Here is a 115092-nt window from a genome sequence, read left to right on the forward strand (position 1 = left end):
GGGCCTGCGCCGCGAGCGACGACATGCCGACCATGCTCGTGAGGGCGCACACCGCGACACCGACGCCGATGAGCGAGAGGATGACCCGGCCACGATGGATCCGCAGCTCCTGGGCGGCCTCGACGACCGCTCCGACGATCGAGGTCAGGATCCTAGACATCCGCGGCCTCCAGTTCGTGGTCGGGGGTGAGTACGCCGTGGTCGAGACGGTGGTGGGTCGTCGCGAGGCGGGCGATCGCCCGGTCGTGGGTGATCGTCACCAGGGCGGCCCCCGTGGACGTCGCCACCTCGTCGAGCAGAGACATGACGGAGGTGCCGGTCTCGACGTCGAGTGCACCGGTCGGCTCGTCCGCGAGGATGAGCCGTGGCCCGCGGACAAGCGACCGTGCGATGGCGACGCGCTGCTGCTCGCCGCCGGACAGTTTCGTCGGCATCGCGTCGAGGCGGTCGCCGAGTCCGACGCGTTCGAGCATCGCGGCGGCGATCTCCCGGCGGCGCCAGAACGAGCGTCCGCTGGCGTAGAGGAGCGGCGTCGTCACGTTCTCGAGCGCGGTCCGTCCCGGCAGGAGGTTGAACTGTTGGAAGACGAAGCCGATCTGGGCGCCACGCAGTCGGTCGCGCGCACCGGAGCCGAGGCGTTCCGCCGGTCGTCCGTCGAAGACGAGCGACCCGGAGGTCGGCTTGTCGAGCAGGCCGAGGAGGTTCAGGAGCGTCGACTTGCCCGAACCCGATCGGCCGACGATGGAGACGCGATCGCCCTCGTGCACCTCGAGGTCGACACCGTCGAGGATCGTCAGCGGCGGCGCATCGGGGATCTGGACGACCCTGGTGACCCCGCGGAGTTCGAGGAGCGTCACCCGACCGACCCGTCGCAAGCCATGCTGCCGTCCGGGAGCGTTGTGCACCCCTCGGGCGCCGGTGCGACGGCGCCAGGGACGAACTGGAGCACCGAGTCGCCCTCGGCGACACCGTCGACGATCTGCACCTGCTGTCCGTCGTTCAGTCCGAGCGTGACCGGCCGTTCCTCCTGCGCACCGTCGGCGCCCACCACCCAGACGGTCCCGGTTCCGGCCGAGCCCTTGACCGCGGTCGTCGGGAGCACGAGGACGTTCTCGGCGACGCCGCCAGCGAGTTCGATCGTCGCGGCGAGCCCGGCGAAGACCCGGACGTCACCGGGCACCGCGCAGGTGACGGAGGTTCCGCCGGCACCGGGTGTCTGCCCGGTTCCACCGCCCGTCGTCGGCTCCTCCTCGTCGCCACCGCTCGACGGCGTCGTGACGCGGACCGCCGGACAGACGAACGGGGCCGGGCCGCCGTTGATGGTGACCGTCGCCTCGCCGGGGATGGTGAGCAGGCGGTACTGCTTGTCGGCGCTCAACGCCCCGGTGATGGAGAACGTGGCCGGCGACACCTGCGCCACCGCGTCGCCGATCTGGACGGACTGCCCGTGGATGAGCTTGACGTTGCCGAGGGTGCCTGCGACCGGCGCGGTCACCTGCACGTACCGCTCCTTGCCCTCCTCGTCGATCGTCTTGACGTCGAGGATGGGATCACCCTCCGCGAGGACGGCCCCCTTGGCGGCGAACACCTCGTCGACGGTGCCGGCGACGGTCGACTTCGCCGTGCTGGCCGGGTCGGCGACGACCTGGCCCTCCACCGAGACGGTGTTGATCACGGTGCCGAGCGCCGCCTGGACCTGTGGTTCCACGAGGCTCCCGGTCGGCTGCGTGGGCCCCTCCTCCTGCGGTGCGTCCGGGAAGAACGCGACCTTCACGAGCGCCACCGCGATCGCGGCGAAGACGAGCAGTTTCAGAATGGGGAACACCCAGGTGCGGACAATGCCCACGCCGACCTCCGGAATCCACCGCAGTCGGAGTGACGAGCGGCCATAGGGGATTCCACGGTAGCAACGCGGAAGGCGGCCGGACATCACCCTCGCGAATGATGTTCGACCGCCTCCTGGCGGGTGGGACCGAGCGGACCCGACCGGTGATCAGGCCTCGATGACGAGCGGGACGATCATCGGGCGGCGGCGGAAGGACGTGTTGACCCAGCGGCCGACGGTCCGACGGATCACCTGCGACAGCGCGTGCGTGTCGCGGACGCCGTTCTCCGCCGCCTCGGCGAGTGCCTTGGCGACCTTCGGCTTGATGTCGGCGAAGACCTTGTCGTCCTCGGCGAAGCCCTTCGCGTGCACCTCGGGGCCGGAGATGATGTGCCCGGTCTTCGAGTCGACGACGACGATGACCGAGATGAAGCCCTCCTCCGCCAGGATGCGACGGTCCTTGAGGTCGGCGTCGGTGATCTCGCCGACGGTCGAGCCGTCGACGTAGACGAGCCCGACGTCGAGCTGGCCGACGACCTTGGCGACGCCGTCCTTCAGGTCGATGACGATGCCGTCCTCGCCGATGAAGGTGTTCTGCGCCGGGACACCGCTGTCGATCGCGAGCTTCTGGTTCGCGACGAGGTGACGGTACTCGCCGTGGACCGGGAGCACGTTCTTCGGCTGGAGGATGTTGTAGCAGTAGAGCAGCTCACCGGCGGCTGCGTGACCAGAGACGTGGACCTTCGCGTTGCCCTTGTGGACGACGGTGGCGCCGAGCTTCGTCAAGCCGTCGATGACCCGGTAGACCGCGTTCTCGTTGCCCGGGATGAGGCTCGAGGCGAGGATGACGGTGTCGCCCGGGCCCGGCTCGATCGCGTGGTCGAGGTTTGCCATCCGGCTGAGGACGGCCATCGGCTCGCCCTGTGACCCGGTCGACATGTAGACGATCTTGTCCTCGGGGAGGTCCTTCGCCTTCTTGTAGTCGATGAGCAGGCCCTCGGGGACGTTCAGGTAGCCGAGGTCGGCTGCGATACCCATGTTTCGCACCATCGAACGACCGAGGAACGCGACCCGGCGGCCGTGAGCGTGTGCCGCGTCGAGGACCTGCTGGACGCGGTGCACGTGACTCGAGAAGCTCGCGACGATGACGCGGCGCTCGGACTTCGCGATGACCTGGTCGAGGACCGGCCCGATGGACCGTTCGAGCGGCGTGAATCCCGGCACGTCGGCGTTCGTCGAGTCGACGAGGAAGAGGTCGACGCCTTCTTCACCGAGCCGGGCGAAGGCGCGGAGATCCGTCAGGCGGCCGTCGAGCGGCAGCTGGTCCATCTTGAAGTCACCGGTCACGAGGACGGTGCCGGCGTCGGTGTCGATGAACACCGCGAGCGCGTCCGGGATCGAGTGGTTGACCGCGACGAACTCGAGGTCGAACGGCCCCAGCGCCTCGATCTGGCCCTCCTTCACCGGCAGGGTGTAGGGGACGATGCGGTGCTCCTTGAGCTTCGCCTCGATGAGCGCGAGCGTCAGGCCGGAACCGATCAGCGGGATGTCCTTGCGGAGCTTCAGGAGGTACGGCACGGCGCCGATGTGGTCCTCGTGACCGTGCGTGAGCACGACGCCGACGATGTCGTCGAGCCGGTCCTTGATGGAGGTGAAGTCGGGCAGGATCAGGTCGACGCCCGGCTGGTGCTCTTCGGGGAAGAGCACGCCGCAGTCGACGATCAGGATCTTGCCGTCGATCTCGAAGCAGGTCATGTTCCTGCCGATCTCGCCGAGTCCTCCGATGGGGATGACGCGGAGCGTCCCCGGCTCGAGGACTGGCGGATCGATGATGGTATTGGGCATGTAGCCCCCTCTGGTTTGTCTAGCGAGTCGTACCGGCGACCTTGGGCAGCGCGCCACCGGCGGCGGCGTTGCGGTCTGGCCGGAAGTTGCGGAAGTCGACGCCTGGGATGTCCTTCACCAGGTCGATCTCATCCTCGATCTGCGCGGCCTCCCACTCCTCCGGACCGACCAGCGGAAGACGTACCCGCGGGCTCTGGATCCGGCCGAGGCCGTGCAAGATGTATTTGGCGGCGACGGTGCCGGGGACGTGGGTCATGACCGCGCGCACGAGCGGCTCGAGCTGCCGGTGCGCGGCGGTCGCCGCGGCGAGGTCGCCGGAGTTCACCGCGTCGACCATGTGTCGGTAGGGCGTCGGCGCGATGTTGGCCGTGACGCCGATGAGGCCGGTGCCGCCGATGGCGAGCGTCGGCAGTGCGTTGGCGTCGTCGCCCGCGAAGTACATGAGATCCGTCTGGTTCATGACCCGGCTCACCTCGCTGAGGTCGCCCTTGGCGTCCTTCACCGCGAGGATGTTCGGGTGCTTGGCCGCACGCAGGATCGTCTCGTAGGTGATGGGGATGCCGGTTCGCCCCGGGATGTCGTACAGGATGACCGGTAGATCCGTGGAGTCGGCGATCATGCGGAAGTGGGTGAGCACGCCGGCCTGGGTGGGCTTGTTGTAGTACGGGGTGACGATCATGTTGCCGTCGGCGCCCGCCTGCTCGCTCTTCTTCGCGAGCTCGATGGCGTGGGCCGTCTCGTTGGAGCCACCACCGGTGATGATCTTCGCGCGCCCGCCCGCGACGGCCTTGCCGACCTCGACGAGCTTGACCTTCTCCGGGTCCGTCAGCGTCGAGGTCTCACCCGTGGTGCCGGTGACGACGATGCCGTCGGCCCCCGCGGTCACGACGTCGTCGATGTGTCGCTCGACGGCCTTCCAGTCGACCTCGCCGTCGGCGGTGAACGGCGTCACCAGGGCGACGAGGACTTGACCGAAGGGGTTCTCTGCACGCGACACCCTCTCAGGCTATCGGGTTTCCCTCTTGCGGGTCACCATCCGCACGGCCGTCACCTCGCGTCACACTGGCCGAGGGACCGGCACCCGGAACCTATGCTGACGGACATCATGTCCCCGCTGCCCGCCCTCTCGCTGATCCTCGTCCTCGTCCTGTCCACGACGGCGGTGGGTCTGGTCGTGCGTGCACGGAGCGGGCGTGCGTCGCACCGCACCGACGGGGACCGCCTCTCGTCGGCGGCACTCGGGACGACCACTCCGCTCGGCCGATCGGCCACCCTGGTGCAGTTCAGCACCGAGTTCTGTGCCCAGTGCCCCGGGACCAGACGACTGCTGCACGAGCTGGCCGACGGGGAGGCGGGCGTGGGCGTCCTCGACGTCGACCTGACCCACCGTCCCGACCTCGCGGACCGCTTCTCCGTCCTGCAGACGCCCACCGTCCTCCTCCTCGACCGCGCCGGGATCGTGCGCGGTCGGTTCTCCGGGGCCGCACGCCGTGCGCTGCTCGCCGGCGAGCTCCGATCCCTCCTCGGGAGACCAGCATGACCTCGAACCCTCCAGCACCACAGCCGACCGGCATCGACCCGCGCAGCCCGCGGTTCGGCGCGACCGTGACCGCCGTGCTCCTCCTCGTCGCCGTCTTCCTCGCGCTGACGGCGCCGCTCGCCGACACGCTGCCAGCGCGGGCCGGCCAACCGGCCTTCGTCCTCCTCGTCGTCATCGCAGCCCTGTTCGCGTGGGGCGCGTTCGCCGGGATCCGACGCCACCCGTACGGCGTCGTGTTCCGACGCCTCATCCGCCCGAGGCTCGGCCCGCCCGTCGAACTCGAGGCACCTGAACCACCGACCTTCGCGCAGGGCGTCGGGCTCGTGGTGGTCGCGATCGGACTCGTGCTGCACCTCGTCGGGTTGCCGGGATCCCTCGCCGTCTCCGCCGGTGCCGCGTTCGTCGCCGCCTTCCTCAACGCGGCGTTCGGGTTCTGCCTCGGTTGCCGCCTGTATGTGCTCCTCCTCCGCGCCCGCGTCGTCGGACGACAAGCGTGACGGTGGCCTGAAGCACCTGTCGACACCGTTTGTCGACGGGGTGACCGTCCAGGTCGATCCGGTTAGGCTGACCCCACGAACACCAGCGCCGATGCGCTCCTGCACGGCCCGACGATGGAGGTTGCACCATGGCGGTAACAAGCGAAGCCACGACGGTCTGGAACGGCACGCTCTTCGAGGGATCCGGGCACACGAGCCTCGACACCTCCGAGGCGGCCGAGTTCGCCGTCGACTGGAAGGCACGCTCGGAGGGCTCCAACACGACGACGACCCCGAGGAACTGCTCGGGGCTGCTCACGCCTCCTGCTACTCGATGGCGTTCGCCAACGAACTCACGAGCGCCGGATTCCCGCCGGAGCGCATCCAGGCGACCGCGGCGGTCTCCTTCACGCCCGGCACCGGCATCACCGGCAGCCACCTGCTCGTCAGCGCGGTCGTGCCCGGCATCTCCGAGGCCGACTTCGAGCGCATCGCCACGGCGGCGAAGGACGGCTGCCCGGTCTCGCAGGCGCTCGCCGGCATCCCGATCACCCTCGAAGCCAGCCTCGCGTAACCACCACCGTCCAGCAGCACGAGCAGGAAGGCGACGCGCATGCGCATCGTGATCGGCGGAGCCTCCGGGCTCATCGGAACGGCGCTCGGGCGCTCCCTCGAGACCGACGGCCATGACGTCGTCCGGCTCGTACGACGTCCGGGTCGTGGTGCCGGAGAAGCGGAGTGGGATCCGCTGGCAGGCGTGCTGGATCCGGCGGTCGTGAGCGGCGCCGACGCGGTCGTCAACCTCTCCGGCGCCTCCCTCGGCAAGTTGCCGTGGACGGCGGCCTACCGATCCACGATCCTCTGGTCACGACTCAGCGCCACCCGGACACTCGTCGACGCCATGAACCGGGCGGAGCAGCCACCGGCCGCCTTCCTCAGTGGTTCGGCGGTCGGGTACTACGGCGACCGTCCCGGAGAGACCCTCACGGAGGACTCCTCCAGAGGGGCCGGATTCCTCGCCGACGTCGTCGTCGCCTGGGAGGACTCGGCGCTCGCGGCGCCCGACGCCGTCCGCACCGTGCTACTCCGCAACGGCATCGTCGTCGACCTGGCAGGCGTGCTCAAGCCGCTGGCACCGCTCACCCGGTTCGGGGTCGCCGGTCCGCTCGGTTCGGGCCGCCAGTTCTGGCCCTGGATCGGGCTGCAGGACGAGGTCCGGGCGATCACCCACCTCCTGACCTCGACGCTCTCCGGACCGGTGAACCTGTGCGGTCCGCAGGCCGCCCGCGCCGACGACCTCATGTTCGAGCTCGCCAGACGGATGAACCGGCCCTATCTGCTCCGCGTCCCGAAGTTCGCCCTCAAGGCGCTCCTCGGCGACGCCGCCGACGGACTGCTGCTGAGCGATCAGCGCGTCGAACCTCGTCGGCTCCTGGACGACGGCTTCACGTTCAGCACGCCGACCGTCGAGCAGGCGTTGGCCGAAGCACTCGCCCGCGACTGAACGACGGGACGCCGCCGCTCCGGTCAGCTCCGCGAGAGCCGGATCGCCTGCCGGATGGCCTGCCGTGCGCGGCGGCGGTCTCCGGCACCGTCGTAGACGAGTCCGAGGCGGTACCAGGATCGCCAGTCGTCGGGAGCGGCCTCGGCCGCGTCGCGGTACTTCGGGAACAGCTCGTCTGCGGCATCGCGCATCGGCCGGCCGCTCTCGCGGGTCTCGACCTGCTCGGGCGGAAGGCCGCCCTCAGCCTCGAGGCGGACTCCGAGTCGCTCGGCGCCGACCCCGAAGGCGATCTCGCGCCAGAGCGCCCAGACGCCGAGGATCGGCAGGACGATGAGCGCCGCACCCATGGCGATGCCGACAGGCTCACCCGTGCCGAGGAGGACGACGGCACGGTACCCGACGAGGACGATGTAGAGGACGAGCAGGGCCGCGATGATCGCGACCATGACGCGGGTCTTCACAGGGCGCTGGCCGCCGCGGCTTGGCCGGAGACGTGCTCGGGCGCCCCCTGGGCGGGCCGCCGACCCGCCGGCCCTGGGCGATCGAGTCCGAGGTCGAGCAGACTGTCGAGACCGACGGTGACCCCCGGGCGTCGCGGGCGGCGACGAGGGCGAGCCGGATGCCCCGCTCGTAGGACGCCGGCGAGATCGTGTCGTGCGTGATCGTGACGAGTTCGTCGACACCACCGAACACGACCTCCTGGCGGGCGACGACACCCTGGAGCCGCAGGCTGTGGATCGGGATGCTCGAGACCTGCTGTCCCCTCGCCCGCTGGTCGGTGTGCGGGGCGGCGACCGGCCCACGGTCGCCACGCGCGGCCATCATCAGCTCGGCGGTGCGCACGGCGGTCCCGGAGGGCGAGTCCACCTTCGTGTCGCGGTGGGACTCGATGATCTCGATCGAGTCGAAGAAGCGCGCAGCGACGGTCGCAAGACTCGTCGACAGGACGGACCCCAGCGAGAAGTTGGGGATGATGACGACGCCCTGCTCGGGCAGCTCGGCGAGCCGGCGATCGAGTCGCTGGATGCGCTCCGCCGACCAACCGCTCGTCCCGACGAGCACGTTGATGCCCTGAGCGACGGCGTGGTCGACGATCCGCTGGCTGACACCCGGGACCGTGACGTCGACGACGAGGTCCGCCCCGTCCATCTCGCTCAGCTCGCTCGACGAACCGAGCGACGCGACCAGCTCGAAGTCGTCGAGTGAACCGATGATGCTGGTGAACAGTCGGCCCATCTTGCCGCTCGCGCCGGCCAGCGCCACTCGTGTCGTCATGCCCTCAGCTTACGTGCTGCCCGTCCGGGAGGAGGCGGGCCGCCCGACTAGACGATGTGCGGCTCGGGAAGACCCGTGCGGAGCTCCATGGGGAGGTGCGCGAGGTCGTTGTGGGTGATGAGGCTCCACGGACGCCCGGCACGCTGGTGCAGCACCGTCAGTCCGCCGTTGGCCTGGTTGATGCTCACCCAGCGCCATGCGGGCGCCTGGAGCGCTTCGCGGACGAGCCACCCGATGACGAAGTTGTGCGTGATGAGCAGCTCGTGATGGTCACCGCGCTTCGGCGAGAGGAACTCGGCGGCGGCGTCGGCCATCTGCGCTTCGCCCGCCTCGATCTCCGCCTCGGTGATCGAGCCGAAGAAGGGGTCGAACGCCGACGGCGTCTCCGGTGTGCGACCGCTCGGGACGCAGTCGAAGAGCAGTGACGACGGCTCAGGCGTGACGGCCGGCATCCGCTCGGCGATGATCTGGGCGGTCTCCGCGGCACGCTGCAACGGCGAGTGCCACGCGGCGGTCATCGGGACACCGCCGAGGCGCTCCGCGAGCAGCTGTGCCTGACGCCGACCGCGGGCCGACAGTGGTCCGTCGGGCAAGCCGTGCTCAGCGTGTTGCTGCTCGCCGTGTCTGACGAGATACAGGTAATGGGACATTCAACGCACCCCCGCGATGATCGGAGCGAAGGTGTCCTCGTCGACGGCTCCGACCGCCGACACCGTGATGGGCTGCGCGGCGAGGTGCTGCGCGAGCTGCTGGACGTCGTCCTGACCGACGGACTGCAGGCGACGGATGCTCTCGTCGAGGTCGATGAACTCGCCGAGGGTCAGCTCCGCTCGACCGAGGCGGCTCATGCGCGAGTCCGAATCCTCCAGCGCCAGCGCCGAGGCGCCGCTCAGCTGGCCGAGCGCGCGCGACAACTCCTCGTCCGTCACGCCGTGCTCGGCGAGCCGGTGGAGTTCGGCGAGCATGAGCTCGGCGACGGTCGCCGCCTTCGCCGTGGAGCAGGCGGCAGCGAGGCCGAAGACGCCGGCGTCCGAGTAGCTGCCGGCGAACGAGTACACCGAGTAGGCGAGCCCGCGCCGTTCGCGGATCTCCTGGAACAGGCGGCTGGACATGCCGCCACCGAGGATGGAGTTGAGCATGCTCATGGCGAATCGTCGCTCATCGCCCGCGATGAGGCCCGCTCCGCCGATCTGCAGGTGGACCTGCTCGGTGGGCCGGTGCACGACCGAGAGGGGCGAGCCGCCGACGATGGCAGCAGGAGCCAGGGTCCGACGCGCGACCGGCGCGGCCACCGCGTCCGCCGGCCAGCCCGCTTGCACGAGCGCCTCGGACACCTGGGCGACGAGCGCGTCGTGGTCGACGGCGCCGGCCGCCGTCACGATGACGTCGTTCGCGCGGTAGTTGGCTCGGTAGTGCGCCACGACGGCGTCCCGGCCGACGTCGATGATCGACTGCGGGTGACCGCCGATGGGACGCCCGAGAGGGTGCTCGCCGAGCACGCGCTCGAAGAACCGCTCGTTGGCGACGTCCCCTGGATCGTCGTCCATCATCGCGAGCTCTTCGAGGATGACCCCGCGTTCGTTCTCGAACTCCTCCGGGTCGAGCAGCGAGGAGGTGAGCATGTCGGTGATGACGTCGACCGCCATCGGCAGGTCGCGATCGCGCACCTTGGCGTAGTAGCAGGTGTGCTCCTTGGCCGTGAGCGCGTTGTGCTCGCCGCCGACGGCGTCGAAGGCGACCGCGATGTCGAGGGCGGAACGCGACGGCGTGCCCTTGAACAGGAGGTGCTCCAGGAAGTGCGTCGAGCCGAAGGTCGCCGGTCGATCGGCGGTCGCCGGTTGTTCGTCGCGGGAACCGACGGCCACCCAGTAGCCGATCGTCGCGCTACGGCTGCCCGGCATGTGTTCGCTCAGGATGCGCAGCCCGTTGGGCAGGACCGTCCGGCGGACGAGCGCGTCCCCGGATACGGTGAACGCGAGTTCGGGACGAGTGAGCGGAAAGTCGACGGCGGCGTTCATCACCCCAACCATACGTCAGGTTCCCGGGCGCCGCGCGCGAGCGACCGTGCGCAGGCGACCGCCGGTCGACTCAGCGCAAGCGACCGGAGACGCGGTCGAGCTCGAGGATCTGCCCGCGGCTCAGCCGCACGTCAGCGGCCGCGATGAGCGAGTCGACGTGAGCCGGCTGGGACGCGCTCGCGATGGGCGCGACGACGCCGGGACGTGACATGGCCCAGGCGAGCGCGGCCGAGGCCACCGTGCAGCGGTTCTCCTCCGCGATCTCGTCGAGGACGTGCAGGACCCGCAGCCCACGGCGGTGGAGATGGGTCGCGGCGCGACTGCCGCGGGTGCTCGGGTCGAGGTCGGAACGGGTGCGGTAGCGGCCCGTCAGGAAGCCGTTCGCGAGGGCGAAGTACGGCAGGACGCCGAGGTGCTGGGCCGTCGCGACGAGCGCGAGGGTGCTCTCGTACGGCTCCCGGTGCATGAGGCTGTAGTGCGTCTCGAGCGCGACGAACTGGGTGAAGCCGCTCGCCGAGAGGATCCGTGCCTCCATCAGCCGCTCGGGGGTCGTGTTCGAGGTGCCGAGGTAGCGGACCTTGCCGGTCTCGATCAGCCAGTCGACCGTCCCGAGGCTGTCGGCCAACGGGACGCTCGGGTCGTCGTCGTGGAAGGACAGCAGGTCGATGTGGTCGGTCTGCAACCGTTCGAGCGCCGCCTCGACCGCGCGGATGATGCTCACCGAGCCGAGACCCGGGTAGTCGGGGTGCCGGCCGATCTTCGTCGCGACGACCATGTCGTCCCGGTTGCGGCGCTTCCGCATCCAGTTGCCGATGAGGATCTCGCTGCGTCCGCCCGCGTAGCTGTCGGCGGTGTCCACCATGTTGCCGCCGGAGTCGTGGAACCGGTCGAGGATGTCCGACGTCGTGTCGGGGTCGACCGTCCACCCGAACACGCTGCCGCCGAGCACGACCGGGAAGACCGACAACTCGGAGTCGCCGATCGTGCGCCTCGGTGCCTCAGAGGGCTCGGGGTCCTGGACGGGCGTCGGGAAGGACGGGTGCGGGACGAGCTGCTCGGGACGCCGACTCGCGTCGTCGTCGACGCCGTCCGCTGCTCCGCCGACCAGAGAACTGCCACGGGTGCTCGACGAGCGCCAGAGGTGTGGCATCCTCTGCCCCTCTCTCGGTCCGCCGACCGGTGACGCGCTGCACCGCCGGGATCCGTGCGTGTCGCGACGGGCCGGTGCTTGCTCACCAGGCTAGAGGAGACCGGCGACTTCGGCTGGACGACATCACGACCGGGTGGCAACTGATTCGTAACGATTGCGGGAGTCGGTCGATCACCTCGGATCGACGGACACCTCGGCACGGGCGAGCACGAGTCGCGCGTGCCGCAGGAGCGGCTCGTCGACCATGCGTCCCTCGTGCCGGAACACGCCGGCGGCTCCCGCTGCGGCGTCGAGCAGCGCACGCGCCGCTGTCACCGATCGGGGGTCCGGGCGGTAGGCGGCGCGAACGGTCGGGACCTGTCCGGGGTGGATGCACGCGGAGGCGATACAGCCGACGGCGGCCGCGTCCGCCGCCTCGTCCGCGAGCCCGTCGAGATCGTCGATATCGAGGTGGACCGCGTCGATCGCGGCCACCCCGGCGGCTCCCGCGGCGAGCAGCACCGACGACCGCGCCTGTCTGACGACGTCCCGGTATCGCCCGTCGGCCCGCCGACTGCTCGTGCCGCCCAGGGAGGCGATGAGGTCTTCAGAGCCCCACATGAGCGCGACGACCGCAGGATGGACGGCCAACGCGGGTGCCTGCACGACACCGGCGGCGGTCTCGCACAGCGCGATGATCCGGACGTCCGGGATCGCGTCCACGAGCCGGTCGAGCGCCGCGGTCGTCTCCGTCTTCGCCAGCATCACCGTGCGATAGGCGGTGTCCGCGAGCGCCGCGACATCGTCGTCGAAATCGACGGTCCCAGCCGGGTCGACCCGGACGACCGTGCGCGAGGGATCGAGCGGATGGTCGACGATCGCCCGGCGGGCGGCCGGCTTGTCGGCCGGGGCCACGGCGTCCTCGAGATCGAGGATGACGGCATCCGCGCGCTCGGCCGCTTTCGCGAAGCGGTCCGGACGGTCCGCTGGGACGAAGAGGATCGCCGGCCCCAGGTCGAACGCCGCAGCGCCGGTCACGATGCACCCGAGCACTGGACGAGCGTGCTCCTGGTCGCGGTCGCGACGACGACGCCGTCCTGGTTCCGACCCGTGTGGAGCAGGGTGACGACACCCTCGCCCGGCCTTGACGACGACAACCGTTTGGCCGTCACGAGCGTCTCGGCGTACAGCGTGTCGCCGTGGCGCATCGGGTTCGGGAAGGCGATGTCGGTGAAGCCCAGGTTCGCGACGATCGTCTGCTCGGTGAGCTGCGCGACCGACAGCCCCACGAGCGTCGAGAGGGTCAGCATCGAGTTCACGAGCCGTTCCCCGAAGGGCCCGGTCGCAGACCACGCGGCATCCACGTGCAGTGATTGCCCGTTCATCGTGAGGGTCGAGAACAGGACGTTGTCGGCTTCCGTGAGGGTGCGCCCGGGGCGATGGCGGTAGGTCGCACCCACCACGAACTCCTCGAAGTACAGACCTCGCTGCTCGATCACGGGGCCGGACGACGTCTCGGACGAATCGGTCATCATGACCTCACGACGCGAAGCCGAGTTCTCGGGCGATGATCATGAGCTGCACCTCGGTGGTGCCCTCACCGATCTCGAGGATCTTCGAGTCCCGGTAGTGCCGCGCCACCGGGTTCTCATTGAGGAACCCGTAGCCGCCGAAGATCTGGGTCGCGTCGCGGGCGTTGTCCATCGCGGCCTCCCCGGCGACCATCTTCGCGATGGAGGCCTCCATCTTGTAGGGCGCTCCCCGGAGCATGCGCGACGCGGCGTCGTAGTAGGCCTGCCTGGCGGTGTGGACCCGCGCCTGCATCTTCGCGATCCGGAAGGCGATCCACTGGTTGTCGCCGATCGCCCGACCGAACACGACCCGCTCCTTGGCGTAGCGGATCGCCTCCTCGAGGCAGCCCTGGGCCGCTCCGACGGCGAGCGCGGCCACGGCGATCCGTCCACCGTCGAGCGCCGTGAGGAAGTTGGCGTATCCGCGCCCGCGTTCGCCGAGCAGGTTGCCCTCCGGTACCCGGACGTCCTCGAACCGCAGCGGGTGGGTGTCGGAGGTGTGCCACCCGACCTTGTCGTAGGGCGGTAGCGCGGTGAAGCCCGGCGTCGGGACCGGCACGAGGATCGATGACAGCTCCTTCGTCACCCGACCGTCGGATCGGACCCGCTCCCCCGTGACGGCCGTGACCGTCACGAGACGGGTGATCTCGCTCCCGGAGTTGGTGATGAACTGCTTCGTGCCGTTGATCACCCACTCACCGTCGACGAGCTCGGCGGTGGTCTCCGTCGCGCCTGCATCACTGCCGGCACGCGCCTCGGTGAGGCCGAACGCGGCGAGCGCCTGCCCGCTCGCGAGCTGCGGGATCCATTCCTCGCGCTGGGCGTCGGTGCCGTACAGGTAGATCGGCATGGCTCCGAGGCCGACGCCGGCCTCGAGGGTGACGCCGATGCTCTGGTCGACGCGTCCGAGCTGCTCGACGGCGAGGCAGAGCGCGAAGTAGTCCATCCCCCCGCCGCCGAGTTCCTTCGGGAACGGCAGCCCGAAGAGTCCCAGCTCCCCCATCTGCGCGATGATGTCGTACGGCAGACGGCGTTCGGTGTCGTACTGATAGGCGGCGGGCGCGACGACCTCGTCGGCGAACGCCTTGACCGTGTCGACGATCCGCTGGTGCTCGGGGCTGAGCTCGGTGTTCATGCTGATGCTCCGTTCGTGGGTGCTGCATCGGTTGGGGCTGCGTTCAGGTGGGCTGCGACGGGGTCTGCGGCGATCGTCGCGACCGACTGACGGGCGGCGACGGTGCCACCCGTGGCGACGTGGAGGGTGACCATGCCGTCGGTCGTGGCGGTGAGGAGGTGCTCCATCTTCATCGCTTCGACGGTGACCAGCGGCTGACCGGCGGTGACGGCGTCGCCGCTCGTGACGTGCACGGCTGTGACGGTGCCGGGCATCGGCGTCCGCACCTCCGGATCGACCGCCCCGGCCGCGGTCGGATCCCCGCCGGCTGGGAGCGCCTCACGCGTGACCACCTCCACCACACTGATGGCACCGTCGAGCGCGATCCATCGTTCGTCCCCCACGCGGACGGTCTCCAACGGGGTGCTGACACCGTCGTGCTCGAACCGCAGGGTGCCGTCCGACCGGCTGAGGACCGCGGCCCGGGTCGGTGCCGCGTCATCGACGGAGACGCTCGCGTCGTTGCTCGACCCACGCACCTCGATGCGTACGATGCGTCCGTCCTCGAGACGCAGGTGCTGTCGCGTCGGTGCTGCCGCGCCGAGGCGCCACCCACCCGGATCCGACCACGGCGTCCCGAGTCCGGCGGTCCGCGCTGCGGCCTCGAATCGTCGGTCGTCCGTTTCGGCGAGCGCCCCTGCGGTCAGGACCCGCTCGGACGTCGCGGCGGACGGGCTGTCGTCGAGCAGGTCGGCGATGAGACCGGTGTGCAGTCGTCCCGCGACGACGTCCTCGTCGGCGAGGAGCCGCCGGAGGAAGCCGAGGTTCGTGCGGACACCGAAGACCACCGTCGCCGCGAGCGCGGCGTCGAGTCGCCGGAGCGCGGTCCCGCGATCCTCGGCCCAGCACACGATCTTCGCGAGCATGGGGTCGTACCAGGGGCCGACGAACTGCCCGGCGAGGATGCCGCCGTCGACGCGGACGCCCGGCCCGTGCGGCAGACGCACCCGCTCGAGCACCCCGGTCTGGGGCAGGAAGCCGCTCGACGGATCCTCCGCGTACAGCCGCGCCTCCACCGCGTGACCACGCAGGACGACGTCCTCCTGCGTCATCGTCAGCGGTTCACCAGCGGCGACGCGCACCTGCCACTCCACGAGGTCGAGCCCCGTGACGAGCTCGGTGACCGGATGCTCCACCTGCAACCGCGTGTTCATCTCGAGGAAGGCGAACTCGTCGGGTCGGTCGTCGGCGACGAGGAACTCGACGGTCCCCACCCCTCGGTAGCCGACGCTCCGGGCGACCGTGCAGGCCGCCTCGCCGAGTCGCGCCCGCTGGCGGTCGTCGATGAGCGGCGACGGGGACTCCTCCACCACCTTCTGGTGCCGACGCTGGAGCGAGCACTCACGCTCCCCGAGGTGCACGACCGCACCGTGGGCGTCCGCGAGCACCTGCACCTCGATGTGCCGGGGTCTCGTGACGAACCGCTCGAGGAGGAGCGTGGCGTCGCCGAAGGCCGCCTCGGCCACCCGGTGCGCGGAGGCGATGGCCGATGGGAGCTCCTCGGCGCGCTCCACCACCTGCATCCCCTTGCCGCCGCCACCGCCCGCCGGCTTGACGATGAGCGGGAAGCCGATTGCGACGCCGGCACGGACGAGCGCGTCGTCGTCGAGCGAGGCGTCGGCGATGCCCTCGATGATCGGGACGCCTCGAGCCGCGACGTGGTCCTTCGCCCGGATCTTGTCGCCCATGAGGACTAAGGCGCGCTCGTCCGGTCCGATGAAGACGATCCCGGCAGCGGCGAGTGCCCTCGCGAGCGCGGGTTGTTCGGACAGGAAACCGTAGCCCGGGTGCACCGCCTCGGCCCCGGTCGTGACGGCGGCCCGGACGACGGCGTCGACGTCGAGATAGCTGTCCGAGGCCGGCGCGGGTCCCAGGCGGACGGCGCGGTCCGCGAGCCGGACATGAGGGGCGTCGCGGTCGGCGTCGCTGAAGACCGCGATGCTCTCGATGTCCATCGCTTCGAGCGTGCGGATCACGCGACAGGCGATCTCGCCGCGGTTCGCGACGAGGACGGAGCGGAAGGGACGCGCGGATGCGTGGCCCGGCCGGTTCGGTGTCTGGATCGTCATGCCGTCACATCCTGAAGAGGCCGAAGCCGGGTTCTGGCAGGGGCGCGCGGGAGCACACCTCGAGCGCGAGTCCGAGGACCGTGCGGGTCTGGGCGGGATCGATGATGCCGTCGTCCCAGAGCCGTGCGGTCGAGTAGTACGGGTTGCCCTGCTCCTCGAAGTCGGCGAGGATCGGCGCCCGGAAGTCCTCCTCCGCCTGGGCGGTCCACGCCTCACCGCGAGCCTCGAGCTGGTCGCGCTTGACGGTCGCGAGGACGCTCGCCGCCTGCTGTCCCCCCATGACGGAGATGCGCGCGCCCGGCCACATCCAGAGGAAGCGGGGATCGTAGGCCCGGCCGCACATGGAGTAGTTGCCGGCGCCGAACGAACCGCCGATCACGACCGTCAGCTTCGGCACCCGGGTGGTCGCGACCGCGGTGACCATCTTCGCGCCGTGCTTGGCGATGCCTCCGGCCTCGGCGTCACTGCCGACCATGAAGCCCGAGATGTTCTGGAGGAACAGCAACGGGATGCCGCGCTGGTCGGCGAGCTCGATGAAGTGGGCGCCCTTCAGGGCCGACTCGCTGAAGAGCACGCCGTTGTTCGCGATGATGCCGACGGGGTGCCCGTGCAGCCTCGCGAACCCGGTCACGAGGGTGTCGCCGTACTCGCGCTTGAACTCCGAGAAGTCACTGCCGTCGACGAGCCGCGCGATCACTTCACGGACGTCGTAGGCCGTCTGCAGCTCCGCCGGGACGACGCCGTACAGTTCCGTCTCCGGGACCACCGGCGGCACGCTCGGACGCACCTCCCACGCGCGCGGGTGGGGCGCCGGCAGCGTCGCGACCGCATCCCGGAGGATGTCGAGCGCGTGCGCGTCGTCGTCGGCGAGGTGGTCCGTGACCCCCGACACCCGGGCGTGGAGGTCGCCGCCGCCGAGCTGCTCCGGCGTCACGACCTCGCCGATCGCGGCCTTCACGAGAGGTGGACCACCCAGGAAGATCGTGCCCTGGCCACGCACGATCACGTTCTCGTCGCTCATGGCGGGGACGTACGCACCTCCGGCGGTGCAGGACCCGAGTACGGCCGCGAGTTGCGGGATGCCGGCCGCCGACATCCTGGCCTGGTTGAAGAAGATCCGGCCGAAGTGGTCGCGATCGGGGAAGACCTCGTCCTGCGTCGGGAGGTTCGCTCCCCCGGAGTCGACGAGGTACAGGCAGGGCAAGCGGTTCGCGGCCGCGATCTCCTGGGCCCGGAGGTGCTTCTTCACCGTCATCGGGAAGTACGAGCCCCCCTTCGCGGTCGCGTCGTTCGACACGACGAGCACGTGTCGTCCGTGGACGAGGCCGATCCCGGCGATGACCCCGGCGCCGGGGGTCGCGTCGTCGTACATGCCGTGCGCGGCCAGGGGCGCGATCTCCAGGAAGGGGGTCCCCTCGTCGAGCAGGCGGTCGACCCGATCGCGCGGCAGCAGCTTCCCCCGGGCGACATGCCGGGCCCGCGACGCTTCCGGTCCGCCCAGGGCCGCGGTCGCCATCGTCTGTTCGAGCACGGTCACGAGCTCCCGCTGCGCCGCCTCCTGCTCGCGGAATCGGGCTGAGGTGGGATCGGCACCGCTCGTGAGGGTGGGCACTCGGGCTCCTGTCGTCGTCGACCGTGAGTGCATTCAGTTACTCATCACTCACTGAAAGTGAGGTTACAGTTCATTAACTGAAAAAGTCCACCCCGAGGAGATCCGATGACCGGTCGTGACACGCCGTCCCCGAACCCGCCGCACCTCGGGCGCTCGGAGGCGAAAGCGGCACGTCGCTCCGCCCTCCTGCGGTCAGCGGCCGGACTGTTCGCCGAGCGCGGCTTCGCCGGCGTGTCGATAGAGGACCTCGGAACGGCCGTCGGCATGAGCGGACCCGCCGTCTACCGCCACTTCCCGAGCAAGCAGGCCGTCCTCGCAGCACTCCTCGTCGGCGTCAGTCAGGATTTGCTGGACGGCGGGACCCGCGAGGTCGAGCAGGCTCCGGACAGCGATCAGGCACTGCGTTCGTTGATCACCTTCCACGTGGCCTTCGCCCTCGACGACCCCGACGTGATCCGCATCCAGGACCACGACCTCGACAGCCTGGCACCGGACGACCGCCGCGCGGTCCGCACCCTCCAGCGGCGGTACGTCGAGCGGTGGGTGGACGTCCTCACGACGCTCCATCCCACGATCCCCGCGGCGGACCTGCGGGTCCGCGCGCTCGCGGGCTTCGGACTGATCAACTCCACGTCCCACAGCACCTCCCTCGGCAGGAACGAGGCCGGGACACCCGACCGCGAGGCGGTGCGCTCGACGCTCGAGCGGATGGCATTGGCCGCCCTGCTCGCCGCGTGAGGACGCGGGACAGGTTCAGTCGACGAGCACGGACAGGACGTTCCCCGCTGGATCGGTGAACCAGGCGATGTCCGGGCCGTTCCCGCGCATGATCCCCTTCGCGTCCGTCGGCAGGACGTCGTCCGGGTAGAGCTTCGTCACCACGCCCTGCGCCTGCAGCTCGTCGACCGCCGCGTCGATGTCGTCGACCACGAGGTTCAGCACCGTGAACGAGGCTGGTGTGTGGTCCGGCTTGCCGTAGACGAGCACCGACCCGCCGGCGGGGAGCGCCACGTCCAGGAATCCCATGGCGTTGTCGGTGACCGTGAGACCGAGGACGTCCCGGTAGAACGCCCTCGCCGCGTCGATGTCGTCGACCGAGAACCCGCTGAAGACATCCGTGTACGAGACCATGAGCCGCTCCTTTGCTGATTCCCGATGCGTACACGATGCACGATGCCACGTCGCGGTCGTCGCGTCCAGGCCCGAACGGCCGCCGGGGCGGGCGAGCGCGAGCGCCTGGACACGACGCTCACACCATCGTCAGGACCATCGCCGGATCGGACAGCATCGTCCCGAGGTCGACGAGGAACCGGGACCCCTGCTCCCCGTCGATGAGCCGATGGTCGAACGACAGCGACAGCGTCACGACGTGTCGCAGCGCGACCTGCCCCTCGAACTCCCACGGCTGGCGACGGACGGCACCGAGCGCGATGATCGCCGCCTCACCGGGGTTCAGGATCGGCGTCCCCGCATCGACGCCGAAGACGCCGACGTTGGAGATCGTGATCGTCCCCCCTCGCAGTTCCGCCGGAGCGGTGCGTCCCTCGCGGGCCGTGCGCACGAGGTCCGCCACGGCGTCCGCGAGTTCGAACAGGCTGAGCTCCTCGGCCCGTGCGATGTTCGGGACAAGGAGTCCCCGCGGCGTCGCTGCGGCGATCCCGAGTCCGACGTGCCCGTACTCGACGATCTCCCCGGCAGCCTCGTCCCAACTCGCGTTGACTGCCGGGGTGCGTCTCACGGCGATGCACACCGCCTTGGCGAGGACGGTCAGGATGTTGACCCGGTGGTCCCCGGTCCGAGGCGAGCGGGCGAGCGCGTCCAGCAGCGACATCGTCGGCGTCACGTCGACCGTCAGGAACTCCGTCACGTGGGGAGCCGTGAACGCACTGCTCACCATCGCCTCGGCGGTCCGGCGCCTGACCCCCGTGATCGGCCGACGCACCGAGCCGTCGGCCGCCGTGGCCGATCCTTCAGGAGTCCCGGCTGGCGCGACCCCGCTCGGGGCGGCGCTCTCGTCGTGACGCCCACTCAGGCCGGTCGCAGCGCGCTCGACCTCCTCACGCGCGATCCGACCACCGACGCCGGTGCCGACGAGCGTTCCGAGGTCGACGCCCAGATCACGGGCGAGTCGCCGGACCGGCGGTGTCGCGCGGGGCCGTGCACGCTCCGCGATCGGAGCGGTCTGCGCGGGGGCGGGTGCGTCATCGCCGACGGACCGGGCACGACGCCGTGGCCGTTCACCGCTCGCCGTGCGCGGGCCGTAGCCGACGAGGACCGGCTCGCGGTCCGCCGCCCCACTCGGGCGGTCGATCTCCGCCCTGTCGGCCTCGGGGGCCGACGGGGACGGAGCGGTCTCACCATCGGGCGCGAAGTCGACGAGCGCCTCGCCGACGAGGACCGTCGTCCCCGGTTCGACGTGGAGCCTCGTGACCACGCCGGCGGTCGGCGCGGGCAGTTCGACGAGCGCCTTCGCGGTCTCGACCTCGGCGATCACCTGGTTGAGCTCGACGTGGTCGCCGACGGCGACGCGCCAGGACACGAGTTCGCTCTCGGTCAGACCTTCACCGAGATCAGGTAGGGAGAACCGCTTCATCGCCGTCCCTCCCCACCAGTCGTCGAACGGGCATCGGCCCTGCCGACGGCCGAGGCGGAGGACCGACGCCCCAGTGCGCGATCCACCCCGTCCAGGATCCGGTCGAGGTCCGGGAGGAAGTGGTCCTCGAGCGCCGACGCGGGGTAGGGGGTGTCGAACCCCGTCACCCGCACCGGGGCCTCTTCGAGGAGGTCGAAGCAGCGTTCGGTGATCGAGGCCGCCAGCTCGGCTCCGACCCCTCCGGAGCGTTGCGCCTCGTGCGTGATGACGAGTCGCCCCGTCTTCTCGACCGAGGCCGCGACGGCGTCGACGTCGAGGGGCGCGAGGGATCGGAGGTCGATCACCTCCAGGTCGACACCCTCGTCGGCCGCAGCCTCCGCAGCCTCGAGCGCCATCTGGACGAGCGGACCGTAGGCGACCAACGTCGCGTCCGTGCCGGCGCGAACGGTCCGCGCACGGGTGAACGCGAGCGGATCGGCGGGGAGGTCGTCGAGGACCTCGCCTTTCGTCCAGTACCGCCGCTTCGGTTCGAAGAACAGCACCGGGTCGTCGCACGCGATCGCCTGACGGATCATGGTGTGCGCGTCCTGGGGGTCCGAACACGTCACCACGCGCAGTCCCGCCGTGTGCGCGAAGTACGCCTCCGGGGACTCGGAATGGTGCTCGACGGCGCCGATGCCTCCGCCGTACGGCACCCGGATGGTGACCGGCATCCGCACGGCCCCCTTCGTCCGGTAGTGCAGCTTCGCCAACTGCGCGACGATCTGGTCGAAGCCGGGATAGATGAACCCGTCGAACTGGATCTCGCAGACCGGGCGGAAGCCTCGGAACGCCAGACCGATCGCCGCTCCGATGATCGCGGACTCCGCCAGCGGCATGTCGACGACGCGATCGGCACCGAACTCCGCCTGGAGGCCGTCGGTCACCCGGAACACCCCACCGAGTCGGCCGATGTCCTCGCCGAGCAACAGGACCCGGTCGTCATCGGCGAGGGCGTGGTGCAGTCCGGTGTTGATCGCCTTGCTGAGGGTGAGCGTGGTCATCGGGCACCACCGTCGAACATCGCGAGGTACGAGCGGTACTCCTCGCGTTGCCGTTCGAGCCCGGGGTGGGCGGTGGCGTAGACCTCGTCGAAGAGCGAGAGCGGGTCAGGGGCAGGCAAGGCGAGGCACCCCGCACGGACCCGGGCGGCCGCGGCGTCGGCGACGGACGCGACGTGGGCTCGGGCCGTCTCGTCGAGGGCCCCCTCGGACTCCAGCAGACGCTCGAGCCGCGCGATCGGATCCTTCGCACGCCACGACGCGACCTCGCTCTCTTCCCGGTATCGCGTCGGATCGTCCGAGGTGGTGTGCGGCCCCATGCGGTAGGTGACGGCCTCGATGAAGGTCGGCCCGCCACCGGAACGTGCGCGGTCGACGGCGATCCGCATCGCCGCCGTCACGGCGAGCACGTCGTTGCCGTCGACCCGCATGCTCGGCACCCCGAAGCCCGGTGCCCGGTCCGCGATGGGGCGCTGGGCCTGCAGCCCGACGGGCTCGGAGATCGCGTACTGGTTGTTCTGGCAGAAGAACACCACGGGTGCCTGGAAGCTCGCGGCCAGCACCAGCGCCTCGTTCACGTCGCCCTGACTCGTCGCCCCGTCGCCGAAGTAGGCCACGGCCACCGCGTCGGACCCATCGCGCTGACAGCCCATCGCGTAGCCCGTCGCATGGAGCGTCTGGGCCCCGATGATGACCGCCGGCGTCGCCATGCCGACCGCGAACGGGTCCCAGCCCGACAGCGCGGTCCCCCGCCACATCGCCATCAGCTGGTCGAGTTCGACGCCACGGCAGTACGCGACGGCCTGTTCGCGGTAGCTCGTGAAGACGAAGTCCCCGCGCCGCAGGACCCGCGCCGACCCCACCTGGGCGGCCTCCTGCCCGAGCGACGGTGGCCACAGACCGATCTCGCCCTGCCGCTGCAGAGCCGTCGCCTCCGTGTCGATGCGGCGCGTGACGACCATGTCCTCGTAGAGCGCGAGCAGCTCGGCGTGACCGAGGTCGGCGATGAAGAGGTCGTAGAGGGCGTCCTCCTGACGGACGCCGTCCGGATCGAGGAGCTGGACGCACCCGTGGTCGACCGGGACCGGTTCGCGTGCATCACCGCCCCGCTCGTCGGAATCCTGCGGGAATTGGGTGTGAGTCTCCATCGACACGATGCACGCCGCCTTGAGTTCGGTGACCTCACGGCGGTGCCTCGTGAGCGATGCCGTGCCCTCGCGTCATCGCGAGGTGGTCCGAGGCTACGCCGGATCACCCTGGCGCTCAACCGTCGACACTCCGCGCAACGGCGAACGCCCGCCCCGCGGAAGCGGGACGGGCGTTCGGGTGCAGCTGGTGGGACCTAGCCTTCGGCCGGGGCCTCAGGACCCTCGCTGGCAGCGTCGCTGCCGTGCGTGTCGGCCTCATCGGCGACGACCGGAGCGAGCGAGAGCTTGCCGCGGTCGTCGATCTTCGTGATCTCGACGAGGATCTTCTGGCCGACGCCGAGCACGTCTTCGACGTTCTCCACACGCTTGCCACCGGCGAGCTTGCGGACCTCGGAAATGTGCAGCAGGCCATCCTTGCCCGGGAGCAGCGAGACGAACGCGCCGAACGCGGCGATCTTGACGACGGTTCCGAGGAACTGCTCGCCGACCTCCGGGTTGGTGGGGTTCGCGATCGCGTTGACCTGGGCACGAGCGGCCTCGGCCGACGGACCGTCGACGGCGCCGATGTAGACGGTGCCGTCCTCCTCGATGGAGATGTCGGCGCCGGTCTCGTCCTGGATCGAGTTGATCGTCTTGCCCTTCGGGCCGATCAGCTCGCCGATCTTGTCGACGGGGATCTGGACGCTGATGACGCGAGGCGCGGTCGGCGCCATCTCGTCGGGAGCGTCGATCGCCGCGTTCAGCACGGAGAGGATCGTCGTGCGGGCGTCCTTGGCCTGCTGGAGCGCACCGGTCAGGACCGAGGTCGGGATGCCGTCGAGCTTCGTGTCGAGCTGGATGGCCGTGACGAACTCGGAGGTACCGGCGACCTTGAAGTCCATGTCGCCCAGGGCGTCTTCGGCGCCGAGGATGTCGGTGAGCGCCGCGTAGCGGGTCTCACCGTCGACGACGTCGGAGATGAGGCCCATGGCGATACCGGCGACGGGTGCGCGGAGCGGCACACCGGCGTTCAGCAGCGACAGGGTCGAGGCGCAGACGGAACCCATCGAGGTCGAACCGTTGGACCCGAGGGCCTCGGAGACCTGACGGATCGCGTAGGGGAACTCCTCACGGCTCGGCAGCACCGGCACGAGTGCGCGCTCGGCGAGGAAGCCGTGCCCGATCTCGCGACGCTTCGGCGAACCGACCCGGCCGGTCTCACCGGTCGAGTAGGGCGGGAAGTTGTAGTGGTGCAGGTAGCGCTTCTTCGTGACGGGCGACAGCGAGTCGATCTGCTGCTCCATCTTGAGCATGTTCAGCGTGGTGACACCCAGGATCTGGGTCTCGCCGCGCTGGAAGATCGCGGAACCGTGGACGCGCGGGATGACCTGCACCTCGGCGTCGAGCGGACGGATGTCGGTCAGGCCACGGCCGTCGATGCGGATGCCCTCGCGGAGGACACGGCCGCGCATGACGACCTTCGAGACGGACTTGTAGGCCGCCGAGAACTGGGTGAGCACTTCGGCGTCGAGCGAACCGGCCTCGACACGCTCGGTGATCTCCGCCTTGACGCGGTCCTTGAGGGCGTCGTCGGCGTTCTGGCGCTCGATCTTGTCGGCGATCTGGTAGACGTTCACCAGTTCGTCGTGTGCGAGACCGGCGACCGCGTCGTAGCTCTCCTGCGTGTACGGGAGGAACACGGGGTAGGCCGCGATCTCCTTGGCCGCCTGAGCGGCGAGTTCGCTCTGCGCCTTGACGAGCTGCTTGAGGAACGGCTTGGAGGCTTCGAGACCGGCCGCGACGACCGCCTCGTCGGGCTTCGTGGCGCCGCCCTTGATGAGGTTCCAGCTGTTCTCGGTGGCCTCGGCCTCGACCATCATGATCGCGACGTCTTCGTTGCCGTTGGCGTCGGTCACGATGCGACCGGCGACGATGATGTCGAAGACGGCCTCCTCGAGCTGGTCGACCTTCGGGAAGGCGACCCACTGGTCGGCCTCGCCGGCCTGGCCGGGGATCAGCGCGAGACGGACGGCGCCGATCGGACCGGAGAACGGCAGACCCGAGATCTGGGTGGACATCGACGCCGCGTTGATGGCGAGGGCGTCGTAGAACTCACCCGGAGCGATCGAGAGGACGGTGATGACGATCTGGACCTCGTTGCGGAGGCCGGTGACGAACGACGGGCGGAGCGGGCGGTCGATGAGGCGGCAGACGAGGATCGCCTCGGTCGAGGGGCGGCCCTCACGACGGAAGAACGAACCGGGGATCTTGCCGGCGGCGTAGGAGCGCTCCTCGACGTCCACCGTGAGGGGGAAGAAGTCGAAGTTGTCCTTGGGGTGCTTTCCGGCCGAGGTGGCCGAGAGGAGCATGGTCTCCTCGTCGAGGTACGCGGCGATCGCGCCCTGTGCCTGCTGCGCGAGGCGGCCGGCTTCGAACCGGACCGTGCGCTTGCCGAACTTGCCGTTGTCGAGAACGGCCTCGGCGAACTTGATTTCTGGACCTTCCACAGGTCTCTCCTTCGTACGTGTGCGCTCCCGTCGAGTGACGGGCCGCGCGTCCCGAATGGACGCGCCGTCGAGCGCGGTCGTGCATGATGCAGCGCGCAACACAGCCGCAGTACTTGCTCAAGCCGCCCGGTCTTCCGGGACTTGGCTGGCCACCAGTAGAACACCACCCGCGGATTGCGAGGGATACACCACCGAGGACCAGCTTCCTGTCGGCTGGCTGTGCGCGGAGCGGACCATCACGGTCCGCCGTCGGTCAGCCTAGCAGAGGGGGGTTCGGCGATCCCCGGAACGACACGGATCCTCAGGTGATGGGCGGGGTGCCAGGGGCGTCCGGAGACGCCGCGCGCCGGCGGTCGCGTCCCCAGGACACGAGCAGGAGGAGCATCGCGACGGCCGCTCCGAGGAGGGTGTCGAGCACGCGCTCCCCCACGATCGCGAGCACCGGCTGCGTCGACGAGGACGTGCTGATGATGAGCACGAGCGGCGTGATGAAGACGAGCGCCAACGCGTAGTGCCGGATGACGACGAGCTCGATCGTGAACTGCAGGGCGGCCAGCACGAGGGCGAGCACGTAGCCGTGCGGCTGCAGCGAGGCCACGGCGAGGAAGATCCCCGCTCCGACCACCGTCCCGAGCACGCGGTGCACGCCGCGTGTCGCGCTCAGGGTGCGCGAGTGCCCGACGCTGAGGATCGCGACGGCGGACCCGGCGATCCAGTACCCGTGACCGAGGCCGAGGACCGCTCCGAGGACTGCACTGATCGCGAGCGCGACCGTGAGGCGTGTCGCGATCCGGCGGTCGGTCGCGGTCAGCCGGTACTCGGGGAACAGCACACGCATCGGCGTCGGCTTCCCCGCGCTGCGGCGGACGGACGGCACGAGCAACGGCACGACGACCACCAGGGAGGCGAAGGCGGAACCGGCCGCCACGAGCAGGATGACCAGTCCGCCGTCGAGCCCGGCGCCGCCGATCGGGACGGGCGCGGTCAGGTGGCCGGCGATGCCGAACACGAGGATGAAGAACAGCGCGCCCGGAGGGCCGAGGACGATGCCCTGCACCAGCCAGATCACCACCGACCCGACGACGATGAGGCCGATCGCGGTCAGCGGCCGAGAACCCGACATCGCGACACCCAGCGCCGCGGCCGTGACGAGTCCTGCTCCGATGAGCGGCAGCACCCGCAGACGGTCCCGGCGGCTGAGGGGCGCGCAGTAGAGCGCGGTGAACGCCCCGAGGCCGGTGAGCAGGCCGAGCGGCGTGAGTCCGAAGAACGTCGCGACCGCGACCGGCACGGCCATCGCGATGGCCGCGGTCAGCGCGGCGGGCCAACGCTTCGGCGAAGGCGCGAAGCTGATCAGCGAGGTCTTCAGACCGCGTTCAGCCATCCGGTCCTCCGCTCTCGTGCAACCATCCAACGCTACGCCATCCTGAGCCCGGGGCCCGGGCCCCGTCGTCGCGCGGGCCGCCCCGGGCTACGCTGGTGCGGACCCCAGGAGGTGACGTTGACGCATCCCGCGCCGGCAGCCGCTCGCCCGAAGCAGCGCGTCCCGTTCTGGGACAACGCCCGTTTCGCGTGCATCACGCTCGTGGTCATGGGCCACGCGATCCAGCGCCTGACCTCCGAGTCCGACCCCGCGCTCGTCGTGTACCTGTTCCTCTACGCCTTCCACATGCCGGCGTTCGCCATCATCAGCGGGTACTTCTCGAAGTCGGCCCCTCCCGGACGACGACAGATGCGTCGGGTGATCACGGACATCCTCCTGCCCTACCTGATCATGGAGGGGATCTGGTCCCTCGTGCAGTTCCTCGTCGAGGGCAAACGCGCGTTCAACCCGACCCAACCGTCGTGGACCCTCTGGTTCCTCCTCGCGCTCGGCATCTTCCGCCTCGTCCTGCCCTATCTCGCGCTCCTGCGTTGGCCACTGCTCTGGAGCGTGGTGATCTCGATCGGCGTCGGCTACCTCGACAACGTCGACAGCACGTTCTCGCTCTCGCGCGCACTCGGGATCCTCCCGTTCTTCGTGCTCGGGTGGCAGATCAACCGGTGGAGGCTCGTGGACCGCTGGCGGCTCGTCCGCACGAGGGCCTGGTGGATCCGGATCGCCGCCGCCGCCGTCCTCATCGCGTGGGCGGTCGTCCTCGTCGTCGGGATCGACCTGTGGCGGCGGATCGACCTGCGCTACTGGTTCTTCTACGACCGGGGGTACACCGCGCTCGGCAACGAGGACGGGACGGGCGGCCTGGTGCGACTCGCGGCGATCCTGCTGGCCGTCGTCCTCACCGCGGCGTTCTTCGTGCTCGTCCCCCGCGGCCAGTCGTGGATCACCCGGTACGGCCAGTCGACGATGTACGTCTACCTGCTGCACTCCTTCGTGCTCTACCCGCTGCGCGAATCGGGCGTCCTCACTGACACGGGCAACCCGGACCTCGTGCTCGTCGGCCTGCTGGTGCTGTCGGTCCTGATCGTCGTCGTGCTGTCCAGCGGACCCGTGCGCCGCATCACGAGACCGCTCATCGAACCCCGCGCGGCGTTCATCTTCAGTCGCAAGCGGGCCTTCGACCCGGAGCCCCCTCGGAGCGACCCGACCGGGTCGCGCCGCGACGTCACGAGGTGACGAGGACGACCTTCCCGCGGACGTGACCGTCGATGAGGTGGCGGTAGGCGTCGACGACCCGCTCGATGGGCCACACGCTGTCGATGGGGAGGACGATCTCACCCCGCGCGATCGACTCGCCGAGCGCGGCCAGCTCGTCGAGCGTCGCGTCCTGTCCGCCGACGCCGCGGAACCCGTGCTGGGCGGCGAACGGTCGGTCCGCGATCGTGTTGACCCGCTCCGGCGCGACGCCGAGGTCGCGCGCCAGCTCGAGGGTCGGCCGGCCGTGCGTGTCGATGACGGCGGTGATCCCGCCAGGGGCCGCCTCGAGGACACGCTCGCGCAGGCCGTCGCCGTACTGGACGGGGATGATGCCGAGACCGCGGAGGAACTCCTGGTTGGCCGCGCCGGCGGTGCCGAGCACGACCGCGCCGGTCCGTCTGGCGAGCTGCGCCGCGAGCACGCCGACCCCGCCGGCCGCAGCACTCACGAGCACCGTGTCCGGCTGCTGGACGCCGACGGCGGCGACCGACGCGATCGCCGCGCGTCCCGCGATGTCGAGGGCGCCGGCCTGCTCGATGGTGAGCCCGTCCGGCACGTGATGGAGGATGCCGGCCGGAGCGATGAGGAAGTCCGCCTGCGCGTGGAACCGGTGTCCGCCGTAGACGTGGTCGCCCGTCGCGAATCCCTGGACACCGCTCCCCACGCCGTCCACCACCCCGGCGAAGTCGTTGCCGTTCCCGCTCGGGACGTCCCGTCCGAAGGAGGCGAGTGCTTCGGGTGATGCCGCGAGCTTGTGGTCGACGGGGTTGAGGCCTGCGACGAGAACACGGACTCGGACCTCGTCGTGGCCGGGCACCGGGATGTCGCCCTCGACGAGGTGGAACACCTCGGGGCCACCGAACCGGTCGAACCGCACGAACCTCGCCATGATGCCTCCTCAGCCGGCTTCCGCCGACCTCCATGCTCACACGCTTCCCGGGCGAGGACCACCCTGGCCGCAGAGGACGTCACGCGCCGTTCACCCGGCCGAGCGAGAATCACGGGCATGGCATGGGTCGATGAGCTGCAGACGGCGATCACGGCGTGGTTGCTCGAGATCGCCGCGTCGGGCTGGGTGTTCCCGGCGCTGTACCTGCTGACGGTCGCCGACGCCTTCCTGGTCGTCCTGCCGAGCGAAACCGCGGTGACGGCGCTCGGAGCGATCTCGGTGTCGAGCGGCTCGCCGGACCTCGCCCTCCTCATCGGCGTGGCCTGGGCGGGCGCCGTGACCGGCGACGTGTCCTGCTACCTCCTCGGACGACGGATCGGGACCACACGGTTCGCCTGGATGCGGCGCCCGCGGGTCGCGGGCGCGATCGGACGTGCGGGCGTCGCGCTCGAGCGCCGCGCCGCTGCCGCCATCCTCACCGCGCGCTACATCCCGTTCGCGCGCATCGCGGTCAATCTCGTCGCCGGGGCGAGCGGCCTCCGCCCCCGTCGGTACCTTCCGATCACCGTCCTCGCAGGGCTCGCCTGGGCACTGTGGAACGTGGGCGTCGGAGCCGTCGTCGGCCGGTTCCTCCCGGATCAGCCGGTACTCGCGACCGCCGTCTCGATCGTCGTCGCCGTCGGCCTGGGCGTGACCGTCGACCGGATCAGCGCAGCCCTGGCCGCACGACGGCGACGGACACGGGCCTCACTCGACGAGCTCGCCCCGCGCCTTCTTGCCGACGATGGAGTGCCGGCGGCTGTAGGCGAAGTAGATGATGAAGCCGAGCGCCAGCCAGACGAGGAACCGCACCCAGGTGAGCGTCGTCAGGTTGAGCATGAGCCAGACGCAGAGCACCGCTGAGAGGATCGGGAGGAACGGCGACCACGGGACGCGGAACGCGCGCGGCAGCTTCGGGTACTTCTTCCGCAGCACGATCACGGCGATGCTGACGAGCACGAACGCGGAGAGCGTCCCGATGTTGATCATCTCCTCGAGGATGCCCACGTCGGTCAGGCCGGCGATCAGCGCGACGAGCGCGCCGACGATGAGCTGCACCCGCACGGGTGTCTTGCGCTTCTCGGAGGTGACACTGAGCGAGCGCGGGAGCAGGCCGTCGCGGCTCATGGCGAAGACCACGCGAGCGAGGCCGAGCAGGAGCACCATGATGACGGTCGTCAGGCCGGCGAGGATGCCGATCGAGATCACCTGCGCCGCCCAGTCAGCGCCCACTGCGATGAACGCCGTCGCGAGCGAGGGGTCCTCGGCCTCGGCGAGCGTCGTGTACGGCACCATGCCGGTGAGGACGAGGCTCACGCCGACGTAGAGGACGGTCACGATGGCGAGGCCGCCGAAGATACCGCGCGGCAGGTTGCGCTGCGGGTTCTTGACCTCCTCCGCGCTCGTGGCGACGACGTCGAACCCGATGAAGGCGAAGAAGACGAGTGAGGCACCGGCGAGCAGACCGAAGACGCCGTACTGCGCGGGCGCGGCCCCCGTCATGAAGGAGAACAGCGACTGCGACCAGGCGTCGGACGCCCCGCCCTTCGTGGGGACCTCGTCGGGGATGAACGGCGTGTAGTTCGCCGCCTTGACGAAGAAGGCGCCGACGACGATGACGAAGATGACGATCGCGACCTTGATGATCGTGAAGACGCTCGCGACACGCGAGGACAGCTTCGTCCCGAGGACGAGCAGGGTGGTGAAGATCGCGACGATGACGAACGCGCCCCAGCTGACCTTGAGCCCGAAGACGTCGAGCTCGCTCGGAACGTCCCAGCCCCAGAGCAGGAAGACGTTGCTGAGGTAGATGCCCCAGTACTTGGCGATGACGGCCGCCGCCGTGAGCATCTCCAGGATGAGGTCCCACCCGATGATCCACGCGAGGAGCTCACCGAGGGTGGCGTAGGTGAACGTGTAGGCGGAGCCGGCGACGGGCACCGTCGAGGCGAACTCCGCGTAGCACATGATGGCGAGGGCACAGGTGACGGCCGCGAGGATGAACGCGAGCGACACGGACGGGCCCGCGTAGTTGCCCGCGGCCTTGGCGCCCACGGAGAAGATGCCGGCGCCGACCGCGACCGCGACACCCATGATCATGAGGTCCCAGGTGCCGAGGGTGCGCTTCAGACTGCGCCCTTCGACGCTGGAATCCGCGAGGGAGTCCTCGATGCTCTTCGTCCGCCAGATGCTCATGGTGCTCCTTGCCGTGGTGCGGTACCTCGCGGCCTCGCTCGAAGCCGACTCTCGACCTTGCCAGATGAGCAGGCTGAGGTCGAGTCGCAGATGGGATGTTCTCCAGCTGCCGGGTTCCTGGTACAACACGAACGGGCCGCCATCCCGGAGGATGACGGCCCGTCACGAAGAAGCTCGCGGTGTCAGCGCCCTTCGACAGGCTCAGGGACCGTGGGTCTCGTGAGCTGGCGGAGGGTTCAGAGTGCTGCCTAGCGGCGGAGTCCGAGGCGCTCGATCAGCGAGCGGTAGCGCTCGATGTCGACGGCCTGGAGGTAGCCGAGGAGACGGCGACGCTGTCCGACCAGGAGCAGCAGGCCACGACGCGAGTGGTGGTCGTGCTTGTGCTCCTTGAGGTGCTCGGTGAGGTCCTTGATGCGGCGGGTCATGACCGCCACCTGGACCTCGGGGGATCCGGTGTCACCTGGGTGGGTTGCGTACTCTTCGATGATCGCCTTCTTACGGTCTCCTTCAAGCGCCATAGTGGTGATCCCCTCTCTGTTCGTTGCGCGGTGCCCGTCGCCTGATGCGTGGGCTCTCTTGATCCGCGGCCGTTCGACGGCAACCTTGTGATTCTAGCAGGTTCAGAGCGTGGGAGGTTCGCGGTGCGTCGAGCGCCGCTTCGCGTTGGCCCGTTCCTCCGCTTCGCTGGCTGCAACCCGGCGTCGGCGACGCAGCACGAGGATGAGGGCGAGCGCGATGAGGTCCAGGATCAGGAAGGCAAGGAGCAGCCAGACCCAGAGCGGCGGTCCGGCACCGGCGTTCGGCGCGGGCTCCGCTGCCGCCTCCGCAGCCTCGGCCGTCGTCGTGGAGTCGTAGACGAGCCGGACCGGGTCGCCGAGCGTGGCCCCGCCGTCGGCGTTCGTCGACACGAGGGCGAGGGTGATGTCGTACTCCCCCGCGTCCGCGCCGCGAAGCCACTGGGTCATGTTGATCCTGGTGGACCATCCGCCGTCGCTCCCGATCGCGATCGGCTGACCGTCGAAACGGAACTCGGTCGCCCCCGTCCCGCCGGTGGACTGCAGGTCGCACGACCCGTCATCGGCGGTGGAGCTGCTGAAGCAGGCCTTCGCCGAGTCGTAGAGGTCGATCGAGCGCCAGTAGGACAGCACGACGTCGGCGCCCGCGTCGGCGGTGCCGGTGACATCGAATCCGCTCACCTGTTCGCCGTCCAGGGTGTAGTCGACGCGGTAGACGGTGTCGCCGTCGGTCGGGCTCTCGATCGTGCCGGTGCCGGCGGCTGACGCGGGAGCTGACGCGGCGAGCGGCAGGACGACGGATCCGGCGCCGAGCGACACCGCCACCACGGCGAGCGCCGCGGCACGAGCGGCACGCTGCAGCAGCGAACCGAGTCGACGCGCTCCGGGGATCACCTGGCCACCACTCCCTCCGGCGACGCCGGACGGCGACGCACGCCACCAGTATCCCAAAGACCGGGGCGCTGAGCCTGGGAACGACGGAGGCGGGGACCGCACCTGGCGGTCCCCGCCCGCATCGGGGCGATCGGACGGAGTCGTCCGATCAGGCCCCGAGACCGCCGAGCAGCTCGGAGAACGGGCGATCGAGCGCGAACGGGTCGTCCAGGCGCCCGGAACGGTCCGAGGCCGCCACGAGTGCGCTCAACTCGCCGGCCGCGCGGTCGATCCGCGCCGGCAGGGCGCTGACCTGCGCGTCGCCCGACCCCCAGTCCTCGGAGGCCGCGAACACGGCGGTCGGCACGGTCACCGCCCGCAGGTAGGCGAACAAGGGACGCACGGCGTATTCGAGGGCGAGCGAATGCCTGGCCGACCCACCCGTCGCACCGAGGACGACGGGCACCCCGGTCAAGGCGGTCGGCTCCACCACGTCGAAGAACGACTTGAACAGGCCGGAGTAGCTGGAGGAGAAGATCGGCGTCACCGCGATCACGCCGTCGGCGGCCGTCATCGCTTCGATCGCTTCGGACAACCGTGGACTGGGGAACCCGGTCAGCAGGTTGTTCGTGATGTCCTGCGCGAGGTCGCGCAGCTCGATCGACGTCGTCCGGGCCTCGTACCCGTCCTGTTCGAGGCGTGCCACGGTGGCGTCGCGGAGGCGGTCGGCGAGGAGGCGTGTCGACGACGGTTGACTGAGACCGGCCGACACGACGGCGAGCGTGCGCTTCGCGGTCATCGGGTCGCCCCGACCGCCGCCGCGCCGAACGCCGATCCAGATGCGACCCGGCTCGTCTCGACCGAACCGGAGCGCGACGCGAGTTCGGCCTCAGCGGCCGCGACCATCGACGCGTGCGTCGGCGCCTCCGGCACGTCGGCCGGACGGTCCTTCGCGAACTCCTTGCGCAGCACCGGCACGACCTCGCCGCCGAGGATCTCGAGCTGGTCGAGCACCGTCGCGAGCGGGAGCCCGGCGTGATCCATGAGGAACAGCTGACGCTGGTAGTCCCCGAAGGTCTCGCGCATCCCGGCGTACCGGTCGATGACCTGCTGCGGGCTGCCGACGGTGAGCGGCGTCTGCTCGGTGAAGTCCTCGAGCGTCGGCCCGTGACCGTACACGGGGGCGTTGTCGAAGTACGGCCGGAACTGGGCGACGGCGTCCTGCGAGTTCTTCGCCATGAACGCCTGACCGCCGAGTCCGACGATCGCCTGCGCGGCCGTGCCGTGTCCGTAGTGCTCGAACCGCTGACGGTACAGCTGGATGAGGCGCATGTAGTGCTCCTTCGGCCAGAAGATGTTGTTCGCGAAGAAGCCGTCACCGTAATACGCCGCCTGCTCGGCGATCTCGGGGCTCCGGATGGAGCCGTGCCACACGAAGGGCGGCACGCCGTCGAGCGGTCGCGGTGTGGACTGGAAGCCCTGCAGCGGGGTGCGGAACTGGCCCTGCCAGTCGACGTAGTCCTCACGCCAGAGGCGGTGGAGCAACGCGTAGTTCTCGATCGCGAGGTTGATACCCTCTCGGATGTCCTTGCCGAACCAGGGGTAGACGGGCCCCGTGTTGCCGCGGCCCATGATGAGGTCGACTCGGCCGCCGGCCAGGTGCTGCAGCATGGCGTAGTCCTCGGCGATCTTCACCGGGTCGTTCGTGGTGATGAGCGTCGTGCTCGTCGAGAGGATGAGGTCCGTGGTCTTCGCCGCGATGTAGCCGAGCATGGTGGTGGGGCTCGACGGGACGAAGGGCGGGTTGTGGTGCTCGCCGGTCGCGAAGACGTCGAGACCGACCTCCTCCGCCTTCACGGCGATCGCGACCATCGCCTTGATGCGCTCGTGCTCGGTGGGCGTGATCCCGGTGGTCGGGTCGGTGGTGACATCCCCCACCGTGAAGATTCCGAATTGCATCATGCGCTCCCACTCGTTCTTTCATGCGTTTGCATGGATATCCAGGACAACGGCGTTCACACCCGCGCTATTCCCGGCCCGTTCGGCATCCTGTCCACAGCGCGGCGCGCGAGCCGCACGCCGTGTCGGCGGGCTATGGCAGGATCACCGCATGAACGGCTCACCGAACCCTTCGTCCAGCACGTCGACACCGGCCCCTCGGCACGTGTGCGGCATCGTCCCGCCCTGGTTACTCGAGCGCATCGCCGAACTCGACGCTCCGCAGCTGGCACGCGCCGCCAGTGCCGCACGGTACTCGCTGCTCGCCACGCGACCATACCGCTTCCCCGAGCCAGGCTCGGAGCCGGCCACCGGCCCTGTGCGCAGCGCCACGGCTGGCAAGCGTCCGGTCAGCGCCCCGCAGCGCAGCATCCACGACGCCCGGCGGACCGAGACCCTCCCGGGCACGCTCGTCCGCTCGGAGGGTGAGCCCGCCACCACCGATGCCGCGGTCTCCGCCGCCTACGACGGCCTCGGCGACACCCACGCCCTCTTCGCCGAGGCGTTCGCACGCGACTCCATCGACGGCCGCGGGCTGCCCTTGCTCGCCACGGTGCACTACGGCGACGACTACGACAACGCGTTCTGGAACGGCGAGCAGATGGTCTTCGGCGACGGCGACGGCGAGGTCTTCCGCAGCTTCACGAGCTCCCTGAGCGTCATCGGCCACGAGCTGGCCCACGGCGTGACGCAGTACACGGCGAACCTCGTCTACGAGGGGCAGCCCGGAGCGCTCAACGAACACGTGTCCGACGTCTTCGGCGCCCTCGTCGAACAGCACGCGCGCGGCGAGGATGCGGCCTCAGCGTCCTGGCTCATCGGCGAAGGGCTCTTCACGGACGAGGTCGAGGGCAACGCACTGCGTTCCATGCTCGCCCCGGGCACGGCCTACGACGACGACGTCCTCGGGAAGGACCCGCAGCCGGCGCACTTCGACGACTACATCGAGACGACCGACGACAACGGAGGCGTCCACCTCAACTCCGGCATCCCCAACCGGGCGTTCGCGACGCTCGCCGTCGCCCTCGGCGGCAACGCCTGGGAGCGTGCGGGGCTCATCTGGTACGACACCCTCGTCGGCGGCCTGTCGGAGCGCGCCGACTTCGCGACCTTCGCTGCGGCGACGATCGCTGCGGCCGCCGCCCGGTTCGGTGTGGACTCGGAGGAGCACACCGCGGTCGGGCAGGCGTGGGCGCTCGTCGGTATCGAGCCGTCCGCCTGAGCGCCGTGGCAGTGCCCACGCTCGCGGAGTAGCATCGCGGCATGAAGGTCACGGTGACGAGGAGCGGCGGTGTCGCCGGTCTCACGCGACGCTGGGAGGTCGTCGTCGACGAGCAGCCCGACGTCGACCGGTGGATCGTCCTGCTCGAACGCCTCCCGTGGGACGACACCCCACAAGGACCACCGGTCCCGGATCGATACGTCTACCGCATCCGATGCGCCCCCAAGGAGGCCACCCTCGGCGAGCAGCAGCTCACCGGCCCCTGGCAGGAACTCGTCGAACGGGTGCGCGCCGTCCAACCGCCACGCGACTGACGATTCCTCGCTCGTCGCGTGACCCCGACGGCGTCAGTGCTGCGGGAAGCGCTCCGCCAGCAGTTCGATCGTCCGCTCACGTGCGGGCGCCGAGTTCGACGGCGTGCCCTCCCGTGCCGACCCGACGGGCGACACCATGACCTCGTCGACGCCGAAGCGATCGGCGAGACCCTGCAGCTCCGCCGCAGCCTGGTCGGCGTCGCCGATGATCCAGGCAGCGCGCATCTGCTCGACGAAACCGAGCTCGAGATCGCTCTGCTCGGTCGCGGCGGCCTCTTCGACGGTCGCGATGGGTCCGAGCGGCTTGCCGGAACGCAGTCTCGCCATCTGCTGCAGGTTGGGGAGCGCCAACGCCTCCGCCTCGGCGGTCGTGTCGGCGACCACGGCGTTCGCGGTCAGGAAGGTGCGAGGCGCGTCGAGATGTGCGGACGGCTGGAAACTCGACCGGTAGAGCTCGAGGGCCCGAGCCGTCCCCTGGCCGGAGAAGTGATGCGCGAAGACGTAGGGCAGTCCGAGTGCTGCGGCGAGCGCCGCCGAGTAGTCGCTCGAACCGAGCGCCCACACGTCCGGCACACTGCCTGCCTTCGGCGTTCCCCGCAGGGCGTACTCCTCGCCGGAGGTCATCCGCACGCTCGCACCGTCGACGCCGAGGAGGGCGACGATGTCCTGCACGTTGTTCGGGAACCGGTCGACGTCGCTCGTGTTGCCGGACTGGCGGAGCACGGCGGAGATGACCGGGTCGCTACCCGGCGCCCGGCCGAGGCCGAGGTCGATGCGACCGGGCGCGGAGGCCTCGAGGAGCGCGAACTGCTCGGCGACGACGAGCGGCGCGTGGTTCGGGAGCATCACGCCGCCGGAGCCGACCCGGATCCGCTGCGTGGCGGCGGCCAGGATGCCGATGACGACCGCGGGGTTCGTCGATGCGACGGACGGCATGTTGTGGTGCTCGGCCACCCAATACCGGTGGTACCCCAGCTCGTCGGCGCGCTTCGCCAGGGCGATCGTCGCTGCGAGGGCAGCCGCGGTGTCCTGGTCGGTGCGGACGGGGATGAGATCCAGTATCGAGAGTCGCATGGTCACCTTTCGTCGCGCTGCCGAACGGCGACAGACGCATCAGGGTGCAGCGCTCGGGCGGCCTGACATATTCCGCCTCGGTCACCGCAGTGGATTCCCAGGGCGATCCAAGCCGGATGCCACACCTGACGCGTACGCTGGACGCCCGCGACCATGAAGGAGCACAGCATGGGATTCCTCGATCGACTGCTCGGACGCCCCGACTCCGATGGACCTGTCCAGGGGACGGGCGGCGCGAGCCCGGCCTCGGCCCCCGCACGGACGGAGGACGAGATCGCCGTCGAACGCTACCGCTACCTCCTGCGGACCGCGCCGCCGGAGACCATCGAACAGGTCCACCAAGAGGCCTTCACGAAGCTCACCCCCGAGCAGCGGGGCATCCTGTACCGACAGCTGTCGGAGGACGCCCCGACCGGTGAGGCACCGGCAGACGACTCCCCCAAGGCCCTCGCGCGTTCGGCCACCCGGGCCGAAGTGCGGCAGCCCGGGACCCTCGAGCGCACCCTCGGTCCGCAGGGCGGCGGGATGAGCTTCGGCAGCATGCTGGCGAGCTCCATGCTCGGCACCATCGCCGGTGTCGTGGTCGGTTCGGCCATCGCGCAGGCGTTCATTCCGGAAACCGTCGGAACCGATGCCGCAGCCGATGCCGGCGCCGATCAGGGTGGTGCCGAAGCCGAAGCCGGGACCGGAGACGGCGCGGCGACCGACACCTCCGCCGACGGCGGCGGCTGGGGTGACGGTGGATTCGGCGACTTCGGTGGCGGCGGCGACTTCGGTGGCGGCGGCGACTTCGGGTTCTGAGCCCTGCCGACGCCCGGGCGCGGCGTCATGCGTCCGTCAGCGCCGCTGACCACCCGCGGTACGCGCAGGAGCGGCCGTCCGGAGCTCCACGGCCCGCTGGGCGAGCAACTCGATGACCGCTTCGATCCGTGCATCCCGGTGCGCGTCGTCGGATCGCTCCACCCACGTCGCGAGTTCCCGCTGTGCGCTGTTCGGCAGGCCGCGGAAGAACGACAATCGACCGGCGTCGTCGATCGCCTCCTCGAGGTCCGGCCGCAGCCGCACCACCGTGCCGGTCGCCGAGAGCGGCGCGGCTCCCACATCAGCGTGTCTGCCCATGCGGCAACGGTAGTGGGTCAAGCGGCAGCCGTCGAGCAGCTCGGCTCTGACCGACCTCGTCCAGGTCTTCAGGCCGTCAGGACCTCAGGCGAGTTCCCACGAGGCGACGCCACCGCCGACGACGACGAACACCGGGTGCGGCTGCGGTCGCCAGACCTTCGCCCATCGCGACGCGACGTCCGGGCTGCGTCCGAGCAGGTGCCGCCGCAGGTTGCCCCATTCGTAGTCGAGCTGGCCGTCGGTCACGACGAGAGGGTCCCGGAGGACGCCGGAGGCGACGACCCGCGCGCGGTCGAAGACGATGTCGCGCTCCTGCGCCTCGTCGGCGACACCGTTGAGATAGGCCGCGATCGCCTCCAACGGTTCGTCGGCCTCGAGGAAGCGCTGGAGCTGCGGGTGTGCACGGAGGCTCGATCCTGGCTCCTGCAGGACCCGTTGGGCGATCAGCCCTTCACGCCAGGACGACGTCAGCGCCTGGGCGTCGAAGTACCGGGGATGGATCGACCAGAGACGCATGTCTCCATCCTGCCCGAGGGCGCTGACAACCGACTCCGGGCAGCCCCTGCCCCTCGCCGCAGCGCATGACCCTCGCCGCGGAGCCCTGCCGTGACGCGCGTAGGCTGAGGTGTATGTCTGAGCGCGCCACATCCCGTCACCCGATGCCCCGGTGAGCGCTGCACCCGGATCCGGCCGGCGCGGGCTCCTCGTCGATCTGAGTCCACTCCGGGAGAGTCCCGCCTTCGCCCGCCTGTGGATCGGCGGGGCGATCACCGGGATCGGCGGCCAGATGACCATCGTCGCCGTCGGCCTCCAGGTCTACGACCTCACCGCGTCTACGTTCGCGGTCTCGCTCGTGGGCGTCATCGCCCTCATCCCGATGATCTGCTTCGGGCTCTACGGCGGCATGCTTGCGGACGCGTTCGACCGACGCACGGTCGCCCTGACGGCCGCCGTGGTCACGTGGGTGTCCACAGCGATCATCGCGGTACTCGCCTGGAGTGGTTCGGAGGCGGTCTGGCCCCTGTACCTCCTCACGACGATCAACGCCGTGTCGACGACCATCGTCGGGACGACGCGGCAGGCGATCCTCCCCCGGCTGCTGCCGGCCCGCCTCCTGCCGTCCGCCGCGGCGTTGTCCGGTATCGCGGCAGGGGTCATGGTGACGGTCGGACCAGCACTCGCCGGTGTGCTCGTGGCCGGCGTCGGATTCCGCTGGACCTACACGATCGACGTCGTGCTGTTCGTCGCCGCCTTCCTCGGGATCGCGTCGCTGCCGAAGATCCTGCCCGAAGGCGGCGTCAGCCGGCTCCCGGGCCTCGCGAGCCTGGTCGACGGCTGGACCTTCCTCCGGACGGCCCCCAACGTCCGGATGACGTTCATCGTCGACATCGTCGCGATGACGTTCGGCAACCCGCGGGTGCTCTACCCCGCCGTCGGCACCCTGTTGCTCGGCGGCGGCGCGATCACCGTCGGGGTCCTGACCGCGGCCGGCGCGGTCGGCACCCTGCTGTCGAGCCTCGTCTCCGGACGACTCGGCCGGATCGACCGCCAGGGCCGCGCCATCGAGCGGGCCATCATCGTCTACGGGCTCGCCATCGCCTGCTTCGGCGCGGTCCTCGCGTGGGTCACGTTCTCCGGAGGCGCGGCGCACGATGCCGCCGACGCGAACCTCCCGGCCATCGTGATCGCGGCGATCGCACTCGCCGTCGCCGGAGCGGCCGACAACATCAGCTCGATCTTCCGGATGACGATCCTCCAGGCGGCCGTGCCGGATTCCGTCCGGGGCCGGCTGCAGGGCGTCTTCACCGTCGTCGTGACCGGCGGACCCCGCGTCGGCGACCTCTACATCGGCCTCGCCGCGTCGGCCTTCGCGCTCTGGGTGCCGGCACTCGCCGGCGGGCTCCTGGTCGTCGTGCTCGTCTGGACACTCGTCCGCGTCCAAGGGGCCTTCCGTCGCTACGACGCCCGGACGCCGACGCCGTAGCGCCTAGGCGGGAGCCGTGGCGATCGAGAAGACGTCGCGACCGCTGAGCGAGGCTCGGCCGGGCAGCCCCTCGAGCTCGAGTACCAGCCCGAGCCCGGCCACCTCGTATCCGGCGCGCTCGATGAGGTTGACCGCCGCACCGCAGCTGCCGCCCGTCGCGAGCACGTCGTCGAGGATGAGCACGCGCGTCCCGGCCGGCAGCTGCTCGGTGCGCAGCTCCAGGGCCGCGGCACCGTACTCGAGTCCGTAGTCCTCGCGGAGCACCTCGCCCGGCAGCTTGCCCGCCTTGCGGATGGGGACCAGTCGCGTGTGGGTCGCGTACGCGACGGCCGCGGCGAGCAGGAACCCGCGGGCTTCGACACCGGCGACGGCGTCGAAGCGACCCTCGAAGCGCTCCGCCAGCTCGTCGATGATCGCGCGGAAGGCGTCGGCGTCGGCGAAGACCGGGGTCAGGTCGCGGAACAGGATGCCGGGCGTCGGGAAATCGGGGATGGTCGCCGTCAGGCGGTCGACGTACTGGGTTGCGGTGGTCATGTGATCCTCGTTCGGTCTGGGAGACATGCGACACCCCTCGCCTCCGCGACGCGTCGGTCGAGAGAGACGAGGGGTGACCTGCGGATGGTTACTTGACGCCCAGGAGGTCGATCACGAAGACGAGCGTCTGGCCGGAGAGCTGGTGGCCACTGCCGGCCGGGCCGTAGGCGAGCTCCGGCGGGACCGTGAGCTTGCGGCGACCGCCGACCTTCATGCCGGGGATGCCGTGCTGCCAGCCCTGGATGAGGTTGCGCAGCGGGAAGTTGATGGACTGCCCGCGGCTCCAGGAGGAGTCGAACTCCTCGCCGGAGTCGTAGCCGACGCCGAGGTAGTGGACGTCGACGGTCGAGGAGGCCTGGGCCTCGTCGCCCTCGCCGAGGAAGATGTCCTCGATGACGAGTTCGGTGGGGGCCGGGCCCGTGGGGGCGTCGACCTCGGGCTTGGTGCGTGCTGAATCGGTCATGACTCCATCCAAGCAGTTCCGCCCGATCGGTTCATGCGGATTTCGCTGAGCGCGTGACGTCCCGGGCCGGCCCCGGGTGGCGTGGTCGTGGCGCCGCACCCGGTACTTGGGGGTTGCGGGCCGTGGCCCCCGGGTGCATGCTGGAGGGACAGACCAACTCATCGCCCGGGCGACTCGCAGGCATTGCCGCAGCACCGGGCGATGAGTCTGTCCGGGGCCGTCGCCCGGGGATCCGTCTCGCCTCCCGTTCCATCGTGTCCGGGCACCCGCAGCTCGGACCGCTATGTCCACAACGCCCGCGCCCGACGCGCCTGCGATACCGTAGACGGGTGAAGTTCGCCCATTTCGTCGCCACAGACCACCAGCCGAGTACCCCCGCAGAGCCGCGGGTCCGACTCGCCGTCATCAGCGACACCGGGGCGGTGTTCCTCGACGAGATCCTCGAGGACGCCCCGCGCGACCTCCAGGAGCTCATCGAACGCGGCCCTGCCGAGCTGGACCGTGTACGGAGCTTCGTCGAGACGTCGCTCGCCCACGGTGTCAGCGGAGAACCCCTCGACGGGCTCGTCCACGCGTCCGCGGTCCTCCGCCCGCCGACGATCCTCGCGGTCGGGCTCAACTACTCGGCGCACTCGCAGGAGCTCAACCTCAAGACCGACAACGCCCCCACCATCTTCGGCCTGTGGGCGAACTCGCTCACCGGGCACGAGGGCACCACGAGCTGGCCCGCGGCGATCAGCGAGCAGGTGGACTACGAGGCGGAGCTCGGTGTCGTCATCGGCCGGGCCGCTCGCGACGTCGATGCGGCCGATGCGCTCGGGTACGTGTTCGGGTACACCGTCGTCAACGACATCACCGCCCGCAACATCCAGTACTCCGAGGCGCAGTGGTCGCGCTGCAAGTCCTTCGACGGGTTCACCCCGACCGGCCCGGTCGTCGTGACCGCGGACGAGATCCCCGACCCGCAGGACCTCCACATCTCGACCGTTCTCGACGGCGTGACGCTCCAGGACTCCTCGACGAGCCACATGGTCCGCAGCGTCGCGACGCTCATCGAACACTTGTCGGGCTCAGCGACCCTCCTGCCCGGAACGCTCATCTCGACGGGTAGCCCGGGCGGCGCGGGATACTCGCGCGACCCGCAGGTCTTCCTGACCGACGGCGCGACGGTGACCGTGTCCGTCGAAGGCGTCGGATCGCTCACGACGCACTGCACGGTCACCGCCGGGTAGCAACTCCCCCACAGCACACGACGAAGCCGTCCGGACCCTGGTCCGGACGGCTTCGTCGTGTACAGCCGCGTCGGTCAGCGACTCGGGTCGGAGTCCGCGCCCGGGATCGGCAGGTCGATGATCGGGATGGCCGAGGTGATGGCCTCGATCCCCGAGAGCCGCGCGGGCGAGAGCTGCTTCGTCACCTCATCGCGCGTCATGAGGTTCGCCTCGACCACGAGGTCCGCCACATTGCGGCCCGTGAGCAGCGCGGTCTTCGCGAGCGCTGCAGCCGACTGGTACCCGATGAACGGGGTCAGGGCGGTGATGACGCCGACGGACGCGCCGACCATCACCTCGAGCCGTTCCTCGTTCGCCGTGATGCCGTCGATGCAGTTCACCCGGAGCGTCTTGCACGCCTGCGCCATCCAGACGATGCTCTGCAGCAGCGAGTGGGCGATGACCGGCTCGAAGGCGTTGAGCTGCAGCTGCCCGGCCTCGGCCGCCATGGTGACCGTCATGTCGGCTCCGACGACGCTGAACGCCACCTGGTTCACGACCTCCGGGATGACCGGGTTGACCTTGCCCGGCATGATGCTCGATCCGGCCTGTCGGGGCGGCAGGTTGATCTCGCCGAGGCCTGCCTGCGGACCACTCGACAGCAGACGCAGGTCGTTGCAGATCTTGGAGAGCTTGATGGCGCTCCGCTTCAGGGTGCCGCTGAACGACATGAACCCGCCGGCGTCGCTCGTCGACTCGATGAGGTCGGGTGCCGTGGTGAGCGCGAGGCCCGTGATCTGGTTGAGGTGACGGACGACGGCCTCCGCGTAGCGCGGGTCGGCGGTGATCCCCGTCCCGATCGCGGTGGCGCCGAGGTTGACCTCGGCGAGCAGCCAGAGGGTCTCGTGCAGGCGGTCGTAGTCCTCGTTCAGCGTCGTGGCGAAGCCGTGGAACTCCTGCCCGAGGGTCATCGGGACGGCGTCCTGGAGCTGCGTGCGCCCGACCTTGAGGACGTGGGAGAACTCGACGGACTTCGCGCTGCACGAGTCGCGCAGCAGGCCGAGCTCCGTCAGGAGGAACTGCAGCGAGAACGCGAGCGCGATCTTGATCGAGGTCGGGTAGACGTCGTTGGTGGACTGCGACCGGTTGGTGTCGTCGAGCGGGTGCAGGAACTGGTACTCGCCCTTGGCATGACCGGCGAGCTCGAGCGCGATGTTCGTGATCACCTCGTTCGCGTTCATGTTCGTCGACGTACCTGCGCCGCCCTGGATCACACCCACGATGAACTCCTCGTGGAAGTCACCGTCGATGATGATCTGGCACGCGCGGTCGATGAGGTTCGCCTTCGCCGGGTCGAGGACCCCGATCTCAGCGTTCGCGCGGGCGGCGGCCTGCTTGACGCTCGCGATGGCGACGACGAGGTCGGGGTAGACGGAGATCGGACGCTTCGTGATGGGGAAGTTCTCGAGCGCGCGTGCCGTGTGGATGCCCCAGTACGCGTCGGCCGGGATCTCCATCGAACCGAGTGAATCCGACTCCGTCCGAGTCTCGTCGCTGTTCGTCCTGTCCGCCATGTCGTCGTCTGCTCCAAGGGTGGTGGGGATGCTGCTGTTGGTGGTGCTGATCGTCACTCGTGGCTCCGTTGCCTGGTGGGTGGATGTCCCTTCCAGCGTAGCCGGGTGCGATCCCCGATGCCTCTGCGGTGTCTTGGACCCGAGACGGTTCCGTGCCTGCGGTTCAGCGCCTGTGGGTCACCGCTTGCGTGAGAACGCCTCCAGCCGCTCGGCCGGGCTCAGGGCGGCCATGCGGTCGACGAACGCCGCGCTGAAGGTGTCGGCGGTGGTGTAGTCACCGAGTGGGACCGTGGAGTGGGTGATGCGGTCGTCGTAGACGTGCACGAGGTTGAACGACTGACCGCCGAACATCCCGTTCACCTCCACGGGCGGGAGCGAGAGGTTCATCGAGTAACAGCTCGCGCTGGCGACCTGGACGGGGATGCCGGCGAAGGTGCTTGAGGTGGAATAGTGCAGATGGCCGCCCAGGATGGCCCGGACGTCGCTCCCGCGCAGCACGGCCTCGAGCCGGTGCTGGTCGCGGAGCTCGAGGATGTCGAAGAACGGGATGCTCGACGGCACCGGCGGGTGGTGCATGGCCAGAATGCTGCCGAGCGGCGCCGGCGTTGACAGCACCGTCTGCAGCCACTCCAGCTGGCTGTCCTCGAGCTCACCGTGGTGCCACCCCGGGACGGTCGAGTCGAGGCCGATGACCCGCAAGCCGCCGAAGTCCCAGACGGCGTCGAGCGGCTGCTCCCCTGCCGGGAGGTCGAGGAGCTCCGTCCGCATGACCGACCGTTCGTCGTGGTTGCCCATGAGCCAGACGATGGTGGTGCCGAGTCGCTCGGCGACGGGCTCGACCCGCTCCCGGAGCCGACGGTACGCGTCGGCTTCTCCGAGATCCGCGAGGTCACCCGTGAACACCATCGCGTCCGGCCGGAGCTGCATGCGCTCGATCTGGCGCAGGGCCTGTTCCAGGTTGGCCTGCACGTCGACCGCGTCGTAGAGGCGTCGGCCGTCGGCCAGGAGGTGCGGGTCGCTCAGATGGACGATGACCCTGTCGGGAGCCGGGTACTGACCGAAACGGACGTCGGAAGTCATGCTCCGAGTCTACGAGCCACCGCCGACGTGCTCCGCCGCGGTCGACCACCCGAGGGCGGCCGACCGCGGACGGTCAGGACGCGACGCCGAGGAGCTGCTCGATGGGTCCGCGGGCGAAGAAGACGAGGAACCCGGCTGCGACGACCCACAGCAGCGGGCTGATCTCGCGCGCCTTGCCGGACAGGGAGCGGAGCACGACCCAGGCGATGAAGCCGGCACCGATACCGTTGGCGATCGAGTACGTCAGCGGCATGACGACGACCGTCAGGAACACCGGGAGCGCGACCGAGAACTCGGTCCAGACGATGTCCTTGATCTGCGACATCATGAGCGTCCCGACGATGACGAGCGCGGCGGCGGCGACCTCGGAGGGCACGATCTGTGTGAGCGGCGTGAAGAACATGGCGAGCAGGAACAGCGCACCGGTCACGAGGTTCGCGAGGCCGGTCCGTGCCCCTTCGCCGATGCCCGCGCCGGATTCGATGAAGACGGTCGAGGAGGAGGACGAGGTCGCGCCACCGGCGACCGCGCCGACACCCTCGACGATGAGCGCCGAGCGGAGTCGCGGGAAGTCACCCTTGGCGTCCGCCACACCGGCCTCCTTCGAGAGGCCGGTCATGGTCCCCATGGCGTCGAAGAAGTTCGTGAACACGAGGGTGAAGACGAGCATGAGTGCGGCGAGGACGCCGATGCGCTCGAAGCCGCCGAAGCTCACCTGGCCGAGCAGGCTGAGGTCGGGGATCCCGACGACCTGCGTGGGCAGGGTCGGGACGCTCAGGTTCCAGCCGCCGGCGTTCTCGCCGCCGTTGGATGCGCCGACCTTGAAGATCGCCTCCGCGATGATGGCGATGATCGTCGAGGCGACGATGCCGATGAGCAGCGCTCCCTTCACCTTGCGTGCGACGAGCACGCCCGTGAGCAGCAGGGAGATGACGAACACGGCGGTCGGCACGGTGGCGACCGAGCCCTCGATCCCGAGACCGACGGGCGGCGAACCGGCGCCCGTCGAACGGACGAAGCCGGCGTCGACGAAGCCGATGAAGGCGATGAAGAGGCCGATGCCGACGGTGATCGCGATCTTCAACTGGATGGGCACCGCGTTGAAGATCATGGCGCGGAGTCCGGTCGCCGCAAGCAGGACGATGATCAGCCCGTTGATGACGACGAGACCCATCGCCTCGGCCCAGGTGACCTGACCGACGACGCTGACCGCGAGGAACGAGTTGATGCCGAGGCCGGCCGCGAAGGCGAACGGCAGCCGCGCCACGAGACCGAAGAGGATCGTCATGACGCCGGCGGTCAGGGCGGTCACGGCGGCGACCTGGGCGAAGCCGAGCTCGCCACCGGTGACGTCGGCCGAGCCGCTCAGGATGATCGGGTTGAGGATGACGATGTAGGCCATCGCGACGAAGGTCACGAGGCCGCCGCGCACCTCGCCTCCGACGGTCGAACCGCGCTTGCTGATCTCGAAGAAACCGTCGAGACGCTCTCGGAACGAGCGCGGAGCGGTGGGCGTCGTGGTCACTGGACCTCCTGGGTCTGCATCGAAGCAACCAGCGTACCGGCACGGCGGACCGCCCCGCGACGACCGGGATGCGAGGGTGCCGCTACGATCGGCTGGACCCCTTACCCAGCACCCTCCTCACGGAATCGAGCTCACATGGCGCTGCCCTGGACTCTGCACGGCGACGGCAAGCACGTCCCGACCCACGCGATCGTCGGCCCCGGAGAACGGCTCACCTGGCCGCGGACCATCGGCCTCGGCATGCAGCACGTCGTCGCGATGTTCGGCGCCACGTTCCTCGTCCCCGTGCTGACCGGGTTCCCGCCCACCACGACGCTGTTCTTCTCGGGCGTCGGCACCATCCTGTTCCTCGTCATCACCAAGAACCGCGTGCCGAGCTACCTCGGCTCGTCGTTCGCCTTCATCGCCCCCATCTCCGCCGCGGTCGCGAGCCAGGGCATGGGCAGCGCCCTCTTCGGCATCCTCGCGGTGGGGCTCCTCCTGGCGCTCGTCGGCGTCATCGTGCAGGTCACGGGCACCGGGTGGATCGATGCGCTCATGCCGCCGGTCGTCGCCGGCGCCATCGTCGCGCTCATCGGGTTCAACCTCGCCCCCGCCGCGAAGAACAACTTCGTGGCGGCTCCGATCACCGCACTCGTGACGCTCGCGGCCGTCATCCTGTCGACCGTCGTCTTCCGCGGGATCCTCGGCCGACTGTCGATCGTCATCGGTGTCGTGGTCGGGTACATCGTCGCGGCGATCCGTCAGGAGATCGATTTCTCGAAGATCGCGGACGCCGCGTGGGTCGGCCTCCCCGAGTTCCACCTCGCGGACAACCCGATCTCGAACCCGGCGGTCTGGGCGGTCCTCCCGGCGTTCCTCCCCGTCGTGCTCGTCCTCATCGCCGAGAACGTCGGCCACATCCGTGGCGTCGCGCAGATGACCGACGCCTCGGTGAACAAGCAGACCGGTCGCGCGCTCCTGTCCGACGGCCTGGCGACGATGCTGGCCGGCTTCGGCGGCGGTTCGGGCACGACGACCTACGGCGAGAACATCGGCGTGATGGCGGCGACTCGGGTCTACTCCACGGCGGCCTACTGGGTCGCCGGTCTGTTCGCGGTCCTCCTCGGCCTCTCCCCCAAGGTCGGTGCGGTCATCAACACCATCCCGGCGGGCGTCCTCGGCGGCGTCACGACGGCCCTGTACGGACTCATCGGGATCATCGGCGTGAAGATCTGGCTCGACAACAAGGTCGACTTCTCGAAGCCCGTCAACCAGTTCACCGCTGCGACGGCGCTCATCATCGGCATCGCGGACTTCACCTGGGTGGCGGGTGGCGACGTCAGCTTCAACGGGATCGCGCTCGGCACGATCGCCGCGATCGTCATCTACCACGTGATGACGACCATCGGCCGCTGGCGGAAGACCGCCTGACCCGTCCGGTGCGGGTGGGCCAGCGCGGTGCGCTGGCGTCAGCGCGGGTCGTACGCGTGAGCGCGGGTCTCTGGAGCCCCGCGCTCACGTGTGTCGCCCGCGCTCACGCCGGGTAGGTACGGTTCGCGTCAGCGCACCGCGCTGGCGGACCAACACGGATCGGTCCCGGACCGGGTGGCCCGCGCTCGCGTCAGCGCGGTGCGCTGGCGGATCCGAGGGGTCAACCCTGGTGGAAGAACGGCACGATCAGGTAGATGCCGAAGAGGACCGCCGCCGCACACAGGGCGAAGCAGGCGTAGGCACCGGCGCGGGCCAGGTTCTGCTGCGCGGGGGTCAACGGGTTCTTCCGGGCGGCCTTCGCGGCCCGCTTCGCCGCCTTCGCGGCCTCCTCCGGCGTGATGACCGTGATCGCGTCGGTGAACTCGGCCGGCGCCACCACAGGCACGCGCCCGGCGGTGGTCAGGAGCCGGAGCCCGAGGGAGTACAGACTGACGATCGCGGTCGCACCGATGAGCGACGTCGCGAAGACGATCAGGAATGCTGCCCAGTCGATCACTTCTTCACCTTCTTGGGCTTGGGGTTGCGCTTGATCTTGACCGCACGACCGGAGTCGGCGACCTCACTGACGACGTTGCTGTGGTCGACCTGGTTCCGGCGCGAGATGAGGAAGATGGTGAGGATGACCCCGACCCCCACCACTGCGTCGATGATGATGCCGACGAGACCGAGGTGGGCGACGGCGGCGGCGAGTGCCCCGACGATGCCGGCCGCGGGCAGGGTCATCAACCAGCCGAGGGCGATCCGCCCGGCGGTCCCCCAGCGGACCTTCGATCCGCGTCGCCCGAGGCCGGAGCCGATGACGGAGCCGGAGGCGACCTGCGTGGTGGAGAGGGCGAAGCCGAGGTGGCTCGACGCGAGGATCGTGGCGGCGGTGCTCGTCTCGGCCGCGAAACCCTGTGCCGGCTTGACGTCGGTGAGCCCCGTGCCGATGGTCTTGATGATCCGCCAGCCGCCCATGTAGGTGCCGAGGGCGATGGCGAGGGCGCAGACGACGATGACCCAGAGCTCGGGGCCGGTACCGACCGCCTGCACACCGACCGCGATGAAGGTGAGCGTGATGACACCCATGGTTTTCTGCGCGTCGTTCGTGCCGTGCGCGAGGGCGACGAGGGACGAGGAGAAGATCTGCGCGTATCGGAACCCGTCGCGACCGTCGGGTTTGCCGTCGTAGCGCCGTGTGATCCGGTAGGCGAGCTTCGTCGCCGAGTAGGCGACCAGACCCGCCGTGACGGGGGCGATCAACGCCGGGAGGATGACCTTCGAGAGGACGACACCGAAGTCGATCGAGCCGAAGCCGGCGCCGACGATCGCCGCGCCGATAAGCCCGCCGAACAGCGCGTGGCTGGAGGACGACGGCAGACCGAGGAGCCAGGTCAGCATGTTCCAGACGATCGCGCCGATCAGCCCGGCGAAGATCAGCTCCGGTCCGATCCGGATGCCGCCCTCGCCCTCTCGGATGAGCCCGCCCGAGATGGTCTTCGCGACCTCCGTGGACAGGAACGCACCGACGAGGTTGAGGATCGCGGCGAGCAGCACGGCGGTCTTCGGTTTGAGGGCGCCCGTGGCGATCGGGGTCGCCATGGCGTTCGCCGTGTCGTGGAACCCGTTCGTGAAGTCGAAGAACAGTGCCAGTGCGATGACCAGCACGACAGTCAGGGTAACGAGTTCCACTGGTGTCTTTCTCGAGGCGGAGCGAATACGGACACAGTGCTCCCCGACGAGATGTTTGGGGGGAATTCACGTGCTGGATACGGGCGGTTCACCCGCCGTACACGATCCTTACACCCTGCCCGGTCGAGGTCAACTCGACGCCGATCAGCGCCCGCCGCCGCCTCCGCCGCCTCCGCCGCCGCCCGCGAATCCGCCGCCCGTCGAGCCGCCGGACGAGCTCGCTCCCCCACTGGTCGACCAGGACGCCGACGTACTCGACGCCGATCCGGAGAAGCCGGAGAACGCGTTCGCGAACATCGCCGCCTGGAACGGGGTGTTCGAGGCGTACCACGACGGCGCGCTCCCGGCCTGCTCGTAGCGGATGCCGAGTTCCTTCGCCCACTCGCGCTCGACGCCCCAGAGCACGGCGAAGGGCAGGAGCCGTTCGGTGACCCGGACGAGCTGGCCGGGGTCGCCGAGGTCCACCCGTTCGGCGCCGTCGGGGCTCTGCAACATGCGGAAGCGGTCCTGCTCCGCCAGCGCGAGGTAGTCGCGGAGGCCGAGCAACTCGTCCCGCGCATCGGCACCGGTGGCGGTGAGCGGTTTCGGCGCGATGGCCAACACGATCCCAGCGAGCAGCGCGATCCCGGTCACGAAGAGCGCGGCGACCGACCAGCCGTTTTCCGCTCGCTGGGAGTAGGCGACCCCGAAGAAGACGATCCCGGCGACGCCCAGGACGGCGAGCGCCCCCACGATGATCCACGCCCGCCCGGAGGAGACCGAGCGTCGGAGGCCGAGGTCGAGGGCGTTCCGCTTGGCGGCCGCGAGTTCCGCGGTGACCGCATTGCCGAGCGTCGGGTCGACCTCCTTCATCTCCCGCGGTCGGTTCCGGTCGGGGAAGAGCGCGGCGAGCACGCGCCGTTCCTGCTCATCCGTCGCGCTGTCGTCGAGGTACTGCAGGGAGTAGTCCTTCTTGCCCGGTCCGTCCACGATCCGGAGCTTGCCGCGGACGGCGAGGCTGACGATCTCGGCGGCCATCGACGAGGCGGCGCGACCGGCGAGGTCGCCCGCCAGCAGGAGGTTCATCTGCTTCGGGGCGGAGTACTGCGGCACGATGACGCCACGTCCAGGGTGGTCACGCCAGAAGCGCAGTCGGATCCACAGGAGTGCTCCGAGTCCCGCGGCCGACAGCGCGCCGAGGACGATCGGGACGATGGAGAAGACCGGTGCCTCGCCGGGTCGGGCCGGTTGGACGAACGTGCCCGGTTCGAACCCGATCGCGACCGTCAGCGTCTGGCGGGCCTGCAGCGGGACGGAGGAGGTCGTGAAGACGTCTCCGTCGGCGTCCTCGGCTTGGGAGAGGTCGCACGGCGAGCTGTCGTCCGGATCGCCGCGGTAGCAGGCGCCGTCACCGGTGAGCGCGTCGGCGATGTCGGGCGCGACCCGCACCGTCATGCTGGCGTCGGCGAACGGCTGGTCCCAGCCGGTCCCGGGCGCGTCCCAGTAGAACTCATCGGAGCGTGTGTCGCGGTAGGCACCGACGACGCCGCGCTGCGTGTAGGTGATGACGTAGCTCTGCGTGCCGCGCACGTAGTCGTCCGTCCCGAGCGACAGCTCGAGGAAGTCACCGTCGCGGTCGGTCTCCCACTCCACGGGCGCACCATCGGCGTCGGTCACCGAGACGATCTCCGTGTGCAGTGGTGCCCGGTCGAACTCGTCCGGGATCGCTCGGATGATGCCCTTGTTCTGGTCGGAGTCGGGGAACTCCGCGACGAAGGTCTCGACCGCGCGCAGCTCGGCTTGACCGTCGCCGCCACGACTCAGGGTGTAGTCGCCGTCGAAGGACGCGAAGGTGAAGTCGGACACGTCGGTCCGAGCGTCGGCCGCGGCGGGCGGCGTGCTCGCCAGGGTCGCGACGAGCGGTGCACCCACCGCCAGGGCCAGGGCGACGAGGAGCACCCGCGACGAGCGGGAACGGACCGAGGACAGGCGACGACGTCTGGGCTTCACCCGGCCAAGTCTAGGAGGGGTGCCGGCGGGCGCGCTGACGCGCCCGCCGGGACTCACATCTCCTCGTGGGTGTTGGGGTCTCCGTCGAAGAGCCTGCCGTCGGTCCGCCCGAGTGCGGTGATCGCCTGCACCTCGGTGTCGCTGAGCTCGAAGCCGAACACGTCGATGTTCGTGCGCTGGCGTTCCGGGGACGCGGACTTCGGGATCGGGAGCACGCCGCGCTGGTGGTGCCAGCGGAGGACGACCTGCGCCGGTGAGACGTCGTGCGCCGCGGCGGCCGCTGCGACGGGTTCCTCGGCGAACGGCGCCTGTGCCTTACCGAGCGGGCTCCACGCCTCGGTGACGACACCGTGCTCGCGGTGGAAGGCGAGGAGTTCCTCCTGCGGGAAGTACGGGTGCAGCTCGACCTGGTTGACGGCCGGCAGCACACCCGTCTCGTCGGCGAGGCGGGTCAGGAACTCCTCGGTGAAGTTCGAGACGCCGATGCTGCGGACGAGGCCCTCGCGCTGCAGCTGGATCATGGCCTTCCACGACTCGACGAAGCGGCCGACGGAGGGGTTCGGCCAGTGGATGAGGTACAGGTCGATGTGGTCGAGGCCGAGCGAGGCCAGGGATCCGCGGCACGAGGTGATGGTCTCCTCGAAGCCGTGGTCGCGGCCGGGCAGCTTCGTCGCGACGACGAGTTCGTCGCGGGGGACGTCGGTCTCGCGGACCGCGGCGCCGACGGCGTCCTCGTTGCGGTAGTTCACGGCGGTGTCGATCAGTCGGTAGCCTGCGTCGATGGCGGACAGCGTGGCGTCGGTGCCCTCGCGGCCTCGCAGGGGTACGTGCCGAAACCGATCGCGGGGACGCTCGAACCGTCGTTGAGCGCGAATGTTGGGATGGTCGTCATCACCCCACGCTAGACCCGGCGGGCCTCGGATGGCTCCGAGCGGGCTGGGAGGGCGCGCCTCGACTAGCGTTGGACCATGGCGAAGCTCTCTGCCCCCGTGCCCAGACCCGACCGACCGAACGCACCCATCACGGCGACACCGTGGTGGACCCGTACGAGTGGCTCCGTGAGAAGGAGTCACCGGAGGTGATCGCGCACCTGGAGGCGGAGAACGCCTACACCGAGCAGGAGACGGCCCATCTGGCCGGACTGCGCGAGCGCATCTTCCAGGAGATCAAAAGTCGCACGCTCGAGACCGACCTCTCGGTCCCGACCCGTTCCGGTGCGTGGTGGTACTACGGTCGCAGCGTCGAAGGCCGCCAGTACGGCATCCAGTGCCGCATCCCGGTCGCCGACTCGGAGGACTGGACGCCGCCGACCCTGCCCGAGGGCGGTGCGGCCCCCGGCGAGCAGATCATCCTCGACGCCAACGTCGAGGCGGAGGGCCACGAGTTCTTCTCCCTCGGCAGCTTCGACGTGTCGGACGACGGCACGCGTCTGCTCTACGGCGTCGACGTCGAAGGCGACGAGCGGTACACCGTCCGTGTCCGGGACCTCGCGAGTGGCGTCGACCTCGACGACGAGCTCCTCGGGACCGCGGGCGGGGCGGAGTTCTCCCCCGACGGCACCGCCATCGTCTACACGACGGTCGACGAGAGCTGGCGCCCCGACACGGTGCACCTGCACCGGGTGGGGAAGTCCCAGGACGACGACACGGTCCTCTTCCACGAGCCAGACGAGCGGTTCTGGGTCGGCGCCGGATTCACTCGCAGCCGTGCGCTGCTCCTGATCGAGGCCGGCTCGTCGGTCACGAGTGAGACCCGACTCGTCCCCGCCGACGCACTGTCCGAGGAGGCGCGGGTCGTCTGGCCGCGGACCGACGGCGTCGAGTACAGCGTCGAACACCGGGTGGCCGACGGCGCAGACCGGTTGCTGATCCTGCACAATCGGGACGCGCCGGACTTCGAGCTCGTCGAGGTGCCGCTCTCGGATCCGCTCGGCACGGCGCGGGTCGTCGTCGCGCACAGCAGCGAGCGCCGGCTCGAGGACGTCGAGGCGTTCGAGGCCGTGACCACCGTCTCCTACCGGCGCGACGGCCTCACGCGTATCGGCCTGCTCGACCCGACGAGTGGCGACATCGACGAGATCGCCTTCGACGAACCGCTGTCCACCGTCGGCTGGCACGGCAACGGTGAATGGGCGCAACCGATGCTCCGGTTCGGATACGGGTCGCTCGTGACGCCGTCAACGGTGCTCGAACTCGACGTCCGGTCCGGCGAACGCTTCGTGCGCAAGCAGCAGCCGGTCCTCGGCGACTACGACCCGGCGGACTACGAGCAGTTCCGGGAGTGGGCGACGGCCGTGGACGGAACCCGGGTGCCGATCTCCATCGTGCGCCGGGTCGGTGTCCAGGGGCCCGGGCCGCTCCACCTCTACGGGTACGGCTCGTACGAGGCCAGCATGGACCCGTCCTTCTCGATCGCGAGATTGTCGATGCTCGACCGCGGCGTGACCTTCGCGATCGCCCATGTACGCGGCGGCGGCGAACTCGGGCGCCACTGGTACGAGGACGGCAAGAAGCTCCACAAGCAGAACAGCTTCAGCGACTTCGTCGACGTGGCCGACCACCTCATCCGCGAGGGCTGGACGACGCCTGCCCAGCTCGTCGCCGAGGGCGGCAGCGCCGGTGGCCTCCTCATGGGCGCCGTGGCGAACCGTGCTCCCGACCGCTTCGCGGGCATCCTCGCCGGCGTCCCCTTCGTCGACGCGCTGACGAGCATCCTCGACCCGTCGCTCCCCCTGACGGTCATCGAGTGGGACGAGTGGGGCGATCCGCTCCACGACCCCGAGGTCTACGCGTACATGAAGGCGTACAGCCCCTACGAGAACATCGACCCGGCGAAGCGCTACCCGCGCATCCTCGCGACGACGAGCCTCAACGACACCCGCGTCCTGTACGTGGAACCGGCGAAGTGGGTGGCCCGCCTGCGCGACGCCGGTGCACCGGCACTCATGAAGATCGAGATGAGCGCCGGGCACGGCGGGGTGAGCGGCCGCTACAACGCGTGGCGTGAGCGCGCCGAGGAACTCGCCTGGCTGCTCGATGTGCTCGGACTCACGGACACCGATCCGGCCTGATCCGAACCGACGACGCCCCTGCTCCGGACGGAGCAGGGGCGTCGTCGGTGCGGCGGGCGTCTAGCCGAAGAGGATCGCCGCTTCGTCGTAGCGCTCCTGCGGCACGGTCTTCAGCTTGCCGAGCGCCTCTTCGAAGCGGCAGTTGACGAGTTCGGTGCCACGGAGTGCGATCATCGTGCCCCAGTCGCCGGCCATGACGGAGTCGATGGCGGCCATACCGAGGCGGGTGGCGAGCACGCGATCGTAGGCGCTCGGGACGCCACCGCGCTGCAGGTGGCCGAGCACGGTCGCGCGGGACTCGATGCCCGTGCGGCGCTCGATCTCGGGTGCGAGCACGTCGGCGATGCCGCCGAGACGGGGACGGTTGAACGCGTCGAGTCCCTTCTCGGAGTGCGCGGTCTCCATGGTGTCGAGCGTGAAGCCCTCGGACACGACGATGATCGGGGCGCGACCGCGCTGGTAGACGCTGTCCGCCCACTCGCAGATCTGCTCGATCGACTGCGGCTGTTCCGGGATGAGGATGGCGTGGGCACCCGCCGCCATACCGGCGTGCAGGGCGATCCAGCCGACGTGCCGGCCCATGACCTCGATGACCATGCACCGCTTGTGGGACTCGCCCGTCGTCCGGAGGCGGTCGATGGCCTCGGTCGCGATCTCGACGGCGGTGTCGAAGCCGAAGGAGTAGTCGGTGGCGTCGAGGTCGTTGTCGATCGTCTTCGGGACGCCGACGATCTTGAGGCCGGCGTCGGTGAGCCGCTTCGCAGCGGCGAGCGTGCCCTCTCCGCCGATGGCGATGAGCGCGTCGATGCCGAGCCGGTCCATGGTGTGCTGGACGTTCTCCGGGCCGCCGTGCGGTCCTTCGAACGGGTTGGTGCGGCTCGTGCCGAGGATGGTGCCACCCTGCTTGGCGAGACCACGCACGCTGTGGCGGTCGAGCGGCATCGTCAGGCCCTCGACGACTCCTCGCCAGCCGTCGCGGATGCCGATGAACTCCTGGTTGTGGATCTTCGTCCCCTTGAGGACCGCTCCTCGGATGACCGCGTTCAGGCCGGGGCAGTCGCCGCCGCTCGTGAGCACACCAATTCTCATATCAACAGTCCTCATGGGGATCGGGGCACCTCAGGTGCCGGGAGTCATCCCCGACAATACCGTCTCGCCGACGGTGCTTCATCCGGCGCGGACGGTGCTCCGGCCCAGAGGGTCGGTGCCTCGTCGACCGGGGTTAGGCTGCTGGGATGAGTGCCGACGACTACCTGCCCGCCGATGGCGGCATCACGATGTTCTCCACGACCTGGTGCGGGTACTGCGCCCGACTGAAACACCAGCTGTCCGCAGCCGGCATCCCGTTCACCGAGGTGGACATCGAGCAGGTCCCGGGGACCGCCGACCTCGTCGCCTCGCTGAACGGCGGCAACCAGACGGTCCCGACGGTGATCTTCCCCGACCGATCGACCGCGACGAACCCGTCGCTCGCTCAGGTGAAGGCGGCACTCGGCGTCTGACCAGCCGACGACGTCCGGCCGGGCGACCCGTGGTCACCCGGCCGGACGAACGGGATGTCAGGCGCCCAGCGCCTCGCGGAGCAGGTGGACGAGGGCGTTCAGCTGCACCGAGTCGACCGACGCGACGTCCTGGTCGCTGCCGTCGAGTGCGCGAGCGGCCAGGCCCTGCTTGCTGTCGATGAGTTCCGCGACCTTCGCGTCGATCGTGTGCGCGGCGATGATCCGCCAGGCGGTGACGGGCTCCTCCTGACCGATGCGGTGCACGCGGTCGATCGCCTGGGTCTGCTCGGCGGCCGTCCAGGACAACTCGGCGAGCACGACGTTGGACGCGGCCTGCAGGTTGACGCCGACGCCGGCGGCGGTGAGCGAACAGACCGCGACCGCGACCTCCGGATCGGTGTTGAACGCGTCGATCGCGGCCTGACGCGCCTGCGCGGTCTGGTCGCCGCGGAGCGACACCGTCTTCAAGCCGCGACCCGCGAACAACTGCTCGGCCGCGTTCATGACGTCGATGTGCTTCGCGAAGAACACGACCTTGCCCACGGACCTCGCGAGCTGCGCCGTGTAGTCGGCGGCGAGGACGGCCTTGGCCTGACCGATCTTGCGGATCATGGTGAACACGTTCTCCGTGCCACCGGCGGCCTTGGACTCGTCGAGCTCGGCCTGGGCGACCATGCGCATGAGGTCGGTGTTCGGCTCGTGCAGCGCGTCGACGCGCTCACCACGCGACTCCAGGACCCGCACGTAGCGGGACTTGAGCCGTTGCCCGAGCTCGGCCTCCGCGTCACGGATGGACCGGATCGCCTCGTCGTCGAGCTCGACCGGGAGGTCGGCGACGCGTTTGGCGGGCAGGTCCTTGGCGACGTCGAGCTTCTTGCGGCGCACGATGCCCATGTCGATGACGGCGGACCGCGCGGCGGCGTAGAAGGCGTGCTCGGCCGGGGTCAGGCCGGTGTCCTCGAGCCGCTCCATGAGTTCGGCGGTCGGCTTGCCGTCCTTGATCCAGCCGAGGAACTGCCAGATGGCGTTGAAGTCCTCGACGTCGTTGATCAGCGGCGTACCCGTCAGCGCGAGCAGCAGCGGGTCCTGGCCGGGCGTCGCCTTCCGAATCCGGTTCGCGAGTGACAGCACGTGCTGCGAGCGCTGGGAGTGGAGGTTCTTGATGAAGTGCGCCTCGTCGACCACCATGCCGCGGAAGCCGAGCGTCCCGAGCCAGGCGAGGTGACGGTCGAGGACCTCGTAGTTCACGATGATGACGTCGGCGAAGGCGTCGAGCGCCTGGCCGTCGCCGTGGATGACCGTGGCGCGTCGGTGCGGCGTCCAGCGCTCGACCTCGCGCGCCCAGTTCATCTTGACGACGTTCGGGACGATGACGAGGAGCGGGTACGCCTCGGCGACCGAGGCGGCGAGGACCGACTGCGCGGTCTTGCCGAGGCCCGGCTCGTCGGCGAGCAGGAACGAACGGTGTCCTTCACGGACGCTCTCGACGAAGCGCGCCTGATGCTTCATGACCTCGAGCCCGCGCGGCGAGAGCCGGTCGAGCTTGGGGGCCTCGGGCAGGTCCATCGAGGCCGCTCCCCACCGGAACCAAGCTCGAACGCCTTATACAGGGGGCCCATGAGCTCCCAGCTGTCGAGTCGTCGACGCACGGTCGGCTGCGGTGCCGCCTGGCTGAAGTCCGGGGCGAGGAACGGATTGGCCAACTGACGTGCCTTGACCGACTGCGGGATGACCTGCTTCTCGGCGAGTTCGGCCGGGACGACGGACTCCACGACGGGCTTCTCGACGGTGATGATCAGTTCGTCGGCGCTGAGTTCGGCGCCCGACTCGAGGAGCCAGTCGCGCCGGAGCCGCTGCGCGACGGGGCTCGTCGCGGCGTCGGCCTCGAGGAGCTGGATGAGCGAGGTGTCGCGCGCCGCCGTCTTGGCGAGGATGGTCGCCACACCGTCGAGACGCTTCAGGAGCTCGGCCCGCGTGGCGTCGCTGTACGTCGTGTCGGCCTTGACCCTGGCGCGTTCCTCACGGACGAGGAAGGCGATGACCTGGTACTTGGTCCGGTTGGTCGGCCCGACCTTGCCCTTCTGCGCCTTCGCCTCGACCTCGCGCACCTTGCGGGCGAGGATGGGGATGATCGGCGCGTCGTCGTCGTGACGCGACGAGGACCCTCTGGGGTTCGAGCGGCCAGATGAACGGGTGCTGGAACGCCCCTGGGAACGGCGTTGCTGGCCGGTGTGCGGCATGCTCCTCCTGAGCAGTCGAAGAGCCTCATCGGCCGAGGGGCCGGAAGAGACGGGCGTCGGGCCCGACTGGTCGTCGTGGAGCAACAGAGCGTTGCACGAGACCGACACGGGCGCCCGACGGGCGTGTGCCCAGTCTACGCCATCGGCCGCATCGGTCGCGAGCGCTCAGTCCGGCGTGCTGTCGACGAGTCCGAACCGCTCCAGTTCGGCGTCGTCGAGCATGCGCGAGCGGATGAGGAAGCGCTGCCCCGTCGGGGCCTCGACGCTGAACCCGCTGCCGCGCCCCTGCACCACGTCGATCGTCAGGTGCGTGTACTTCCAGTACTCGAACTGGGAACGCGACATATAGACCTCGACCGGCGCGTCGAGCCCGGGCACGTCGAGCGTGTCGAGCAGGACGTCGACCGCGCCCGTGCGGAACATCCCGACCGGGTAGCACATGGGCGAACTCCCGTCGCAGCATCCGCCGGACTGATGGAACATGAGCGGTCCGTGCAGCGCGGTCATCTCCCGCACCAGTGCGGCCGCAGCGTCGGTGACGTCGACCCGTCCGGTCATGGTGTCCTCCTTCGTCGTGTCGTGTCGTGTGCCCGGCCCTGGGCCCGCCGGTCCCCGACGCCCCTGATCCGCCGGTCCCTGAGCCTGTCGAAGGGCGCCCTTCGACAAGCTCAGGGACCGGATGGGGGCTTCAGGGGCCGGATGGGGGCTCAGGGACCGGGGATGTCGATCAGAAGAAGCCCATCGGCCCCTCCGCGTAGCTCACGAGCAGGTTCTTCGTCTGCTGGTAGTGGTCGAGCATCATCTTGTGGTTCTCCCGGCCGATGCCCGACTGCTTGTACCCGCCGAACGCCGCGTGCGCCGGGTACTGGTGGTAGGTGTTCGACCAGACGCGTCCCGCCTCGATCGCCCGCCCGGCCCGGTACAGCGTCGTCGCCTCACGGCTCCACACACCGGCACCGAGGCCGTAGAGGGTGTCGTTCGCGATGGAGATCGCCTCGTCGTAGTCGGCGAAGCTCGTGAGGGCGAGCACAGGCCCGAAGATCTCCTCCTGGAAGATCCGCATGTCGTTCGTCCCCTCGAAGACGGTCGGCTGGACGTAGAACCCGCCGCTCAACTCTCCGCCGAGGTCGGCTCGCTCGCCGCCGATGAGCAGCTTCGCACCGCCCTGCTTGCCGATGTCCATGTAGGAGAGGATCTTCTCGAGCTGGTCGTTCGACGCCTGGGCACCGATCATCGTGTCCGTGTCGAGCGGGTTGCCCTGCTTGATCTTGCCGATGCGGGTCAGCGCGTCGCCGACGAAGCCGTCGTAGATGGAACGCTGGACGAGCGCCCGACTCGGGCAGGTGCAGACCTCGCCCTGGTTGAGCGCGAACATGCTGAAGCCCTCCTGCGCCTTCTCGTAGTACTGGTCGTGCTCGCGCGCCACGTCCTCGAAGAACACGTTCGGGCTCTTGCCGCCGAGCTCCAGCGTGACCGGGATGAGGTTCTCGCTCGCGTACTGCATGATCAGGCGACCGGTCGTGGTCTCACCGGTGAACGCGATCTTCCGGATCCGCGGGTGGGAGGCCAGCGGGGCGCCGGCCTCGATGCCGAAGCCGTTGACGACGTTGAGCACGCCGGCCGGCAGCAGGTCCTTCACGAGGTCGACGATGAGGTGGATCGACGCCGGGGTCTGCTCGGCCGGCTTCAGCACGACGCAGTTGCCTGCGGCGAGCGCCGGTGCGAGCTTCCACACGGCCATGAGGATCGGGAAGTTCCAGGGGATGATCTGTCCGACGACGCCGAGCGGTTCGTGGAAGTGGTAGGCGACCGTGTCGTGGTCGAGTTCCGAGATACCGCCCTCCTGCGCACGGATCGCCCCGGCGAAGTACCGGAAGTGGTCGATCGCCAAGGGGATGTCGGCGGCCAGGGTCTCGCGGACCGGCTTGCCGTTCTCCCAGCTCTCGGCGACGGCGATCTCCTCGAGGTGCTCCTCCATGCGGTCGGCGATGCGGTTGAGGATCACCGCGCGCTCGGCGACGCTCGTCTTCGACCAGGCGGGGAACGCCTTCCATCCCGCCTCGACCGCTCGGTCCACGTCGGCCGCGGTGCCTCGGGCGATCTCGGTGAACACGGCTCCGGTGACCGGGGTCTGGTTCTCGAAGTACTGCCCGTTCGCGGGTGGGACGTACTCGCCCCCGATGAAGTGGTCGTAGCGGGGGGCGTAGCTGAACACGGCACCTTCGGTACCCGGGTTGGCGTAGACGGTCATGTCACTCCTTGTCGACGACGTTGTCGGTGTCCGCACCGCTCAGGTGCGTGCCGTCGACGCTAGTCGGCCGGAGGTTGCAGGAGGTTGCGCCGAGGACCGCGGACCGGATCGGCCGTCTAGGACAGCGAGAGCTCGGCGTCGATCGCCTCGATGCGGGCCACGAGCCCCGCTCGCTTCGGTGACCGCGGCGGCAGCAGCCGGAGGCAGGCGCGCAGGACCTCGACGTCCTCGGGCGCGGCCGCGGTCCGGATGTAGTCGTGCAGCAGGTCCGCCGAGGCGTCGGTCAGCATCGCCTCTCGGAGGCGCGTCGCGACCCGCTCGCGGAGGTCGACGACACCGGGCGCGGTGGAGTCCGGCAGGAGCGGACCCGGGTATGCGGCGAGCGCTGCGCGGTGGGCGCCGCGGTCGAGGAGGGACAGCACCTGGTGGGCGTCGAGCTGGAGCGGGGTGGTGAGCCGGTACGGCCGCGAGGCCGGCACGAGTGTCGGTGCGGTCCCGCCGAGCACCTTCCGCAGCCGGACGAGTTCCGCCCGGAGGGTGACCGCCGCCTCGTCCGCGTCGTAGAGCAGCCCGGCGAGCGCGTCGGCGCTGAGGCCCTGGTGGTGCCAGGCCAGCAGCGTCAGGATCTCGGCGTGCCGTCGGCTGAGCTCGGTCGGGCGGCTCGCCCCGTGTCCGACCAGCAGGCCGGTGTCACGACCGAGCACCTGCAGGCCGGGCCGCACCGTGGTCGTCCGGCGGGGCGCGTCCGTGCGTGCGCGGCCGGCGAACCGTCGGTCGGCGACCGCGCGCAGCCGCTGCACCATGATCTCGGACTCGACGGCGGCCGCGGTCGCCTCCATGAGCGGCAGTGCATGTGAGGCGACCGCCTGCGGGCCACCCGTGATGTCGATCACGCCGATGATCTGCCGGGTCTCAGGATCGTGCACCGGGACCGCTGTGCAGCTCCACGGGTGCACGAGGCGGTTGAAGTGCTCGGCCGCGTGGATCTGGATGCCGTGGTCGAGTTCGAGCGCGGTGCCCGGTGCGCTCGTCCCCACCTCCCGCTCGGACCATCCGGCGCCCTCGACGAAGAGCATGCCCTCTGCCCGTCGCCGCAGGTGGCGGTCGCCGTCCACCCAGAGCAGTCTGCCCATGGCGTCGCCCACCGCGACGAGCATGCCGGAGTCGTCGTCCGCGTCGTTGACGAGCAGCTTGGTGATGACCGGGAGGACGCCGGCGAGCGGGTGTCCGAGCCGGTGGTCGCGCAACTCGTCCTCGTCGAAGGCGAGCTCCGGCATGAGGTTGTCCGGGTCGAGGTGACGGCCCATCGACCGTTCCCACGACTCGCGGACGAGCCGTCGGACGAGTCCGCGCTGCGCTTCGGCACGCGCCGGGGTCGCCAGCCACGGACTGGACACCTCACCACCACCCATCCACGTCGACCGGTTCTGCGGACAGTGTATCCGCCGCAGCCCGACGGCCAACGGGTAACCTCAGGCGGCCGGACGGAACCGGCGGAGGCGCAGGCTGTTGAGCACGACGAACACGCTGGAGAACGCCATCGCCGCACCCGCGATCATCGGGTTGAGGAGGCCGAGGGCGGCGAGCGGGATCGCCGCGACGTTGTAGGCGAACGCCCAGAACAGGTTGCCGCGGATGATCCCGAGCGTCCGTCGGGAGAGCCGGACGGCGTCGATCGCCGTGGCGAGGGAACCGGAGACGATGCTGAGGTCGGCTGCGCCCTTGGCCGCATCCGTGCCCGTCCCCATGGCGATCCCGAGATCGGCCGTGGCGATCGCCGCGGCGTCGTTCACCCCGTCGCCGATCATCGCGACGCGGTGACCGGCCGCCTGGAACCGTTCGACGGCGGCGACCTTGTCGGCGGGGCTCGCGTCGGCGATCACCTCGGTGATCCCGACCTCGGCCGCGACCCGCGCTGCGACGGCCGCGTTGTCGCCGGTGAGGAGCACCGGCGTCATCCCCAGGGACACGGCACGTCCGATGGCGGCGCGGGCCTCCGGCTTCACGGTGTCGGCGACCTCGACGACGCCGCGGACCTCGCCGTCCCAGGCGACGACCACCACGGTGCTCGCACGCTCCGCGGCGGAGGCCAGGGCGCTCGCCGCGTCCGGCCCGATGCGGAAGCCCTGGTCCTCCGCGAAGGCGGGACGTCCGGCCAGCACGGTTTTTCCGTTGATCGTGCCGGTGACGCCGAGACCCTCGAGGCTCGCGAAGTCCGAGACCACCGGACGAGCTGCATCGCGGCGGGTCGCTTCCGCGACGATCGCCTCGGCGATGGGGTGCTCGGAGGCCGCTTCGAGCGCCGCGCCGAGGGCGAGCACCTCGTCCGTCGCACCGGCCGCCCAGACCTTCCTGACGCCCATCCGCCCGGAGGTGACGGTCCCCGTCTTGTCGAGCAGGATGCGGTCGATGCCGCTCGCCCGCTCGAGCGCCTCCGGTCCGGCGATGAGGATGCCGAGCTGCGCGCCACGCCCCGTCCCGACGAGGAGGGCCACCGGGGTCGCGAGCCCCAGCGCACACGGGCAGGCGATGATGAGGACGGCGACCGCGGCGGTGAACGCCGCCTCCATGGTCGAACCGGTGAGGGCCCACACGATGGCGGTCCCGAGGGCGATCACGAGCACGACCGGGACGAACACGCTCGAGACGCGATCGGCGAGACGCTGGACCCGGCTCTTCCCGAGCTGCGCCGCCTCGACCGCCTGGGCCATACGCGCCAGCTGCGTCTCGGCGCCGACGGCCGTCGCCCGCACGACGAGACTACCGCCACGCGCGATCGTGCCACCGATGACCCGCGAGCCGGCTACGAGCTCGACCGGGACAGACTCCCCCGTGACGAGACTCTCGTCGACACTCGCCGCCCCTTCGACGACGATCCCATCGGTGGCGACGGACTCGCCGGGACGCACGAGGAAGTGGTCTCCGACGAGCAGCTGCTCGATCGGGATCCGTTCCTCGGTGCGGGTGGGCGCCATGAGGTCAGAGGGGTCCGCCGCACGGTGCCGGAGCACGGAGACCTCGGAGGCGCCCAGCGTCATGAGGTCCCGGAGCGCCTCGCCGGCCGCACGCTTCGACCGCTGCTCGATGAGGCGGCCGGCGAGCAGGAAGACGGTCACGCCGGCGGCCACCTCGAGGTACAGCGCGCTCGACGGGTCGGCGTCGGGTGCGAAGAAGGTGAACTCGTGCCGCATGCCCGTCATCCCGGCCATGCCGAAGAAGAGCGCCCAGACGGACCACAGGTACGCGGCCCCCGTCCCGAGCGTGATGAGGGTGTCCATCGTCACCGAGCCGTGCCGCAGCGTCGCGAACGTCGCCCGGTGGAACGGGTACCCACCCCAGAAGACGACCGGCGTCGAGAGGGCCAGCGAGAGCCACTGCCAGTGGTCGAACTGCCAGGCGGGGATCATCGCGAGCAGCACGACGGGCAGCGCCAGCACCGCACTGACGACGAGGCGGGTGCGGAGCGTCGTCACGGTCGCCGAGGGGTCGGACGTCGTTCCCGACGTCGGCGTCTGCTCCCGGTTCGCCGCGGCGCGTTCGTCAGCGGGCGGACGCACCATCGCGGTGTAGCCGGCCTTCGCGACGGCCGCGACCAGCTCGTCCGCGGTGACGGTGGAGGGCGCGGTCACCGTCGCCCGTTCGGTCGCGAGGTTGACCTGCGCCTCGACACCGTCGAGCGCGGTCAGCCGCTTCTCGACGCGTGCCACGCAACTCGCGCACGTCATGCCCTCGATGTCGAGGTCGAGCTGGATGAGTGGCGCGCTCATCAGCGACGACCCACGAGGGTGTAGCCGGCTTCCTCGACACCGGCGCCGATGGCCGCGTCGTCGGACGATGCGGCTCCCGAGACCGTGACCGTCCCCGCGTCGAGATCCACGGCGACGTCGTCCACGCCGGCGAGCGCGGAGAGCTCGGTCGTGACCGCGGACACGCAGTGCGCACAGGTCATGCCGTCGACGCGATAGGTGGTGGTTGCGGTGGTCTCGGACATGCTTGCTCCTCAGTGACTCGGAGCCTTCACTATACCCCAGGGGGTACCCCGTGCAACCGTCCGCGGGACGCGTGCGCCGGGTCAGCCGAGCAGGCCGAGCGCCCGCACGGCCTCGCGCTCCTCCTCGAGTTCGGCGATCGAGACGTCGATACGTGCCTGCCACTCTGGCGCGACGTCGAGACCCTCGACGACCTCCCAGCGTCCATCGACGGATCGCGCCGGGAACGAGCTGACGAGGCCCTCCGGGACGCCGTACCAACCCTCCGAGGGAAGCGCCACGGACGTCCAGCGCTCCGGCCGGCCCGGGGTCGCCGTGCCGTTCACCCAGTCGTGCACGTGATCGATGGCGGCGGCAGCGGCCGACGCGGCGGACGACGAGCCCCGGACCGCGATGATCTCCGCACCGCGCTTCGCCACCCGTGGGATGAACTCGTCGGCGATCCACTCCTCGTCGACGAGTTCGAGGGCAGGACGACCACCGACCGTCGCGTGGGAGAGGTCCGGCACCTGGGTCGCCGAGTGATTGCCCCAGATCACGACGCCGTCGATCTCGGACACGGGTGCGCCGGTCTTGGCGGCCAACTGCGCGACGGCCCGATTGTGGTCGAGTCGGGTCAGGGCGGTGAACCGTTCGGCCGGCACCCCGGCTGCCGCCGACTGCGCGATGAGTGCGTTCGTGTTGGCCGGGTTGCCGACCACCAGGACGCGCACGTCGTCGGCCGCACCGGCTCCGATCGCCGCGCCCTGCGGTGCGAAGATCCCGCCGTTGGCCGCGAGGAGGTCGGCTCGCTCCATGCCCGGACCACGCGGACGGGCACCGACGAGCAGGGCGACGTCCACCCCGTCGAAGGCGCGCGACATCTCGGTCGTCGCCTCGACCCCCGCCAGGAGCGGGAACGCGCAGTCCTGCAGTTCCAATGCCGTCCCCTCGGCCGCTCCCAGACCCTGCGGGATCTCGAGCAGGCGTAGGACGACGGGCCGGTCCGGCCCCAGCAGCTGACCTGACGCGATGCGGAAGAGCAGGGAGTAGCCGATCTGGCCTCCGGCTCCGGTGACGGTGACGACGGTGGGTTGGCTCATACGCCCACGCTACTCCGCGGCCTCCGGGGTGGGTCGTGAGGCCTGCATGTCCGCCTCGGCGGAGTCGACCGCCTCGTGCTCCTCCGGGGACACCGGCCCCACCCGGCTCTTCCGCTGGGCCGAGGACTCGGACGGCAGCGCGACGGCCGCCTCCGTGATGCGGTTCGCCATCCCGTTGAAGATGATCCCGTGGAACGGCAGGATCGCGAACCAGTAGAGGCGTCCGCCGAGCCCCTTCGGGAAGAAGACGGCGCGCTGCCGGTAGACCGAGCCGTCGCCGACCGGGGTCGCGCTCATCTCCAGCCACGCCAGACCGGGCACGCGCATCTCGGCGCGCAGGCGCAGCATCCGACCGCGTTCGAGGTACTCCACGCGCCAGAAGTCGAGGGCATCCCCCACGCTCAGGTGCTGCGGATCGTCGCGACCACGTCGCAACCCGACACCACCGACGAGCTTGTCCATCCAGCCACGGATCGCCCACGCCAACGGGAAGGAGTACCACCCGTTCTCGCCGCCGATGGACTCGATCACCGAGAAGAGACGGTCGGCGCTCGCGGAGGTCTTCCGTTCCTTGAGATCGATGTAGACGGTGTGTCCGGCCCAGTCGGGGTCGCTCGGCAGCGGGTCGCTCGGCGCGCCGTCCACGGTCGCGTTCCGCCAGGAGGTCTCGACCTCACCGTCGCGCATGCGCTGCAGTGCGAGGCGCACCGCGCGTCGGTACCCCGTCAGACCGCCCTCCGGCGGCGGGATGACCGCGTCGATGTCGTGGTCGCCCATGACGCAGTCGACGAGCAGCGACTCGATGATCGGCGAAGCGAGCCGGCGTGGGATCGGCGTCACGAGGTTGACCCACTGGGAGGCCAACCATGGGGTGAGGACCGGGAGCGGCGCGATCGGGCGCTGCGGGAGGCCGGCCTCGACCGCGTAGCCGTTCATCATCTGTCCGTAGCGGAGGACGTCGGGGCCGCCGATGTCGAAGGCGCGGTTCACGTCGCGGTCGACCTCGGCGCTCGCCAGCAGGTAGTGCAGGACGTCGCGGACCGCGATCGGCTGGATGAAGTTCCGGACCCAGCGCGGCGCCGGCATGTACGGCAGGATGTCCGTCAGATGGCGGATCATCTCGAAGGAGGTCGATCCGGAACCGATGACCACGCCGGCCTGCAGGACGATCGTCGGAACGCCTGAGGCGAGCAGGATCCGCCCGACCTCGGTGCGGGACCGCAGGTGCTTCGACAACTCGACGCCCTCGGGGTGCAGGCCACCGAGGTAGACGATGCGCGACACCCCCGCCGCTGCAGCGCCGGCGGCGACGTGTTCGGCGGCGTCGAGCTCCGTCTGCTCGAAGTCGCCCTTGCCGCCCATGGAGTGCACGAGGTAGTAGACGACGTCGACGTCCACGCAGGCCGATGCGACCTGAGCCGCGTCGCCGAGATCACCCTCGACGACTTCCACCTGATCGCGCCAGGGCACGTCGGTGAGCTTCTGCGGCGAGCGCACGAGCACCCGGACCGTGTACCCGGCCTCCAGCAGCCGCGGCACGAGCCGCCCGCCGATGTAGCCGGTGGCACCCGTGACGAGCACGCGCTTCGGAGTCGATGATTCGGTCATGGGTGCAACGTTACGACCCGTCGACGACAGCGGCGCCCGGCTGTACAGCCGGGCGCCGCTGTGCAAGCACCACGCGGGTGCCACGAGTCGCTACAGGAGCGCCTTCGTGTGCCAGACGGTCTTCACCTCGGTGAACGCGGTGATCCGGTCGAGACTCGCGGGGACCGAGCCCCGGGAACCGTTCGGGCGGACCACCCGTTTGAGCGTCTCGGCCGCGAGGACCTCGAGCTCGATCCAGTCGAGCTCACCGGCGCCAGCGAGATCGATCGCGTTGACGTCGGCGTGCGATGCGAGCCACGGAGCCATCTCCGCCGGCGATCCGGTCAGCACGTTCACGACGCCGCCGGGGACGTCACTCGTGGCGAGCACCTCGGCGAGGCTGATCGACGAGAGCGGCAGGCGCTGGCTCGCGATCACGACGACCGTGTTCCCCGCGACGAGCGCCGGAGCGACGACGCTCACGAATCCGAGGAGCGACGAGTCCTGCGGCGCGATGAGCGCGACGACGCCCGTCGGCTCCGGAACCGAGAGGTTGAAGTACGGACCCGAGACGGGGTTCGCTCCCCCGACCACCTGGACGTACTTGTCCGCCCAGCCCGCGTACCAGACCCAGAGGTCGATGGCCTCGTCGACCTGTGCTGCGGCCTTCGCCTGCGAGACGCCTTCGGCCTGGACGATCTCCTCGATGAACTGCGCCCGCCGGCCCTCGAGCAGCTCGGCGATGCGGTACAGCACCTGGCCCCGGTTGTAGGCGGTGGCACCCGACCAACCGGCGAGTGCCGATCGTGCGGCGACGACCGCGTCGCGGGCGTCCTTCCGCGAGGCGAGCGATGCGTTCGCGAGGAACTCCCCTTGGCGTTCGTCACCTCGTACGTCCTTCCGGATTCGCTGCGTGGGAACTTGCCGCCGATGGCGAGCTTGTAGGTCTTCGGGATGGTGAGCCGGCTCATCGCTGCTCCTCCTTCGTGGTGCTCGTGGACGGCGCGACGGTGGCGGCGGCCGATGATCCGGCCGGCGCGAGGTAGGCGCCGAGCCCGTGGCGGCCACCCTCGCGGCCGTACCCCGACTCCTGGTACCCGCCGAACGGGCTGGCTGGATCGAACCGGTTGAAGGTGTTCGCCCAGATCACGCCGGCGCGGAGCTTGTCCGCGACCGCGAGGATCCGGCTGCCCTTGTCGCTCCAGATCCCGGCCGACAGTCCGTACGGGGTGTTGTTCGCCTTCGCGATGGCCTCCGCGGGCGTCCGGAAGGACATGACCGAGAGGACCGGCCCGAAGATCTCCTCGCGGGCGATCCGGTGGCTGGTGGACACGTTCGTGAAGATCGTCGGCGCGAACCAGAACCCGTTCTCGGGCAGCTCGCAGTCCGGGCTCCACCGTTCGGCGCCTTCGAGCTCGCCGATGTCCGAGAGCTCGCGGATGCGGGCCAGCTGCTCGGCCGAGTTGATCGCGCCGACATCCGTGTTCTTGTCGAGCGGGTCGCCGACGCGCAGCGTCTGCAGACGGCTCTTCAAGCGGTCGACGACCTCGTCGTGGATGCTCTCCTGGACGAGGAGCCGGGATCCGGCGCAGCAGACGTGACCCTGGTTGAAGAAGATGCCGTTGACGATGCCTTCGATGGCCTGGTCGATCGGTGCGTCGTCGAACACGATGTTCGCCGCCTTGCCACCGAGCTCGAGCGTCAGGCGCGTGTCGCTGCCGGCGATGGTCTTCGCGATCTCGCGCCCGACGGCGGTCGACCCGGTGAAGGCGACCTTGTTGACGTCGGGGTGGCGCACGATCGCCGCCCCGGTCGCTCCGGCACCCGTGACGATGTTCACGACACCGGCCGGCAGCTCGGCCTGCTGGAGGATCTCGGCGAAGATGAGCGCTGTGAGCGGCGTGGTCTCGGCCGGCTTGATGACGACCGTGTTTCCGGCGGCGAGCGCCGGTGCGACCTTCCACGCGAGCATGAGGAGCGGGAAGTTCCACGGGATGACCTGCCCGGCCACGCCGAGGGCGCGCGGGTTCGCACCGAGGCCCGCGTAGTCGAGCTTGTCGGCCCAACCGGCGTAGTAGAAGAACCAGGCGGCGACGAGTGGGACGTCGACGTCGCGGGACTCCTTGATCGGCTTGCCGTTGTCGAGGCTCTCCGCCACGGCGAGCTCGCGGGCGCGCTCCTGGACGAGGCGCGCGATGCGGAAGAGGTACTTGCCGCGGTCGGCGCCCGACAGCTTCGACCAGACGCGGTCGTAGGCACGCCGCGCGGCGGTGACGGCGCGATCGACGTCGGCGTCACTCGCCGCGGAGATCGTCGCGATCGACTGCTCGGTGCTCGGCGAGATCGTCTGGAAGGAGCCACCGGTGCCCTCGGTGAATTCGCCGTCGATGAAGAGGCCGTATTCGGAACGGAGGTGGAGGACGGAGGTCGACTCCGGGGCTGGTGCGTATTCGAGGAAGCTCATGATGTCCTAGTCGATGGTGACGTAGTCGGGGCCGGAGTAGTGGCCGGTGGTGAGTTTCTGACGCTGCAGGAGCACGTCGTTGAGGAGGCTCGAGGCACCGAAGCGGAACAGGTGCGGCTGGAGCCACTCCTCGCCGACCGTCTCCGCGACGGTCACGAGGTACTTGATCGCGTCCTTCGAGGAACGGATGCCGCCGGCGGGCTTCACACCGATCTGCTCACCGGTGAGGCGGTGCCAGTCCCGGACGACCTCGAGCATGAGGAGGGTCACCGGGAGGGTCGCGGCGGGCGCGACCTTGCCGGTGGACGTCTTGATGAAGTCGCCGCCCGCGAGGATGGCGAGCCAGGAGGCGCGCTTCACGTTGTCGTAGGTGTTCAGCTCGCCGGTCTCGAGGATGACCTTGAGGTGCGCCGAGGTGCCGTCGCTCCGACGGCAGGCCTCCTTGACCGCGACGATCTCGTCGAAGACCTGGCCGTACCGGCCGGAGAGGAACGCACCCCGGTCGATGACCATGTCGATCTCGTCCGCTCCGGCGTCGACGGCGTCGGCCGTGTCCGCCAGCTTGACCGCGAGGGAGGCGCGTCCGCTCGGGAAGGCCGTCGCGACCGCCGCGACGTTGATGCCACCGGCGTCGTGTGCCGCACCCGGCTGCGTGTGCGCCGCGCCGAGTGCCTCGACGGCGTACGGCACCATGTCGCCGTAGACGCAGACCGCGGCGACGCGCGGGGTGGACGGATCCCCTGCGTCCGGGGTGATCGCCTTGGCCACGAGGGAGCGCACCTTGCCGGGGGTGTCCGCGCCCTCGAGGGTGGTGAGGTCGATGAGTTCGATGATGCGGTCGAGGGCCCAGGCCTTCGACGTCGTCTTGATCGAGCGCGTGCCGAGGTCCGCTGCGCGCTGTTCGAGCCCGACGGCGTCGACGCCCGCGAGGCCGTCGAGGTAGCGTCTGAGGCTGGCGTCGGTGACGGGGCCGTCGACGAGTTCGAGCGCCGTCGGCTTCGCCACGAGGTCGCCTGGTGGAGTGGTCATGGTGCGTTCCTTCCGAGCAGTTCCTGCTCCGGGGTGTGCTGCTTGGCGGATGATGGTTCGTGGTCGGCGAGGAGTGCCGTCGCGGTCGCCTCGTCGGTGACGAGCACGGTGCAGAGGCCGCTGCTGACGACGGCTCTCGCGACGGCGTGCTTCTGGGCTCCGGCGATGACCGCGATGCTGCGACCGGCACGCCGGAGCGCTTCGAGTCCGAGCCCGACCGTGCGCTCGTCGAGTGTGGGGTCGACGATCATGCCCTCGGCGTCGATGTAGCGCCCGACGACGTCGCCGACGGCACCGCGTGCGACGAGGACGTCGACGTCCGCGGCCGTGAGGTACCCGCTGTGGACGAGGGCGGAGTCTGGTCCGGCCACGCCGGCACCGTACAGGTAGGTGTCGGCCGCTGCGGCCGTGCGGAGCACCTCCGCGACGGTGCGGTCCGACTCGATGCTCAGCTTCGTCTCCAGGCGCTCGAAGATCGCCGGGCTCGGGAGCAGGGTGACGTCGCCACGTCCCTTCTCGGCGATCCGTGCAGCCGTGGCGGCCGCGGTGCCGACGCGCTGGTTGAGGCTCACGCCGCCGTTGATCTGCACGACGGAGAGCCCCGTCGCCCAGCCGTCGGACAGGTGGTCGGCGATGTCGCGGAGCGTCCTCCCCCAGCTCACGCCGAGCGTCCGCGGCACCGGACGCATGGCGCCGAGGTAGTCGGCCGCCGCGCGAGCGACGCGTTCGTGGAGGTCGGCACTGTCGCTCGGGCTCGGCACGACGACCGCGTCCGCGAGTCCGAAGCGCTCGCGGAGCGCCCGTTCGAGTGGGAGGCGGCGTGCGCGCGGGTGCACGATCTCGATGCGGATGTAGCCGAGTTCGCGGGCCTGGGCGAGGAGCCGACCGACCTTCCACCGCGTGATGCCGAGCAGCGCGCCGATCTCGTCCTGGGTCTTCGTCTCGTCGTAGTACAGCTCCGCGGCGCGCACCGCGAGCAGCTCGTCGCTTTCGATCACCTCGGGCCTCCTCCGGATCGTCTCCAGCCTAGGACGCCACCAACACCCGGACAACGTCTGTTGGCGCCCATGCTCAGATGAGCAGAGGCCGGTGCGCGGATGCGCATCGTCGCCGGGGATCCGTCAGGACATCAGGAGCAGCCCGATCACCGACCGCGCGCCGCCAGATCCGCTTCGATCGTCGTCGGCCGGCCGGTGATGCGACCGGCGATGGCGCACAGCGCGCCCGTGGCCAGCAGGAGCAGCAGCGGGACGGTCCACGATCCGGTCACGGCGTGCAGCAGGCTCACGACCAGGGGGCCGAGTGCGCCGAGGGTGTAGCCGACGCTCTGCACGAAGCCGCTTAGGGCGACCGCGCCCTCGTGGGTCGCCGTCCGCAGGTTGATGAGCACGAGGGCGAGCGGGAACAGCAGCGGGCCGAGCCCGGCGAGCAGCACCCACAGCCACGTGAGCGTCGCCGGCCACAGGAGCAGCCCGAGATAGCCGAGCACGAAGCACGCGCTCGCGACGTAGACGAGGACGGCGACGTTCCGCAGCCTCGCGACGAGCATCGGGACGATCAGGCTCGCCGGGACCCCCATCGCGGAGAAGAGCGAGAGCAGCAGGCCGCCCTGGGCCGGGGTGACGCCGGCGACGTCACCGACGATGGTGGGGAGCCAGGTGAACATCGCGTAGGCATTCAGCGAGGAGGTGGCGAACACCGCCGCGATGGCCCACGCGATCGGCGAGCGGTGGACGAGGACGCGCCCGGCGCGGGGCACCTCCTCGATCTCGGGTTCCGTCGCGGCGGCGGCCCGGGCATCCCGACGCTCCCGGACGATGAGCGTGATCCAGGGCAGCACGGCGAGCATGGCGACGATGGACCACACACCGAGCGACACCTGCCACCCCGCCGCATCGGCGACCGGTACGGCGATCAGTGGCGGGATGAACGTGCTGACCGACAGGACCGTCGCATAGAGGGAGGTGACGAGGCCGACGCGGTCGGGGAAGTACTTCTTGACCAGCGGTGGGAGCATGACGTTGCCGATGCCGATCCCGGCGAAGCAAAGCGCACTCCCGATCGCGAGGACGGCGAAGTCGGGGGCGAGCGAGCGCATGAGGTGCCCGGCCACGATCGACCCGAGTGCGATGAGCAGTACCGGCTCGAGGTGCAGCCGACGCACGAGTCGCGGGGTGAAGACGCCGAACAGGGCGAAGCACAGTGGCGGCAGCATCCCGAGGAGCCCCAGCCCGACCGACCCCACGCCGATGTCGCCGTCGATCTCCGCGAAGATCGGCGACAGCGAGGTGACGGCCGTGCGGAGGTTCGCCGCGACCAGCACGATACCGACGAGCGCGAGGGCCCTCCCCCGCCACAGGGGACGCGGACCCACTAGGACAGCATCCGGCGCGCGCGCTCGACATCGTCGGTCATCTGCACGATGAGCGGCTCGATCCCGGTGAACGCGACCATGCCGCGGATGCGCTCGACGAACTGCACCTCGACCTCGTCGTCGTAGAGATCGAGATCGGTCTCGTCGAGGACGTAGGCCTCGACCTGCTTCTGCGGGACGCCGTCGAAGGTCGGGTTGTTCCCGACCGAGATCGCCGCCGGATAGCGACGTCCTCGCCAGAACAGCCACCCTGCATACACGCCGTCCGCAGGGATGAGACCCTGCGAATCGGGAGACAGGTTGGCGGTCGGGAAGCCGAGTTCCCGGCCACGCTTGGCGCCGTGGACGACGACACCCCGCACGCCGGGCGGACGACCGAGGAGCCGCGACGCCTCGCGGACGTCACCCTCCTCGAGGAGTTCCCGGATCCAGGTCGACGACACCCGACGCCCGCCGCCGGGACGGACGTCGTCCACGACGCGCACGGAGAAGCCGTAGACCTCACCGAACGACTCCAGCGTGGCGACCGTACCGAGGCCGCGATGGCCGAAGCGGAAGTCCTCGCCGACGAGGACCGTCTTGGCATGCAACGCTCCGACGAGGATCGAGGTGACGAACTCCTCGGGCGTGAGCTGGGCCAGTGTCTGGTCGAAGCGCAGCAGCAGGGCCGCGTCGACCCCGGCGTCCGCCAGGAGACCGAGCTTCTGCTCGTTGCTCACGAGCGACGCCGGGCAGCGGTCGGGGTTGATGAGGCTCAGCGGGTTGCGGTCGAAGGTGACGGCGACGGAGCTGAGACCGGCTGCCGCGGCCTCCTCGAGGAGCGCGGCGACGACCGCGCGGTGACCCGTGTGGACGCCGTCGAACTTGCCGATGGTGACGGCCGACGGTCCGAAGGCGTCTGGGACCTGGTCGAGCTCGGTGAACGTGATCATTTGCCGGTACGCCGATGTCCAGCCAACCACCACAGTCCAAGGACCGGGAGGACGAGCGGGATGTAGACGTACCCGCGACCGAAGCCGGACCAGACCGTGTCGTGGGGGAACAGCTCGGGATCGAGCAGGCTCAGCAAGCCGACGATCAGGACCCCGGCGAGTTCGAAGGAGATCGTGGCCCATGCGATCCGCCGCCAGACGGCGCCTGGAGCGACGAGCGAGACGGTCGCCAGGATGTACACCACCGCGGCGACGGCCGAGAGAAGATAGGCCAGTGGCGCCTCGTCGAACTTGGTCGTGATCTGCACCACGGACCGGCCGGTGGCGGCGAGCGCCAGGATGCCGTAGACGGCGACGAGCACGACCCCGACACCACGGACGCGTGGGCGGGCTGGAGCGGCGGTGGGGAGAGGCATGACCCGACGATTCTATGCGACGCAGGCCCTCGCCCAGGCACTTCGCGACGGTCACGCGAGCTGCGGTGCCGTTGTCCTCCACCGCCGTCGGTGCGCCGACGGTCAGCCGAGCTGGACGGTCCAGATCTGCTCCATGCGGTAGAGCATCACCGCGATCGCGAGACAGACGACGCCGAGGACGACCGTCGACCACCGGGTGCGTTCGACGAGCGCCCAGAATCCGCCGGCGATCGGCAGGATCATCGCCGAGACGAGGTAGGTGTAGAACTCGGGCACACTCCCCGTGGCGGTGTTCCCGAACGCGGGCGCGGCGATCGCCACCACCAGCTGCGCGATGAGGAGGACCTCGACGAGTGCCGTCGCCCCCATCGTCAGGTCGTTCGGCGCGCGCCCGGCGAAGCCGAGCACGATGCAGAGGAGCCCGGCCACGACCGCGACCGCGATCTGGGCGATGGTGAACCACTCGATCATGCCGTTTCCTCCGCCGGGAAGTTCACAACGGACTTGAGCGAGCCGCCACGGCGCTCCACGAGCCCCACCAGTCGGCCGTCCGGCGCGACGGCGGCGATCGGACCGGTGTGGCCGGCCGGCAGATCGCGTTCGAGCCGCTTCCCGTGGCCGAGATCCACCGCCTCCTGCTCCGTGAGCTCGAGGGCGCCGAACAGGCGCTTCGCGACGTCGGCCGGGTGCAACAGCGCCGTCTCGACGTCGAGGTCGTCGATCGTCGATGCGTCCGTGACGTCGAAGGGTCCGATCCGGGTCCGGCGAAGCGCGGTGAGATGGCCGCCGACGCTGAGGGATGCCCCCAGGTCGCGGGCGAGGGCGCGGATGTAGGTGCCGGAGGAGCAGACGACCCGGACGTCGACGTCGACTGCCGCCCCATCCCGACGGATGGTCAGCACGTCGAACGCGCTGACGGTGACCGCACGGGACTTCAGCTCCACCTCGATCCCCTCGCGGGCCAGGGCGTAGGCGCGCTTCCCGCCCACCTTGATGGCGCTCACCGTGCTCGGCACCTGCTCGATGTCGCCCGTCAGTGGACGGATCGCGGCGATGATCGCGTCGTCGTCCACGGCAGCCACCGCGGCCTGGTCGGCGCGCTCGGTGACCTCACCTTCGGCGTCGTCGGTGGAGGTCGCCGCGCCGAGGCGGATGGTCGCCGTGTACTCCTTGTCGAGACCGACGATGAACGTCAGCAGTCGGGTCGACGAGCGCGTGCCCAACACGAGCAGCCCGGTGGCCATGGGGTCGAGCGTTCCCGCATGCCCCACCTTGCGCGTGCCGGCGAGCCGTCGAACCCGGGCGACCGCATCGTGGGAGGTGTGCCCCTGCGGCTTGTCGATGAGGAGGATACCGGGACGGGCGGACGCCGACCCGGGTGCTGCTGTGCTGTTCTCGACCACCCTGCAACGGTACCAGCGGCGGTCGGCGCAGCCGGGCGCCCGGAGCACCCCTGGGCGGCGGCGCTCAGCAGAAGTCGGCGAAGATCCGCCGTGGGTGCCGCTCGTCCGTGTTGTCCACGAGGGCGGTCGCCCGCGCGGTCGGGTCGTCGTCCTTGCGGTAGAGCGCCTGCCCGCCCACGTAGCGTGCGTTGGACGGCGCCGTCGGGTCGCTGTCGACGCCGAGGCGCTCGTGCAGCCGCTCGTAGGCCGTCGCCATCGGGACGTCGAGCCAGACCGACGCATGCCAGAGGCCGCGGAGCTCGGGACGGTTCAGGAAGACGCCGTCGACGATGAGGACGGCGTCCTGCGGACCGGTCGTCCAACGCAAGGGAGCGCCGACATCGCGCTGCTCGTCGAACCCGACGAGTTGGAAGCCGGCGCTGCCAGCCAGGCGGAAGGGCTCGACGAGCACCCTGCGGAACAGCGAATAGTCGAACGAGTCGAGCCAGTAGCCCTCGGCCGAGTCCCGCCCCCGCGCGTACCGTTCCTCGCGAGGACGGTGGAAGTCGTCGATTGAGGCACGGCACACCGCGCGTCCGGCCTCGTCGAACACCTCGGCCAGTCCGTCGGCGAACGCCGCCGTGCCGGAGCCGCTGACGCCGTCCACCGCGATGAGGGTGCGGCCTCGTGGGTAGTCCCGCTGGAACTGGTCTCGCAGCTGCCGGAGCAACTCGATCCGTGGTGTCGTGACGAGCTTCATGGCGCCGAGCCTACCCGCGCGGATCGTAGGCTGGTGCGGTGCCGCCCGAACCCTCCGACCTCGCCCCGCTCGTGACGGGATGGTTCCGCACCAACGCGCGCGACCTCCCGTGGCGACGCCCGGGGTTCCCCGCCTGGGGCACGCTCGTGTCGGAGTTCATGCTCCAGCAGACGCAGGTCAGCCGGGTGATCCCGCGGCTCGAGGAGTGGCTCGGGCGCTGGCCGACGCCCGCCGACCTGGCGGCCGAACCACCGGCCGAAGCCGTCCGCGCCTGGGGCCGGCTCGGCTATCCGCGCCGAGCGCTCTGGCTCCATGCGGCGGCCACCCAGATCGCCGAACGGCACGACGGCATCGTCCCGTCGGACGTGGATCAGCTCCTGGCGCTCACCGGCATCGGCGACTACACCGCCCGCGCCGTCGCCGTCTTCGCCTACGGGGACCGGCACCCGGTGGTGGACACGAACACCCGACGGGTCATCGCCCGAGCCGTCCGCGGCCAAGGCGAGCCCGGCCCACCGAACGCCAAGGTGGACCTCCCCGCCATGGAGGCGCTCCTGCCGGAGTCCCGCTCGGAGGCAGCCGTCTTCAACGCCGGGCTGATGGAGATCGGCGCGGTGGTCTGCACGGCTCGAGCACCGCGGTGCGAGGAGTGTCCGCTCCGCGAGGTGTGCGCTTGGCGCGCGGCGGGATACCCGGCCTACGACGGACCGGTCAAGACGAAGCAGAAGCAGTTCGCGGGCAGTGACCGACAGGTCCGGGGCATCATCATGGCCGAGCTCCGCTCGACCCACCGCTCCCTGTCGGACGAGGAGCTCCGGGCGCTCTGGCCCGACGGCGAGCAGTTCGACCGCGCACTCGCAGGACTGGTCGCCGACCGCCTCGCGGTGTGCGTCGACGGCGGGTACGCCCTCCCCCACGACTGACCGGTGCGGCCGGCGGGCGCACGTCGACAGGCTCAGTGACCGGATGACGGAATCCCGGTCCCTGAGCCTGTCGAAGGGCTGGTGCGAGGTGGCTAGTCCTCGGCGTCCACGTCGCGCGGCTTGACGTAGGGGTCCTCGTCACCGGCGTAGGCGGCACCGGCGGCAAGCCCGGCCACCTCGGTGTCGCGGTTCTTCGCCTCGCGCAGCAGGTCTTCGATGTGCTGCGCGTTCTCCGGGATCGCGTCCAGGAAGAAGTCGAGGCTCGGGGTCAGTCGGGTGTTGATGTTACGGCCGATCTCGGCACGCAACAGGCCCTTGGCGGACTCGAGCGCGGCCGAGGTGTCGGCGCGTTCCTCGTCGGAGCCGTACACCGTGTAGAACACGTTCGCGTGCTGGAGGTCGCCGGTCACCTGTACGTCGGTGATCGTCACGAAGCCGAGCCGCGGGTCGCGGATGCCCTTGTCGAGCCGTTTGGCGATGACTTCCTTGATGCGGTCCGCCAACTTGCGGGCCCTGGGGTTCTCTGCCATCTCGTCCTCCTCTGATGACCGTCGGGCGGAGGGCCGCCCGACGGATGCTGCACACACAATACAAGCAGGAATCCCCGCCGCCCTCCCGGAGGAGGACGACGGGGACCGGCCGAGCGGACTAGCCGCGCGGCTTCTCCTTCATTTCGATCGTCTCGATCTCGTCACCGATCTGGATGTCGTTGAACTTGCCGAGACCGATACCGGCCTCGAAGTCCGTACGCACCTCGGTGACGTCGTCCTTGAACCGACGCAGCGATTCGATCGCCAGGCTGTCGCCGACCACGACGCCGTCGCGGATGACCCGCGCCTTGGCGTTCCTCGTGATCGTGCCCGAGCGGACGATGACACCCGCGATGTTGCCGAACTTGGAGGAACGGAACACCTCGCGGATCTCGGCGACACCGGACTGGACCTCTTCGTACTCGGGCTTGAGCATGCCGGTGAGGCTCTGCTCGACGTCCTCGAGTGCGTTGTAGATGACCGAGTAGAACCGGACGTCCACACCCTCACGGGCCGCACGCTCGCGGGCCTTCGGGTCGGGGCGCACGTTGAACCCGATGATGATCGCGTTGTCGATCGTGGCGAGGTTGACGTCGGACTCGGTGACCGCACCGACACCGCGGTGGATGATCCGCAGCTGGACGCTGTCGTCGACGTCGATCTTGAGCAGCGACTCCTCGAGTGCCTCGACGGCACCGGAGACGTCACCCTTGATGATGAGGTTGAGCGACTCGACTTTGCCCTCTTCGAGTGCACGGGTGAAGTCCTCGAGCGAGATGCGCTTGCGAGCCTTGGCCAGAGCCGCGTTGCGCTCCGCGGCTTCACGCTTCTCGGCGATCTGACGCGCGGTGCGGTCCTCCTCGGTGACGAGGAAGGTGTCGCCGGCCCGAGGAACACTCGAGAGGCCCTGCACCTGGACGGGACGCGAGGGACCCGCCTCGGCGACGGTGTCGCCGTTCTCGTCGACCATCGCACGGACGCGGCCGTAGGCCGTACCGGCGACGATCGCGTCACCGACGCGGAGCGTACCCGACTGGATGAGGACGGTCGCGACGGAACCGCGGCCCTTGTCGAGCTTGGCCTCGATGGCCACACCGCGTGCATCCTTGTTCGGGTTGGCGCGCAGGTCGAGACCGGCGTCCGCGGTGAGCAGCACGGCGTCGAGGAGGTCCTTGATGCCGGTGCCGGCACGAGCCGAGACGTCGACGAACATGACGTCTCCGCCGTACTCCTCGGCGACGAGGCCGTACTCGGTCAGCTGCTGGCGCACCTTGGCCGGGTTGGCGTCGGGCTTGTCCACCTTGTTGACCGCGACGACGATCGGCACGTTGGCCGCCTGCGCGTGGTTCAAGGCCTCCACCGTCTGCGGCATGATGCCGTCGTCGGCCGCGACCACGAGGATCGCGATGTCGGTGACCTGCGCACCACGAGCACGCATGGCGGTGAACGCCTCGTGACCCGGGGTGTCGATGAAGGTGATCGGACGCTCGATGCCCTCGTGCTCTGCGACGACCTGGTACGCACCGATGTGCTGCGTGATGCCACCGGCCTCGCCGGCGACGACGTTCGCGTTGCGGATGGCGTCGAGGAGGCGCGTCTTACCGTGGTCGACGTGACCCATGACGGTGACCACGGGAGGACGGATGGCGAGGTCCTCGTCGGACTCGTCTTCCAGCTCCTGGTCGAGGTCGATGTCGAAGCCCTCGAGGAGCTCCCGGTCCTCGTCCTCGGGCGAGACCATCTGGATCTTGTAGCCGAGCTCGGAACCGAGCACGTCGAAGGTCGCCTCGTCGAGCGACTCCGTCGCCGTCGCCATCTCACCGAGGTGGAACAGCACGGTGACGAGGTTGCCGGGGCTGGCGTCGATCTTGTCGGCGAAGTCCGAGATGGACGCGCCACGACGCAGACGGATGATGGTGTTGCCATCGCCGCGGGGGACGCTCACGCCGCCGAGCGACGGGGCTTCCCGCAGCTCGAACTCGGCCCTCTTCGTCCGCTTCGACTTGCGTGCCTTGCTCTTGCCGCCACCGCGACCGAAGGCACCTGCGGTACCACCGCCGGGTCCGCGACCACGACCGCCGCCGCCACCAGGGCGACCGGCGAATCCACCGGCGGGTGCACCACCTGGGGCACCACCGGGACGGAAACCGCCACCGGCGCCACCGGGACGGAAGCCGCCGCCACCGGCGGGACGACCTGCGCCACCCGGACGACCGGGGCCACCGGGACGCTGACCCTGACCGACGCCCGGACGGGGCGAGCCGGGGCGCGGAGCCTGCGGACGCGGGATGTTGCTGGGGTTCGGACGCTGACCCATGCCCTGAGCCGCTGCGAACGGGTTGTTCCCCGGACGCGGCGTGCCGGTCGGGCGCTGGCCCATGCCCTGCGAGGACGCGAACGGGTTGTTCCCCGGACGCGGAGCACCGGGACGGGGGCCGCCCGGCTTCGCGGCGTCGCCGGAGGGCGAGTCGCCGGCGGCCGGAGCCGCGGGTGCGGACGGTGCCGCCGGAGCAGCAGCTGCGGGTGCCTCCGCCGCGGGGGCGGGGGCGGCCGGAGCCTTCGGGCCTGGGGCGGCCTGCTTCGGCGCAGGCGCAGCGGGCGCCTCGGCCTTGGGGGCGGGTGCCGCGGGGGCCGGAGCCTTGGGAGCGGCGGGACCCGGGGTCGGAGCGCCGGGCGTGGCCGGTCGCTTCGCCGGGGCGGCGGGGGCGGCTGACGCCTTCGCACCCTCGGCCTCGAGGGCGGCGCGCAGCTTGCGGGCCACCGGTGGTTCGATACTGGAAGACGGTCCCTTGACGAACTCGCCCAATTCCTTGAGCTTCGCCATGGCGATCTTGCTGTCTACTCCGAGTTCGGATGCGATCTCGTGTACACGTGGTTTTGCAGCCACAATTCTCCTGTCTGAGCTTGCACCCAGGCAGGGGCAAGCGTTAGTGGTGGACGGTGCTCATTTCGAGCCGCTCATGAGTTGTCCATTAGCCGTTCAGCCTGTTCTCTCGGAATGCCGCACCCGGGTGGGGCGGCAGCAGGATGGAGGCCCGGGATCCGGGCCTGATACCTGCGGTGGGAAGCACGGTGTGCGCCGGAGCGCTCTCGCGTGCACTCACCATCGTACACCCCGACCCTGGGTGCGGGCTCACCACCGGATCGTGAGCGGGTCGTTGGAGCCCGACGACGTCACTCAGCCGTCGGCGCGGCCGGTTCCGTCGACACGAAGGCCTGGACCGCCGACGCGTCGGGTCCCTCACTCAATCTGAGCGCCCTCGTGAACGCCCGACGCTGCACCGCCTGGTCGACGCACACCGACGTCGGGTGCACCCAGGATCCACGACCCGGCAGGCGCGCCGCGGCGTCGGGGACGAGCGCCCCCTCGACCGCGACGACGCGCAGCAGTGCCGAGCGCGGCTCGCGACGGCGACAGCCGACGCAGGTCCGCACCGGTTCCATCCGGCTCAGTCCGATTCGAGGATCGAGTCCGGCTGGATGTCGATCTTGGCGCCCGTGAGCTTGGCGGCGAGACGGGCGTTCTGCCCCTCCTTGCCGATCGCGAGCGACAGCTGGTAGTCCGGCACGAGCGCCCGGACGGCTTTGAGCGACTGGTCGATGACGTACGAGCTCGTCACCTTGGCCGGCGAGAGCGCGTTCGCGACGAACGTCGGCAGGTCGGGCGAGTAGTCGACGATGTCGATCTTCTCGGCCCCCAGCTCGTCGGTGACCGCGCGGACACGACGCCCGAGCTCACCGATGCAGGCGCCCTTGGCGTTGATGCTCGGGTCGTTCGCCTTCACCGCGATCTTGGTCCGGTGTCCGGCCTCGCGAGCGAGTGAGACGATCTCGACGATGCCGGATGCGATCTCGGGGACCTCCAACGCGAACAGCTTCCGCACGAGTCCGGGGTGGGTGCGCGAGACGGTGATCTGCGGACCCTTGAGGCCCTTCGTCACGCTCGTCACGTACACGCGGATGCGCGCACCGTGCGGGTACTCCTCGCCGGCGACCTGCTCCTCGGGAGGCAGGATCGCCTCGATGGTGCCGAGGTCGACGTGGATCATGCGCGGGTTCGGGCCCTGCTGGATGACGCCCGCGATGATGTCGCCCTCGCGGCCCTTGAACTCACCGAGGACGGCGTCGTCCTGGATGTCGCGGAGCCGCTGGAAGATGACCTGCTTCGCGGCGAAGGCGGCGATGCGACCGAAGTCGTCCGGCGTGCTCTCGGCCTCCCCGATCAGGACACCCTCGTCGTCGAACTCGGGCACGAACACCCCGACGTGGCCGGTCTTGCGGTCGAGCTGGACCCGGGCCGCCGGGACGTCGCCGCGCGCGGTGGTGTCGGTACCCTCGGTGCTCTTCAGGTACGCACTCAGGATGGCCTGCTCGATGATCACGACGAGCTCCTCGAACGGGATCTCCTTCTCGCGTTCGATCGACTTCAACAAACCGAGATCGATGTCCATCGATGGCCTCCTCTATTCAACTGGTGGTGCCGCGGCAAGACGTGCAGCGGCACGACGGGCATGCTGCTGCCGTGCTGCCGAACCCGTCTGTCTACGGTACCGGATGCCGAGGGGTACGTCATCCACTCAGCTGGGAAGCCCCCGCGCGTCCTCGAGGGTCCCGCCCCGGCTCGACCGCGTCTCGGGGCGGGTGACATGATTGGCCAATGGTCTTGGGCGAGCTGCGGAACGTCATGCGGAGCACGAGGGTGAGGATCCTCGTCGCGATCCTGCTCGCGACGACGCTCGCGATGACGCTCGTGGGCGTCTCCACCTACACGCTCGGCCGGCAGCAGACCCTCGCGACCATCGACGCCCGCCTGGAGCACAGCGCCGAGCTCATCGCCTTCATGGTGGTCGGTTCAGGCGACTCCGCCGACGCCCCGGCGACGAGCGACGCGGCCGTCGACGCGGTGATGCGACGCTGGATCTTCGCCGAGGACGAGACCGCCATCGGTGTGCGCGCCGACGGCTCGACGGTCGCGCCCAGCGCCCCGTCCGCTTTCCGACTGGACGACGACCCGCAGCTGCTCGACACCATCACGGCCCGGTCGTCCCGCGGCGTCGTCACGGGCGAGGCCACCGGTGACCGCACCGTGCGGTACGCGATCATCCCGGTGCAGGTCGTCGGCGACCCGAGTGTGGCCCACGTCGTCATCGCCACCGACGTGCACGCGGCACTCGCGGAGTCCCGAGGCATCCTCGCCGTCGAGATCGTCGTCGCCGTGGTGTGCCTGCTCCTGCTCGGCCTCGTCGGCTGGCAGCTCGCGGGTGGACTGCTCCACCCCATCCGACTGCTGCGGGACGCCGCCGCCCGCATCACCGAGTCGGACCTCGACGAGCGGATCCCGGTCGTCGGTCGCGACGACGTCTCCGAGCTCACCACCACCGTGAACGGCATGCTGGACCGGCTCGACGAAGCCTTCACCAGTCAACGCCAGCTGCTCGACGACGTCGGCCACGAGCTGAAGACGCCGCTGACCATCGTGCGCGGACACCTCGAGCTCCTGGATCCGTCCGACCCCGCGGAGGTGGCCGCCACACGGGACCTCGCCCTCGACGAACTCGACCGGATGAGCTCCCTCGTCGCCGACATCACGGAGCTCTCGACGGCCGGACTCGCGTCGACCCTCGACCGGGAGCCGGTCGACATCGAGGCGTTCACCGCCTCCGTCCACGAGAAGGCCACGGCGATCTCGACCGAACACGAGTGGACCCTGGGCGAGCAGGCCGCACTCACCGCGGACGTCGACGCCGGGCGCTTGGCCCAGGCCTGGCTGCAGCTCGCGGACAACGCCGCGAAGTACTCCCCGGCCGGGTCGACGATCGTGATCTCGAGCCGGTTCGACGAGTCGGACGACCCGGCGCTCGTCCTCTCCGTCGCCGACGACGGGCCCGGGGTGCCGGAGGCGCTCCGCGAACGCATCTTCGACCGGTTCACCCGGGTGAGCGGTGGACGGGGCGTCGCAGGCTCCGGCCTCGGCCTGTCGATCGTGCAGGCGATCGCCGCGGCACACGGCGGGTGGGCCGAGGTCGAGGACACGCAGGAGACCGGCTCCCTCTTCAGCATCCGACTGCCGCTCGCGGTGGCGGACGACGACGACGGGTCCGACGCGGACCTCGACCTCGACCCGGACGAGACCGCGGCGATCCCCCGCAGCGCGATGGCCCAGGCGATCGCGCTGCGAGAGGCGCAGGCGGCTCAGGAAGCTGCCGAGGCGCAGACGAGCGCGGCGATGCAGGCCGGACCGACACCCGGCGATGCACGCCCCGCGATCGACGCATCACCGCACTCGCGAGCACCGTCCCCTGAGGACGACTTCCCGGACCTCGTCGACACCTCGGCTCGGCGGAGTGCGCCGGAGGACCACGCATGAGCCGGATCCTGGTCGCCGAGGACGAGACGCGGATCTCCGCGTTCGTGAGCAAGGGCCTGCGTGCCGCCGGACACACGGCGGACGTGACGGTCGACGGATCACAGGTCGTCGAGCTGGCGGAGAGCGGCGACTTCGACCTGCTCGTCCTCGACATCGGACTCCCCGGCGTCGACGGCTTCGAGGTGCTCAGGCGGCTGCGCGACGACGGCAGCGAGCTCCCCGTCATCATCCTGACCGCCCGCGATTCCGCGCGAGACCTCGTGGCGGGCCTCGACGGCGGGGCGAACGACTACATGTCGAAGCCCTTCCGGTTCGAGGAGCTCCTGGCCAGGATCCGCCGACGCCTGGCCGAGCGGGGTCCGGCGTCGACCGCCGCCGTCCAGGAACGGTTGTCGGTCGGTCATCTGGAGCTCGAGCTGCGCGAACGGCGCGTCCTCGTCGACGGTGTGCCGGTCGAGCTGTCCACCCGCGAGTTCGCCCTCGCCGAGGAGTTCTTCCGCCACCCGGACCAGATCCTCAGCCGGGAGGAACTCCTCAGCCGGGTCTGGGGCTACGACTTCGATCCCGGTTCGAACGTCGTCGACGTCTACGTGCGGTATCTCCGGAACAAGATCGGCAAGGACGCCATCGCGACGGTCCGCGGAGCCGGCTACCGCCTCAGCACGAGAGCGCAGTAGCGGTCGTCATCCGGACGGGATGACGACCGCTACTGCGCTCTCGCGCGCGGCTGTGGAGAACACCGGACCCGGGGTCCGCCAGGTTGCAAGAGTGAGGGGATGCGACCCCCTCGACCGTTGCCCACGCATCTCGTCGGCCGCGCATTCACGACCGACGACGTCGGACTGCACGGCCAGTCGATCGGACGTCTGCGGGGGCGGGATCTCTCGGCCCCGCATCGCGGCGTGCGGACGGTCGGCGTCGATCTCGACACCGTGCGCGGACGGTGTCGGGCGTACGAACCGCTCCTCGGACGCTCGCGGGTCTTCAGCCACGTCACCGCGGCCCTGCTCCTCGACCTGCCCCTCCCACCCCGGGTCGCCTCCGCGCCGGAGCTCCATGTCGGTGCACGCGACGGGACGACACCTCCCCGAGCGCGTGGCATCGTCGGCCATCGCCTGGCTCCCGATACCGTCGTCGCCTTCGCCCATGGGCACCCGGTGACCGCCGCACTCGACACCTGGCGTTCGCTCGCGGATGTCCTGCCACAGGAGGAACTCGTCGCCGTCGGGGACCGCATCGTGTCCGGCGTGCGGACGGGGACGGATCGGACCGATGTGCTCGCGTCCGTCGCCGATCTCCGGCAGGCGGCCCTCGAGCACCGAGGACGACGCGGAGCAGCTGCGCTCAGATGGGCCGCAGCACGCGTCAGGACCGGCGTCGACTCCCGTCCCGAATCGCTCCTCCGCCTCGCGGTCGTCGAAGCGGGGCTTCCCGAGCCGCTCGTCGGACACCCCGTCGTCGTCGATCACGGGGGCTTGACGCTCCACCCGGACCTCGCGGACACCCGCGCGCGACTGTTGTACGAATACGAGGGCGACTTCCACCGGACCGAGCGCCACCGGTTCCGGGACGACATCCACCGGCGGGAACTGCTTGAAGATGCAGGGTGGCGGGTGATCCGCGTTACTGCCGACGACCTCTTCGCCCGCCGGCAACAGTTCATCCGGAGGATCCGGCACCTCCACGCAGCGAGAGCGCAGTAGCGGTCGTCATTCCCTGCGGATGACGACCGCTACTGCGCTCTCGTGGCTCAGAGGGCGAGGTCGGCGATCGCGACCCGGTCCTTCGTGCCGGCGGCCCGGTCCCAGAGCTCGACGAAGCCCTCGGTGGCCTCGCGACCGACGACCACCACGACGGGCACGCCGATCAGCTCGGCGTCGCCGAACTTGACACCCGGGGACACCTTGCCGGTGCGGTCGTCGTAAAGGACGTCCTTCCCGCTCGCCTCGAGCGAGGCCACGAGTTCCTCGGCCACCTCGAAGATCGCCGCGTCGCGTCCTGCTGCGACGACGTGCACGTCGAACGGGGCGACGGCCTTCGGCCAGATGAGACCGCGCTCGTCGTTGTTGCCCTCGGCGATGATCGCGAGGATGCGCGTGATCCCGATGCCGTAGGAGCCCATGGTCACCGTGACGAGCTTGCCGTTCTCGTCGAGCACCTTCAGTCCGAGCGCCTCGGCGTACTTGCGCCCGAGCTGGAAGACGTGTCCGATCTCCATGCCTCGAGCGAGCTCGACCGGTCCGGAGCCGTCGGGCGCGGGGTCGCCGGCGCGGACCTCCGCCGCCTCGACGAAGCCGTCGGCGGTGAAGTCGCGCCCGGCGACGAGGCCGAAGACGTGCTGCTGATCGACGTTCGCGCCGGTGATCCACTCGGTGCCGTCGACGACCCGGGGGTCGAGGAAGTACCGGATCTCCGTTGCCGACTCCTCACCGAGGACGGGCCCCTGCGGGGACCACGGTCCGATGTAGCCCTTGACGAGCCCGGCGTTCGCGGCGAAGTCCGCTTCGGTCGCGGCCTCCACCTCCGCGGGGCTGAAGGCCACCTCGACGCGCTTGAGGTCGACGTCGCGGTCGCCCGGCAGGCCGATGACGACCAGCTCGCGCGTGCCGTCGAGGTGCCGCAGCGCCAGCACGACGTTCTTGAGGGTGTCGGCGGCCGTCCAGGCCCGTCCGTCGTCGCGCGGGTGCCGCTCGTTGGCGAGGTCGACGAGCGTCGAGATCGTCGGGGTGTTCGGCGAATCGAAGACCGTCGCGGGTGCCAGACCCTCGATGGGGCGGGCCTCCGGGACCTCGGTGGCGTAGGCCTCGACGTTGGCGGCGTACCCGCCGGCCGAACGCACGAAGGTGTCCTCACCGACCGCGGTGGGGTGCAGGAACTCCTCGCTCCGCGAACCGCCCATCGCGCCGGCGTCGGCCTGCACGATCTCGTACTCCAGGCCGAGCCGCGTGAAGATGCGCTCGTAGGCGTCGCGCTGCGCCTGGTAGCTCGCGTCGAGCCCGGCGTCGGACACGTCGAACGAGTAGGCGTCCTTCATCGTGAACTCACGACCGCGCAGGAGGCCTGCCCGGGGACGGGCCTCGTCGCGGTACTTGTCCTGGATCTGGTAGATCGACAGGGGCAGGTCCTTGTAAGAGGAGTACAGGTCTTTCACGAGCAGGGTGAAGACCTCCTCGTGCGTCGGCGCCAGCAGGTAGTCGGCACCCTTGCGGTCGTGCAGGCGGAAGAGGGCGTCGCCGTACTCCTCCCACCGGCCGGTGACCTCGTAGGGCTCGCGCGGCAGGAGCGCGGGGAAGTGCACCTCGAACGCGCCGGCGTTCGCCATCTCCTCGCGGACGATGGCCTCGATCTTGTTCTTCACCCGCAACCCGAGCGGCAACCAGGCGAAGACACCCGGCGCCTGGCGTCGGATGTACCCCGCCCGCACCAGCAGGCGGTGACTCGTCACCTCCGCGTCGGAAGGGTCTTCACGGAGCGTACGGAGGAAGTAATTCGAAAGGCGCGTAACCACCTGTCCATGCTAGTCCGTCACACGCAGGCAGCCCGGAACCGCTACCAGGGGCGATCGGCGAAGTTCCCGTTGTCGTTGTTCCGACCGCGGTTCTTGGCGTCCTCGGTCGACTTGTCCTGCTGGGCGTCCTGGCCGGCGTCCTTCAACTTGTCGACCTTCCCGTCGACCTCGCTGTCACCGGTACCGCTCGAGCCGCTCGAGTCGCCGTCGCCCTGTCCCCCGTTCGACGGATCCTGCTGGCCCTGCCCGCCGGACCGGTCGCGCTGGTCGGTCGCATCCTGACGTTTGCGGTCGATGCGATCGCCGGTGTCCTGCAGGTTCTCACCGGGCGTACCCTTCGGATCGATCACGTCGGGCTGCTGCCCGGTTCCGCCCTGGTCCCCCTGGTCACCCTGGTCGCCCTGGTCACCCTGGTCGCCCTGGTCGCCCTGGTCACCCTGACCGCCCTGGTCGTCCTGACCTCCTTGACCACCTTGATCACCCTGGTCCTGGGGGTCCTGGGGGTCCTGCGGGTCCTGGGGGTCCTGCGGGTCCTGCGGGTCCTGGGGGTCCTGCGGGTCCTGGGGGTCCTGGGGGTCCTGGGGGTCCTGCGGGTCCTGCGGGTCCTGCGGGTCCTGCGGGTCCTGAGAGTCTTGCGGGTCCTCGTTCTGATCCTGGGACTCCCCCTCGAAGCAGCCCTCGCCCTCGTCGACGATGCGCTTCGCGGTGTCGTAGAGGTTGATGGCGCCCTGGAAGAACTGGCCCTTCACGTACTCGTCTGCCTGGGTCTCGTACGCGCGCGCCAGGTTGACCCGGACGATGCAGGCGGTCTCCTCCGTCGGCGCGAGCTCGAGCGCCTTGCCGAGGTCGTCGGTCCCCTGCACCCAGTCCTGTCCGGCCGCGGCCGCGGTGCCCCGGTCGAACCAGGCGATCCACGGCTCGACGACGTTCGCCGTGAAGAGGTGGCCCGCGCTCAACTGCGCCCCGGAGTAGTCCTCGGCGCGGTACTCGGCGATCGCCGACTGCGCGACGACCGGCAGACTCACGAACTTGACCCCGACGACGAGGGCGACGAGGACCAGCGGAAGGGACCACCAGAACAGCCGACGGCGCAACCGGGCGACCTCGGCCGGGGCCAGCGGCGGACGCCGCGGTTCCTCGAGTCGTGGCCGTGGCTCAGGGCTGCGCGGCGCATCGTCGGGCCGGTCGGTGCGGGTCCGATCATCGAAGAGGGTCATGCCTGCCCACCCTTCGTCCGTCGGAGCTCGCCCAGCGCGCCGACCAGGCCGGGGAGCTCGGTGAGGAGCAGCACACCGAACCCGAGCGCGAACACCCAGTACAGCTCATCGGTGCGCCGGATGTCCACCTCGTCCTCGACGGTGACGCCGCCGACGGCGAGGCCGTCGAGTGCGTCGTCGAGCGACGCACCCGGGGTCCTGATCTCCGCCTCGACGCCGAGCTGCGATGCGATCGTCTCGAGTGCGCCCGGATCGAGCCGGGACACGGCGGGCTCACCGGTCGAGTAGTCCTGGATGTAGCGGACGCTGCCGTCCTGGTACCCGGAGAACTCACGCATGGTCCCACCGGCCTCGGTCCCGTAGCCGAGCACGCCACCGCCGCCGATGAGCGGTGCGATGCTCTCGAACGACCCGGGCGCTGCGCCACTCGTCTGCTCGCCGTCGCCGAGGTAAAACATGATCCGGTTCCGACCCGGCTCCTGCTCCTCGGCCTGGGTCAGCAGCGTGGTCATGAACTCCACCGGCGCGTCGATGCTGCTACCGCGGGAGTAGGTGGTGATCTCCTGCGTCATCGCCTCCGCAGCCGACCGGAGCGCCGTCGCGTCCGTCGTGAGGGGCATGCGCTGGACAGCCACGGCGTCGAACGTCACGAGCGCGTAGCGGGCACCGGCAAGCCGGTCGGCGATACCGGTGATGTCGGCTTTTGCACCGTCGAGTCGGGTCGGCGGCTTCGGGGCGCCGTTCTCGTCCGTCCCAGACGCGGTCTCGTCCGGCCAGTCCTCGGCGGCCATCGAGCTCGTCGTGTCAACGACGAAGTAGACGTCGAGGTCGCCCATCGCGGACGGCGGGCGATGGTTGCCGGGGATGGTCGGTCGGAGGGCGATGATCACGAGCACGACGACCATGGCCAGTCGGGCGATCCAGTGCCAGGCTCCTGGCCGCCGCGCCCCGGCGAGGAACTGCCAGACGGCGAAGGCCGCGAGGACGGTGCCGAGCACGGCGACGGCCCAGATCGGCAGAACGGGGTTGATGGTCATCGGCGCAACCTCCAGGCGAGCAGCATGAGCGCCGCGAGGCCGCCGAACGCCGCCAGCACGAACACGAACGGCTCGTCGACCTGCACGAGCTGTTTGGCGCCCTTCAGCGTCTTCGTCTGCTCCGCCGTGATCTGCTGGACGATGCCGCCGACAGCGCCGGGGTCGGCGAGCGCGTAGTAGTCCCCGCCGGTGGACGTCACGACCTCGTCCATCTCCGCGGCGAGGTCGTCGAGGTAGTCCTTACTGGAGACGTCGCCGGGGTTGATCCCGTACACCGTCACGTCCTGCGCCTTCGCGTACGCGCCGGCCTCCTTGAGCGTGAGGATCGGCTCGCCGGCGACATAGTTGTCGGTCGCGAGCACGATCGAGCGCGACCGTTCCTCGCCGACCTGGTCGAACCGCATGACGCAGGACCCGAGACCGTCGCCGATGAGGGACGACCCGTTCCCGAGATCGGTGCCGTTCCAGTACTCGTAGTCGCTCTCCGGCGAGGTGAGGTCCTCGACGAGGTGGTCGAGCTGCGCGGCCACGTAGTCGTAGTCGCTCGTCAGCGGGAAGTACGTGGTCGCGGACGCGTTGAACAGGACGAGCGCGATCCGCTCACCGTCGAACCGCTGCACGAGCTTCTCGAACACCCCGACCAGCGCGGCGTCGTACTCCGTCATCGAGCCCGAGACGTCGAGGCAGAGCACGATGTCGCGGTTGCGGAGCTCCGGCTGGAACACCGTCGTGCTCACCACGCGGGACCCGAGGGCCATGCCGGCGAGCAGCAGCACCCCGAGCGCGGCGATCGTCGCGATGATGAGGCGCCGGTACCGCGAGAGCGCGCGACGGTATCCGGGGAGCGCGGTGAGCCGCTCGGAGTGCGCGACCCACAGGGGCTCGGCGTTCGCCTTCCGGCGCCGCCCGGTGCGGGCCACGAGGACGACGGCGGCGACCACCGCGGCCACGGCGAGGAGCCAGACGAGCGGCATCCACCAGTAGATCAGCTCCACGTCGTCACCACCTGGCGGGCGAGCGAGGCGGCCTCGGCGACGCTGCCCGTCTCGGCTTCGCGGAATTCGACCGGGTAGTAGGCCGACACGGCACGACTGAGTGGCGCCAGTCCGGCGCGATCGAGGTCTGCGAGGGTCATGACCTGGGCGCGGACACCGCTGGACTCGTGCGCGTACATCCGGAGGATCGCGCCGAGCCGTTGGTGGGCGCGTCGCGTGCTCAAGGCGCCGTCCCCGTGCTCGCGCTCGATCTCGCCGATGAGCGCGAGGTAGCGGTCGCGCAGGACGGTCGGCGACGGCTGCGGCGCCGGGCGCGGCGCGCTCCCGCGCGCGCGACGGCGCACGTGGGCGAGCATCCAGACGTACCACCCGATCACGAGCGCGATGAGCACGAGTCCGAGCACCGGCCAGAGCAGCGTGTACTGGACCGGTGCGTAGTAGCCGTTATCGCCGGGCATGTCGGTGGGCCTCGAGGAGGTGGAAGAGGACGGGGACGACGTCGTCGGCCCCGGTCACGCGCTGACCGCTGATGCCGAGTTCCTCGAGCTGGTCGAGGAGCCGGGCGGTCGCGCTGGTGACGGCCTCGGTGAACTCGCGACGGAGTGCGTCGTCCGAACGGATGAAGGCCGGCAGGGACCGCTCGTCGGCGACGTCGACCATCGCCCGGCCGGTGTACTCGGCTCGCATGAGGTCGGCGTCCCCGACCGAGATCCAGAGCACCTCGTGCTGGACGTGCAGTCGACGGAGGATCTCCGACCGCTTCGGCGTGATCTCCTCGTCGTCGGAGACGATCACGAGCAGACAGCGCTGCTTGACCGACCGTGCCGCGTAGCCGAGCAGCTCGTCGAGATCGCTCTGGGGTGCCGCGAGCGATGCACGCCGGTCGATGTGCTGCAGCAGGCGTTCGAGTGCCGATTCGGTGCCGGCGGGTCGGACGAGTTCCGGTGCGGCGGCGTCGCCGGCGACGAGACCGACGAGGTCGCCGTGCCGGATCGCGAGGTACCCCAGGATGCCGACCGCGAGGATGGCGACCTCGCGTTTGGTGCTCCCACCCTCGGCGAGCGCCGCGAGATCACGACCCGTGTCGACGACGAACAGCACCTGGTGCTTCCGCGTGGCGATGAATCGCTTCACGAGCGGAGCACCGTGTCTGGCCGTCGCCTTCCAGTCGATGTCCTTGATCTCGTCGCCCGGGGTGTACTCGCGGAGGTCGTCGAAGTCGAGGCTCCTGCCCTGGAACACCGAACGGTACTCACCGTCGAGCATCCCCCGCACGCGGCGGTGGGCGTGGATGAAGAGTTTGGACTTCACCCGGTGGAGCAGCGGGGCTGACACGGGCCTACGGTGCCTGGACCGCTCCGAAGACGGCATCGATGATCGTCTCGGGCGAGACGTCGTCGGCCGCGGCTTCGAAGTTCAGGATGATGCGGTGCCGCAGCACCTGGTGGCGGTAGCCCTTGACGTCCTCGGGGATGACGTGGTCCCGCCCTGCGAGGATCGCGAGCGCCCGCGCGACCGTGCTGAACGCGATGCTGGCACGCGGGCTCGCCCCGTACTCGATGTAGCTCGCGAGCTTCGGCGGCAGGTAGTCGCCCGCATGGCGGGTGACGTAGACCGTCTGGACGATGTAGTTGAGGATCGATGCGTCGAGGTAGACCCGCTTGGCGAGGGACTGCATGAACAGGACGTCCTCGAGGCTCACGCCCGGGCGGTCCTGGTCGGTCTCGTAGAGCCCCGAGTTCACCCGACGGACGATCTCGGCCTCCTCGCCGATCGTCGGGTAGTCGAGCACCTCCTTGAGGAGGAATCTGTCGAGCTGCGCCTCGGGCAGGTGGTACGTGCCCTCCTGCTCGATGGGGTTCTGCGTGGCGAGCACGAAGAACGGCTTCGGCAGCGGATAGTGGGTGCCGCCGATGGAGGTCTGGCGTTCCTGCATCGCCTCGAGCATCGCGCTCTGGGTCTTCGCGCTCGACCGGTTGACCTCGTCGAGGAGCACGAAGTTCGCGTGCACGGGACCGAGCTGGGTCTGGAACGCGCCGGTGCGGGCGTCGTAGATCTGGGTGCCGATGATGTCGCTCGGCAGCAGGTCGGGGGTGCACTGGATGCGCTTGAACGAGGCGTTCACCGCTTGGGCGATCGATTCCGCCGCGGTCGTCTTCGCGAGTCCTGGGACACTCTCGAGCAGGACGTGCCCGCCCGAGACGAGTGCCGCGAGCAGGGTGGTGCGCAGGCCTTGCTGGCCGACCACCTTCGCATCGTAGGCACCGACGATCTCGGAGAGGATGCTGCGGGCCCGCTGCAGCTCGGCTGGCGCGATGGGGTGCTCGGCGTCACGGTCACTGGTCTCCCTGGCGAGGCTGGCGGTCCGGACGGATGACCGTCGAACGCGGATCCGCCTGGTGGAACCCGGCGGTCCGAACAGTCTACGTGTGAAGATCCGGAGCTCGGGCGCCTCGGCCACCGGATGGCCACCAGGGCGTCGGCCGCCGTTCGCCCACCGTCCCCCTCGCGTCCACCGTCGCTTCCTACCGTGGATCGATGACATCTGCAGCGCACGGGAGGCACCCGGAGACCGACGGCGCGACGGCGATCGTCCCGGTCAGGGGCGGTTCGAAGGGGATCCACCGCAAGAACCTCAGGACGGTCCGCGGGAGCACCCTCATCGCACGGTCGGTCGAAGGTCTGCTGCGGTCGGGTGGCGTCTCGCGCGTGGTCGTCACGACCGATCACCCGGACCTCGCCGCCGCCGCTGTCGCCGCCGGTGCGGAGGTCATCGACCGGCCGGCCGAACTCGCCGAGGACAGCACCTCCTCCGAGGCCGCGCTCCTCCACGCGCTCGGCGTCCTCGCGGAGCGCGGCGAGCTGACCCCCGTGACGGTGTTCGCGCAGGCGACGTCGCCCTTCCTCGACGTGGAAGCGCTCGACGACGCCGTCGCGCTGGTCTCCTCCGGGCGGGCGGACTCCGTCTTCGCCGCGGTACTCGACCACGGATTCCTCTGGACGGAGAAGACGAAGGGTGCCCGAGGGATCGGTCACGACCACCGCGAGCGTCCCCGACGGCAGGACCGCGCCCCGCAGTACCGCGAGACCGGCTCGTTCTACGTCTTCGACACGGACGGCTTCCTCGAGGCCCGGCACCGCTTCTTCGGCCGGATCGCGCCGGCCGTCACCAGGTCCTTCGCCGCGCTCGACATCGACGAACCGGAGGATCTGCTCGTCGCCGAGGCGATCGCCAGACTCGCCGAACGACAGCTGGGCATCCCGTCCGGCTCGGAGCGTTCGGAGCACCACCTCGACGTCGACGCCGTCGTCACCGACTTCGACGGGGTCCACACCGACGACCGCGCCAGCATCGACGCCGACGGGGTCGAACGGGTCAGCGTCCATCGCGGTGACGGCCTCGGGGTCCGTCAGCTGCGCGAGGCCGGGCTGCCGTTCCTGATCCTGTCGACCGAGCGGGTCCCGATCGTCGCCGCTCGCGCCGCCAAACTCGGCGTCGACGTCGTGTACGGCTCCGCCGACAAGGCGACCGCGCTCCGCGACTGGGCCACGGCGAAGGGCGTCCCGCTCGACCGCATCGCGTACCTCGGCAACGACGTCAACGACATCCCGGCCCTCGAGATCGTCGGCTGGCCGGTCGTCGTCGCCGATGCGCACCCGGAGGCCCGTGCCGTCTCCCGGCTCGTCCTGGAACGGCGAGGCGGCGACGGCGCCGTCCGCGAACTCTCCGACCTCGTCCTCGCCGCACGAGCGGCCCTCGACCCTCTCAAGCTGTCCACGCTGCAATCGAACGGAGCACGACCATGAGCATCCACCAGGACGCGAACGACACCACCGACCTCGACGGCCGGACGCAGCCGTCTCCCGTGCGCATCGACGGCATCCCCGTCGGCGGCGGCGCCCCCGCGTACGTCATCGGGGAGATCGGGCTCAACCACAACGGCGACGTGGAGCTCGCGAAGCGACTCATCGACGTGGCCGCCGACGCCGGCGCACAGGCGGTCAAGTTCCAGAAGCGCACGCCGGAGATCTCGACGCCGGCGCACATGCGCGACGTCCCGCGGCAGACGCCGTGGGGTGAGATGACCTACCTCGACTACCGCTACCGGGTTGAGTTCGACCGTGAGCAGTACATCGAGATCGGCGACCACGCCACCCTGCGCGGCCTCAGCTGGTTCGCCTCTCCCTGGGACGAACCGTCCGTCGACTTCCTCGAGGACCTGGGCGTCAGCGCACACAAGGTCGCGTCCGCCTCGGTGACCGACTCGGGCCTCCTGACCCGTCTCGCCGCGACCGGGAAGCCGATCATCCTCTCGACCGGCATGTCGACGCTCGAGCAGATCGACCGCGCCGTCGAGATCCTCCGGGACTCGCCGCTGGTCATCCTGCACGCGACATCCACCTACCCCTTGCCCGCCGAAGAGGCGAACCTGCGGATGATCGACAGCCTCTCCGCCCGCTACCCCGGGGTGCCCATCGGGTACTCCGGCCACGAGACCGGTCTGCAGATCTCCCTCGCCGCGGTCGCTCTCGGAGCCACGATGGTGGAACGCCACATCACGCTCGACCGTGCCATGTGGGGCTCGGACCACGCCGCGTCGCTCGAACCGCACGGCTTCTCGAACCTCGTCCGCGACATCCGGGTCATCGAGACCGCCATGGGTGACGGCGTCAAGCGCATCTTCCCCGGCGAACTCGCCCCGCTCGCGAAGCTGCGCAGGGTCGATGCCTGATCATGGGCCCCGCCGTCGGGTGATCGGGGTGGTGGACTCCGACTCCTTCGTGAAGTGGGGGGCCGCCACCCTGTCCCGCGCGACCGGCTGGGACGTCGACCTCGTCCTCATCGAGAGCGACGTGTCCGCCACGGACCGGCAGGTGGACATCGCCACGCTCCACACGGCGTTCGAGGGGCGGACCGTCCGTCGCCTGTCGCTCCGACGACTCGTCGACCTCATCCGGACCGAGCAGCCGGACGGCGTGTTCGTCTCCACACGTGGCCCGGTCGCCGAGGTCGTCATCTCGGAACTCCTCGCGCTCGGGCGCGCCACCCGCCCGGTGCTGCTCACCGGTCTGCCCGGCATCTCGATCCCGGCGAAGTGGAAGGGATCTTCCTCCGCGCGCAGGCGGACGTCTTCGTCCTGCACAGCCACCGCGAAGTCGCCGCCTACCGTGAACTCGCGCTGACGCACGGGGTCGAACCGGCGTTCGCGCTCGCGACCCTGCCGTTCTTGACGGACACGGCGACCGCGCCACCGGCCGAGCCCGCCCCGCGTACCCGGGTCGTCTTCGCCGCCCAGGCCACCGTCCCGGCCGACCGCGGCGACCGGCTCCGGATCCTCTCCTGGCTGCGGACCCTCGCGAACCGGCACCGCGACCTCGACGTCGTGATCAAGGTGCGCGGCCTCGCCGGCGACCCGCAGACCCATCACGAGCACTACCCCTTCGACACCCTCCTGACCGGTCCGACACCCGACAACCTCCGGGTCGCCACCGGGTCGATGGCGGTCCACCTCGGCCACGCGGCCGGGCTCGTCACCGTGAGTTCCACCGCCGCGATCGAGGCCATCGCGGCCGGGGTCCCGGTCATCCTGCTCGACGACTTCGGTGTGGACCCGGCACTCATCAACACCGTCTTCGAGGGCAGCGGGCTGTTGGCCTCCAAGGACGACCTGATGGCCGCCCGGTTCCGGCACCCGAACCCGGACTGGCTGCAGCAGAACTACTTCCACCCCGCGGAAGAGGACGACTGGATCCAGCGGTCGGAGGAGGCGTTCGCCGCGCGCGACCTCGGGATCCTGCCGATCCGCCCTCGCGCACGACAGAGTCGCGGCGGCATGCTCCGCACCGGTTGGGAGCGTCGTCGGGCGTTCGGGCGCGCCGACACGAGCGCGCTGGGCACGGTCGCCTTCGTCATCGGGCGGCCACTGCAGATCGCTCGTCGTCTGGTCCGTCGCGCTCGTGGCGTCCAACCGGCCGAACGCCAGCCGATCCCCTCCCGTCGGCTCGCGCCGATCGAGTCGGAGGCGCCGGTGCGCGCTCCGCACGGGGCTCGTCACCGCACGGCCCGCTGACGGGTGCGCCGCTCGACCGGAGACCGGTCGGGCGGCGCTCCGGGCTCAGTTGGAGCCGACCGTCACCACCGGAGCACCCGTGGAGGTGTCGTCGGCGGGCATCTCGGCGGCGAGACGGTTGGCCTCCTGGATGAGCGTCGCAACGATCTCCGACTCCGGCACCGTCTTGATGACCTCGCCCTTGACGAAGATCTGGCCCTTGCCGTTGCCGCTCGCGACGCCGAGGTCGGCCTCACGAGCCTCTCCGGGGCCGTTCACGACGCAGCCCATGACGGCGACGCGCAGGGGGACGCTCATCCCCTCGAGGCCGTCGGTCACGTCGTTCGCGAGCTTGTAGACGTCGACCTGGGCGCGCCCGCAGCTCGGGCAGGAGACGATCTCGAGCTTGCGCTCGCGGAGGTTCAGCGACTGCAGGATCTGCAGCCCGACCTTGATCTCCTCCGCCGGAGGCGCGGAGAGCGAGACACGGATGGTGTCGCCGATGCCCTCGGAGAGCAGGATGCCGAACGCGGTCGCGCTCTTGATGGTGCCCTGGAACGAGGGACCGGCCTCCGTCACGCCGAGGTGCAGCGGCCAGTCACCGCGCTCGGCGAGCAGCCGGTAGGCCTTCACCATGACGACCGGGTCGTTGTGCTTGACGGAGATCTTGAAGTCGTGGAAGTCGTGCTCCTCGAACAGGCTCGCCTCCCAGACAGCGCTCTCGACGAGCGCTTCGGGGGTCGCCTTGCCGTACTTCTGCAGCAGCCGCGGGTCGAGGGAACCCGCGTTGACACCGATGCGGAGGGAGACGCCAGCGGCCTTCGCGCGCCGGGCGATCTCGCCGACCTGGTCGTCGAACTTCCGGATGTTGCCGGGATTGACCCGGACGGCCGCGCACCCCGCGTCGATCGCGGCGTAGACGTAGGCGGGCTGGAAGTGGATGTCGGCGATCACCGGGATCTGACTCTTCTTCGCGATGATCGGCAGCACCTCGGCGTCGTCGCGGGTCGGGACGGCCACGCGGACGATGTCGCAGCCGGAGGCCGTGAGCTCGGCGATCTGCTGGAGGGTCGCGTTGATGTTGGTCGTCTGGGTCGTCGTCATCGACTGGACGCTCACCGGGGCGTCGCCGCCGACGAGCACCTTGCCGACCTTGATCTGTCGCGACTTGCGCCGCGGGCTGAGCGTCTCGGGAACCGACGGAAGACCCAGATTGATAGCTACCACGAGCCTCAGCTTACGCGCGCGACGCCCCGCAGGCTCCCCGTGAGCTGAATGCCTGCTGGGACGTCGCGATCCACGGTCAACGCGCTGGCGGCGCCTCGCGATTCGCACGCAGGACGCCGAGCCGTTCCCGGTACTCGACCTCGTCGATGTCGCCCTGGGCGAAGCGCTCGGCGAGCGTCTGCTCGGCGCTCCGGGACCCGTCCTGACGCCAGGCCCACGGCGGGCCCTGGTGGCCGTCCGGGGACGCACCGGACCAGGCTCGGCGACGCCACCGCCGACCGACGAGCGCGACGATGAGGACGATCACGGCGATCCAGAACGCGGGGATGAGGAGCAGCCAGAGGAGATGGAAGCCCGGCCCGGGACCGCCGGGATGCATGGCGGTCGCGGCGAGCACGATCAGGGAGGTGGACATGGAGGACTCCGTTCGTCGGGCGGACGACGACCGTCGTCCGCATCACGACCCCGAGCCTCCTCCGGATGGCGGCCGAGGGCATCCGACGACGGGACGGATCACCGCACTCCCCCGGGAGTACGACCACCCGGCGCTCAGACGCCGGGACTGACGAGCCCGGTCTCGTAGGCGATGACGACGAGCCGGACCCGGTCGCGCGCGGCGAGCTTCGACATGATGCGCGACACGTGGGTCTTCGCCGTGAGCGGGCTGAGGAACAGTGCCCCGCCGATCTCCTCGTTGGTGAGTCCGCGTCCGACGAGACCCAGCACCTCGCGTTCGCGCTCGGTGAGCCCGGCGATCACGGCGTCGTCGAGCGGCGCGGCGATCGCTCCGGCGACCTGGGTGAGCAGCCGCCTCGTGACCCCGGGCGACAGCAGGGCGTCACCCGACGCGACCACACGGACGGCCCGGATGAGCTCGGCCGGCTCGGTGTCCTTCACGAGGAAGCCGCTCGCACCTGCCCGGATCGCCTGCGCGACGTACTCGTCGAGTTCGAAGGTGGTGACGACGATGATGCGGGTGGCCTCGAGCGCCGGATCCGCGACGATGGCCTCGGTGGCGGCCAGGCCGTCCCCTCCGGGCATCCTGATGTCCATGAGGACCACGTCCGGGCGTTCCCGCCGGACGACGACGAGCGCCTCGTCCCCACCGGCCGCCTCACCGACGACCGCGATGTCGGGCTCCGCGTCGAGGAGGGCGCGGAACCCGCCGCGGATGAGTGCCTGGTCGTCGGCGACGACCACGCGGATCATGCGACGCCTCGGACCGGCACCCGGGCCGTGACACGGAAGCCGCCGAGCGGACTCCGCCCGGTCTCGAGGGTGCCGCCGAGGAGCTCGGCGCGTTCGGTCATGCCGAGGAGGCCGTTGCCGTGCTCCGCGGGTCCGGGTGGGGCACCGACTCCGTCGTCCTCCACGAGCAGGCGGTAGGTGCCGTCGACCTCGACGAGCTCGACGGAGACCCGTCCGGCCTGCGCGTGCCGGAGGACGTTCGTGACGCTCTCCTGTGCGATCCGGTACAGCGCCTGCTGCACGGCCGCGCCGGGCGTGGAGACGAGGCGCAGCTCGAGGACCGCGTCGACGCCCTGGTCTCGGAGGGACTGGACGAGGACCGGTAGTGCCTCGAGATCCGGCCCCGGTCGCCTCGGCGCGCCGGTCGTGGGATCCTGGGCCGCATCGGCACCACGGAGGACGTCGAGGAGGCCACGGACCTCGTCGAGCGACGCCTTGCTCGACCCCTTGATGTTCGTCAGAGCCTCCCTGGCACGTTCGGGCTGGGTGTCCATGAGGTGCAGGCCCATGCCGGCCTGGACGGTGATCTGCGCGAGCGAGTGGGCGACCACGTCGTGCAGCTCACGAGCGATGCGCACGCGCTCCTCCTGGGCGGCGGACGCCCGACGTTCGCCCAGGCGCCGGCGATCCGCGTCGAGCTGTTCGCGCCGGGTGCGCAGTCCCTCGGCGAGGAGGACGGCGACGATGACGAGGGCGGTCGTGGCCCCGATGCGGAATCCCGACACCTTCCAACCGACGGCGAGCGCGACAGTCAGGGCGAGTGCCCACCCGAGTCCCAGCGACGGATAGGTCCAGCCGCGTGCTCCACGGACGATGCCGGAACCCGCGGCGAACGCCAGCGCCACGGCGGGAGGACCCCAGGTGGGACCCGTCAGCATCGAGGCGCTCGACAGCACGGCGACCGCCGCGACCGTCCGTCCGGGCGACCGCCTGGCAGCGAGCAGGCAGAGCACGCCGGCGAGTGCCAGGAGGACGGCCGAGGAACGGGACCACCCCGAGGCACCGGCACCCGGGCCGAAGGAACCGTGGAGGGCGAGCACCGCTGTCGCGGGCACCTGGACGAGGAAGGACACCACCACCGGTGCCCAGAGACGCCAGACGGGGCGTCCGGGTCGGCGATCGCCCGGCGTCATCCAGGGTGCCGAACCCGTCTCGACCGATGCCATTCCTGCATGCTACTCGCGGGTCGGAGCCGCCGCGTCGCCCGCACGGAGCCTGCGCCGTACTCCCCGGGGAGTACGGCTGTACCGGGATGGGACGGTCCCGCGGGCTCCGGTCGCGTCGGCCTAGCCGAAGAGGTTGACCGGCTTGACGATGTCGGCGTACACGAGGAGCGCGCTCATGCCGCCGAGGACGATCACGACGCCGAAGGTGAGCGGGATGAGCTTCGCCGCGTCCACCGGTCCCGGGTCGCGACGTCGGAAGATCTTCGCGAAGCGTCGACGGATCGCCTCCCAGAGCGCGGCTGCGACGTGCCCGCCGTCGAGGGGCAGCAAGGGGATGAGGTTGAAGACGAAGAGCGCGACGTTGAGCGACCCGAGGATGCCGAACACGGTCGCCGCCTTCGACGCGACGGGGATCTCGTCGAGGCTGACCACCTCGCCCACGACCCGTCCGACGCCCACGACGCTCATCGGCCCGTTGGGGTCGCGCTCGCCGGATCCGAACGCGGCCTGCCCGACGTCGATGAGTCGCTGGGGCAGGTTCAGGATGATGTTGGCGGTCCGGGCGATCGTGTCGCCGACGGTCGGCAGGATCGTGGTGACGGGCTGCGCCACCATCTGCTGCTGCGGGGTGATGCCGACGAAGCCGACCTCATGGGTCTTCGCCGAGCCGTCGGCGTTCGTGACGATCTTGCCGGTCTCGGCGTCGACGACGTCCCGCTCGAGCAGCAACGGCGTCAGGGTGAGGTCGAGTCGCTGCTCACCGCGGGCGACCTCGAGGGCCAACGGCTTGCCCGGCGAATCCTGCACGGCCGCGGAGATCTCGGCGAAGGTGGAGATCGGGGTGCCGTCGATCGAGAGGATCGTGTCGCCCGGCTTCAAGCCAGCGGCTGCGGCCGGACCCTGCGGGTCCCCCGCTGCACAGCTCTGGCGGTCGCTCGTCGACGGCAGCACGCACTCGTACACGGAGGTCAGCGTGCTGCTCTGCTGAGGGACGCCGAACCCCGACACGGCGATACCGATGAAGAGGACGGCGAGGACGAGGTTCATGAACGGGCCGCCGAGCATGACGACGATCCGCTTCCAGACGGGCAGCCGGTAGAAGGTGCGCTCCTCGTCGCCGGCGCCGATCGTGTCGGCACTCGCCTCCCGCGCGTCCTGGACCAGCGTGTCGAAGAAGCCGGTGCTGGCGTTCCGGGCGGCACCGCCGGGCTGCTTGGGCGGGAACATGCCGATCATCGAGATGTAGCCGCCGAGCGGGATCATCTTGACGCCGTACTCGGTCTCGCCCTTGCGGCGCGACCAGATGGTGCGACCGAAGCCGATCATGTACTGGGTGACCCGCACGCCGAACAGCTTCGCGGGCACGAGGTGACCGACCTCGTGCAGCCCGATGGACACGATGAGGCCCACGAGCACGATCACGATGCCGAGGAGGTAGAGGAGGACGGATTCCACGGCGTAACCCTACTCGCGCGGTCGGGTCACCGGCTGCACGCCGGCTGTACGGCCGCTCGGAAGCTTCCGACGTCGAACGGGCTCGTCAGCCGATGCGCTGCTGCGCGCGAGCCCTCGCCCAGCGCTCCGCCTCCGCGAGCGCCTCCCGGGTGAGCTCGCCCTCGGGCGCCTCGTGGTCGTCGACGACCGCGCGGACGGTGTCGAGGATGCCGAGGTAGCCGAGCCGACCCGCGTGGAAGGCCGCAACGGCCTCCTCGTTCGCCGCGTTGAACACCGCCGGATAGGTGCGACCCTGCCCGCCCACGAGCTTGGCCAGCCGCACCGCCGGGAAGGCCTCGTGGTCGAGGGGCTCGAACGTCCACTGCTGGGGCGAGGTCCAATCGAGCGGGACGCCGACACCTCCGACCCGGTTGGGCCAGTCGAGCCCGAGGGAGATGGGGAGCCGCATGTCGGGCGGCGAGGCCTGGGCGATGGTGGAACCGTCGATGAACTCGACCATCGAGTGGACGATCGACTGCGGGTGGACCGTCACCTCGATGCGGTCGTACGGGACGTCGAACAGCAGGTGCGCCTCGATCACCTCGAGACCCTTGTTGACGAGGGTCGCCGAGTTCGTCGTGACGACGAGACCCATGTCCCAGGTGGGGTGGGCGAGCGCCTCGGCCGGCGTGACGCCGGCGAGCGACGCGCGGTCCCGTCCGCGGAACGGCCCTCCCGAGGCGGTCAGGACGAGCCGTCGCACCTCGGTGGCGGTACCGGATCGGAGGGCCTGGGCGATCGCGGAATGCTCGGAGTCCACGGGCACGATCTGGCCGGGTGCCGCGATCCGTCGCACGAGGTCGCCACCGACGATGAGCGACTCCTTGTTCGCGAGCGCGAGCGTCCGGCCCGTCTCGAGGGCCGCGAGGGTCGGGCCGAGCCCGATGGAGCCCGTGATGCCGTTCAGCACCACGTCGGCGTCGACGCTGCGGATGAGCCGCTCGGCGTCGGCCGCGCCCAGGGCCGTGTCGTCGACATGGAAGGCGGCGGCCTGCTCGGCGAGGAGCTCGGCGTTCGAGCCGGCCGTCAGGCCGACGACCTCGAAGCGGTCGCGGTCACCCCGGATGACGTCGAGTGCCTGCGTGCCGATCGAGCCGGTTGATCCGAGGATGATGACGCGTCTCACGGCGGTCAGTCTACGTCGGCGGCGGTGCGGGCCGCTCAGCCCGCGGCGGGAGCCGTGGTGCTGCTCGCGTCGAGGATGTCGATGACGAACACGATGGTGTCGTCGGCCTCGATGCCCGCCTGGCTGTTGCCGCCGCTCGGCCCGTACCCGAGGTCGGGTGGGATGACGGCGATGACCTGGGATCCGATGTGCTGGCCGGCGATGGCGCTCGAGAAGCCCTTCACCACGGCGGACAGCTGGAAGTTCGTCGGTCCGTTGCCCCAGCTCTCGTCGAAGACCTCGCCGGTCCGCCAGTTCACGCCCTGATAGTTGATGATGACCTCGGCGTCGGGCTGCACCACCGCTCCGTCGCCCTGCTTGAGGACCGCGACCTGGAGATCGGCCGGAGCGGGCTCCTCGGGAATGGTGACCGTGGGTCGTCCGGCGGTGTCGAGCTCGACCGCGGGCATCCCGGCGACGGGCTCCTGCGGGACGCCGTCCGCCTTGGCATCGCTGTGCACCGTGCTGAGGACGTCGGCCACGACGACCAGCGGCTGGTCGGCCTGGACCGTGCCGTCGCTCGACCCTGCGGAACCGAACCCGTCGCCCGCCGTGACGAACGCCGCGACGCGGGATCCGACGTTCGTGCACTCGACGGCGCGGACGAGGCCCTTCAGGTACTTCTGGTCGTTGACGACGATCGCCGTCGCCGGGCTCGCGCCGTAGGCGGTCTGCGCGACGATCGAACCGGTGACGGCGTTGTAGATCGACATCTCGACGAACGTCGTGTCGCCGGGGTCGACCCGCTCTCCGTCGCCCTTGGCCACGATCGTGCGTTCGGTCGTGTCTGCGGCGAGGGTGCCCTTGGCGAAGGTGACCTCGGGGATCGAGCCGAAGTCGCCACTCACGCTGATCGCCTTGGACGCCTTGCCTGCGCTCGTGTCGGCACACTCCCCCGGGCTGGGAAGCGCTTGCGACTGCGACGTCGCCGAACTGCACGCGGTCAGCGACACGAGGGACGCGATGACGGCCAGAAGGCAGAGGCTCTTGCGCACAGGGGAACTTTCGGTCGTTGCTGAGGGGTCGGTCCAGTTTCACCCACCAGGCTCCATGCTGGCTGACAGCGCGCCCAACATCCGCGGTGGGGGGGTCACACGTGAGTATGCCGGGTCGCGCATGCGTCGGCGGGTACAGTCGTGCGCATGGCCGATGAGGAGCAGACGCAGCGACGCGCCCAGGAACCCTCCGACCAGACCACGGTCGAACCGTCGACGGACGACACGGTGGCCACGCCCTCGAAACCCGGTGTCGTCTACTACTTCGGACGAGCCGTCCTGAACACGACGGCGAAGCTGCTCTACCGCCCCAAGATCATCGGCCGGAAGAACGTCCCGAAGCGTGGGCCGGTCATCCTGGCGAGCAACCACCTCTCCTTCATCGACAGCATCGCGATCCCCATCAGCGCCCCACGCAGGGTGCAGTTCCTGGCGAAGTCCGACTACTTCACGGGACGCGGCCTGAAGGGCTGGGTCTCGCGCACGTTCTTCACCTCGATCGGCGCGGTCGGGGTCGAACGTGGCGTCGGGCAGGCGGCGCAGGAAGCCCTCGACCAGGGACGCCGGATCCTCGAGAGCGGCGAGGCCTTCGCCATCTACCCCGAGGGCACCCGGTCGCTCGACGGACGGTTGTACCGCGGCAGGACCGGTGTCGCCTGGCTGGCACTCACCACGGGCGCGACGGTCGTCCCGGTCGGCCTCATCGGCACCGACGACCTCATGCCGGTGGGCACGACGATCCCGAAGTTCAAACCGGTCACGGTGATCTTCGGCGAACCCATCGACGTGAGCCACCATGGACCGGCGACCTCAGGACGCGCCAGACGCAAGGCGACGGACGAGATCATGGCGGCGATCCACGCCCTCACTGGCCAGGAGCTCGCGAACGCCTACAACGAGTCGCCGCCCGCCGACACCGTCGAGCGCATCAAGCGCGCCTTCCGCCCGGAACGGCTCTGAGCCGCGGCGACGGTCCACTCCTCAGGTGGTCGTCGCGACCACGATCGTCGGCTCATGACGGACCGGGAAGTTCACCGAGTTGGCGATGAAGCACAGCTCGTTCGCGCGGGCGTGCCCTGCTCGCGCCGCCTCGACCATCGACGCATCGGCGACTGTGACCTGCGGACGCAGGACCACCTCCGTGAAAGCACCGCTCCCCGCGCCGTCCTCGACCATGGTCCCGACGGCGTCGTCCGTGTAGGCCGTCACCACGACACCGAGGGTCACGGCGACGTGCAGGTACGACAGGAGATGACACTGCGCGAGGGCCGCCAGGAGCAGCTCCTCGGGGTTCCATCGACCCGGGTCGCCGCGGAACGGTTTGTCGGCCGAGCCCTCGAGGTCGTGCTTCCCGACGGCCGTCACCGTGAGCTCCCGGGAGTAGTCCCGGTACCCGCTCGTGCCCGTCCCGAGGTCTCCGTCCCAGCGGACGCCGATGGTGTAGTCGTGGTGGCCCGTGATCATGCCACCAGTATCCCACTGGCCTCCCCACCGCGGCCCGCGTTCGCGGCCCCGCTGTCGGGAGGTCGCGCTACGCTGGAGGACTATGACTGACACGCTCGACACCACGGACCAGACGACCGCCTCCGCCCCCAGCGTGACGCAGGAGCGTCGCATCGTGACGGCCGTCCCGGGCCCGCGCTCGCAGGCGCTGCACGCCCGCCGGACCGCCGTCGTGTCCGATGGCGTGTCGAGTGTCCTCCCGGTGTACATCGAGCGCGCGCACGGCGCGATCGTCGTCGACGTCGACGGCAACCAGTTCATCGACCTCGGTGCCGGCATCGGTGTCACGACCATCGGCCACACGGAGTCCTCCGTGGTCGGCGCCGTCCAGGACCAGGCGGCCGACGTCCTCCACACCCTGTTCACGATCACCCCCTACGAGGAGTACGTGCGCGTCGCGGAGCTGCTCGCCGAGCACACCCCGGGCGACTTCGCGAAGAAGTCGGTGCTCGTGAACTCGGGCGCCGAGGCGGTCGAGAACGGCGTGAAGATCGCTCGCAAGTACACCGGTCGGCGGGCTGTCGCGGTGCTCGACCACGGCTACCACGGTCGCACCAACCTCACGATGGCGATGAACTACAAGGCCGCCCCCTACGCGACCGGCTACGGTCCGTTCGCCGGCGACGTCTACCACGCCCCCAACTCCTACCCCTACCACGACGGTCTGTCCGGAGCTGCGGCTGCGGCACGCACCATCGCCTACCTCGAGAAGCGCATCGGCGCCACCGACCTCGCGTGCCTCGTCGTCGAGCCGATCCAGGGCGAGGGCGGATTCGTCGTCCCCGCGGAGGGCTACCTCCCCGCGCTCCAGGAGTGGTGCACGGCCAACGGCGTCGTGTTCATCGCAGACGAGATCCAGAGCGGCATGGCGCGCACCGGCGAGTACTTCGCGAGCTCGCACTTCGGCCTCGTCCCCGACCTCGTGCTGAGCGCGAAGGGCATCGCCGGCGGTCTGCCGCTCGCTGCGGTGACGGGGCGCGCCGAGATCATGGACGCGAGCCAGCCCGGTGGCCTCGGCGGCACCTTCGGCGGCAACCCCGTCGCGTGTGCCGCGTCGGTCGCGGTCTTCGAGTCGATCGAGTCTCGTGGTCTCCTGGCCGAAGCGGATCGCATCGGTGCCACCCTGACCGCAGCGCTGCTCGAGCTCCAGGGCAAATACGACATCATCGGCGACGTCCGCGGCATCGGCGCGATGATCGCGATGGAACTCGTCCAGCCGGGTACCGCCTCGACGACGAAGGAGCCCAACCCGGCCGCCGTCAGCACCATCGCCGCAGCCGCCGCGCAGCAGGGCGTGCTCGTCCTCACCGCCGGCACCTACGGCAACGTCCTCCGCTTCCTCCCGAGCCTCGCCGTCTCCGACGAGCTCATCGCGGACGCGATGACGGTCATCGATCAGGCGCTCGCAGCACTGTGAGCACGACGGTCCCCCAGACCTTCGGCGTCGCGGACGCTGTGGAGTTGGCCGTCGTCGAGCGCAGCGGCTTCATCGAGTCACGACACGCCGGATCGGCGATCGTCCTCGGGCCCGAGGGTGAGGTCCTCGCGAGCCTCGGAGCACCGGACGCACCGGTCTTCCCCCGCTCATGCCTCAAGCCCTTCCAGGCGATCACGATCATGAACGCCGGGGTGTCCCTCGAGGGCGCTCAGGCCGTGCTCGCGACGGCGAGCCATGCGGGGACCCGGAAGCACGTCCAGGTCGTGCGGAGCATGCTCGGCCGGGCTCGGATCGAGGACTCGGCGTTGCAGTGCCCGGCCGATTGGCCCGGTGATCGCGCGTCCCGCGACGAGCTGGTCCGGGACGGCCTCGGCACGAGCCCCCTGTACATGAACTGTTCCGGCAAGCACGCGGCCATGTTGCTCGCCTGCGCGCAGAACGGATGGGACCAGGCCACGTATCTCGAGCCCGACCATCCGTTGCAGCTCGCCGTCCGCGACACCGTCGAGCGGTTCACCGGCGAGAAGCCCGCCGCCAGCGGGGTCGACGGCTGCGGGGCGCCCGTATACGCGATCTCCCTGACCGGACTCGCACGTGGCATCGGACGAGTCGTCAACTCCTCCCCCACCTCGCCGTTCGCCCTGTACCGGAACGCCGGGCTGCTCACGGCAGCGGTACTCGCCAACGGCTGGGCGCTCGACGGACCCGGCCGGGCGAACACGCTCGTGATCGAACGCCTCGGCCTGTTCGCGAAGCTCGGTGCGGAAGGCGTGATGGTCATGTCGGCACCCGGCGGCGCGACCGTCGCGCTCAAGGTCCTCGACGGCTCGCTCCGGGCCTCGACGATCGTCGCCCTCCGACTGCTCGTCTCGGTCGGAGCGCTCGACGCGGCCGCCGTCGACGCCCTCGAACCGGAACTCGACCTGGCCATCCACGGAGGAGCCGCCGTCGTCGGGCGGATCTCCGTCACCGCGGTCTGACCGCCCGGCCGACAGCCTCGGCGGCTTCGGGTCAGGAGCCGAGCAGGTCCACACGCGTCGTCTCCTGCCCGGCCCGCCACCACCACGCACGGCCGCTCGCATAGCCGAGGAGCGGCGGGAGTTCACGGCTCCTGGTCACCTGCCGGAAGTCAGCGGCGGAGCAGGCGTGGACCACCAGGTCGGCACCCGCGGTGCTCGGCGGAACGTCCCGGCCGACGACCAACCGGCCCGACAGCCACGTCTCAGGGTCGACGAGGACGACGACCGCGGCGTCGTCCTCCGGGACGTGGCTCTCGATGGCGACGCCCGCGAGCGGTGCGGACGGGAACAGGTGCGCCGCCGGTTCGATGAGCCGAACGCGTCGCTCCGTCCCGTTCGGGCGCTGCAGCATCGCCCCGACCGCTCCGGTCGCACGCGTGACGATGACGGTCGCGCGTTCCGGGCTCGGCCGCCAACGGTGGACCCCGTGCGTACCGGACGGTGACGACGGTGACGGCGGGGCGAGCGCGATCTGCACCTCCGCGTCCTGCCAGTGCGCGCGGCCGGCAGGTCGGCGTGGATCGAAGCAGGAGGCGGGTGCGCCGGCCACGAGATGATCCTGCCGATCGGCCAGGCGGAGGACGAGGGTGCTGCCCAGCTGAGCCGAGAACCGGTGGACCACACCGCCGAGCCGGGACGCGACGAGGACGACGCTGATCCCGCGGCGGCCGCCGTCTCGAAGCAGGCCGAGCAGTGCATCGCGGAGGGCGGCGCCGTGCTCGTCACCAGCAGTGGCGAGGAGCGACTCCACGTCGTCCACCAGGAGGAGGGTGCGCTCGGTCGGACGGAGCGGATCCGACAGCGCCATGACGGTGTCCCAGGCCTGCTCGGCATCCTGACCGACCCGCTCCACGCGGAAGCGGTCGCGCGAGCCGACCTCGAGCGTGTCCAGCAGGGTCGTTCGACCGGAACGTCCGGCGCCGAGGACCAACAGTGAGCCGTCGTGCTCTGGACACCACACCGCGGGGCGTTGTGCCTGCTCCTCAGGGAGGTCCGCAAGGCCGAACACGATGCCCTCCCGGGCGGACAGCCGACACCGGTGCTCTCCGAGACTCCGGCCCGTCCCGCCTCGATCGCCGAGACGGCGCCCAGGGGCAGGCGTGCCGGCAGGGGATCGAGCCACGGCCGCCGAGGTGCAGGCGTGTCGCGCCAGCGCTCACGCACCGCGAGGATGTCGTCGGAGCTGGTGACCGCTGATTGGAACACGAGTCGTCGGTCGCCGTTCCAGACGATGCAGCGGCCCGGAGTGCCGGCCGGGATCGCAGCGGCATCGGGGACACCGAGGATCGCGGCGCTGTCGGGGCGGGAGGTGACCCGGAGTGAGAGACGGAGGGTGCAGTTCGCGAGGATGGCATCGGCGGCGACCGCCGCCGGACGCTGACTGCAGAGGATCAGGTGCAGGCCGAGCGATCGCCCGCGGGCCGCAAGGTCGTCGAACACCTGATGGAGGTGGGGGCTCGCGTCGAGCAGCGCCTGGAACTCGTCGACGACGACGACGAGCCGTGCCGGGCGGTGTTCCGGCAAGAGCACGGGGTCGAGCAGGTGCCGCGCCCCGTGTCCGGCGAGCACGCGCTCGCGGTGGCGGAGCTCGGCTCGCAGGCTCGACACGACGCGGTCCGCCGCTCCCGGTTCCAGGTCGGTCACCATCCCGACCACGTGTGGCAGGGTCTCCACCGCCTGGAAGGAGGCGCCGCCCTTGCAGTCCACGAGGAGCAGAGAGAGCTCCTGCGGCGAGCACTGCGCGGCGAGAGCCGTGATCCAAGTGATGAGCAGCTCGCTCTTGCCACTCCCGGTCGTGCCGCCGACCAGGGCATGGGGTCCGTCCGCCCCGAGGTCCAGCAGCTGCACGCCCTCGACCCCGGTCCCGACGGCGACCCGGAGCGCGTCGGGCCGCCAGTCGGATCCCGTCGGCGGCCGTCCCCTCCGCACCGGATGCACCTGCGCGAAGGCGACGTCGGTCGGCAGACTCGAGAGCGTCGGGGACTCCCCCGTCGTGAGTGCGGCGGCGGTGAGCGCCCCGACGACGTGCTCCGCCTCGGCTTCCGCGAGGAGCGTCGGCGACACCGACACGGATGAGGAGGCGCCGGTACCGTCGGCGAGGACGGTCTGCCCGTCGGCACCGAGGACGAGCAGGTGTCGGCAGCGGGTGGGGATGAGCTCGACGGTGTCGGACAGGGCGATGAGCACTCCACCGGTCGGCGGGCGTCCTCCAGGGCGGCCCGCTACGGCCCCGGCCGCCTCCCACCGTTCGACGACCGAGACGAGGGTCGGCTCAGCTCCTCGCCCGCCGTGCACCGGTTCGACCGGATCCGAGACCGCGCGGTGCGGGAGGTCCTCGAGGAACGCCCAGGTGTCGTCGTCGAGAGCCGCGGAGTCACCGGAGAACCGCGCTGCCTGCGGCGGGAGCTGTCGGGCGAGCTGCAGGAGGACGCTTCGGGCCACCGCGCGCGCGAACACCTTGCCACCGACGATCCCGATCCCCTCGACCGCATCGACCACGACGGGAGCCTCGGGCAGCCGCGCCGCCCACTCCCACCGGTCGTCGTCGGCCCCCGCGTCGACCCGGACGGTGCTCCTCGTCTCCCCCCGCCCGACGCAGACGAGCGTGCGGCGGGCCTCGGGTACCCGCCATCTGGCGCGATCTGGTCCGTCGAGGAGGTCGAGCAGCCGACCGGCAGGATGGAGCGCGCCCAGTTCCTCGCGTTCCGCGGCATGTGCGCGCGCGATGTCCTGTTCCAGTTCCTGCGCCGCAACGTCGTACGCCGCGCGGGCCCGCCGACCGCGGCGCCGTCTGGTCCAGCGTGCGTCGACGAATCCGGCGACGGCGATGAGGGGCCCGAGCGCGGCGAAGACGAGGGTCACGGGTGAGCCGGTGATCGCGAACAGGGCGACCGACCCGACGACCGGGGCGAGGCTCGCGAGGATCGGGAGCGATCCGGTCGGCTGCTCGGCCGGCGGGCTGGGGGCACGGAGGCGTGTCGGCGTCGTCGCGGGCCGGTGCGAGGTGGTCGCGGAGGGCGACACGTCCGAAGAGCTCATGGCTCAAGTTGAGCACCGAGTGGCTCTGACCGGCCGGCCGGACGGTCAGACCGGGCTCGAAGCCCGCGCGAGCAGCGGCTGTGGAGCGGGCTCAGGAGGCGGGCTGCTCGACGCCCTCGTCCGCGGTCTCGTCGACCGGCGCGATGTCGAGCACGATGACCGAGACGTTGTCGCGTCCGCCGTTGTCGAGGGCGGCGCGCAGGAGGAGTTCGGCCGCGTCGACCGGCGTGGCTCCCTCCGTCAGGAAATACCAGATCCCGTGGTCGGTGAGTTCCTTCGTCAGCCCGTCCGAGCAGACGAGCCATCGGGCACCGGACTCGATCGGGAAGAGTTCGACGTCGGGTACGGGGTCGTCCGACGGTCCGACGGCCCGGGTGATCATGTTGCTGTTCGGGTGGAACTCCGCCTCCTCCGGGCTGATCGCTCCGGCGCGGATCAACTCCTGGACGATCGAGTGGTCTTCGGTGACCTGGACCAGCTCGCCCTCCTGCAGCCGGTACACCCTCGAGTCGCCGATGTTGAAGACCGCGACACGACCCTCGCCTTCGTCGGCCGTGAGCACGACACCGGTGACGGTGGTGCCCATACCGAGCTCGCCCTCCTCCGCGGTGTCGATCATGTCCGCGACGGCCATGCGCAGCGCGTCGACGAGGCCGTCGACGGTGAGGATCTCGGCTCCCTCGGTGGCCTTCGTGAGGCGGTGAGCAACCGCGGCACTCGCGACCTCGCCGGCGGAGTGCCCACCCATGCCGTCGGCCACGGCGAACACGGGAGGGAGCGCCACGAAGGCGTCCTCGTTCAACTCGCGCCGCTTGCCGACATCGGTCATGCCGGCCCACGCGAGTGAGACTCGACGCCCGCCGGGCAGCGTGACGATCCGTTGCCCGTGCTCGGTCACGTCTGCTCCTCTAATACGGCTGGCGGTGGCTGATGCACCCTCGACGATAGTACGGTACCGGCCGACCGCAGGACCGCCCCACCCGGCTCGGCGGATTCCGTCCGGGGATCGGCGACGACGGATCCAGACGCCGGGGTCGGTCGGTCCTGCGGATCCGCTTGCCGCGACCCGTCTGCGCTGTCATGATCGACGCATGACACGAGCGAGCTCCGATGCACCGGCGAAGGCGGCGCCGCCCGACGACACCTCGAAGGCGATCATCGAGCAGCTCCAGACCGACGGACGCCGCTCCTACGCCGAGATCGGGAAGGCCGTCGGGCTCAGCGAGGCCGCGGTGCGGCAACGGGTGCAGAAGCTCACGGAGTCAGGCGTCATCCAGATCGTCGCGGTGACCGACCCGATGCAGCTCGGTTTCACCCGACAGGCGATGATCGGCGTCCGGGTGACCGGTGATACCCGCGTGGTCGCGGACCGCCTGTCCGCGTTGTCGGCCGTCGACTACGTCGTCCTGACCGCCGGCTCCTTCGACCTGCTGGTCGAAGTGGTCTGCGAGGACGACGAGGAACTGATCGCGCTGCTGAACGACGAGATCCGCACCGTCGACGGCGTCTCCGGAACCGAGACCTTCGTCTACCTGCGCTTGCACAAGCAGCTCTACGACTGGGGCACCCGCTAGAGGGGATTCCCGCACCAGCGCAAGCCGTCCCTCGTATCACGCTCCGCCACCCCCGACAGAGGTACGCTCAACCCATGCCCGCGAAGCCGATCGGAGAACGGACTCCCCCGTCCGGCCCGTCGGCGTCGGGTGACACCGCCTCGGCGCCCGGTCTCGCGGACACCGGCCCCACGAGAACGGGCCCGCACGCGGTCGAGGTCCCACGACGCGTCGGCCGGATGACCGGCTACAGCGCCTTCCCACAGCTGCTCTTCGGCCTGGCGGTCGTCGCCATCCTCTTCGCCACGCTCCTGTTCCAGGGCGTCGACGACAACTCCGTCCTCTTCTACATCGGGGTCATCCTGGCGTTCATCGCAACGGCGCTCGCGCCGATCGTGCCCTGGCACCAGGTGCCGCGGCTGCTCATCGCGCTCCCGATCCTCGACATCATCGCCATCGCGCTCATCCGGCAAGGCGAGCCCCTGATCGGCGCGGGACTCCTCTGGGTCTTCCCGACCATCTGGATGGCGACGGCCTTCGGCCTCGCAGGTGCCGTGACCGCCATCGTGCTCGTCTGCACGTCGAGCTGGTCATCCCTCGCGATGACCCCGGGGGACATCACCATCGCCAACCTGCCGGCGCTCGTCATCCTGCCGACGGTCCTCGCGTTCGTCGCCGTCTCCACCGCGATGACGGCGAAGCGGACGGAGGCACAGCGCGTGCTGCTGAACAAGCAGGCCGGACAGCTCGAGACCGCCCTGGGGCGCGCACAGGACCAGGAGAGCCGCCTCGCGGAGATCCTGAACGCCGTGAACTTCGGCGTCGTCCGTTTCGACCGCATCGGGGCGCGGGCGATGGTCAACCGGTTCCAGACGCGGCTGCAGGACGAGGTCGGCGAGCTGTCCGACGTCAATCCCGCACTCCCGGTGTGGGCCGAGGACGGACTGACCCTCCTCCAGCCGCAGGACAAGCCCTACATCCGCGCACGCCGGGGTGAGGAGTTCGAGAACCTCACCGTGTGGCTCGGCGCCCCCGGCACCGAGCGGATCGCCCTCGCGCTCACCTCGCGTCGCCTCTACGACCACGAGGGCGGATACGACGGCACGGTCCTCGTCTCACGCAACGTCACGAGCGAGATCAACGCGATCCGCGCCAGGGACGACCTCGTCGCCTCCGTCTCGCACGAACTCCGGACGCCGCTGACGTCGATCCTCGGCTACCTCGACCTCGCGCTCGACGACCCGGGGCTCCCACCGCGGGTCGCGAAGCAGCTCACGATCGCCCAGACGAACGGTGATCGACTCCTCGAACTCATCGCGGACATCCTCGCCGCCTCCCGCGACGTGAACCGGACCATGGCGCTCGAACGATCCGAGTGCGAGCTCCGGGAGATCGTCGACCGCTCGGTCGAGTCGTTGGCCCACGTGGCCGCCGAACGGAACATCACGATCGTGCGCCACGACGAGGAGGCCGTGCCGCTCTTCGCCGACCCGTTCCGTCTCCGCCAGGTCGTCGACAACCTGCTCTCGAACGGCATCAAATACAACCGCGACGGCGGCGAGCTGAGCGTCGGCGTCACCGCGGAGGGCGACACCGCCTGGGTCATCGTGCGCGACACCGGCATCGGCATCTCCGAGGAGGATCAGCCGAAGCTCTTCGAGCGGTTCTTCCGCTCCGACCTCGTCCGCAACTCCACGGTGCACGGCAGCGGCCTCGGCCTCGCGATCAGTCGGGACATCGTCCGCCTGCACGGCGGCGACCTTACCCTCCACAGCGTGCTCGGTGAAGGCACGACCGCGGTCGTCCGTATTCCGAGAGGCGGGACCGAATGACCTTCGACAGCCAGACCGTCGCGGT

General features: G+C 70.1%; 101 protein-coding genes and 8 pseudogenes (2 of these 109 cut by a window edge). 29 read left to right on the plus strand and 80 right to left on the minus strand.

Going from position 1 to position 115092, the window contains the following annotated elements:
• From FGL15_RS00785 to dapA, 5 genes are all read right to left on the minus strand, one after another.
• Positions 1-160: the 5' portion of an ABC transporter permease gene (locus FGL15_RS00785; RefSeq protein ID WP_138944604.1), read on the minus strand. The gene continues 1079 nt to the left of window position 1, outside the view; only the first 160 of its 1239 coding nucleotides appear in the window; it begins with the start codon at positions 158-160; its stop codon lies beyond the left edge, outside the window.
• Positions 153-857: an ABC transporter ATP-binding protein gene (locus tag FGL15_RS00790; RefSeq protein WP_079707092.1), complete on the minus strand. Its 705-nt coding sequence runs from the start codon at positions 855-857 to the stop codon at positions 153-155. Before FGL15_RS00790 ends, FGL15_RS00785 begins: the two co-directional genes overlap by 8 nt.
• Positions 854-1846, minus strand: coding sequence for a hypothetical protein (locus FGL15_RS00795; protein WP_138944605.1), 993 nt, complete (start codon positions 1844-1846; stop codon positions 854-856). Before FGL15_RS00795 ends, FGL15_RS00790 begins: the two co-directional genes overlap by 4 nt.
• Before the next feature lie 147 nt (positions 1847-1993).
• Positions 1994-3670, minus strand: coding sequence for a ribonuclease J (locus FGL15_RS00800; protein WP_064294449.1), 1677 nt, complete (start codon positions 3668-3670; stop codon positions 1994-1996).
• A gap of 19 nt (positions 3671-3689) precedes the next feature.
• A complete protein-coding gene (gene dapA / locus FGL15_RS00805) occupies positions 3690-4667 on the minus strand; it encodes a 4-hydroxy-tetrahydrodipicolinate synthase (RefSeq protein WP_124769516.1) in 978 nt (325 codons plus the stop codon).
• Between the two features lie 108 nt (positions 4668-4775).
• Between dapA and FGL15_RS00810 the strand changes: the two genes are divergently transcribed.
• The 4 genes and pseudogenes from FGL15_RS00810 (at position 4776) to FGL15_RS00825 (ending at position 7190) form a co-directional block, all read left to right on the plus strand.
• Complete coding sequence (locus tag FGL15_RS00810) at positions 4776-5210, plus strand: thioredoxin family protein (protein ID WP_138944606.1); 435 nt, start codon at positions 4776-4778, stop codon at positions 5208-5210.
• Positions 5207-5707: a DUF4395 domain-containing protein gene (locus tag FGL15_RS00815; protein ID WP_138944607.1), complete on the plus strand. Its 501-nt coding sequence runs from the start codon at positions 5207-5209 to the stop codon at positions 5705-5707. Before FGL15_RS00810 ends, FGL15_RS00815 begins: the two co-directional genes overlap by 4 nt.
• Before the next feature lie 128 nt (positions 5708-5835).
• Positions 5836-6260 (plus strand): annotated as a pseudogene (locus FGL15_RS00820) (OsmC family peroxiredoxin).
• Between the two features lie 39 nt (positions 6261-6299).
• On the plus strand, positions 6300-7190 hold the full coding sequence (locus FGL15_RS00825; protein WP_138944608.1) for a TIGR01777 family oxidoreductase: 891 nt from the start codon (positions 6300-6302) through the stop codon (positions 7188-7190).
• 23 nt (positions 7191-7213) lie between these two features.
• On the opposite strand, the gene FGL15_RS00830 is transcribed toward FGL15_RS00825, so the two are convergent.
• From FGL15_RS00830 to FGL15_RS00875, 10 genes and pseudogenes are all read right to left on the minus strand, one after another.
• Positions 7214-7636, minus strand: a complete 423-nt coding sequence (locus tag FGL15_RS00830; protein WP_370281969.1) for a hypothetical protein — start codon at positions 7634-7636, stop codon at positions 7214-7216.
• A gap of 11 nt (positions 7637-7647) precedes the next feature.
• Positions 7648-8465, minus strand: a pseudogene (gene dapB, locus FGL15_RS00835) (4-hydroxy-tetrahydrodipicolinate reductase).
• 47 nt (positions 8466-8512) lie between these two features.
• Positions 8513-9115 (minus strand): histidine phosphatase family protein, encoded by a 603-nt coding sequence (locus FGL15_RS00840; RefSeq protein ID WP_071262315.1) that lies wholly within the window; start codon positions 9113-9115, stop codon positions 8513-8515.
• Entirely contained in the window at positions 9116-10483 is a 1368-nt protein-coding gene (locus FGL15_RS00845) for a pitrilysin family protein (protein ID WP_138944609.1), read from the minus strand.
• A 70-nt stretch (positions 10484-10553) separates the two neighbouring features.
• Positions 10554-11633, minus strand: a complete 1080-nt coding sequence (locus tag FGL15_RS00850) for an aldo/keto reductase (RefSeq protein WP_138944610.1) — start codon at positions 11631-11633, stop codon at positions 10554-10556.
• 171 nt (positions 11634-11804) lie between these two features.
• On the minus strand, positions 11805-12650 hold the full coding sequence (locus FGL15_RS00855; RefSeq protein ID WP_138944611.1) for a CoA ester lyase: 846 nt from the start codon (positions 12648-12650) through the stop codon (positions 11805-11807).
• The gene (locus FGL15_RS00860) at positions 12647-13144 is read right to left on the minus strand and encodes a MaoC family dehydratase (protein ID WP_137243786.1); all 498 of its coding nucleotides are present in this window, start codon (positions 13142-13144) and stop codon (positions 12647-12649) included. Before FGL15_RS00860 ends, FGL15_RS00855 begins: the two co-directional genes overlap by 4 nt.
• A 7-nt stretch (positions 13145-13151) precedes the next feature.
• Complete coding sequence (locus FGL15_RS00865) at positions 13152-14318, minus strand: acyl-CoA dehydrogenase family protein (protein ID WP_064294458.1); 1167 nt, start codon at positions 14316-14318, stop codon at positions 13152-13154.
• Positions 14315-16426: a biotin carboxylase N-terminal domain-containing protein gene (locus FGL15_RS00870; protein ID WP_138944612.1), complete on the minus strand. Its 2112-nt coding sequence runs from the start codon at positions 16424-16426 to the stop codon at positions 14315-14317. The genes FGL15_RS00865 and FGL15_RS00870 overlap by 4 nt, the downstream gene beginning before the upstream one ends.
• A gap of 4 nt (positions 16427-16430) precedes the next feature.
• On the minus strand, positions 16431-18038 hold the full coding sequence (locus FGL15_RS00875; protein ID WP_240773687.1) for a carboxyl transferase domain-containing protein: 1608 nt from the start codon (positions 18036-18038) through the stop codon (positions 16431-16433).
• A 105-nt stretch (positions 18039-18143) separates the two neighbouring features.
• On the opposite strand from FGL15_RS00875, the gene FGL15_RS00880 reads away from it, so the two are divergent.
• Positions 18144-18776 (plus strand): TetR/AcrR family transcriptional regulator, encoded by a 633-nt coding sequence (locus FGL15_RS00880; RefSeq protein ID WP_138944614.1) that lies wholly within the window; start codon positions 18144-18146, stop codon positions 18774-18776.
• A 15-nt stretch (positions 18777-18791) separates the two neighbouring features.
• Here the strand turns inward: FGL15_RS00880 and FGL15_RS00885 are convergent, their stop codons facing one another.
• The 6 genes from FGL15_RS00885 to FGL15_RS00910 form a co-directional block, all read right to left on the minus strand.
• The gene (locus FGL15_RS00885; RefSeq protein WP_138944615.1) at positions 18792-19169 is read right to left on the minus strand and encodes a VOC family protein; all 378 of its coding nucleotides are present in this window, start codon (positions 19167-19169) and stop codon (positions 18792-18794) included.
• A gap of 118 nt (positions 19170-19287) precedes the next feature.
• The gene (locus FGL15_RS00890; protein WP_138944616.1) at positions 19288-20631 is read right to left on the minus strand and encodes a dihydrolipoamide acetyltransferase family protein; all 1344 of its coding nucleotides are present in this window, start codon (positions 20629-20631) and stop codon (positions 19288-19290) included.
• Positions 20628-21674 (minus strand): alpha-ketoacid dehydrogenase subunit beta, encoded by a 1047-nt coding sequence (locus tag FGL15_RS00895; RefSeq protein WP_138944617.1) that lies wholly within the window; start codon positions 21672-21674, stop codon positions 20628-20630. The genes FGL15_RS00890 and FGL15_RS00895 overlap by 4 nt, the downstream gene beginning before the upstream one ends.
• Positions 21671-22819 (minus strand): pyruvate dehydrogenase (acetyl-transferring) E1 component subunit alpha, encoded by a 1149-nt coding sequence (pdhA, locus tag FGL15_RS00900; RefSeq protein ID WP_138944618.1) that lies wholly within the window; start codon positions 22817-22819, stop codon positions 21671-21673. Before pdhA ends, FGL15_RS00895 begins: the two co-directional genes overlap by 4 nt.
• 194 nt (positions 22820-23013) lie before the next feature.
• Complete coding sequence (locus FGL15_RS00905) at positions 23014-25305, minus strand: polyribonucleotide nucleotidyltransferase (protein WP_079707114.1); 2292 nt, start codon at positions 25303-25305, stop codon at positions 23014-23016.
• A gap of 301 nt (positions 25306-25606) precedes the next feature.
• The gene (locus tag FGL15_RS00910) at positions 25607-26689 is read right to left on the minus strand and encodes an FUSC family protein (RefSeq protein ID WP_138944619.1); all 1083 of its coding nucleotides are present in this window, start codon (positions 26687-26689) and stop codon (positions 25607-25609) included.
• Positions 26690-26806: 117 nt separating this feature from the next.
• Between FGL15_RS00910 and FGL15_RS00915 the strand changes: the two genes are divergently transcribed.
• Positions 26807-27919 carry an acyltransferase family protein gene (locus tag FGL15_RS00915; RefSeq protein ID WP_240773688.1) on the plus strand — a complete coding sequence of 371 codons (1113 nt, stop codon included), beginning with the start codon at positions 26807-26809 and terminating at the stop codon, positions 27917-27919.
• Here FGL15_RS00915 and FGL15_RS00920 read toward each other — a convergent pair.
• Complete coding sequence (locus tag FGL15_RS00920) at positions 27909-28829, minus strand: NADP-dependent oxidoreductase (protein WP_137243250.1); 921 nt, start codon at positions 28827-28829, stop codon at positions 27909-27911. The two genes, FGL15_RS00915 and FGL15_RS00920, sit on opposite strands and share 11 nt — an antisense overlap.
• Positions 28830-28946: 117 nt before the next feature.
• Here FGL15_RS00920 and FGL15_RS00925 point away from each other — a divergent pair.
• Positions 28947-29432 (plus strand): annotated as a pseudogene (locus FGL15_RS00925) (DedA family protein); the annotation flags it as partial.
• A 144-nt stretch (positions 29433-29576) separates the two neighbouring features.
• Here FGL15_RS00925 and FGL15_RS00930 read toward each other — a convergent pair.
• The 5 genes from FGL15_RS00930 to FGL15_RS00950 all read right to left on the minus strand — a co-directional run bounded on the left by FGL15_RS00930 (position 29577) and on the right by FGL15_RS00950 (position 34411).
• Positions 29577-31064 (minus strand): amino acid permease, encoded by a 1488-nt coding sequence (locus FGL15_RS00930; protein ID WP_071262327.1) that lies wholly within the window; start codon positions 31062-31064, stop codon positions 29577-29579.
• Positions 31065-31312: 248 nt separating this feature from the next.
• Positions 31313-31582: a 30S ribosomal protein S15 gene (gene rpsO / locus FGL15_RS00935; RefSeq protein WP_056012204.1), complete on the minus strand. Its 270-nt coding sequence runs from the start codon at positions 31580-31582 to the stop codon at positions 31313-31315.
• A 102-nt stretch (positions 31583-31684) separates the two neighbouring features.
• Complete coding sequence (locus tag FGL15_RS00940) at positions 31685-32473, minus strand: hypothetical protein (protein ID WP_138944620.1); 789 nt, start codon at positions 32471-32473, stop codon at positions 31685-31687.
• Positions 32474-32621: 148 nt separating this feature from the next.
• Positions 32622-33251 carry an FMN reductase gene (locus tag FGL15_RS00945; protein ID WP_138944621.1) on the minus strand — a complete coding sequence of 210 codons (630 nt, stop codon included), beginning with the start codon at positions 33249-33251 and terminating at the stop codon, positions 32622-32624.
• Complete coding sequence (locus FGL15_RS00950; protein WP_138947156.1) at positions 33248-34411, minus strand: LLM class flavin-dependent oxidoreductase; 1164 nt, start codon at positions 34409-34411, stop codon at positions 33248-33250. Before FGL15_RS00950 ends, FGL15_RS00945 begins: the two co-directional genes overlap by 4 nt.
• 151 nt (positions 34412-34562) lie before the next feature.
• Here FGL15_RS00950 and FGL15_RS00955 point away from each other — a divergent pair, with 151 nt between their 5' ends.
• Complete coding sequence (locus FGL15_RS00955; RefSeq protein ID WP_138944622.1) at positions 34563-35672, plus strand: M4 family metallopeptidase; 1110 nt, start codon at positions 34563-34565, stop codon at positions 35670-35672.
• A 41-nt stretch (positions 35673-35713) separates the two neighbouring features.
• Positions 35714-35986 (plus strand): protealysin inhibitor emfourin, encoded by a 273-nt coding sequence (locus FGL15_RS00960; protein WP_138944623.1) that lies wholly within the window; start codon positions 35714-35716, stop codon positions 35984-35986.
• A gap of 33 nt (positions 35987-36019) precedes the next feature.
• Here the strand turns inward: FGL15_RS00960 and FGL15_RS00965 are convergent, their stop codons facing one another.
• Positions 36020-37060: an LLM class flavin-dependent oxidoreductase gene (locus FGL15_RS00965; protein ID WP_138944624.1), complete on the minus strand. Its 1041-nt coding sequence runs from the start codon at positions 37058-37060 to the stop codon at positions 36020-36022.
• Between the two features lie 168 nt (positions 37061-37228).
• Here FGL15_RS00965 and FGL15_RS00970 point away from each other — a divergent pair, with 168 nt between their 5' ends.
• Positions 37229-37861 (plus strand): hypothetical protein, encoded by a 633-nt coding sequence (locus FGL15_RS00970; RefSeq protein ID WP_138944625.1) that lies wholly within the window; start codon positions 37229-37231, stop codon positions 37859-37861.
• A gap of 36 nt (positions 37862-37897) precedes the next feature.
• On the opposite strand, the gene FGL15_RS00975 is transcribed toward FGL15_RS00970, so the two are convergent.
• Positions 37898-38179: a YdeI/OmpD-associated family protein gene (locus FGL15_RS00975; protein ID WP_137243255.1), complete on the minus strand. Its 282-nt coding sequence runs from the start codon at positions 38177-38179 to the stop codon at positions 37898-37900.
• 84 nt (positions 38180-38263) lie between these two features.
• Positions 38264-38695 carry a pyrimidine dimer DNA glycosylase/endonuclease V gene (locus FGL15_RS00980; RefSeq protein WP_064294478.1) on the minus strand — a complete coding sequence of 144 codons (432 nt, stop codon included), beginning with the start codon at positions 38693-38695 and terminating at the stop codon, positions 38264-38266.
• A gap of 151 nt (positions 38696-38846) precedes the next feature.
• Here FGL15_RS00980 and FGL15_RS00985 point away from each other — a divergent pair, with 151 nt between their 5' ends.
• Entirely contained in the window at positions 38847-40163 is a 1317-nt protein-coding gene (locus tag FGL15_RS00985; protein ID WP_205858665.1) for an MFS transporter, read from the plus strand.
• A 3-nt stretch (positions 40164-40166) separates the two neighbouring features.
• On the opposite strand, the gene FGL15_RS00990 is transcribed toward FGL15_RS00985, so the two are convergent.
• Positions 40167-40697 (minus strand): adenine phosphoribosyltransferase, encoded by a 531-nt coding sequence (locus FGL15_RS00990; RefSeq protein WP_138944626.1) that lies wholly within the window; start codon positions 40695-40697, stop codon positions 40167-40169.
• Positions 40698-40785: 88 nt separating this feature from the next.
• Entirely contained in the window at positions 40786-41160 is a 375-nt protein-coding gene (locus FGL15_RS00995; protein ID WP_064294480.1) for an FKBP-type peptidyl-prolyl cis-trans isomerase, read from the minus strand.
• Between the two features lie 329 nt (positions 41161-41489).
• Between FGL15_RS00995 and FGL15_RS01000 the strand changes: the two genes are divergently transcribed.
• Positions 41490-42392 carry a fumarylacetoacetate hydrolase family protein gene (locus tag FGL15_RS01000; protein ID WP_370281973.1) on the plus strand — a complete coding sequence of 301 codons (903 nt, stop codon included), beginning with the start codon at positions 41490-41492 and terminating at the stop codon, positions 42390-42392.
• A 74-nt stretch (positions 42393-42466) separates the two neighbouring features.
• Here FGL15_RS01000 and FGL15_RS01005 read toward each other — a convergent pair whose 3' ends face one another.
• From FGL15_RS01005 to FGL15_RS01015, 3 genes are all read right to left on the minus strand, one after another.
• Complete coding sequence (locus FGL15_RS01005; protein ID WP_086474295.1) at positions 42467-43945, minus strand: aspartate ammonia-lyase; 1479 nt, start codon at positions 43943-43945, stop codon at positions 42467-42469.
• Positions 43946-44122: 177 nt separating this feature from the next.
• Positions 44123-45025 (minus strand): phosphodiesterase, encoded by a 903-nt coding sequence (locus FGL15_RS01010; RefSeq protein WP_138944627.1) that lies wholly within the window; start codon positions 45023-45025, stop codon positions 44123-44125.
• A gap of 73 nt (positions 45026-45098) precedes the next feature.
• Positions 45099-46550, minus strand: coding sequence for an NCS2 family permease (locus FGL15_RS01015; protein ID WP_138944628.1), 1452 nt, complete (start codon positions 46548-46550; stop codon positions 45099-45101).
• A gap of 135 nt (positions 46551-46685) precedes the next feature.
• Here FGL15_RS01015 and FGL15_RS01020 point away from each other — a divergent pair, with 135 nt between their 5' ends.
• Entirely contained in the window at positions 46686-47963 is a 1278-nt protein-coding gene (locus tag FGL15_RS01020) for a uracil-xanthine permease family protein (RefSeq protein ID WP_079707128.1), read from the plus strand.
• A 220-nt stretch (positions 47964-48183) separates the two neighbouring features.
• Here FGL15_RS01020 and FGL15_RS01025 read toward each other — a convergent pair whose 3' ends face one another.
• The 4 genes and pseudogenes from FGL15_RS01025 to FGL15_RS01040 all read right to left on the minus strand — a co-directional run bounded on the left by FGL15_RS01025 (position 48184) and on the right by FGL15_RS01040 (position 52575).
• Positions 48184-48519: a peptidase gene (locus FGL15_RS01025; RefSeq protein ID WP_079707129.1), complete on the minus strand. Its 336-nt coding sequence runs from the start codon at positions 48517-48519 to the stop codon at positions 48184-48186.
• Positions 48516-49694 (minus strand): inorganic phosphate transporter, encoded by a 1179-nt coding sequence (locus FGL15_RS01030; protein ID WP_079707130.1) that lies wholly within the window; start codon positions 49692-49694, stop codon positions 48516-48518. The genes FGL15_RS01025 and FGL15_RS01030 overlap by 4 nt, the downstream gene beginning before the upstream one ends.
• Before the next feature lie 144 nt (positions 49695-49838).
• Positions 49839-51683 (minus strand): DUF2207 domain-containing protein, encoded by a 1845-nt coding sequence (locus tag FGL15_RS20145; protein WP_168223264.1) that lies wholly within the window; start codon positions 51681-51683, stop codon positions 49839-49841.
• Positions 51684-51736: 53 nt separating this feature from the next.
• Positions 51737-52575 (minus strand): annotated as a pseudogene (locus FGL15_RS01040) (aldo/keto reductase).
• A gap of 69 nt (positions 52576-52644) precedes the next feature.
• On the opposite strand from FGL15_RS01040, the gene FGL15_RS01045 reads away from it, so the two are divergent.
• A complete protein-coding gene (locus FGL15_RS01045) occupies positions 52645-54753 on the plus strand; it encodes a S9 family peptidase (protein WP_138944629.1) in 2109 nt (702 codons plus the stop codon).
• Between the two features lie 60 nt (positions 54754-54813).
• On the opposite strand, the gene FGL15_RS01050 is transcribed toward FGL15_RS01045, so the two are convergent.
• Positions 54814-55842: a 6-phosphofructokinase gene (locus tag FGL15_RS01050; protein WP_064294489.1), complete on the minus strand. Its 1029-nt coding sequence runs from the start codon at positions 55840-55842 to the stop codon at positions 54814-54816.
• A 146-nt stretch (positions 55843-55988) separates the two neighbouring features.
• Here FGL15_RS01050 and FGL15_RS01055 point away from each other — a divergent pair, with 146 nt between their 5' ends.
• Positions 55989-56255, plus strand: a complete 267-nt coding sequence (locus FGL15_RS01055) for a mycoredoxin (RefSeq protein ID WP_064294490.1) — start codon at positions 55989-55991, stop codon at positions 56253-56255.
• A gap of 57 nt (positions 56256-56312) precedes the next feature.
• On the opposite strand, the pseudogene FGL15_RS01060 reads toward FGL15_RS01055, so the two are convergent.
• The 18 genes and pseudogenes from FGL15_RS01060 to FGL15_RS20460 form a co-directional block, all read right to left on the minus strand.
• Positions 56313-58495, minus strand: a pseudogene (locus FGL15_RS01060) (DEAD/DEAH box helicase).
• A gap of 165 nt (positions 58496-58660) precedes the next feature.
• Positions 58661-59053, minus strand: coding sequence for a DUF779 domain-containing protein (locus FGL15_RS01065; RefSeq protein WP_138944630.1), 393 nt, complete (start codon positions 59051-59053; stop codon positions 58661-58663).
• A 169-nt stretch (positions 59054-59222) separates the two neighbouring features.
• Positions 59223-60746: an aldehyde dehydrogenase family protein gene (locus tag FGL15_RS01070; RefSeq protein ID WP_085513099.1), complete on the minus strand. Its 1524-nt coding sequence runs from the start codon at positions 60744-60746 to the stop codon at positions 59223-59225.
• Positions 60747-60862: 116 nt separating this feature from the next.
• Positions 60863-62143 (minus strand): GAF domain-containing protein, encoded by a 1281-nt coding sequence (locus tag FGL15_RS01075; protein WP_168223265.1) that lies wholly within the window; start codon positions 62141-62143, stop codon positions 60863-60865.
• Between the two features lie 75 nt (positions 62144-62218).
• Positions 62219-64513 carry a cation-translocating P-type ATPase gene (locus FGL15_RS01080; protein ID WP_138944632.1) on the minus strand — a complete coding sequence of 765 codons (2295 nt, stop codon included), beginning with the start codon at positions 64511-64513 and terminating at the stop codon, positions 62219-62221.
• Positions 64513-64737: a heavy-metal-associated domain-containing protein gene (locus tag FGL15_RS01085; protein WP_138944633.1), complete on the minus strand. Its 225-nt coding sequence runs from the start codon at positions 64735-64737 to the stop codon at positions 64513-64515. The genes FGL15_RS01080 and FGL15_RS01085 overlap by 1 nt, the downstream gene beginning before the upstream one ends.
• 81 nt (positions 64738-64818) lie before the next feature.
• Positions 64819-65817 carry a malate dehydrogenase gene (locus FGL15_RS01090; RefSeq protein WP_138944634.1) on the minus strand — a complete coding sequence of 333 codons (999 nt, stop codon included), beginning with the start codon at positions 65815-65817 and terminating at the stop codon, positions 64819-64821.
• A gap of 9 nt (positions 65818-65826) precedes the next feature.
• Positions 65827-67425 (minus strand): SDR family oxidoreductase, encoded by a 1599-nt coding sequence (locus FGL15_RS01095; protein WP_138944635.1) that lies wholly within the window; start codon positions 67423-67425, stop codon positions 65827-65829.
• Between the two features lie 90 nt (positions 67426-67515).
• Positions 67516-68375, minus strand: a pseudogene (locus tag FGL15_RS01100) (aldehyde dehydrogenase).
• Positions 68372-69868: an aldehyde dehydrogenase family protein gene (locus FGL15_RS01105; protein WP_138944636.1), complete on the minus strand. Its 1497-nt coding sequence runs from the start codon at positions 69866-69868 to the stop codon at positions 68372-68374. Before FGL15_RS01105 ends, FGL15_RS01100 begins: the two are co-directional and overlap by 4 nt.
• Before the next feature lie 6 nt (positions 69869-69874).
• Positions 69875-70897, minus strand: a complete 1023-nt coding sequence (gene deoC, locus FGL15_RS01110; RefSeq protein WP_071262338.1) for a deoxyribose-phosphate aldolase — start codon at positions 70895-70897, stop codon at positions 69875-69877.
• Entirely contained in the window at positions 70894-71895 is a 1002-nt protein-coding gene (locus FGL15_RS01115) for a sugar-binding transcriptional regulator (RefSeq protein WP_083397443.1), read from the minus strand. Before FGL15_RS01115 ends, deoC begins: the two co-directional genes overlap by 4 nt.
• Before the next feature lie 146 nt (positions 71896-72041).
• Positions 72042-73271 carry an MFS transporter gene (locus tag FGL15_RS01120; RefSeq protein ID WP_138944637.1) on the minus strand — a complete coding sequence of 410 codons (1230 nt, stop codon included), beginning with the start codon at positions 73269-73271 and terminating at the stop codon, positions 72042-72044.
• Complete coding sequence (locus tag FGL15_RS01125; RefSeq protein ID WP_064294502.1) at positions 73271-74203, minus strand: bifunctional riboflavin kinase/FAD synthetase; 933 nt, start codon at positions 74201-74203, stop codon at positions 73271-73273. Before FGL15_RS01125 ends, FGL15_RS01120 begins: the two co-directional genes overlap by 1 nt.
• On the minus strand, positions 74200-74619 hold the full coding sequence (locus FGL15_RS01130) for a hypothetical protein (RefSeq protein WP_138944638.1): 420 nt from the start codon (positions 74617-74619) through the stop codon (positions 74200-74202). The genes FGL15_RS01125 and FGL15_RS01130 overlap by 4 nt, the downstream gene beginning before the upstream one ends.
• Before the next feature lie 102 nt (positions 74620-74721).
• On the minus strand, positions 74722-75090 hold the full coding sequence (locus tag FGL15_RS01135; protein ID WP_138944639.1) for a hypothetical protein: 369 nt from the start codon (positions 75088-75090) through the stop codon (positions 74722-74724).
• Positions 75087-76022 (minus strand): tRNA pseudouridine(55) synthase TruB, encoded by a 936-nt coding sequence (truB, locus tag FGL15_RS01140; protein WP_138944640.1) that lies wholly within the window; start codon positions 76020-76022, stop codon positions 75087-75089. Before truB ends, FGL15_RS01135 begins: the two co-directional genes overlap by 4 nt.
• Before the next feature lie 64 nt (positions 76023-76086).
• Positions 76087-76761, minus strand: a complete 675-nt coding sequence (locus FGL15_RS20460; RefSeq protein WP_138944641.1) for a uridine kinase — start codon at positions 76759-76761, stop codon at positions 76087-76089.
• A 38-nt stretch (positions 76762-76799) separates the two neighbouring features.
• Here FGL15_RS20460 and FGL15_RS01150 point away from each other — a divergent pair, with 38 nt between their 5' ends.
• Positions 76800-77684 (plus strand): A/G-specific adenine glycosylase, encoded by an 885-nt coding sequence (locus FGL15_RS01150; RefSeq protein WP_240773689.1) that lies wholly within the window; start codon positions 76800-76802, stop codon positions 77682-77684.
• A gap of 92 nt (positions 77685-77776) precedes the next feature.
• Here the strand turns inward: FGL15_RS01150 and rbfA are convergent, their stop codons facing one another.
• From rbfA to nusA, 4 genes are all read right to left on the minus strand, one after another.
• Positions 77777-78214, minus strand: a complete 438-nt coding sequence (gene rbfA / locus FGL15_RS01155) for a 30S ribosome-binding factor RbfA (RefSeq protein WP_079707157.1) — start codon at positions 78212-78214, stop codon at positions 77777-77779.
• Between the two features lie 118 nt (positions 78215-78332).
• Positions 78333-81101, minus strand: a complete 2769-nt coding sequence (gene infB, locus FGL15_RS01160; RefSeq protein ID WP_138944642.1) for a translation initiation factor IF-2 — start codon at positions 81099-81101, stop codon at positions 78333-78335.
• Between the two features lie 287 nt (positions 81102-81388).
• Positions 81389-81658, minus strand: coding sequence for a YlxR family protein (locus tag FGL15_RS01165; RefSeq protein ID WP_138944643.1), 270 nt, complete (start codon positions 81656-81658; stop codon positions 81389-81391).
• Between the two features lie 5 nt (positions 81659-81663).
• Positions 81664-82665: a transcription termination factor NusA gene (gene nusA / locus FGL15_RS01170; RefSeq protein WP_079707160.1), complete on the minus strand. Its 1002-nt coding sequence runs from the start codon at positions 82663-82665 to the stop codon at positions 81664-81666.
• A 206-nt stretch (positions 82666-82871) separates the two neighbouring features.
• Between nusA and FGL15_RS01175 the strand changes: the two genes are divergently transcribed.
• The 3 genes from FGL15_RS01175 (at position 82872) to FGL15_RS01185 (ending at position 86284) form a co-directional block, all read left to right on the plus strand.
• On the plus strand, positions 82872-84581 hold the full coding sequence (locus tag FGL15_RS01175; RefSeq protein WP_138944644.1) for a HAMP domain-containing sensor histidine kinase: 1710 nt from the start codon (positions 82872-82874) through the stop codon (positions 84579-84581).
• A complete protein-coding gene (locus FGL15_RS01180) occupies positions 84578-85258 on the plus strand; it encodes a response regulator transcription factor (protein ID WP_138944645.1) in 681 nt (226 codons plus the stop codon). Before FGL15_RS01175 ends, FGL15_RS01180 begins: the two co-directional genes overlap by 4 nt.
• Before the next feature lie 99 nt (positions 85259-85357).
• Positions 85358-86284 carry a hypothetical protein gene (locus FGL15_RS01185; protein WP_138944646.1) on the plus strand — a complete coding sequence of 309 codons (927 nt, stop codon included), beginning with the start codon at positions 85358-85360 and terminating at the stop codon, positions 86282-86284.
• A gap of 47 nt (positions 86285-86331) precedes the next feature.
• Here FGL15_RS01185 and FGL15_RS01190 read toward each other — a convergent pair whose 3' ends face one another.
• From FGL15_RS01190 to FGL15_RS01220, 7 genes are read right to left on the minus strand one after another with little or no spacing between them, the layout of a single operon-like run.
• A complete protein-coding gene (locus FGL15_RS01190) occupies positions 86332-88089 on the minus strand; it encodes a proline--tRNA ligase (protein ID WP_138944647.1) in 1758 nt (585 codons plus the stop codon).
• A gap of 41 nt (positions 88090-88130) precedes the next feature.
• On the minus strand, positions 88131-89306 hold the full coding sequence (locus FGL15_RS20665) for a hypothetical protein (protein WP_138944648.1): 1176 nt from the start codon (positions 89304-89306) through the stop codon (positions 88131-88133).
• Positions 89303-90343: a VWA domain-containing protein gene (locus tag FGL15_RS01200; RefSeq protein WP_138944649.1), complete on the minus strand. Its 1041-nt coding sequence runs from the start codon at positions 90341-90343 to the stop codon at positions 89303-89305. The genes FGL15_RS20665 and FGL15_RS01200 overlap by 4 nt, the downstream gene beginning before the upstream one ends.
• Entirely contained in the window at positions 90340-91338 is a 999-nt protein-coding gene (locus FGL15_RS01205; protein WP_138944650.1) for a VWA domain-containing protein, read from the minus strand. Before FGL15_RS01205 ends, FGL15_RS01200 begins: the two co-directional genes overlap by 4 nt.
• On the minus strand, positions 91329-91796 hold the full coding sequence (locus tag FGL15_RS01210) for a hypothetical protein (RefSeq protein WP_138944651.1): 468 nt from the start codon (positions 91794-91796) through the stop codon (positions 91329-91331). The genes FGL15_RS01205 and FGL15_RS01210 overlap by 10 nt, the downstream gene beginning before the upstream one ends.
• A complete protein-coding gene (locus tag FGL15_RS01215; RefSeq protein WP_240773698.1) occupies positions 91783-92673 on the minus strand; it encodes a DUF58 domain-containing protein in 891 nt (296 codons plus the stop codon). The genes FGL15_RS01210 and FGL15_RS01215 overlap by 14 nt, the downstream gene beginning before the upstream one ends.
• A 4-nt stretch (positions 92674-92677) precedes the next feature.
• On the minus strand, positions 92678-93640 hold the full coding sequence (locus FGL15_RS01220) for an AAA family ATPase (RefSeq protein ID WP_370282204.1): 963 nt from the start codon (positions 93638-93640) through the stop codon (positions 92678-92680).
• Positions 93641-93876: 236 nt separating this feature from the next.
• Between FGL15_RS01220 and FGL15_RS01225 the strand changes: the two genes are divergently transcribed.
• From FGL15_RS01225 to FGL15_RS01240, 3 genes and pseudogenes are all read left to right on the plus strand, one after another.
• A complete protein-coding gene (locus FGL15_RS01225) occupies positions 93877-95145 on the plus strand; it encodes an acylneuraminate cytidylyltransferase (protein ID WP_138944654.1) in 1269 nt (422 codons plus the stop codon).
• Complete coding sequence (locus FGL15_RS01230; protein ID WP_138944655.1) at positions 95142-96071, plus strand: N-acetylneuraminate synthase family protein; 930 nt, start codon at positions 95142-95144, stop codon at positions 96069-96071. The genes FGL15_RS01225 and FGL15_RS01230 overlap by 4 nt, the downstream gene beginning before the upstream one ends.
• Positions 96064-97409, plus strand: a pseudogene (locus FGL15_RS01240) (DUF6716 putative glycosyltransferase). Before FGL15_RS01230 ends, FGL15_RS01240 begins: the two are co-directional and overlap by 8 nt.
• A gap of 45 nt (positions 97410-97454) precedes the next feature.
• On the opposite strand, the gene ispG reads toward FGL15_RS01240, so the two are convergent.
• The 7 genes from ispG to FGL15_RS01275 form a co-directional block, all read right to left on the minus strand.
• Positions 97455-98615: a flavodoxin-dependent (E)-4-hydroxy-3-methylbut-2-enyl-diphosphate synthase gene (gene ispG / locus FGL15_RS01245; RefSeq protein ID WP_064295337.1), complete on the minus strand. Its 1161-nt coding sequence runs from the start codon at positions 98613-98615 to the stop codon at positions 97455-97457.
• Positions 98616-98691: 76 nt separating this feature from the next.
• Positions 98692-99030 carry an SHOCT domain-containing protein gene (locus FGL15_RS01250; protein ID WP_138944658.1) on the minus strand — a complete coding sequence of 113 codons (339 nt, stop codon included), beginning with the start codon at positions 99028-99030 and terminating at the stop codon, positions 98692-98694.
• A gap of 134 nt (positions 99031-99164) precedes the next feature.
• Positions 99165-99824, minus strand: a complete 660-nt coding sequence (locus tag FGL15_RS01255; protein WP_085513188.1) for a response regulator transcription factor — start codon at positions 99822-99824, stop codon at positions 99165-99167.
• Positions 99821-101029: a sensor histidine kinase gene (locus FGL15_RS01260; RefSeq protein WP_138944659.1), complete on the minus strand. Its 1209-nt coding sequence runs from the start codon at positions 101027-101029 to the stop codon at positions 99821-99823. The genes FGL15_RS01255 and FGL15_RS01260 overlap by 4 nt, the downstream gene beginning before the upstream one ends.
• Before the next feature lie 120 nt (positions 101030-101149).
• Positions 101150-102484, minus strand: coding sequence for an RIP metalloprotease (locus FGL15_RS01265; protein WP_085513192.1), 1335 nt, complete (start codon positions 102482-102484; stop codon positions 101150-101152).
• Positions 102485-102569: 85 nt separating this feature from the next.
• Complete coding sequence (locus FGL15_RS01270; protein WP_138944660.1) at positions 102570-103649, minus strand: 1-deoxy-D-xylulose-5-phosphate reductoisomerase; 1080 nt, start codon at positions 103647-103649, stop codon at positions 102570-102572.
• A gap of 35 nt (positions 103650-103684) precedes the next feature.
• Complete coding sequence (locus tag FGL15_RS01275) at positions 103685-104683, minus strand: FKBP-type peptidyl-prolyl cis-trans isomerase (protein ID WP_079707174.1); 999 nt, start codon at positions 104681-104683, stop codon at positions 103685-103687.
• A gap of 147 nt (positions 104684-104830) precedes the next feature.
• On the opposite strand from FGL15_RS01275, the gene FGL15_RS01280 reads away from it, so the two are divergent.
• Positions 104831-105643 carry a 1-acyl-sn-glycerol-3-phosphate acyltransferase gene (locus tag FGL15_RS01280; RefSeq protein ID WP_138944661.1) on the plus strand — a complete coding sequence of 271 codons (813 nt, stop codon included), beginning with the start codon at positions 104831-104833 and terminating at the stop codon, positions 105641-105643.
• 21 nt (positions 105644-105664) lie between these two features.
• On the opposite strand, the gene FGL15_RS01285 is transcribed toward FGL15_RS01280, so the two are convergent.
• Positions 105665-106147: an OsmC family protein gene (locus FGL15_RS01285; RefSeq protein WP_138944662.1), complete on the minus strand. Its 483-nt coding sequence runs from the start codon at positions 106145-106147 to the stop codon at positions 105665-105667.
• A gap of 82 nt (positions 106148-106229) precedes the next feature.
• On the opposite strand from FGL15_RS01285, the gene gabT reads away from it, so the two are divergent.
• Both gabT and FGL15_RS01295 read left to right on the plus strand, forming a co-directional pair.
• Complete coding sequence (gene gabT, locus FGL15_RS01290; RefSeq protein ID WP_138944663.1) at positions 106230-107603, plus strand: 4-aminobutyrate--2-oxoglutarate transaminase; 1374 nt, start codon at positions 106230-106232, stop codon at positions 107601-107603.
• Positions 107600-108604, plus strand: coding sequence for an asparaginase (locus tag FGL15_RS01295; RefSeq protein WP_138944664.1), 1005 nt, complete (start codon positions 107600-107602; stop codon positions 108602-108604). Before gabT ends, FGL15_RS01295 begins: the two co-directional genes overlap by 4 nt.
• A gap of 31 nt (positions 108605-108635) precedes the next feature.
• On the opposite strand, the gene FGL15_RS20670 is transcribed toward FGL15_RS01295, so the two are convergent.
• Positions 108636-109652 (minus strand): hypothetical protein, encoded by a 1017-nt coding sequence (locus FGL15_RS20670; protein ID WP_240773700.1) that lies wholly within the window; start codon positions 109650-109652, stop codon positions 108636-108638.
• A 590-nt stretch (positions 109653-110242) separates the two neighbouring features.
• Positions 110243-110830 (minus strand): annotated as a pseudogene (locus tag FGL15_RS21385) (FtsK/SpoIIIE domain-containing protein); the annotation flags it as partial.
• Between FGL15_RS21385 and FGL15_RS20680 the strand changes: the two are divergent.
• Entirely contained in the window at positions 110777-111511 is a 735-nt protein-coding gene (locus FGL15_RS20680) for a hypothetical protein (protein WP_240773710.1), read from the plus strand. The pseudogene FGL15_RS21385 and the gene FGL15_RS20680 overlap by 54 nt on opposite strands.
• Positions 111512-111773: 262 nt before the next feature.
• Here the strand turns inward: FGL15_RS20680 and FGL15_RS01305 are convergent, their stop codons facing one another.
• On the minus strand, positions 111774-112580 hold the full coding sequence (locus tag FGL15_RS01305) for a PP2C family serine/threonine-protein phosphatase (RefSeq protein WP_240773712.1): 807 nt from the start codon (positions 112578-112580) through the stop codon (positions 111774-111776).
• A 193-nt stretch (positions 112581-112773) separates the two neighbouring features.
• Here FGL15_RS01305 and FGL15_RS01310 point away from each other — a divergent pair, with 193 nt between their 5' ends.
• The 3 genes from FGL15_RS01310 to FGL15_RS01320 form a co-directional block, all read left to right on the plus strand.
• Complete coding sequence (locus FGL15_RS01310) at positions 112774-113256, plus strand: Lrp/AsnC family transcriptional regulator (RefSeq protein ID WP_064295326.1); 483 nt, start codon at positions 112774-112776, stop codon at positions 113254-113256.
• Positions 113257-113330: 74 nt separating this feature from the next.
• Positions 113331-115067, plus strand: coding sequence for a cell wall metabolism sensor histidine kinase WalK (locus FGL15_RS01315; RefSeq protein WP_138944666.1), 1737 nt, complete (start codon positions 113331-113333; stop codon positions 115065-115067).
• On the plus strand, positions 115064-115092 hold the 5' portion of the coding sequence (locus FGL15_RS01320; protein ID WP_138944667.1) for a hypothetical protein. 892 nt of this gene lie beyond the right edge of the window; only the first 29 of its 921 coding nucleotides appear in the window; it begins with the start codon at positions 115064-115066; its stop codon lies beyond the right edge, outside the window. Before FGL15_RS01315 ends, FGL15_RS01320 begins: the two co-directional genes overlap by 4 nt.

Origin of the sequence: Plantibacter sp. M259 (assembly GCF_006065115.1) — a bacterium.
GTDB lineage: Bacteria > Actinomycetota > Actinomycetes > Actinomycetales > Microbacteriaceae > Plantibacter > Plantibacter auratus.

Bases quoted from the DNA above. Each gene is read 5' to 3' on its own strand.
- FGL15_RS00800 (WP_064294449.1), bottom strand. From the start codon at position 3,670: ATGCCCAATACCATCATCGATCCGCCAGTCCTCGAGCCGGGGACGCTC.
- FGL15_RS00810 (WP_138944606.1), top strand. From the start codon at position 4,776: ATGTCCCCGCTGCCCGCCCTCTCGCTGATCCTCGTCCTCGTCCTGTCC.
- FGL15_RS00815 (WP_138944607.1), top strand. From the start codon at position 5,207: ATGACCTCGAACCCTCCAGCACCACAGCCGACCGGCATCGACCCGCGC.
- FGL15_RS00825 (WP_138944608.1), top strand. From the start codon at position 6,300: ATGCGCATCGTGATCGGCGGAGCCTCCGGGCTCATCGGAACGGCGCTC.
- FGL15_RS00830 (WP_370281969.1), bottom strand. From the start codon at position 7,636: ATGGTCGCGATCATCGCGGCCCTGCTCGTCCTCTACATCGTCCTCGTC.
- FGL15_RS00840 (WP_071262315.1), bottom strand. From the start codon at position 9,115: ATGTCCCATTACCTGTATCTCGTCAGACACGGCGAGCAGCAACACGCT.
- FGL15_RS00845 (WP_138944609.1), bottom strand. From the start codon at position 10,483: ATGAACGCCGCCGTCGACTTTCCGCTCACTCGTCCCGAACTCGCGTTC.
- FGL15_RS00850 (WP_138944610.1), bottom strand. From the start codon at position 11,633: ATGCCACACCTCTGGCGCTCGTCGAGCACCCGTGGCAGTTCTCTGGTC.
- FGL15_RS00860 (WP_137243786.1), bottom strand. From the start codon at position 13,144: ATGACCGATTCGTCCGAGACGTCGTCCGGCCCCGTGATCGAGCAGCGA.
- FGL15_RS00865 (WP_064294458.1), bottom strand. From the start codon at position 14,318: ATGAACACCGAGCTCAGCCCCGAGCACCAGCGGATCGTCGACACGGTC.
- FGL15_RS00870 (WP_138944612.1), bottom strand. From the start codon at position 16,426: ATGACGATCCAGACACCGAACCGGCCGGGCCACGCATCCGCGCGTCCC.
- FGL15_RS00880 (WP_138944614.1), top strand. From the start codon at position 18,144: ATGACCGGTCGTGACACGCCGTCCCCGAACCCGCCGCACCTCGGGCGC.
- FGL15_RS00885 (WP_138944615.1), bottom strand. From the start codon at position 19,169: ATGGTCTCGTACACGGATGTCTTCAGCGGGTTCTCGGTCGACGACATC.
- FGL15_RS00890 (WP_138944616.1), bottom strand. From the start codon at position 20,631: ATGAAGCGGTTCTCCCTACCTGATCTCGGTGAAGGTCTGACCGAGAGC.
- FGL15_RS00895 (WP_138944617.1), bottom strand. From the start codon at position 21,674: ATGACCACGCTCACCCTCAGCAAGGCGATCAACACCGGACTGCACCAC.
- pdhA (WP_138944618.1), bottom strand. From the start codon at position 22,819: ATGGAGACTCACACCCAATTCCCGCAGGATTCCGACGAGCGGGGCGGT.
- FGL15_RS00910 (WP_138944619.1), bottom strand. From the start codon at position 26,689: ATGGCTGAACGCGGTCTGAAGACCTCGCTGATCAGCTTCGCGCCTTCG.
- FGL15_RS00920 (WP_137243250.1), bottom strand. From the start codon at position 28,829: ATGGCGAGGTTCGTGCGGTTCGACCGGTTCGGTGGCCCCGAGGTGTTC.
- FGL15_RS00930 (WP_071262327.1), bottom strand. From the start codon at position 31,064: ATGAGCATCTGGCGGACGAAGAGCATCGAGGACTCCCTCGCGGATTCC.
- rpsO (WP_056012204.1), bottom strand. From the start codon at position 31,582: ATGGCGCTTGAAGGAGACCGTAAGAAGGCGATCATCGAAGAGTACGCA.
- FGL15_RS00945 (WP_138944621.1), bottom strand. From the start codon at position 33,251: ATGACCGCGAAGCGCACGCTCGCCGTCGTGTCGGCCGGTCTCAGTCAA.
- FGL15_RS00950 (WP_138947156.1), bottom strand. From the start codon at position 34,411: ATGCAATTCGGAATCTTCACGGTGGGGGATGTCACCACCGACCCGACC.
- FGL15_RS00955 (WP_138944622.1), top strand. From the start codon at position 34,563: ATGAACGGCTCACCGAACCCTTCGTCCAGCACGTCGACACCGGCCCCT.
- FGL15_RS00960 (WP_138944623.1), top strand. From the start codon at position 35,714: ATGAAGGTCACGGTGACGAGGAGCGGCGGTGTCGCCGGTCTCACGCGA.
- FGL15_RS00965 (WP_138944624.1), bottom strand. From the start codon at position 37,060: ATGCGACTCTCGATACTGGATCTCATCCCCGTCCGCACCGACCAGGAC.
- FGL15_RS00970 (WP_138944625.1), top strand. From the start codon at position 37,229: ATGGGATTCCTCGATCGACTGCTCGGACGCCCCGACTCCGATGGACCT.
- FGL15_RS00975 (WP_137243255.1), bottom strand. From the start codon at position 38,179: ATGGGCAGACACGCTGATGTGGGAGCCGCGCCGCTCTCGGCGACCGGC.
- FGL15_RS00980 (WP_064294478.1), bottom strand. From the start codon at position 38,695: ATGCGTCTCTGGTCGATCCATCCCCGGTACTTCGACGCCCAGGCGCTG.
- FGL15_RS00990 (WP_138944626.1), bottom strand. From the start codon at position 40,697: ATGACCACCGCAACCCAGTACGTCGACCGCCTGACGGCGACCATCCCC.
- FGL15_RS00995 (WP_064294480.1), bottom strand. From the start codon at position 41,160: ATGACCGATTCAGCACGCACCAAGCCCGAGGTCGACGCCCCCACGGGC.
- FGL15_RS01005 (WP_086474295.1), bottom strand. From the start codon at position 43,945: ATGGCGGACAGGACGAACAGCGACGAGACTCGGACGGAGTCGGATTCA.
- FGL15_RS01010 (WP_138944627.1), bottom strand. From the start codon at position 45,025: ATGACTTCCGACGTCCGTTTCGGTCAGTACCCGGCTCCCGACAGGGTC.
- FGL15_RS01020 (WP_079707128.1), top strand. From the start codon at position 46,686: ATGGCGCTGCCCTGGACTCTGCACGGCGACGGCAAGCACGTCCCGACC.
- FGL15_RS01050 (WP_064294489.1), bottom strand. From the start codon at position 55,842: ATGAGAATTGGTGTGCTCACGAGCGGCGGCGACTGCCCCGGCCTGAAC.
- FGL15_RS01055 (WP_064294490.1), top strand. From the start codon at position 55,989: ATGAGTGCCGACGACTACCTGCCCGCCGATGGCGGCATCACGATGTTC.
- FGL15_RS01065 (WP_138944630.1), bottom strand. From the start codon at position 59,053: ATGACCGGACGGGTCGACGTCACCGACGCTGCGGCCGCACTGGTGCGG.
- FGL15_RS01070 (WP_085513099.1), bottom strand. From the start codon at position 60,746: ATGACCGTCTACGCCAACCCGGGTACCGAAGGTGCCGTGTTCAGCTAC.
- FGL15_RS01080 (WP_138944632.1), bottom strand. From the start codon at position 64,513: ATGAGCGCGCCACTCATCCAGCTCGACCTCGACATCGAGGGCATGACG.
- FGL15_RS01085 (WP_138944633.1), bottom strand. From the start codon at position 64,737: ATGTCCGAGACCACCGCAACCACCACCTATCGCGTCGACGGCATGACC.
- FGL15_RS01090 (WP_138944634.1), bottom strand. From the start codon at position 65,817: ATGAGCCAACCCACCGTCGTCACCGTCACCGGAGCCGGAGGCCAGATC.
- FGL15_RS01095 (WP_138944635.1), bottom strand. From the start codon at position 67,425: ATGACCGAATCATCGACTCCGAAGCGCGTGCTCGTCACGGGTGCCACC.
- FGL15_RS01105 (WP_138944636.1), bottom strand. From the start codon at position 69,868: ATGAGCTTCCTCGAATACGCACCAGCCCCGGAGTCGACCTCCGTCCTC.
- deoC (WP_071262338.1), bottom strand. From the start codon at position 70,897: ATGACCACTCCACCAGGCGACCTCGTGGCGAAGCCGACGGCGCTCGAA.
- FGL15_RS01125 (WP_064294502.1), bottom strand. From the start codon at position 74,203: ATGATCACGTTCACCGAGCTCGACCAGGTCCCAGACGCCTTCGGACCG.
- FGL15_RS01130 (WP_138944638.1), bottom strand. From the start codon at position 74,619: ATGCCTCTCCCCACCGCCGCTCCAGCCCGCCCACGCGTCCGTGGTGTC.
- FGL15_RS01135 (WP_138944639.1), bottom strand. From the start codon at position 75,090: ATGATCGAGTGGTTCACCATCGCCCAGATCGCGGTCGCGGTCGTGGCC.
- FGL15_RS20460 (WP_138944641.1), bottom strand. From the start codon at position 76,761: ATGAAGCTCGTCACGACACCACGGATCGAGTTGCTCCGGCAGCTGCGA.
- rbfA (WP_079707157.1), bottom strand. From the start codon at position 78,214: ATGGCAGAGAACCCCAGGGCCCGCAAGTTGGCGGACCGCATCAAGGAA.
- FGL15_RS01165 (WP_138944643.1), bottom strand. From the start codon at position 81,658: ATGGAACCGGTGCGGACCTGCGTCGGCTGTCGCCGTCGCGAGCCGCGC.
- nusA (WP_079707160.1), bottom strand. From the start codon at position 82,665: ATGGACATCGATCTCGGTTTGTTGAAGTCGATCGAACGCGAGAAGGAG.
- FGL15_RS01175 (WP_138944644.1), top strand. From the start codon at position 82,872: ATGGTCTTGGGCGAGCTGCGGAACGTCATGCGGAGCACGAGGGTGAGG.
- FGL15_RS01180 (WP_138944645.1), top strand. From the start codon at position 84,578: ATGAGCCGGATCCTGGTCGCCGAGGACGAGACGCGGATCTCCGCGTTC.
- FGL15_RS01185 (WP_138944646.1), top strand. From the start codon at position 85,358: ATGCGACCCCCTCGACCGTTGCCCACGCATCTCGTCGGCCGCGCATTC.
- FGL15_RS20665 (WP_138944648.1), bottom strand. From the start codon at position 89,306: ATGACCCTCTTCGATGATCGGACCCGCACCGACCGGCCCGACGATGCG.
- FGL15_RS01200 (WP_138944649.1), bottom strand. From the start codon at position 90,343: ATGACCATCAACCCCGTTCTGCCGATCTGGGCCGTCGCCGTGCTCGGC.
- FGL15_RS01210 (WP_138944651.1), bottom strand. From the start codon at position 91,796: ATGCCCGGCGATAACGGCTACTACGCACCGGTCCAGTACACGCTGCTC.
- FGL15_RS01225 (WP_138944654.1), top strand. From the start codon at position 93,877: ATGACATCTGCAGCGCACGGGAGGCACCCGGAGACCGACGGCGCGACG.
- FGL15_RS01230 (WP_138944655.1), top strand. From the start codon at position 95,142: ATGAGCATCCACCAGGACGCGAACGACACCACCGACCTCGACGGCCGG.
- FGL15_RS01250 (WP_138944658.1), bottom strand. From the start codon at position 99,030: ATGTCCACCTCCCTGATCGTGCTCGCCGCGACCGCCATGCATCCCGGC.
- FGL15_RS01255 (WP_085513188.1), bottom strand. From the start codon at position 99,824: ATGATCCGCGTGGTCGTCGCCGACGACCAGGCACTCATCCGCGGCGGG.
- FGL15_RS01260 (WP_138944659.1), bottom strand. From the start codon at position 101,029: ATGGCATCGGTCGAGACGGGTTCGGCACCCTGGATGACGCCGGGCGAT.
- FGL15_RS01280 (WP_138944661.1), top strand. From the start codon at position 104,831: ATGGCCGATGAGGAGCAGACGCAGCGACGCGCCCAGGAACCCTCCGAC.
- FGL15_RS01285 (WP_138944662.1), bottom strand. From the start codon at position 106,147: ATGATCACGGGCCACCACGACTACACCATCGGCGTCCGCTGGGACGGA.
- gabT (WP_138944663.1), top strand. From the start codon at position 106,230: ATGACTGACACGCTCGACACCACGGACCAGACGACCGCCTCCGCCCCC.
- FGL15_RS01310 (WP_064295326.1), top strand. From the start codon at position 112,774: ATGACACGAGCGAGCTCCGATGCACCGGCGAAGGCGGCGCCGCCCGAC.
- FGL15_RS01315 (WP_138944666.1), top strand. From the start codon at position 113,331: ATGCCCGCGAAGCCGATCGGAGAACGGACTCCCCCGTCCGGCCCGTCG.